Genomic DNA, 107,201 nt, shown 5'->3' with positions numbered 1-107,201 from the left:
CACATACTGTTAGTATCCCGAGTGGGATCACCACACTCCGCAAGCTACGCTCGTGATGACAGTACGGATAGAGAGCATGAACTAAATATTATTTTTTCACGTACCGTCATCGCGAGGGAGGCACGACGAAGCGATCCCACACGCAGCACACATATTATCAATTACGTTATTCCGAGTGGGATCACCACGCTCCGCAAGCTCCGCTCGTGATGACAGTACCGGGTACAGTGTATATTCTAAGCCAAATAACCACCCGAGGGCTATGCCCGAACGGACGAAGTAAATTCACCCCTACAAAACCCACCTGTACAAACACAGCTCTACATCATCATTAGGTATGGTAATAAACTTCTCGAAAGACAGCCCGATTTTAACCAGCAAATTTTGCGATGCCGTATTATCTTTAGTGGTAATGCCGCTAATTTCGGTCATATTAAAAAGGTTTACGGCAGCATCTTTAAGCTGGCTAACGGCCTCAAAAGCATAGCCCTGTTTTTCGAATTGGGGCAGCAGGGCAAAGCCAATATCAATACCGCTAAGCCCTTCGCGGTCATACAGGCCGCACGTGCCTATTTTTTTGCCGTCGCTTTTACGTACCATAGTGTAGTTACCATAACCCAGCCTATTAAGCTGTGGGGTCATGCGGTTGGCAATGTAGGCCCGGGCTTCGGCAACGGTGGTAACCTTCCTGTCGCCCACAAACTGAATCCATTTGGGGGTGTTAAGCAGCTTTAAAATAAAAGCGGCATCTGTGGCATCTGTTGGCCTAAGCAGTAAACGTTCGGTTTTAAAGGTTTTAAAATCCATAGGTTTAAACATTTAATAGGGGGCAGGTACAATTTACACCACATCAAAAACCCCTTTAAAGCATTACCTTAAAGGGGTTCTTTTTTATTTATAATAAAAATATTATAATTTATTTTCTTCCGCAGCTTTCTTAGAAGTTGCAGGCTGGTTCTCGTCTTTGGCGGCGTTTTTAAATTCCTTGATACCGGTGCCTAATCCTTTCATAAGCTCGGGGATTTTCTTTCCTCCAAACAGCAACACAATAATTACCAGTATTACAAGTATTTCTGTTAAACCTAATTTTCCCATGACAACAAAGTTTTAATTATTCGACAAAGTTAAAGATAAAATGATTTCGTTAAACTATTTACGACAATTATTTGATTATGGTTTGCGTTAAATAAAATAAAATATTTGCATGCCCCATATTTTTGGGTAAGGTTTACTTACAAGAAAACAAGAAAATAGGGCAGGATTAGTATATTTGTCAATTAAACCATTATTATGTGCGCTAAGAGGCTTAAAAAGCAAATTATCAGGAAAAAGCTGTTAAACAAAAACCGCCTGGTAATACTTAACGAAGATACATTTGAAGAGATCTTTTCGCTCAGGCTTAACCTTATGAATGTTTTTGTGGGCATTACCACCATAAGCATTGTAATGATAGCCCTTGTTACCTACATTATTGCCTTTACCCCCCTTAGAGAATATATTCCGGGCTATGCCTCTACAAAACTTAAGCGCGAGGCCACGGCCAATGCTGTAAAATCCGACTCGCTTATTAAAGTTATCGAAGAAAACTCGGCCTACCTCGCATCGGTTAAGCGCGTGCTTACCGGCGAGCTCGATAAAACCCAGCTAAGCCGCGACTCCATTAAACCATCGGAACAAAAAGAACTTACCGAAGAAGACATGAAACCCAGTGAGGCCGACCTGAAACTGCGCGAAGAGGTGGCCCTGGAAGATAAATATAACCTGTTCGAAAAGGCTCAGCCAAAAGTAAATGTAGTGTTGTTTGCCCCCGTGCAGGGCCATATTACAGAGCCTTATAGCGCTACAAAAAGGCATTTTGCGGTTGAGGTTGCCATTGCCAACAACACGCCCGTTAAGGCTATTGCTGCCGGTACGGTGGTATTGGCCGACTGGACACCTACCAACGGCAACGTGATTATTGTTCGCCATAACGATGGTATTATATCGGTATATAAAAAGGCGGCATCATTAACCAAAGAGCAGGGAGACATTGTACGCTCGGGCGAGGTTATTGCCCTTGCAGGCTCAAGCCAGCCGGGTGGGTCGCAACTGCACTTTGAGCTCTGGAAAGACGGCTACCCTATAAACCCAACCCAGTTTATTGATTTTAATTAATTTATGGATATGGAAAATATAACAGATTTGGTTTTGCAGGTTCCGTTCCTGTGCGGCAGTGTATTTCTTATTGTAGGTGGCATTATGTATTTTGCGCCACCTTCCAAAATCAACGGGCTGTATGGCTACCGCACATCATCATCCATGAAATCTCAGGACCGCTGGAACTTCTCTCAAAAATATTCGGCCAAAAAAATGGTAACGGCAGCAGTAGTTATGCTGCTTTTTTCGTTAACAGGATTTTTGTTCGCCATGCCGGAAGTTACCAAAACCGCGATTGGCATGGGCCTTATGCTAAGCAGCTGTGTGTACATGATAGCGGCTACTGAGATGGCCATTAAAAAACGATTTAAAGATTCTTAAACCCACCCCAACCATGTCGTTAAAAACATTTGGTGCAAAAATATTCGCTTCGGTTATACACGGTAAAACCCAAAAATGGGCACAAAACCCTGTGGCAACGCAGCAAAAAGTATTTAATAAACTACTGGCGGCTGCCAAAGACACCCATTTTGGCAAAGACCACGGCTTTGAGGGCATAACCACCCCCGCCGATTTTGCGGCTAAAGTTCCCGTACGCGATTATGAGGGCCTTAAAAACTATGTAGACCGCGTTGTGCATGGCGAGGCCGATGTGCTTTGGCCGGGCAAGCCCCTGTATTTTGCCAAAACATCGGGCACTACAAGCGGTGCCAAATACATACCGCTAACTAAAGAGAGCATGCCCTACCATATAGAGGCAGCGCGCAACGCAATACTGGCTTATATTTACCAAACGGGTAAATCGGCGTTTGTAGACGGTAAGATGATTTTTTTACAGGGCAGCCCCGAACTCGACGAAAAGCACGGCATTAAATTTGGCCGCCTTAGTGGCATTGTAGCCCATTTTGTACCGGCCTACCTGCAAAAAAACCGCATGCCCAGCTGGGAGACCAATATTATAGCAGACTGGGAAACTAAGGTAGACGCTATTGTGGGAGAAACGTACCATGAAGATATGCAGGTAATATCGGGCATACCAAGCTGGGTGCAAATGTATTTTGAAAAGCTACAGCAAAAAGAGGGCAGGCCTGTAGGCGATATTTTTAAAAATTTTAATCTGTTTATATACGGTGGCGTAAACTACGAGCCCTACCGCGCCAAATTCGAAAGCCTTATTGGCCGCAGGGTAGACAGTATAGAACTTTTCCCCGCATCCGAAGGTTTTTTTGCCTACCAGGATTCGCAAACCGAAAAAGGGATGCTGCTACTGCTTAATGCCGGCATTTTTTACGAATTTATAAAAGCTGATGATTTTTTTACCGAGAATCCGCGCCGCTACACTATTGGCGAGGTTGAGGTAGGTGTAAACTACGCGCTCATCATCTCTACCAACGCCGGCCTGTGGGCTTACAATATTGGCGATACTATTGCCTTTACATCAACAGCGCCGTACAGGGTGGTAGTAACCGGAAGGATAAAACATTACATATCGGCCTTTGGCGAGCACGTTATAGGCAAAGAGGTAGAGAGTGCCCTTAATGAGGCGGTTGCCGGCACCAACGTTACGGTAAATGAGTTTACCGTTGCCCCACAAATAACCCCCGCCACCGGGTTGCCCTACCACGAATGGTTTATAGAGTTTGAAAAAGAACCCGAAGACATAGACGCCTTTGCCCTTGCTATAGATGCCGCCATGCGCAAGCAAAATGTGTATTATGACGATCTTATTGCGGGCAATGTGCTGCGCACGCTGGTTATTACTAAGGTAAGCAAGAATGGTTTTCAGGAATACATGAAATCTATTGGCAAACTGGGTGGCCAAAACAAGCTGCCCCGCCTGGCTAACGACCGTAAAATTGCCGATGCCCTAAAATAAGCATCCTTTTAAAGCAACCCCTGCGTGTTTTTTGCGTCTTTGCAGGGTGTGCTGCCACGGGCAGCATAATTCATAGATATAATATGAAACAAAAAAGAGACTATACTACAGAGGCTACACGGAAAGGGTAGACCGGCTTTCCAACATATTTAAACGCGGAAAGATAAAGGGCAGGGCAGAACATGAGTTTGCGGTAGATGTAATTGTGCCCTATCAGCAAATGGGAAAGATTACACAAGATCAGGCTTCGGCATTATCGGCTATGATTGGAGAATATGAAATGCGGGGCTTCAAACGTTAAACTTCACTAAAAAATAAATCATACATTTGCGCAAAATTGAATGATGCAGGGAATTAAGAACATATCACGGTCGCGGGCGCAGGAATCTTCTGCCGCCATAGAGCGCCTGTATATTACCATGAGGCACCTGTTTAACCGCGGGTTCTATAAGCCCATGGGGGTATCGGGCGATACGTTGCGCGAAGCATTGCTATCATTACGGCCTGAAATTTACGGCTCTATTGCCGAAGAAAAAGCCGAGCTTAACGGACTGTTATATGTTATAGAGCGCCTGCCTGTGGGCATAGAGCAATGCAGGTTCATCAATTTAACGTCAGACGAAGGGTATTCCAAATCGCATTTTAAGGCTATTGTTCCGCCTAAGCGAAAGCGCAACTGCTACCGCATAGACGAGGAGCAGATGAATGTGGAAATTACCCGTGGGCGAAGCGATATTTACGACATACTTACCCACCTTACCTTTATTTTTATCGAATCGCAAAAAATAAAGAACCGGGTTTTAATAGACGATAACGGCGAAATTGCACGCGACTGGCTTAAACTGGAGCAAATTATTGCCACACAGGAAAAGCTAACGCTGGAGGAGCGCGAGCAGGCCATATCGCACATATCTAATATACTGGCACGCACCTTTGCCGAGATTACCGATATTTACGATGCTTTTGGCAGCAAAGCGGCGCCCGACAGGTTTTTGCACATTATCTACTGGCTGGGCAAACTTGCTATAGAAGAGGGCATGGGCGGCCCTAAGCGCACCGTTACCTTCAGCACCATATTGCAGGAGCGGTTAGGGCACCACATACACGGCGAAATATGGGCCGACAATATAAAGGCCGTTTTAAAGCAAAACGGGCTGTTAGAGCGCCCCATACACATTATTAGCGCCAACATGCACAGCGTTATGAACTCGTTGTTTGCACCACCGCTTTTAAAAGCCAAATTTAAAGACAAGACCGATTTTTTTATATTCGAAGAGCTAAGCAAGGCTACCAACGGGGCCATGCGCGACAAGGTGCAGGAAACTGCACTTAAAAACGGCATGGTGTATATGCCAGATACATCGGGCACCAATATAGACGTGCAAATTTTTGATACCGATAAGATCGACTTTGCCCAAACGGCATTCCCCACCGCACAAATTGGCAATAAAAAGCCGATAATTGTAGTTATGGACTATGCTTTTGGCGAACAGGCGTACGAGACTATAGACGAGCTGCTTAAGCCATACAAAGAGGCAGGCACCAAAACATTTTTAAACGTAGAGTCGGTTTCTATAATGGGCAAGGCCGGTATATTAGAAGGCAACAAGGGCGACATCATGATACCCTCTGCCCACATAAACGAGGGCACGGGCGATAATTATCCGTTTGATAACCAGCTTACGCTGGAGATGCTGCAGGGGCAGGGCATACCTGTTTTTGAAGGACCAATGGTTACGGTACTGGGCACATCATTACAAAACCGCGACCTGCTTACCTTTTTTAACCAAAGCACCTGGGGCGTTATAGGCCTTGAGATGGAAGGCGCCTACTACCAAAAGGCCATACAGTCGGCATCCAAAATACGCAAAAGCATTAACCCCAATGTAAAGGTGCGCTATGCGTATTACGCGTCAGATAATCCGCTGGAAACCGGCAGTACGCTGGCATCGGGCGGTTTGGGCACTACGGGGGTAAAGCCAACGTACCTTATCACCATAAAAATTTTAGAACAAATATTTAATATCCAATAATAAACTATGGACAACCACGCAAACCAGAGTAACGAGATTGACCTGTCTTATGTAAGTCAGAAAATAAAGAAATCCCTTTCTAAGGTTAACGATTCTTTTTTTGATGCCATTCTTTTTGTTAAACGCTATATTATAGTCATTGTAATAGTTATAGCGGTGGGCGTTACCCTTGGTACACTGAAAGATGAAAACCAAACCTACGACCAAAAAGTATTTGTAACCCCTAATTTTAAAAGTGTAGATTACCTGTACGGCCAAATCCAGCAGCTAAACTCTAAGATAAGGGCTCACGATACCGAATTTTTAAACAAAATAGGCCTTAAGTCGCCGGAAATGATAGCCGGGCTTGACCTTGAACCCATAGTGGATATTTATGAATTTATAGATGAGGTAGACAACGAAAAAGTGGCCAGCAGAAAATTTGACCTCTTTAAGCTTATTGCCGAAAATGGCGAGATGGAAAAAATGCTGGAAGAACAAACCACCAGTAAAAATTACAACAACCAGGTTATAGTTATAACCACAAGGGGCATTGTAACTAAGCAGGATGTTGTAGACCCTATACTTAACTACTTAAATTCTGATGCGTATTACAAGCAAATACAGGCAGAATATATTAAAAACCTTGATGTAGAAATTACTGCCAACGATACGCTTATTAAACAAATAGACGGTATTCTTAACAGTTTTTCTAACCGTAAAAACGGTGGTAACAACATGGTGTCTTTTAATAACGACGGCCAGCTAAACGATGTTATAGAAACCAAGAACAAGCTTGTTGCGCAACAGGCCCTTAACAATATTAAAAAGGTAAACTATACAAGTATTGTTAAAGAAAAAGGCACTGTTTTAAACTTTAAAAGAAAAGGTATTACAAACGGTAACAATAAAATTATTTATCCTGTGGTGTTGCTGTTGCTATTTGTATTTGTAATGCTGTTTATTAGTTATTACAAAAGCCAGGTACGCAAAAGAAAAGCACTTGCTCAAAACATATAATATACTTTAAGAATACGATATAATGATATTTACACCCACAAAACCCGAAGGCTGTTTTATAATAGAACCTAATGTTATAAAAGACCAGAGGGGTTACTTTATGGAGAGTTTTAACCAGGCCCGTTTTGAGGCTGCTACCGGCATTACTACACCTTTTGTGCAGGACAACCAGTCGTACAGCTCTAAAGGCGTGCTAAGGGGCCTGCATTACCAAACCGGAGACTATGCACAGGCAAAGCTGGTGCGTGTATTACAGGGCGAAGTATTAGATGTGGCTGTAGATATAAGGCCGGGCTCTGCAACCTTTGGAGAGCATGTGGCCATAGTATTAAGCGCAGAAAACCAAAAGCAGCTGTACATTCCGCGTGGGTTTGCACACGGCTTTTTGGTACTAAGCAATACAGCTACCTTTTTTTACAAATGCGATAACCTGTACAATAAAGAATCTGAAGGGGGTATTATTTACAACGACCCAACCATTGGCATAGACTGGTCCATGCCCGAGGCCGACCTGTTAATATCTGAAAAAGATACCATCCTGCCAACGTTACAAAGCAGTAAAAAAGCATGGTAGTTTTAGTTACAGGCGCTTTTGGCCAACTGGGGCAGGCCTTGCAGGCACTGGCACCACAGTACAGTGAAATTGAATTTTACTTTGCAGGTTCGGCGGAAGCCGATGTAACGTCTAAAGAAAGCCTTGATGCTATTTTTAGTAAGGTACAGCCGCAGTTTTGCATTAATGCATCGGCTTATACCGCTGTAGATAAAGCCGAAAGCGAGCAGGATAAAGCCTATGCCGTAAACGTTACCGGCGCAAAAAACCTTGCTGAGGTTTGTAACGGGCACGGCACTGTTTTACTGCACGTATCTACCGATTTTGTATTTGATGGCAGTAAAGATAGTCCGTATACAGAGGAAGATACAACCAACCCACAAGGTGTGTATGGCGCTACCAAACGCGATGGCGAAATCGAGATTCAAAACATCCTTAAAGAGCATTATATTATTAGAACGTCGTGGGTATACTCAGAGTACGGTAATAATTTTTTAAAAACCATGCTGCGCCTTGCGGCAGAGCGCGATACCCTTAGCGTGGTTAACGACCAAACCGGTACGCCAACCAACGCTAACGACCTTGCCCAAGCCTTGCTACACATTATTAAAAGCGGCAAACAGGCCTATGGTATTTATAACTACAGTGCACAGGGGCAATGTACCTGGTACGGGTTTGCTAAAAAAATATTCGAGGTGCATAACGTTACCATCACTTTGCTGCCCATACCAACAACGGCCTATCCAACACCGGCAAAAAGGCCGCAATACAGTGTACTTAGTAAACAAAAAATTGAACGTGTTTTCGGCCTCAGCATAAAAAACTGGGAAGACGCGGCAATGTAGCATCGTTTAAAACGCATTATTTAAAATATAAAGTTAACAACAGGCCATTAGGGCTATAAACCGCCAATGCAAAAAATAGCTGTTATATTTCCGTTTTATAACGAAGAAAAAAGAATGCGTGCAGAATTGCTTGAGGCAATGCTTGCCTGGCCCGATGTAGATATGTACCTGGCCAACGATGGCAGTACAGATGCTACTTTGCCCATGCTGCAAAGCCTGGCCGCACAATACAGCGCTAATTGCTTTGTAGAAAACTATACCAAAAACCAGGGCAAGGCGGCTACAATTTATCACACAGTAAACAAGGTTATAAGTACAGGCAATTACACCCATGTTGCTTATTTTGATGCCGATTTTTCTACCCCGTTAACCGAGGTTAAAAGAATGTTCAGGGCACTGCAAAAACACCCCGAAAAGTTTATAATTGGCTGTAGGGTGCTGCTGCTTAATGCAGATATAAACAGAAAGCTTTACAGGCACATTATAGGGCGCTTTATAGCAACACTGGTGGGCTTTAATTTTAAACTGGGCATTTATGATACCCAGTGCGGAGCCAAGATATTTCCGGTTGCCATAGCGCAGGCCGGTTTTAAAGAACCTTTTTTAACCAAGTGGCTGTTTGATGTAGAAATTTTTATAAGGCTAAAAAAAGCAGGGCTTTTAACTATGGGCAAAGAATTTCCGTTAAATAGCTGGCAGGATGTTAACGGCTCTAAGCTTAACTGGAAAATGGGCTTTAAAATTTTAAGAGAAGTACTTTTACTCAACAAGTACAAAACCAAATAACCCTAATTGCTCGAGTAAATACTACATACAATAGACCAAATAAATTATGAATATAGCGGCGTATTTAAAAACAAAAAATTTTATAGTATTTGCACTGGCATTTCTTATTGTTATTTTAACTTTTCATGCTGCTTTTGGCCTGTCTATCATAATACCTACTAATATAAGCTGGCTAATGTCTGTAAGGCACGATTGGGGTCAGCATTATTTAGGCTGGGCTTTTTACCGCAATGAGCCGTGGACTTTTCCATTGGGTGAAATGAACGCAATATGTTATCCAAGCGGTACCAATGTTGGCTATTTGGATGCTATTCCGTTAGTGGCAATTTTAATGAAACCTTTCAGCTCTCTTTTGCCTGAAGATTTTCAGTATTTAGGATTTTGGATGCTAACATGTTATATAATGGTTGCCTACTATACCATTAAAATTTTTAACCTATACAATGCCAAGACCTTTTACATTATTGCAGGTTTAGTGCTTATGGTAGCAAATCCGGTACTATTGTTCAGGAGCATGCACCCTGCACTTTGTGCCCAGGGGTTTATAGTAGCTTCTATATATTACTATTTAAAGCCTGCTACACTGCAAAATGTTAAAAGCCTTAATAAATATCAGGTTATACTTGTTGCACTTAGTGCTCTAATAACACCTTATCTATGCTTTATGATAATGGGCTTTAATTTTATATTACCCATTAAGCATTATTTTTATGATAAGCTGTTAACCAAAAAACAGGCTTTTGCATACCCATTGGTTTCGTGTGCAATAGTAATAATTTTATGGGTTATAGTAGGCATGATAAAAATTGGTGCCCAGGCTAATCTTGAGGTTGGAGAGAGTTATGGCCTTTATGCTCTTAATCTTAACAGCCTTATAAATTCAGGAGGTTTTTCTTTTATAATGCCACAAATGCCTTGGTTTAGCTGGCACCAGTACGAAGGCTATATGTATCTTGGTGTAGGCATTATGGTACTTATAGCAATATCTGTTATATACCTGTTATTAGGCAAAAATTATAAAGCAAGGTTGTTAAAGCACAAGTATTTACTACCATTGTTTATACTGGCTTTATGTTTTGCACTATTTGCCATTACAAATAAAATTAGTTACAGCGACCATTTACTGTTAGAGTTTAAAATTCCTAAAATTATTAGAAAGCTGGGTGGCGTTTTTAGGGCCTGCGGCAGGTTTTTCTGGATAGCATATTATCTTATATACTTGTTTGTTATTCTTGTATTTACCAAAAGCAAACTAAAAGATGCTATAAAAATGCCGGTTCTTGCATTTATCTGTATACTTCAGATGTATGATATAACACCACTATTCAAGGCCAGGAATCTGGAATATGGCAAATACGACAGTCCCTTAACCGAGGATAGCTGGAACAAGGTTTTACCATCGTTTAAAAAAATGATTACCTATCCGCCATTTAATAACCACTTATTAACAGGTATGGATTATCAGGATCTTTGCTTTGTAGCCATAAATAACCATAAAGCCATTAGCTGTGGCTATAGTGCCAGAGAAGATTACAGTGCAAATGCAGTATATACAGATTCGCTTAACAAGGCTATAGCTTCGGGCCAGCTTAGAGACGATGAGCTTTACATAACCACCCCGAAGCATTTAGATGCTTTTAGCAATATGCTGCACAACAAATATTTAAACCTGCAATACCTGGATGGTTATTATATTTTGTACACCAATAAAAATAAGGTTGCACTTGTGCAAAACAAAGTGGCTTTGCAAAAAAGAGATTCGGTAATGAGTGGTTATAACGAAACCAGGTTTATTAAAACAATAAGTAACCCGGTCTTTGCCAGCAGCAAAATACAATACAATATAGAAGACCTCTCTGTTAAAGGCACCGCAATAGCTGTTAAAGGGTGGGCTTTCGAAAACAATACAGCAGGCAATAAAGGAGATTCTGTATTTGTAGCACTTGCAAGTGCAGGCAAAATCGACATTGTTAGTACCAAACAATTGCCAAGGGCAGATATTGCCACCGCATTTAAAAAACCAACAGATAATGTTGGCTTTGCTGCGGTTATTTACAGTGCAAATCATATAAAAAATAATGCAATGGTATGCATTGCTGTAAAAAATGCTGCAGGTAGCTGGACCTATACACAAGTTAACACGCTAAGCAACCTTACCGGTACAGCGCCGGTTAAATTAAATAAGTTGCCTGCCACCAGCCACCAGATAGGTGTTATAGATGAACTGGACGACCAAAAGAGTGATGTACTTGTAAGGGGCTGGACGTTTTTTGACGACCGTAGCGATAAAAATACCCGGGTTGAGGTAGTGTTTATTGGTAAAGCGGGTAATTTTGCTGTAGCGGCCAGCCGTACAGTAAGGTCTGATGTGGCTTCTGCCTACCCTAAATTCGACTATAATAATTCGGGTTATAATGTAAGGGTAAATAAAAAAGACCTGCCTGCAGGTACATACACACTGGGTGTGCTTATAAGAGACACAAAAACTAAAGAAGAATCTATGCTAACGTTAGACAAGACGGTTACAATTAAGTAACCTCTATACTATAGCATACGTAAAAGAATAATGAGCATGGAATTATCGGTAATTATTGTTAACTATAACGGCTTAAAATATCTTAAAGATTGTTTTAACTCGCTGCATGATATGCTGCAAGGCATAAAGCACGAAATTATAGTTACAGATAATAACTCTGCCGATGCAAGCTGCGATTACATTAAGCAACACTATCCTGATGTGGTGCTTATAGAAAGCAAAGACAACCTTGGTTTTGGCAAAGGCAACAACAGGGCAGTACAAGAGGCCAAAGGCGAGTATTTGTTGCTTATAAATAACGATACCATTGTTTTAAGTCAGTTAAAACCGGTGTTAGATGCCTTAAAGGCCGATGCAACTATTGGGGCTATTGGCATAAACATGCTTAATGCCAGTAAAGAGTACCTGCCTGTAGTGGGCAATTTTCCAAATCCTGTAAATTTATTACAGCTAAAAACCCTTTATAACCGGGAACCCGAATTTAAAACCGGCAACTTTACAAAAGGCCAATATAAAGTAGGCTGGCTGGGCGGCTCTTTTTTAATGATACCCAAAAAAGTGTATACTGATATTAATGGCTTTGATGATGATTACTTTATGTATGGAGAAGATATAGACCTATGCAAAAGAATTGCAGATAAAGGCTATAGCAGGGTTTTTATGCCACAGTATGGCTACATACATTTTGTGGGCTATAACAGCAGCAAAGACCCACTAATAATCCGTGGGCTCGAAATGTACATAGCCAAGCACCTAAAGGGCTTAAACAAGCAAATGGCATTGCTGTCGCTAAAAATAAACAAGGCCATTAAAAGGGCTAAAAAACTTTTAAAATAAGGCCATGAAAACACGTAACCAAATAGTTTACCTGTCGCTTTTTGTAATTCTCATTCTGTTACAATTGTACCTGCCGTCGTTTAAAATTAATGTTTTAATACAAATTGCGGCATTGGGGTTTTGTGCGTACGACCATGATATCAGCTTTAATAAAAGGTTTTTAAATTATACCGTTCCTATTGGCATTATATTGGTTGTAGGCTGTATAGGCACGTTTATTTACAGCTACAAGTTTGTACCCATTTCTAAAGATATTTTTCATTTTATAAAACCCTTAACCGGTATATTGCTGGGGTACATTATATTTAAAAAAATAAACAACTTTAAGCTGTTTATAAGGGCTGTTATTATTGCCGCCATACTATCTGCATGTATCCATTTTTATGTATTGGCATTTATGGTACGGTTTCGTGGTGGTATAGAAGATATTAGAGAGTTTACTAAAGATAATTTCCTGGAGCTTTTTGCGCTCTTCTTCCTAATCTACTTCAAAAAATTTGAAGGCAGTAATATACTGTTCAAAAAAATCTATTTAAGGGCAGCCATATTGTTTTTAACCGTTTCGTGTATTACATATTTTTCGCGCACAATGATTATTATGTGGGTGGTATTAATGGTATCGGTTTATGGGCTTACCAAAATTACAACGCAAACAATAAGGTTTTTTGTTATATGCGGCATAAGCACAGGCCTGTTGTACCTCTACCTTTTTAGCGCCAACATAAGCCGCGGCAAGCCCGGCATAGAAGGTTTTTTATACAAGATAAAAATGGCTCCCGAAGAGGTATTTAAAACCAAAATAGACCGCGATAATAAAGCCGACCTTTGGGATCACTGGAGGGGCTACGAAGCTAAAAGGGCTATAGCCTTAATGAATTCTCAGCCCGAAAGTTACATTTTTGGCACAGGTATGGGCTCTTTAGTAAACCTTAAATTCTATGCGCCCCTAACAGGAGAGCCAAAAGGTATACGGTATATATCAGAGTTGCATAACGGCTACATCTATATTCTCTACAAAACTGGTTTTATCGGTATACTAATTTACCTGTTTATGCTGGCCCGTTGGTACGGCTACATTTATAAAAAATTTACCCTGCTAAACATTGTAGTCTCGGCCATTGGGCTGGAATACCTCGTTTCTACCGTTACCATCTCGGGTATATACAATACGCGCGACGCCATAATTTTTATACTGGGAGGGGCGTTGTATTACGCAAATTCCGGCGAAAATAACCTTATCCTGCAACGCAGCACTAATGAGCAACACTAACAAAATAACCCGCATTTTTGTAGACTGCCATGTTTTTGATGGCACGTTTCAGGGTACCACAACTTACATAAAAGGCATTTATCAGGAACTGGTAAAGCACAAAAACCTGCACATTTATTTTGCTGCCGAGAACATTACGGCCTTACAGCAAATTTTTGGCCAGGCCGATAACATACACTACCTTAAGTTTGCATCACACAATAAGTTTTACAGGCTGTTGTTTGATATCCCTAAGCTAATACGGGATAATAAAATAGAGTATGCCCACTTTCAGTACGTGGTGCCGCCCATAAAATACTGTAAATACATAAATACATTGCACGATGTGCTTTTTATGGAGTACCCGCAGTATTTTCCGTTAAGTTACCGCATAAAAAACAAGCTTTTGTTTAAGCTTAGCGCTAAAATGAGCGATGTGGTGCTAACAGTGTCGCATTATTCTAAAGAACAGATAGAAAAGCATTTTAAGCTTAACAATGTAACCATAACCCCCAATGCGGTAGACCCTGTTTTTTTCGAACCTTTTGATAAACAGGCCGTACAGCAGGAGGTAAAGGCTATTTTTGGGGTAGAAAACTACTGGCTGTTTGTAAGCCGCTGGGAGCCGCGCAAAAACCACCACGGGCTGCTTAAGGCTTTCGCCGAAGGTGGCTTCTATAAAGACCAGTACCTGGTTTTTGTAGGCGATAAGGCCCTGCCCAACCCCGAATTTGATACTATTTACAACGCCCTGCCGCCAGAGGTTAAACAAAAAGTGGTTATGCTTAGCCAGATCAATTTTGATAAGCTGCTGCTATTGGTGCGTGGTGCAGCATTATCGGTATACCCGTCTGTGGCCGAAGGCTTTGGCATACCACCGTTAGAGGCTGCCGGTGCCGGTGTGCCGGTGGCGTGCTCTAAAACCACTGCCATGTCTGACTTTGCTTTTTTTGACCCAACGCTATTCGACCCGTTCGATACGCAGGATATGGTTAAAAAAATACAGTTAGCGCCACAAACATCTGTAGATCAGATAAAAATAAAAATTAAAGAACAATATAATTGGGAGGTTTCTGCACAAAATTTCATTGCTGCATTGGCATGATTAAGTGTAGACATTTACAATTAAAACCCTTATTTTTGCACGCTTAACTAATACCGTTAATGAAGATAGCTATTGTAGGTACAAGAGGTATACCAAACCACTACAGCGGGTTTGAGCAGTTTGCCGAATATTTTTCGGTTTATCTGGCCCAAAAAGGGCATGATGTGTATGTGTATAACTCGCACAACCACCTGTACCAGGAAAAAACGTTTAAAGGTGTAAACCTTATCCATAAGTACGACCCAGAATATAAAATGGGCACCTTTGGCCAGTTTGTATACGATTATAATTGTATTATGGATTCGCGCAAGCATAATTTTGATGTTATACTGCAGCTGGGTTACACCAGTAACTCGGTATGGTATTTTTTGCTGCCTAAAAAGCCGGTTATTGTTACCAACATGGATGGCCTGGAGTGGAAACGCTCTAAATATTCTAAACCGGTGCAGCGCTTTTTAAAGTTTGCCGAGAAACTTGCCGCTAACAGCAGCGATTTCCTTGTGGCCGACTCGTTAGGCATACAGTCGTTCCTTAAAAACAAGTACAATAAAGAGTCGCAGTACATACCTTACGGGGCGCATCCGTTTAATAACCCCGATGATGCCATCTTAAAAGAATACGGCGTAGAAAAAGGCAACTACAACATGATTATTGCCCGCTTTGAGCCCGAAAACAACATAGACATGGTATTGCAGGGCGTGGTAGATGGTAATGATGCTACTACTATACTTGTTGTGGGTAACCACACTACAAAATATGGCGAATACCTTAAAACCAAATATGCGGCATACAGCAACATAAGGTTTACCGGTGGTATTTTTAATATAGGCTACCTAAACAACCTGCGTTATTATTCTAAGCTGTATTTCCACGGGCATTCGGTGGGGGGAACCAACCCTTCGCTATTAGAGGCTATGGCATCTAACGCCTTTATTATAGCGCATAATAACGATTTTAATAAGGCCATCTTAAAAGATAACGCCTATTACTTTGCCAACCCGGCCGAAGCAGCACACCTGCTTACCACCTTAAAAAAAGAAGACAACCTGCAAAAGGTAGAGAATAATTATAATGCAATAGTGCACGATTTTAACTGGGACAAGATAAATGGCGAATATTTACAATTTTTCGAGCAATGCGTTACTCAAAAGAATAGGCCTGTCTCCGGGTAAAAAACTTTTGGTGTTATTTATATCGCTGGTAGTTATAACCATACCCATGGGGTATGTGTATAACAGCATTACTATAATATTTTTTGTATTATATTCTATACTTGCGGCCAAAAAGCAACACTTTACTTTTAGGCTGGCTTTGCTGTTGCCGGTACTGCTGTTTGCACTCATGGCATTATCGCTTATATGGTCTATAGATGTTAAGAGCAGCCTTAAGGCGTTAAGTAAAGAGTCGGCATTATTATTTTTGCCCATTGCCTTTTACCTAAACCGCCCGTTGCTTAAGCGCAGCGTTAACGATATTCTTAAAAACTACAGTATTTGCATGTGCCTTTTTGGTGCTTACTTTTTAATACGCGCTGCCATAAGATATTCATCTACCGGCAATGCCGATGTGTTTTTTTACCACGAGCTGGCTACCGCAAAAATTAATGCCATTTATCTTTCGGCTTTATTTTCTTTGGCGCTGTTTGTATTTGTAGAAAAAAAGAACAAAACCTTTTGGGGCTACGGCGCCATGCTGTTTTTGTTCCTGTTAGTATTTTTGCTATCGTCTAAAAACATCATTATTATAGATGTATTTTTAATACTGTGCTACTATATTTTCTTTTCGGGTTTACCTAAAAAAGCCATGTTTTCTACCCTTGCCATTGTATGTGTATTGGCAGGCGGGCTGGGCTATTACGGCAAGATACACGAAAGGTTTACACACGAGTTAGACACACCACCGGCTACAGAGGCAGCCGATGGCATACACAGGGTAACCATAGCCGAAGCATGGAATAAGCCTATGTTTGATGGTAACCATTATTTTAACGGTACAGCATTTAGAACCTACCAGGCCAGGGTATTTAAAGAATTATTTAGCCAGGAGCCGGTGCTGTTAACAGGCTACGGCCTTAATGCATCCAGGCCCAAGGTAGAGCAAAAAGGCATAGAGCACAATGTGTTTCACGAAAATACAGAGCATGTAAGTTATAACAAACTTAACTTTCATAACCAGTACATTGAGGTTTTTGCCGATCTTGGATTGTTTGGTTTTTTATTGGTAGCGGCTATGGTGTTGCTTAATCTTAAAAATGGGCTGTCGCACAAATATTTTGTACATATTGCTTTTGCAGTTCTTATGATAAGCTTATTTTTGACCGAGTCGTTTTTATGGCGCCAGAGGGGTGTGGTTTTCTTTACCGTTTTCTATTGCCTTTTTAACGATTTGTTATATGTAAACCCAAAAAAGACAGGCCTTAAAAAAGCTGTTGTGTAAAAAGCGATAGTGTACTTAATACAGGTACACAGGGTGTAAAAAATGTTTTAAAGCTATTAAAAAGAAAAGCGTTTACGTTTTTCAGGATCTATACATAAAGATGATTTTATCGGGCAGGGCAGGATATTCTAAATATTTAAGGCTAATCAACATATCGTTCGATATCTTGGTAATAACACTTTCATTCCCCATATTTTTTGAGGGGCTGGGTCTTAACAACCTTCACTTTGGCGCTTACCAGTTTGTAGCGTGGAGCATTATAGCCTATTTTTCGGGTTTTTACGAGGTGTTTAGGTATTCGCCACCGCAAGACCTGCTAACCAAGCTGTTTAAGCAGGCACTGCTGTTTACATTAGTAATTATAGCGTTTTTTCCTTTTGCAAAAACAACCGTATTTAGTGGCCTGGCAACCGCTAAGTTTTTAGCAACCGTTTTTATCGCTATAAGCCTGTTTAAGTTTTTATTGTTTTACTATTTAAAGCAATACCGCTTAAGCACAGGCAGCAATTTTAGAAAAGCAGTTATTGTGGGCTATACGCCCGATGCCATAAGGCTTAAAGATTTTTTTGAAGAAAAAACAGAGTACGGCTACCGCTTTTTGGGCTTTTTCTCGGATAAAGAAACCAATGCCCAGATTACCGGCACGGTTACACAATTGCAGGATTTTATTATAGATAATAATGTAGACGAAATTTACTGCTCGCTTAACGAGCTGGATAATGCCCAGCTTAAAGACCTTGTAAATTTTGCCGATGCCAACAGCAAGACCATAAAGTTTATCCCAGATGCTAAAGAGATTTTTTCTAAAAACCTGCGCATCGATTACTACGAATTTTTCCCCGTACTGTCGCTTAGAAAAACAGCATTGCACGAGCCGCCTGCACAGGTGGTAAAAAGGATATTCGATATTGTTTTCTCAATCATGGTAATAATCCTGGTGCTATCGTGGCTAACGCCGCTAATGGCACTGCTTATAAAACTGGAGTCTAAAGGGCCGGTATTTTTTAAGCAAAGCAGGCCGGGCATTAACGAAAAAGAATTTTTTTGCTGGAAATTCCGCTCCATGCAAATTAACGAGACTACCGAGAAATCGGTTACCAGGAACGACCCGCGCGTTACCCGTATTGGCAAGTTTATACGCAAAACCAGTATAGACGAGATGCCGCAGTTTATAAACGTACTAAGGGGAGAAATGTCGGTAGTAGGGCCAAGGCCACATTTATGGACACAAAATAACTCGTACAGCCAAACCATTAAAAAATACATGGTGCGCCTGTATGTTAGGCCGGGCATTACCGGGCTGGCACAGGTTAGGGGCTTTAGGGGCGAGATTACTACCGATGAAGACATGATTAACCGTATACGTTATGATGTGTTTTACATAGAGAACTGGTCGCTTTTATTCGATTTAAAAATAATTATACAAACCGTGGTTAACATATTTATGGGCGAAGATAAAGCCTATTAATTGTACCTTTGCCACACACAAATAATACCTATACAATGACTATTTTACTATTAGGATCTGGAGGAAGAGAGCATGCACTTGCATGGAAAATGTTACAAAGCCCGCTTTGCGATAAACTGTTTGTAGCCCCGGGCAATGCCGGTACTGCCGGTATAGCGCACAATGTAAACATAAGCCCTACCGATTTTGATGCCATTAAGCAGCACGTGCTTGCCAATGGTGTAAAAATGGTTGTTGTTGGGCCCGAAGATCCTTTGGTTAAAGGCGTGTACGACTTTTTTAAGAACGACCCTGAATTAAAAGACATTCCGGTTATAGGCCCGTCTCAGCACGGTGCCCAGCTGGAAGGCAGTAAAGAGTTTGCTAAAAAATTCCTTATTAAAAATAATATCCCAACAGCAGCTTACGACAGTTTTACCAAAGAAACGGTAGAAGAGGGCTGTAAGTTCCTGGAAACGCTTAAAGCACCGTACGTGCTTAAAGCAGATGGCTTAGCGGCCGGTAAGGGTGTATTGATACTAAACAGCCTTCAGGAAGCCCAGGATGAGCTTAGAAACATGCTTGTTGATGAGAAGTTTGGTGCTGCAAGTGCTAAAGTGGTTATAGAAGAATTTTTAGATGGTATAGAGCTTAGCTGCTTTGTGCTTACCGATGGTAAAAGCTACAAAATATTACCAACGGCCAAAGATTACAAGCGTATTGGCAATGGCGATGCCGGCCTTAATACAGGCGGTATGGGCGCGGTATCTCCGGTTCCGTTTGCCGATGCCGAGTTTATGCAGAAGATTGAGACCCGTGTAGTAAAACCTACCATACAGGGCCTTAAAAACGATAATATAGAATACAAAGGCTTTGTATTCATAGGCCTTATAAAAGTGGGTAACGACCCGTTTGTAATAGAATACAACGTGCGTATGGGCGACCCGGAAACTGAGGTTGTTATACCAAGGCTGGAATCTGACCTTGTAGAATTGTTTATTGCTGTGGGTAATGAGAAGTTAGACGAAGCCGAACTTGTTATCGACTCAAGGAGTGCTGCTACAGTAATGATTGTATCTGGCGGATATCCTGAAGATTACGAGAAGGGTAAAGTTATAACAGGATTGGATAAAGTTGAGGGATCAATTGCATTTCATGCAGGCACTACCCTTAAAGACGGACAGGCAGTTACAGCCGGTGGCCGTGTTATAGCAGTAACATCATACGGAGATGACTTTAAAGAGGCCATAAATAAATCTTACCAAAATATAGATAAACTAAATTTTGATAAGATGTATTTTAGAACAGATATAGGCTTCGACTTATGATAAGAACGAGTGAGCCGTAGTATCCTGGTCGTCTTCTTTGTTTTCTTTAAAAATTTGTAACTGTTTCATCCAGTATACAAATGCTGCACAACAGATAATAATAAAGATCCATGTAAGGATGTTCGCGGTCCACCAGTTTTCCAGTTCCAGTTTACGGAAAAAATCCAACGGGATAAAAAGGAAATCGGTAAAGAGTGACCCTATAGCTTCAAAAAATGCTCTCATTTTTAGACAAGTGTTATATTTACTGTCACAAAAATATAAAATAATAACATGCTCGCAAGTATTTTTAGTAAATCAAGGCCCATAAATTATGTTTTAATTGGTGGTACCCTTGTTTTGTTCTATGTTTTGCGCCTGCTGCAAGACCTTTCGTGGCTAAATTCGTACTACCTGGCCGGGCAAAAGGGGTTGTTACTATTACTTTTGGGGGGCACGTTATTTATTACCGGCTTTATAACTTTAAAGAACACGCTTACCAAAGCCAACAGCTATGCATTGCTGCTGTTCCTGTTTTTTTTGATACTGTTTCCCAGTGTGTTGGGCAATGTAAACATAATTATAGCCAATTTCTTTTTACTGTTGGCACTAAGGCGGCTTATTTCGTTACAATCGTTAGTAACCCCTAAAGAAAAAATATTCGACGCCTCCTTCTGGATCTTTGCGGCCTCATTATTTCACTTTTGGTGTATCATATACATTGTTTTGGTGTTTATATCGGTAGTATTTCACGTATCGCGCGATTACCGCAACTGGATCATTCCGTTTATAGCCTTTTTGGCAGTGGCCATTATTTATTTTATGATAGGCCTAATGGTAGGGCACGACTTTTTTAACCACATTTTAGAAGAGATAACCCCAAGCTTTGATTTTACCTATTTCGAAAATATTTACCAAAATATAGCCCTTGCCATATTTGCATCCATCGCGGCACTGTTTGTATGGCCGTATATAGTATCGATACCCAGCAAACCGCTGAATTTACAGTCGTCTCATAAAAAAATACTATTCTCGTTTTTTGTGGGGGTAGGCATTTATGTACTCTCAGCACATAAAAACAACAGCTTTTTGGCGTTTACCTTTGCACCCCTTGCCATTATGGGCGCCAACTACTTAGAAAGCCAGGACAACATTTGGGTACGCGAAATAGCCACAGCATTAATAGGTGTTATAGCCATTGTTATTTTTATGATGCAGCTATAATTTAGGTCCGTACGCCAGGTCTCCGGCATCGCCAAGGCCAGGCACAATGTATAGCTTTTCGTTAAGGTGGCTATCAATATCGGCAATCCATAAATGATAGTTATCCGGCAATTTTTCCTCTAAATAGGCCACCCCTTCGGGCGCGGCAATAACCACCGCTATATGAACCTGTTTAGGAGTCTCGGCTTCTAAAAGCTTTTTTAGTACAGCTTCAACCGACAGGCCTGTTGCCAGCATCGGGTCGGCCACAATAACAATCTTATCCTGTAAAGAGGGCACCGCTTTATATTCTACCCTTATCTCAAAAGTGTCATCATTATCCGGATGGTGCCTGTAAGCCGAAATAAACCCGTTCTCAGCCGCATCAAAATACGATAAAAACCCCTCATGCAATGCCAGCCCGGCACGCAAAATAGAGCAAATTACCAACTTATCTTTAATAAGGCTGGTGGTTTTTGTGCCCAGTGGCGTGGTAATTTCTACAGGGGTATAGTCCAGCTGCTGCGAAATTTCATACGCCATTATCTGCCCAATGCGCTCAATGTTTTTCCTAAAGCGCATGCTGTCGTGCTGCACGGCTACGTCTCTAAGCTGCGCCACAAACGTATTTAAAAGGCTGTTTTTTGTAGAAAGGTAGTGAAGCTGCATTGTGCGAAAAATTTTATGTTGGCAGGTTAAAAGTAATACAACTATATTTGTAAAAAAATTATAAACTATGTTTTCAGGTATCGCATTCCCCATTTTTGAGCAAAGCATAAACGATTATCATCAATATGATAGCGTAGACCAACCTATAAATAATCCGTTCCGTAAAGATAAAATAGAGCATTTATTGTATGCCAAGAACTGGGTAGATACTGTACAGTGGCATTACGAAGACATTATTCGTAACCCCAACATAGACCCGGTAGAAGCCCTTGTGCTTAAGCGCAAAATTGATGCATCTAACCAGGTACGTACCGATATGGTTGAGTATATAGACAGCTATTTTTTACAGGAATACAGCAATGTAACCGTAAAAAACGGCGCCAAAATAAACTCAGAAAGCCCGGCCTGGGCCATAGACCGCCTGTCTATACTTGCGCTAAAAATTTACCACATGAACGAAGAGGCTACCCGTCCGGATGCCTCGCCGGAACACAGGGCTAAATGCAACGAAAAACTGGCTGTTTTGCTGGAGCAGAAAAAAGACCTTAGCACTGCCATTGATGATTTGCTGACCGATATACAAAACGGCGATAAATTTATGAAGGTGTACAAGCAAATGAAAATGTATAACGACGAGGAACTTAACCCCGTATTGTACCAAAACAAGAAATAAGCCCCGATGGCATCGGGTAAAAGACACAAGCACATACTTGTTATCAGGCTATCTGCTATGGGCGATGTTGCCATTACCGTACCGGTATTGCGTGCGCTTACACAACAGCACCCCAATGTAAAGGTTACGGTAGTATCGCGCGGGCATTTTAAGCCATTTTTTGATGGCCTGCCCAACGTATATTTTTTTGAACCCGATTTAAAACGCAGGCACAAAGGCTTTTTTGGTATCTTGAAGTTGTACAAAGACTTAAGGAAACTGCATGTACATGCAGTAGCCGATTTGCATAATGTACTGCGGTCTAAAATTGTTACATTCCTGTTCTCGTTAAGAGGAAAGAAAACGGCTACAACTAATAAATTTCGCGATGAGCGTGCTGCCCTTACAGCTTTAAAAGCCGATAAGGTTATTACGCCGTTGCCTCCGGTTACCCAAAGGCATGCCGATGTATTTGCCCAATTGGGTTACCCCATAGATGTAAATGCAGCGGCCTTTCCGCCCAAACAGCCTTTAACCGAAGATATTACCGATGTTACCGGGCCTAAAACTGGTAAATGGATAGGTATAGCCCCATTTGCACAGCATACGGGCAAGGTGTATCCTAAAGATTTAATGCACCAGGTAATCGACAGCCTTTTGACAGATGCCAATAATACGCTGTATCTGTTTGGCGGCGGCAGGCACGAAGCCAAACTGCTCGACGAATTTGCACAGGAGAGGCCTAACATTATTGTAATTGCCGGTGCCCAGCTTATACTAAAGCAGGAACTTAAACTTATTAGCAACCTGGACCTTATGATAAGCATGGACAGTGGCAACGCCCACATGGCCGCAATGCTTGGTGTGCCGGTTGTTACACTTTGGGGTGCAACGCACCCTTATGCCGGCTTTGCACCCTTTAAGCAACCGCTAAGCAATGCCTTAACGGCAAGCAGGGAACAATATCCAATGCTGCCAACCTCTATTTACGGCAATAAAATTATTGAGGGCTATGAAGATGCCATGCGCACCATTGCACCACAAACCGTTGTTGATAAAATAGACGAGTTACTGAATAAGTAGATTTTTAGATGCCTGGATTTTTTGATTGTTAGGCGTGGTTTAGACGATAGTTTGTCATTCCGACGAAGGAGGAATCTCCGTTTTAGGATCTATATTATAGAGATTCTTCGGCTCTGTTGCACTCCGCTCAGAATGACATCCCTACATTCTAAATCCGTGTAAATCCCCGCCTGCACCATTCGGGCAGTCGCGATTGCGCAGCATCCGTTTCATTTGAGTTCCATCTAAACAAGACATAAAAAAAGATGCCCTAAAGCATCTTCTTAAATATATTCGGTAAACTATTAAACATCATCAAAATCAACACGCAGCTCCGGCGATGTTGGGTGTGCCTGGCAGGTAAGTATTAGTCCCTCTGCAATTTCGCCATCAGTAAGTATAGCGTTTTTCTTCATTTCGGCAGTACCGTTGCTAATACGCGCCATGCAGCTGCTGCAAATTCCACCCTGGCAGGAGTAAGGTGCATCAATACCCTGTTTAAGGGCAGCATCTAAAATGGTCATTTCTTTAGGCATAACAAAAGTAACCTCTTCATCGTCTACAAGCACGGTAACTTTGGTTTGGCCATCAAGGCTTTCGGTAATTTTTTTCTCGGCAATAGGCGTAGAGAAAAGCTCAAATTTAATGTTCTTTTCCGGCACGTTGCTTTCCCTAAGCACATCGTTAACAGCCAGTATCATTTGCTCCGGCCCACAAAGGTAAAACTTGGTAAACTCTTTTTCTTTATGCTTGTTTTTAAGCACAAAGTTAACGGCAGAACGCTCTATACGGCCAAAAAGCGAATTCTCCTCACGCGCTTTGCTGTACACAAACTGTACAAAAAAGCGGCCCACATATTCTTGTTGTAAATCGTGTAAAAACTGGTGGAACATTGTTTCCTCTGGCGATTTATTGCCATAAACCAGTACAAAAGTACTTTCGGGCTCGCCCTGTAAAACCGACTGTAATATAGACAGTACCGGTGTAATACCGCTACCGGCTGCAAAAGCGGCATAGTTACGCTGGCGGTCGGCTTTAGGCTCAAAGGTAAATTTACCTTCGGGCGTAGCTACCTCCATAGTATCTCCGGCGGCAAGTTTTTCGTTGGCATACACAGAGAAGCCTCCGTTTTTAACGGCCTTAATGGCAACACGAAGTTCTCCGCTGCCGGGAGCCGAACATATAGAGTAAGCCTTTCGTATCTCCTCGCCCTCAAACTGGGTCTTTATATTTATATACTGGCCTGCTAAAAAATTGTAGTCTTCGCGCAGGTTTTCGGGTATTTCAAAAGCAATAGAAACCGCTCCGGGCGTTTCTCTGGTTACATCTTTTATCTTAAGCGGATGAAATGTTGACATCTTACGTATAAATTTCCTGCAAAAATACACATTACAGTTAGGTTAATAAAATAACCTAACATTAAAATAATACTTAAGACTATTATGCATAAGAAAATTATGTATATTTGTTTTACTCAAAATTACCCATGAAAAATTCACAACTCTATAAAGGCAGCCTTAATACCATAATTATGAAGCTGTTGGAAGAAAACGGCCGCATGTATGGTTACGAGATTACCCAAAAAGTAAAACTTATAACCAAAGGCGAACTTAATATTACCGAAGGCGCCCTGTACCCGGCCCTGCACAAATTGGAGGCTGATGGCCTGCTGGATGTAGAGGTAGAGCGCGTAGACAACCGCCTTCGAAAGTATTACAAGCTTACCGAAAGCGGTGAAAAAGAGACCGTTAACCGCCTTGCTGAGCTGGAAGATTTTATTAAGAACATGCAAAGCTTAGTAACCCCTAATGTTAATCCTGACCTTCAATTTTAAAAGTTATGATGTTAAACGCTACCCAAATACAGCTTATAGACAGGGCACTTACAAAAATAGGTATCTGCTACATAGACATTCGACTTGAATTGACCGACCATATTGCTGCCGCCCTCGAACAAAAAGATGATCGATTCGAGCATCATTTAAAGGGGTATATACTGGAACATAAAAGTGCGCTTAAAAAACTAAACCGAAAGTTTATATTTATTGCGGCGTGCAAAGCTTACAAACGCTTTTTTAGCAACATGTTTACACTGTGGTTTGTAGTACCATTTGCACTTATTTTTATGGCAGCTTTAGCTGTAAATTCAAGTTATGGTAGAGAAGACACTATTATGGCATTGTTTTATACCTATGTGGCGGTAAGCTGCATTTTATCTACCCCTATTATTTATAAGAGCCTGAGAAACCGGGATCAGTATTCTTTTGGTTTTGGTTTTAGCTTTATAAACTTATTGTTATTCTACCCCAGTATCTACATGTTGCGTATTGAGGAATCTATAGCCGGCGATAACGTTATGATGCTTTATTTTACCGCGATAATTTCGGTTTGTATTGTAATGCATGCAACCATAAGGCAGTTTGATAAACATTATAAACTAAGGTATAATGCATAACAAGCTAACCACACAGCAAATACAGTTTATAGATGGCCAACTTAAAAAGGCAGGCATTTATTTTGTAGACATCCGCTGCGAAATAACCGATCACATAGCCTCTGAACTCGAAACCCTTGATGGCGATTTTTACGATAACCTAAGTGAATATTTAGCAACACACAAAAAAGAGATTACAAGTCAGAACCGCTCGTACAGAAAAATCGCCCGCACAAAGGCCGCCCGATTTTTTTGTAAAGTGCTGTTTAAGCCCGTTGTTTTATTGCCTACCCTTGCCTTGTTCTTTATACTGCAATATGCGGTGGCCACTGTGTTTACAGACGAGATGGACATCTTAAAACTATTCTGGGGCGTTGTGCTTACATGGGCTGTTGTACAGTTGCTATTGTTTGGTACAAAGATGCGTTTCTCTGGTATGGAAATGATATCCAAGGGCTTTGTGCTATTGTACAACCTTCATTTAATAATACTATTAATTTTAGATAGTCTTACTGACGATACCAACCTAACTGCCGCCAGCTATTGGTTCGCCCTGATTGTAAGCTTGTTTCCGGCATATACCATTGCGTTGTACCAACTTAAAAACCAGGTCTATAAAAATTACACTACAGTTTAAAATGGAAAAGAAAATCAATCCCGAACAAATTGACCAACTCTACACTTTTACCCGTGCACATTTTGTAGAATATTACGATTTACAAACCGAACTGGTAGACCACCTTGCCAATGCCATAGAGGCTACCTGGCAACTTAAACCCAACGTTAGTTTTGAAGATGCCCTGCAAATGGAATTTAAAAAGTTTGGGGTGTTTGGCTTTAGCACCGTTGTAGAACAACGCCAAAAAGCGCTGGGCAAAAAGTACTATAAATTGCTGTGGGGCTATTTTAAGCAGTTCTTTAAGTTGCCGCTTATTGTGGTTACCGTTGCCCTGGTAGTACTTACCTATAAAATTTTAGAAGTTGAGCCATTACTGTACCTGGCATTAATGGGTGGCTTGGTTGTAACCATGATTGTTAAGATAACCGGCTACAAAAAAAGGCACGACAAAAAAGTTAAAGCTACCGGCAAAAAATGGCTGTTAGAAGATATTATTTATAAATGTGGGGGTGTTGGCGCGATGTTGGGCCTGCCGTTCCAGTTTTATCATATGCTGGCAAAAGACCATGTTAATACGGGTCTTCTGTGGTTCCTGTCGGTGTTTTTTGTACTGGTGGCATTGTTTAGTTATGTGGTGCTGTTTGTAATTCCGGCGAAAGCCGAAGAGCACCTTAAAGCCACGTATCCTGAATACGATTTAGAATTTTCTAAATAAATCTGTAACTTTTAACACTATAAGTGCACTAATACCTAAAACCAAACCAACACAATATGTTTAAAAAATTTCTCTGGCTCGAATGGAAGGCTTTTACACGCGCCGCAAGCTTAGGAACCAATATTGCCTTAAAAATACTAATGGGCCTGGTTGCCCTCTATTTTATAGGTGTTTTTTTAGCACTGGGCATAGGCGTTTACTTTGTAATAGACGAGCACCTGCACCAGGATCCGCTTGTGGTTATTAACAAGTTTATGATTTACTACATGGCAATGGACCTTGTAATGCGGGTAATGCTGCAAAAAATACCAATTATAAACATACGTCCGTTACTTGTGCTGCCCATAAAGCGCAGCACTATTGTAAACTTTGCACTGGCAAAAACATTTGTATCGTTCTTTACCATAATGCACGTGTTCTTTTTTGTGCCTTTTAGCATTGTATTAATCATGAAGGGATACGACCCTCTGGGTGTAGCACTGTGGTGGGTAGCCATGTGGGCCATGATATACTGCAACAACCTGCTTAACATACTTATTAATAATAAAGACAGCCTTTTTATTGGCTTTATAGTATTAATATTGGCACTGGGCGGGCTACAATATTATGGCATTTACGATATTACCCTTGTAACCGGGGTATATTACCAAAGCCTGTTTAGCACGTATTATGTGTTTATAATTCCGGTTGTGGTGTTAATTGGCTTATGGGTCTTTACACATAAGTACTTCATTAAAAAACTGTACCTGGATACTGGCCTTAAAGGCAAAAACGAAATTGCCGAAACACAGGACTTTAAATGGCTTAACCGTTTTGGCAGCATGGCCGTTTTTCTTAAAAACGACATTAAGCTTATACTGCGCAATAAACGTTCTAAGACCACGGTAATAATGAGCGTGCTGTTTATTTTTTACGGCCTGCTATTTTACACCGGGGGGATTGAAGTGTACGATAACCAACCTATGAAGGTGTTTGCATCAATATTTGTAACCGGTGGTTTCCTGCTAACCTTTGGGCAGTTTGTACCAAGCTGGGATAGTGCCTACTACCCGCTAATGATGAGCCAGAACATACAATACCGCGAGTACATAGCCAGTAAATGGTGGCTTATGGTTATTGGTACCGTTGTTAGTGCCGTGCTGGCATCATTCTACTTGTATTTTGGCATAGAGATTTATTTAATGATTTTGGCCGGGGCCGTATTTAATATAGGTGTCAACTCGCTATTAGTATTGCTGGGTGGTGCCTTTGTAAAAACTCCTATAGACCTTACCAGCAGTAAGCAGGCCTTTGGCGATAAAAAAGCGTTTAACATAAAAACCTTTATTATATCGCTGCCAAAAATGCTGGTGCCAATAGCACTGTTTGTTATAGGCAATTATATATCGGGGCCGCTTATGGGCTATGGCTTTATTGCAGGCACTGGCTTGCTGGGCCTTATTTTTAGAAATGCAGCCTTTAGGGCAATAGAACGCATTTATAAGGCCGAAAAATATAGTACCCTGTCGGCTTACAAACAAAAAAATTAATCATCCATCAAAAATCACACTTATAATGATAGAAGTTAACAACTTACGCAAAACATATAACGGCACAACCGTACTAAACATAGGGCATTTACAAATAGAGCAGGGCGAAAGCTTTGGCCTTGTTGGCAATAACGGCGCAGGTAAAACCACACTTTTTAGCCTGCTGTTAGATCTTATAGAGCCCAGTGCCGGCCAGGTTGCCATTAACGGCATACAGGTAAATAAAAGCGAGGCCTGGAAACCATTGGTATCGGCATTTTTAGACGAGACCTTTTTAATAGGCTACCTTACGCCCGAAGAGTATTTTTATTTTATTGGCGAACTTAGAGGGCAAAACAAAGCCAGCGTAGATGCGCTGCTGCACAAACACGAAGATTTTTTTAACGGAGAGATCCTTAAAAATAAAAAATACCTGCGCGATCTTAGCAAGGGTAACCAAAAAAAGGTGGGCATTGTAGCCACGCTTATTGGCAACCCGCAGGTGGTTATTTTAGATGAGCCTTTTGCCAACCTGGACCCAACTACTCAGTTTAGGCTTAAAAAAATTATAAAAGACCTGGCCGACGATAAAAACGTTACCGTATTAGTTTCCAGTCATGATCTTGCCCATACTACAGAGGTTAGCAACCGTATTGTGGCCATGCACAAGGGCGAAATTGTAAAGGATATAAAAACATCGGCCGAAACGTTAAAAGAGCTCGAAGAGTTCTTTGCGGTGTAAACAAATTGTGTCCCTCGCCCCGGCGGGGGATTTTTTTTGGCTAAAATCATTTCTCTTATCAAAAAGAAGTGTATTTTTACCCCTCCCTATACTAAAAAGGGATTTTACAAGTTAAGGATAAAAATCTTTTACATTGAAAACCAGTACCTATAAATATATTATTCTTGTTGGAACGGGCGGTTTACTACTGGCCTGCTCTACCAAAAAAGACTCTATGATTAATCGTAACTTCCATGCGGTTAACACAGAGTATAACGTGCTGTATAATGGCAATTTAGCATTAACTGCCGGTATACAGGACCTTAAAGGCACCTATGTAGACAACTATTGGGATGTTCTTAGCGTAGAGCGTATGCAGCCTACCAAAGAAGAAATGGAGCCTACAGATAAGCAAAATGCTAATTTTAAGCGTGCCGAAGAAAAAGCTACTAAAGCCATACAAAAACACTCTATGTATATTGGGGGCAGCGAGCGCAACCCGCAAATAGATGAAGCCCACCTTCTGTTAGGTCAGTCGCGTTATTACGATAACCGATTTATTCCTGCAATAGAGGCCTTTAACTACATATTGCTAAAATCGCCTGCGAGCGATAAGCTGGACGAAGCTAAAGTGTGGAAAGAAAAAACCAACATAAGGCTGGATAATGATGGCGTTGCCATTAAAAACCTAAACAAGCTGCTTAAAGAAAAAGGCGAGGCTATGGAACCGCAGGTATATAGCGATGCTAATGCTATGCTTGCACAGGCCTATATTAAAACCGAGAAAAAAGACAGTGCCGTTTACCTGCTTAACAAGGCAATTGAGTTTACTAAAGACAATGAGAAAAAAGCCCGCTACCATTTTATAGTAGGCCAGCTATACAGTAAAATGAATCAGCCCGATAGTGCCTATAAAGCCTATCAGCAGGTTATCGACATGAAAAGAAAATCGCCAAGGGTGTACGTAATCCAGGCACATGCCATGCAGGCAGGCCAGTTTGATTATAAAGCCGGCGATACCCTTGCCTTTATGGAAAAATACCGCGAGCTTTTAGAAGATCGCGAAAACAGGCCGTTCCTGGATGTTATAAACCACCAGGTAGGTTTATTTTATGATAAGCAGAAGGTTAACGATAAGGCGGCAGAGTACTACAACTATTCTTTAAGAAGAAAACCTACCGATAAATACCTTGTAGCATCCAACTACAGGAATATTGCCGAAATGAATTTTGAAGATGCCAAATATGTAAGTGCCGGTAAGTACTACGATAGTACTATGGTGTACATGGAGGCCAAGACAAGGGAATATAAAAGAATTAAAAAGAAAAGGGATAACCTTGCCGATGTTATTAAATATGAGGCCATTGCCCAAAATAACGATAGCATACTTAAAATAGTAGCCATGTCGCCGGAAGGTAAGGTTACATTTTTTGAAGACTATATTGCAAAGCTTAAAATACAAGACGAATTAGAGCGCAAAAGACTGGAAGAAGAGGCACGCAGGCAGGCTAACATTGCCGCTAACAGTGCTGGAGGCGGGCAAGGTAAAGCCGGCATGTTTGGCGATGATAACATTAACGGTCAAAACGTTTCTATGGCCAGAAAAGTTGCAGGCAAAGGAGATTTTGCCACATCATCAACCGCTTCGGCTTCGGGCCAAAGCACAGGTGGTGGTGGCAGTACTACAACAGGTACTGCGGGTGCGGCGGTAGTTTTTCCGTTCTATACGCCGGCAACCGTTGCTTATGGCAAGCAGGAATTCCAAAAACGCTGGGGCAGCAGGCCGTTGGTAGACAACTGGCGCTGGGCATCAGAAATAAGGGGCAAAAGCACCAGCGATGAAGGCGATGGAACCGCTAACGATTCTATAGCTGATACTAAAGATGATAAACCTTTAGACCCACGCTACATGGCCGACTTTTACATTAAGCAACTGCCTACAGACCAGAAAATAATAGACAGCCTGGGTACAGAGCGCAATTTTGCTTACTACCAGTTGGGTAATATTTATAACGATAAGTTTAAGGAGTACAAACGTGCCGCCGATAAGTTTGAAGTGTTATTAACCAATAACCCCGAAGAGCGTTTGGTGCTGCCTACTAAGTATAACCTTTACAAAATATATCAGATAATAGATCCATCTAAGGCGGAGGCTTACAAACAGCAGGTGCTTACAGAGTACCCGGACAGCCGCTATGCCGAGATGATTCGTAACCCGGCTTCAGACGATCTTACTAAAGGTACACCTGAGGCAGTTTATGCTGCGCTGTATAAAAGGTATAATTCGGGCCAGGTTAGAGAAGCCAATGCTGCCATAGACGAACTGATAGACAATTATACGGGCGAAGAGATAGTATCTAAATTCGAATTCCTTAAAGCTAAGATAACGGCAAGGCTGGAAGGTTTAGATGAGTATAAAAAAGCGCTTAACTATGTGGCACTAACCTATCCTAACAGCAGCGAGGGCAAAGAGGCTGATGCTATGCTTAAAAAAGAGATACCGGCACTGGAAAAACTTGCCTTTGGCCAAACGCCGCAAACCTATAAGCTTGTGTTTAAATTTGCGCCTAATGATGCAAAAATAAAACCGCTTACAGATAAAATTCAGCAATTTATTAAAGACGGTAATAACAACAGCATTACCCTGTCTAACGATATTTATACCACTGGAGAGAATTTTATAGTGATACACGGCCTTATTAATAAGCTGGCTGCGGTAGATGCTGTAAGTATCCTTAAAGATTACAAGACTTATAAAATAACCGAAACACCCGTAATTATATCTAACGAAGATTATAAGGTGGTACAGGTTAAAAAGAATTTTGCCCAATACCAACCAATACAATAATGCGTATGTTCGAAAAAACTCCAAAAAACCCAACAGATAATCTTGGTAAAACCAACCGTATAGTCGAAGGTACCCTTATTAAGGGCGATATTACCTCGGCAGCCGATTTTAGGCTGGATGGAGAGCTAATAGGCAACTTTACATCTTCAGGCAAAATTGTTATTGGGCCTGCAGGTAGTATTACGGGCGATATTAAATGTAAAAATGCCGATATAGAAGGCAGGTTTAATGGCAGGATAGAAGTAGAAGAATTACTTAGCGTTAAAGCTAAAGCACAAATAAACGGAGAGGTTTTTGTAGGCAAACTGGCTGTAGAGCCGGGAGCCGAGTTTACAGCAACCTGTTCTATGAAAAACCCATCTAAACCCGTAGTGGCAATTAATGAGCGACAACAGGCAGGATAAAAAACAGCGCAACAAATGGATAGCGCTTATTAACATTCCTCTGCAAATGGGGATTGTTATATTTCTATTTTCCTGGTTTGGCGGCTGGCTCGATGAGGAGTATCCAAACCCTAAAAATATCTACCGCATTATTTTTACGCTGCTGGGCGTTTTTGTAGCGCTATACAACGTTATACGCCAGGTAAACCAACTTAACAAATAAATGGACAAAAAGTACCTTAGCATTTTTATTAAAACGGCCGCTACAGCGGCTATACTTTTAATTGTAAACCTCCTTATTTATTACATACCGTCTTTACAGGCACAAAAAGTAGGGTTTATATATTCCATCCCGGTTATATACCTGTTCTTTTTTATTTTCTCGGTAATAATTTTAGGCATCCTTACCAAAATAAGCGAGAAGAATGAAGGCCAGGTTGGCTATGCTTTCTTACTATTAACAAGCGTTAAGATGGCTGCAAGTTATTTTTTAGCGAAACCTATTATTGCTAAATCGATTGAATTTCCTACAGAAAAATATAATTTCTTTGCGGTTTTTGTTCTGTTTTTAGCAATAGAGGCCTATTTTACAGTACGTTTGTTAAATAATAAGCAGTAATCTTTGTTGTAGCCTGAAATTATCTTAAAAATTTTTGCGCAAGAGTATTGAAATATTAATATAAAATGTACCTTTGCACAAAATTTTAAGACCGTAAAATTAAGATAGTTACAACATGGTGTTAACGGGAAAATCAATCAAAAATACATTAACAGCTTTAGTTGCTGTAATTCCTTCTTTATTTTTCGCTAATCCGGCTGCAGATACAACTCTTGTACATGCCGAAACAGCAGTACATGCCGAGGGCGAAGCCCATGGTCATGAACATGCTCCGGTTGACAAAAAATCTAAGATAAAAGCTTTTATCGATCATCACCTTAAAGACTCTCACGATTTCGTTTTCTTTTCAGACGAAGCCGAAGGAAAGCATTATGGTTTTCCGCTTCCTGTTATCATATTAGATAATGGGCTGCATGTATTCTCTTCTTCAAAATTTCACCACGGTGAAGAAATTGTTGAGGCAGACGGAAACTATTATGCACTCCACCACGAAAAAATATACAAATTAGACAGTGCTCAGGCAGAACTTAGTTTAGACGAGCACGGTCATCCAACAAACCCACAGGTACTGGATTTTTCTATTACCAAAAACGTAGTGGCAATGTTGTTTACAGCTGCGCTTATGTTCTTTATGTTTGTTGGCCTGGCTAAATCATACAAAAAAGGCCCGCTACCAACAGGTATGGGCAGGGCTTTAGAGCCGCTTATCATATTTATCAGAGACGAGGTTGCTATACCAAACATTGGCGAGAAAAAATACAGAAAATACATGGGTTACCTGCTTACTGTATTTTTCTTTATCCTTATCCTTAACCTTATTGGCTTAACACCGGTAGGTATTAACGTAACGGGTAATATTGCTATAACACTATGCCTTGCTTTGTTTACGTTTTTGGTAACACAATTTAGTGCTAACAAAGATTACTGGAAACACATTTTCTGGATGCCGGATGTACCTGTAATCATGAAAATTATTTTAATACCAATAGAAATATTGGGTACACTTACAAAACCATTTGCTTTAACAATACGTCTTTACGCAAATATTTCTGCGGGACACATTGTAGTAATGAGTTTATTAGGGCTGATCTTTGTATTTAAAAACTGGATCGCTGGCCCGTCTTTCTTTGGCTTAACATTATTTATCTCGGTTATCGAGATATTGGTTGCCTTTCTTCAGGCGTTTGTATTTACCATGCTATCATCACTATTTATTGGTATGGCAGTACAGGATCATCACCATGAAGAAGACCACGATGCGCATACAGATGAAGAGCCAATTATCATCTAATTTAGAACTTTATTAATTAATTATAAATCAAATAGTTATGGAAATTCCAGGAATTGTTGGAGCAGGTTTAGTAGTAATCGGAGCTGGCCTTGGTTTAGGTAAAATCGGTGGTTCAGCAATGGACGCTATTGCCCGTCAGCCAGAAGCTGCAGGTAAAATACAGACTGCCATGATCATTATCGCTGCCCTTTTAGAGGGTGTTGCTTTCGCAGCGCTTTTTGCAGCTTAATAAAATTTAAACATAGCCTGCAGCGGTTGGCTGCAGGTAATGTTTTTAGTAATTGATTTAATTAAAACTAATATATAGTATAATGGAAAAGTTAGTAAACGATTTTTCATTCGGGTTGTTCTTCTGGCAGGCAATTATCCTGTTTATCCTTATCCTGCTTCTTGTAAAATTTGCATGGAAACCAATTATGACTGCAATTACTGCAAGAGAAGTTGGTATTGCATCGGCTATATCTGCGGCAGAAGCTGCTCGTAAAGAAATGCAAAACCTGCAGGCAGATAACCAGCGTATTCTTAACGAGGCGAGAGCTGAGAGAGAAGCGATGATGAAAGATGCCCGCGATATTAAAGAAAAAATGATCTCTGATGCTAAAGCTGAGGCCCAGGCTGCAGGAGAAAAAATTATAGAGCAGGCAAAAGCTACTATAAACAGCGAGAAAAACGCTGCAATGGCAGAACTTAAAAGCCAGGTTTCTAACCTGTCTGTAGAGATTGCCGAAAAGTTACTTAAAACAGAACTGTCAAACAAAGAAGCCCAGTCTGCACTTGTGGTGAAAATGCTTGACGACGTAAAATTAAACTAATCCAATCGTTATGACAGGTTCAAGAGCTGCAATACGATATGCTAAGGCAATATTAGAAATGGCACAGGCTACAGGCGCAGCAGCGCAGGTGGGCGAAGACATGGCTACTATAGCTACTACCATAAACAACAATAAAGAGCTGCACGATTTTATAAATAACCCAACTATTAAGTTGCAGGTTAAACAATCGGCACTTACAGAGGTGTTTGCCACTACGCAAAACATTACCCAGGGGCTATTTAGGTTACTGTTCGAAAACCAGAGGTTTGAGATATTGGGCCAGATAGCAGAGCAGTATGGCTTACAGCTAAATGCTGCCAATGGTTTTGAAGTTGCAACGGTAACTACCGCTTTTGAAATTACACCGGAGCTTGAAGCTAAGGTTTTGGAGAAAGTAAAAGAGATATCTGACAAGAAAATAACCCTTGTTAATGTTGTAGACCCTGCAATTATAGGCGGGTTTATACTAAGGGTAGGCGATAAGCAGTACAATGCATCTGTTGCAGGCAGGCTGCTAAACCTAAAAAGAGAATTAAGTAATTAGTATTTACCACACTTAAGTGTTTAAATTATAAGCAAACATGGCAGAAATTAAAGCTGCTGAAATTTCAGCAATATTAAAGAAACAATTGTCCGGTTTTGAATCGGGTGCTACACTGGAAGAAGTAGGAACGGTTCTTCAGGTAGGAGACGGTATTGCCCGTGCATACGGACTGTCTAACGCACAATATGGTGAGTTAGTAGAGTTTGAGAGCGGGTTAGAAGGTATTGTGCTTAACCTTGAGCAAGACAATGTGGGTATAGTATTGCTAGGCCCCTCTACAGGCGTTGCAGAAGGCTCTACCGTAAAAAGAACACAGCGTATTGCATCACTAAACGTAGGTGAGCAAATTATTGGCCGTGTGGTAAATACCCTTGGTAGCCCAATAGACGGTAAAGGCCCTATAGAAGGCCAGCTGTATGAAATGCCATTAGAGCGTAAAGCTCCGGGTGTTATCTTCCGTCAGCCGGTAACAGAGCCACTACAAACAGGTATCAAGGCAGTAGATGCCATGATCCCGGTAGGCCGTGGCCAGCGTGAGCTTGTTATTGGCGACCGTCAAACCGGTAAAACAACGGTTTGTATCGATACCATCCTAAACCAAAAAGAATTTTACGATGCAGGTAAACCTGTATTCTGTATATATGTAGCAATTGGGCAAAAAGCTTCAACTGTTGCAGGTATTGCCAAAACCCTTGAAGAAAAAGGCGCTATGGCTTATACCGTTATTGTAGCGGCTAACGCGTCAGACCCTGCTCCAATGCAGGTGTATGCTCCGTTTGCAGGTGCTGCAATTGGCGAGTACTTTAGAGATACAGGCCGTCCGGCTCTTATTATTTATGATGACCTTTCTAAACAGGCAGTTGCTTACCGTGAGGTATCACTATTGCTAAGAAGGCCACCGGGCCGTGAGGCTTACCCGGGCGACGTTTTCTACCTTCACTCAAGGTTACTGGAGCGTGCTGCTAAGGTTATTGCCGATGATGATATTGCAAAAAACATGAACGACCTTCCTGAGTCGCTTAGGCCAATCGTTAAAGGTGGTGGCTCGTTAACAGCCCTTCCAATTATCGAAACACAGGCGGGAGACGTTTCTGCATACATCCCAACTAACGTAATTTCGATTACAGATGGTCAGATTTTCCTTGAGTCAGATCTATTTAACTCAGGTGTACGTCCGGCAATCAACGTAGGTATTTCGGTATCTCGTGTGGGTGGTAATGCACAGATCAAATCAATGAAAAAAGTTGCCGGTACTCTTAAATTAGACCAGGCACAGTTCCGTGAACTTGAGGCTTTTGCTAAATTCGGATCAGACCTTGATGCTGCTACACTAAGCGTTATCGAAAAAGGCCGTAGAAACGTAGAGATACTTAAGCAATCGGTAAACGACCCTTATACTGTAGAAGACCAGGTGGCAATTATCTATGCAGGTTCTAAAAACCTGTTAAGAAAAGTGCCTGTAAACAAGGTTAAAGAGTTTGAAAGAAACTTTTTAGAATACCTTAACGCAAAACACAGGGATACCCTTGATGCTCTTAAAGCCGGTAAATTTACAGACGAAATTACAGATGTTCTTGAAAAAGCAGCTGTAGAGGTTTCTTCACAATATTAATGACTTAATTTAATAGTTAAACAATGTAGCAATTGTTACATTGTTTAACTGTTTCATTTTCAAATTATAAAATGGCAAACTTAAAGGAAATACGTAACAGGATTGCTTCCGTTTCATCCACAATGCAAATTACAAGTGCGATGAAAATGGTTTCGGCAGCTAAGCTTAAAAAGGCGCAGGATGCCATTACAGCTATGAGGCCTTACTCTGAAAAGCTAACCGAACTATTACAAAACCTTAGCGCTACGCTGGAGGGTGATACAGGAGGTATATTTGCTGAGCAACGCCCGGTAAATAAAGTACTTGTTGTAGCCATAACCTCTAACAGGGGTTTGTGTGGTGCATTTAATACCAATGTTATTAAGCAAATTAAAGTGTTGCAGGATTTTTATGCCGGCAAACAGCTTGATATTTTAGCAGTGGGTAAAAAAGGTAACGACACGCTTAAAAAGAGCTGCACGGTTATAGATAACCAAAGCCCTATTTTTGATGCCCTTACTTTTGAAAATGTTGCACACGTTGCGCAGGAGCTTATGGATAAGTTTGCTGCCGGCGAGTACGACAGGATAGAGCTGGTGTACAACCACTTTAGAAATGCCGGTACACAAATTGTTTTAACAGAGCAGTTTTTACCACTGGCCCCTCTTGCCACTACCAAGGAGACCGTTAACACGGCTACCGATTATATTTTTGAGCCGGGTAAAGAAGACATTGTTCTTAGCCTTATACCATTGTCTTTAAAAACACAATTGTACAAAGCCATTCGCGACTCTTTTGCTTCAGAGCACGGTGCCCGTATGACGGCTATGCACAAAGCTACTGATAATGCCACGGCATTACGTAACCAGCTTAAGCTAACTTACAACAAGGCGCGCCAGGCTGCCATTACCAGCGAGATCTTAGAGATCGTGGGTGGTGCAGAGGCACTAAACAACTAAGATTGCAAACAAACATAGTGAAAGAGGCTACCTTTACGGGTGGCCTTTTTCTGTTTAGGGCGTAGCCCAAATTGTTTTTAAGGGCAGTTAATGTGCTTAACAGTTTAAATATCTAATATGTAACTGCCCTTTTAATTACTGCAAAATATACCTACTTTTGCTTATCATTAAATTAACTCCAACCATTTGAGCGTTTATAAAAACCTGTTTAAGCAAACGGCCATTTACGGTATTGCCACTGTGGTGCCTCGCATGTTTAGTTTTATACTTACACCGTTGTATACGGGTGTTATGGACAATGCCAAATATGCCGATGTATCCATTATTTTTTCGTGGCTGGTATTTTTTAACGTTATCCTGGCCTATGGTATGGAGACGGCTTTTTTCAGGTTTTATAATTCATCCGACAAAAAGCAGGTGGTTAGTACCACTACAATTTCGTTATTCTGGTCGTCGCTGGCATTTTTGAGCATAGCACTGCTTAGTAGAAATTTCCTGGCTGAGGCCGCAGAAATTGATACTGAATATATTACCTACACTATTTGGGTACTGGCACTCGACGCTTTAGTTATAGTGCCTTTTAGCAAGCTACGTGCCGAAGGCAGGCCTATGGTGTATGCGGCTATAAAAATTGGCAACGTAGTTTTTAACCTGTTCCTTAATATATTTTTCCTTTTATGGCTGCCACACCTGGCGGCTAATAACCCTGATAGTTTTATAGCTACACTTTATGTGCCCGACTTTGAGGTAGGCTATGTATTTGTGGCTAATGTAATGGCCAGCCTTGCAACGTTGCTGGTGGTTTTGCCGCACTATATTAAACTATCGTGGCATTTTAATGCCACCCTCTGGAAAAGCATGATGCGCTATGCCCTGCCCATAATGGTAGCCGGTATTGCCTTTGCCATAAACGAAACGTTTGACAGGCCCCTTCTTAAATTTATGGATGTAGCCCCGCACGAAATTGGGGCTTACGCTGCCTGCTACAGGCTTGCCTTGTTTATGACGTTGTTTACAACGGCGTTCAGGCTCGGTATAGAACCCTTCTTTTTTAGCCATGCAGGTAATGCCAATGCACCCCAAACCTATGCTACGGTAACCAAGTACTTTGTAATATTCGGGTCGGTTATACTTTTAGGGGTAGTGGCTTTTGCCGATTTACTTAAAATTATCCTGCTTCGCGACGAATCGTTTTGGGAAGCTATGGATGTGGTTCCGCTAATCATCCTCGCCAACTTCTTTTTGGGTATTTACACCAACCTTTCGGTATGGTATAAATTATCTGATAAAACCAAAATGGGTGCCTATATATCCATTGTAGGTGCGGTAGTAACACTATCGTTTAACTTTGCCCTTATTCCCGTATGGGGCTATATGGGTTCGGCTATAGCCACGGTTGCCGCTTATGGCACCATGATGGTGGTATCGTACTATATGGGTGCCAAATACTACCCTATACCGTACGACCTAAAAAAAATGGGGCTCTACGTGGGGCTTTCCGTGGGGCTTTCGGCACTAACATTTTATGTGCCGGTGTTAAGACATACCTACGTGTTTGGCATTGTAGCGCTGTTTGTATTTATGGCAATAATTTACAGGGGCGAGAAAGAAACATTACAACGAATTTTGAAGAGAAAATAATACATTACAAATACTACCATGACAGTTAAAATTATAAACAAATCGGGGCACGCATTACCCAATTACGAAACAATAGCATCGGCAGGAATGGACCTTAGGGCAACTCTGGAGGCTCCAATAGTACTGGGTCCGTTAGAAAGGGCTATTGTTAAAACAGGCTTGTTTATAGAGCTTCCAATAGGCTACGAGGCACAGGTGCGCCCGCGCAGTGGCCTTGCTGCAAAAAAAGGTGTTACCGTGCTTAACAGCCCCGGAACGATTGATGCCGATTACCGTGGCGAAATTGGTGTAATTTTAGTAAATTTATCCAATGAGCCGTTTACCGTAGAAAATGGCGAGCGTGTAGCCCAGCTGGTTATAGCTAAACACGAACGCGCCGAATGGCTGGAGGCCGATGCACTTACCGAAACGGTTCGCGGCGAAGGCGGCTTTGGCAGCACGGGGGTTAAGTAAACATTAAGCCACATACTATGACTATCAATAATTTGTTTAAGGCAGTTTGCTTTATATTAATTACTACCAGTGGCATTTACGCCCAGGAAGATACCGCAACTAAACTTGCAGCAGATAAGGCATGCAGCTGTATTACCAAGATTAATTTTGAAACAGATAATAAGGAGAAAGTAACTGAAGAATTGGTTAAATGCGTTAAAGGTGTCAGTACTACAACACAGCTTCCTGTAGAAGTACAGCACTATATGGTTAAAAATTGTCAGGCATTTAAAACTATAATATCTAAAGCTTATGGAACAGATTTGTCTACAAATAAAGAAGCCTTAAAATACTATGTCGAAGGCAGAAATTACACTACTAAAGCGCAGTATGACCTTGCCATAGCAAGCTATAATAAGGCAATAACTATAGATTCGCAATTTGCAGCGGCTTACAATTATTTAGCCGATAGCTATGATAACCTGGGCAAGTACAGCGAAGCTATTACCGCCTATAAAAAATCGTTAGCTATAAAACCAAACGACAAAATGCCATTACAAAATCTGGCCCAGGCTTACGAACTTTCAAATGATTACCAGCAGGCTGCTATTACTTACGAAAAATTTATTGCCTTATATCCTGAAGATCCTGAAGGTTACTATAATGCAGGCAGAACTTTTTGTATGAGTGAAAATTACGAAAAAGGGACAGATTATCTAATGAAAGCCTACCAAAAGTATAAAGAAACCAATTCTGCTGCGTACCTTGCTGATACAAAAAAGGCACTGGATGGTACTTATAATATTTTAAAAAAGCAAAATAGGCTGGATATTTATATCCAGGCCGCAAAGAAAAACAATATTAATATAGAATAACCTGAATGAAAATTATAGTTCCGATGGCAGGCAGAGGATCGCGCCTGCGCCCACATACACTTACAGTACCTAAACCTTTAATTCCTATTGCGGGCAAGCCTATTGTACACCGCCTTGTAGAAGATATTGCCGGGGTTTTAAACCAGGATATAGAAGAGATTGCGTTTATTATTCATAAAGATTTTGGCGCCCAGGTAGAAGCCGATCTTGTTGCCATTGCCGAAAAGCTTGGCGCTAAAGGCACCATATATTACCAGGAGCAGCCGTTGGGTACTGCCCATGCTATTATGAGCGCTAAAGACTCTATGAGCGGGCCTATTGTGGTGGCCTATGCCGATACACTTTTTAGGGCCGATTTTACGTTAGATACTACAGCCGATAGTGTTATATGGGTGCAGCAGGTAGACGACCCAAGCGCTTTTGGCGTTATTAAGCTTAACGATAACAACGAGATTACCGATTTTGTTGAAAAACCTAAAGACTTTGTAAGCGACCTTGCCATTATTGGTATTTATTACTTTAAAAGCGGCGAGAGCCTTCGTGCCGAATTGCAGTACCTTTTAGACAATAATATTGTTAAGGGTGGCGAATACCAGCTTACCGATGGGCTTGAGAACATGAAGCAAAAAGGCATGAAATTTGTGCCCGGCAAGGTAGACCACTGGATGGACTGCGGCAACAAAAACGTTACGGTAGATACCAACTCGCGCATGCTGGCCTTTTTACACGCCGATGGTACCGAACTGGTATCAAAATCGGCAGTGGTAGAAAACAGCACCATTATAGAGCCTTGCTTTATTGGCGAGGGTGTTGTGCTTAAAAACAGTACCGTGGGCCCTAATGTATCGTTAGGAGAAAATACGGTGGTTGAAGACAGTACCATAAAAAACAGCCTTGTGCAAACGCATTCGGTAATTAAAAACGCAAACCTGGATAACGCCATGATTGGCAACCACGCTGTATTTAATGGCAAGTTTACAGCCATAAGCATAGGCGATTATTCGGTTTTAGAATAATAAACATGAAATTTAAAATTCTCTTTTACGGGCTGTTGCTTACAGGGTTGGTTACCGCCCCTGCGGCAGTGTACGCCCAACAGCAACAGGAACCCGATTCGATAGCGCTGGCTAACACCGAGTTTGAAAATAACTTTTACGAGGCCCTGAAGCAAAAAGGAATTGAGAATTATGATAAAGCCATACAATCGTTACAAAAATGCCAGGTTAAAGAGCCTAATAATGCGGTAGTGTATAACGAGCTGGGCAAAAATTACCTGGCGCTTAAAAACTTTCCGGAGGCCGAAAAGGCTTTTATAAAGGCCAAAGACATCGACCCTAAAAACCGCTGGTACTGGCAGGGGCTGTATGATGTGTATTACGAAACTAAAGATTTTAACAAGTCGATACCTGTAGTTCAAAAGCTAATGGACTGGCGTAAAGATTATTATCAGGAAGATCTGGTTTCGCTTTATATGTACACCCAGCAGTTTGATAAGGCACTGGCACTGATTAACGAGATGGAGCAAACCATTGGCGTATCTGAAAAGCGCGAAATGTACAAGCTCCAGATAATGAGCGACAACAAGTTTAAAAAACCGCAAAAAGAAACGCTGGAAGAAGCCATTAAAAAGAACCCGAAGGTAGAGTCCAACTATCTGGACCTTATCTATCTGTATTCGGATAGTAATGAGGAGGCTAAGGCCGAAGAGGTTGCCAAAAAGCTGGAGAAGGCCATTCCGGAATCGGACTGGGCGCAGGTTAGCCTGTTTAAATTCCACATTAATAATAACGATGGCGACAAGGCTTCGGCATCCATGTTTAAAGTGCTTGAGAGTAAGAAAATTGACAGCAAAATAAAACACCGTGTGTTAAACGAGTTTCTTATTTTTGCCAATAATAACCCTAAGTACAGTGGCAATCTGGCGAAAGCCGTAACCTATTTTGAAGACGATAAGAATGTTAACGTACCTAAAGAGGTGGGTAAATTCTTTATCAATAAAGGTAAATTTGCAGATGCTTCTCAGTACTTAGAAAAAAGCCTGGCTGCCAAAAGCGATGATATAGAGAGTATTGAACTGCTGCTGCAAACCTATGCGGAGAGTGCCCAAAACGATAAATTGTATAAAAAGGCAACAGAGTATACCGATTTGTACCCCACCCAGGCCAGCCTGTATTATTATGCGGGGCTTGGTGCCAACAGGCTTCAGCAATATGCAAAAGCCAAAGAATGGCTGGAAAACGGAATAGATTTTGTAGTAGACGATGCCAAACTACAATCCGGGTTTAAAAAGCAATTAGAACAAGCTAAGAGCGGTATAGCCGGAAAAAACAAATAACAATAAATGAAGAAGTTAATAGCTATTGTATTTACCCTTTCTGTACTGGTAGGCTGTAAGAGCAAACAGGCTGCGGTAGCCACAGAGGAGGCTGCGGGAGATAGTAAATCGGCCAAAGAAATTATTGCAGGCCATTACAAAAACCCTAAAAATTTCGAGACGCTGCACATTAATGCCAGCGCTAAGTACAAAGACAAAAAACAGTCGCAAAGTGTTAGTGCCGAAATACGCATTAAAAAAGATGAAACCATTTTGGTAAGCATCAAGTTTTTGGGCATTACTATGGCCAAGGCTATAATTACGCCTAAGCGCGTTAGCTATTACGAGAAAATAAACAATACCTATTTTGATGGTAATTATGCTGCGTTAAGCAAATGGCTGGGCACCGACCTTGATTATAACAAGGTACAGAACATGCTTTTGGGCGAAGCGTTAGACGACCTTACTAAAGGCAACTATAAAGCATCGGTAGAGGCAGATAAGTACAAGCTTATTGGTAAAGAAAGCGGCGGCACTATTAAGGAGTTTTTGTTTGAAGGCGCCAACTACCTGCTAAAAGACCAGATTATTACCCAAAACGGCCAGGAGCCGCGTAGCCTGCACATAGAATATCCGGCGCACAACACCTATCAGCCAGCCATACTGCCGGCACAGATAAAAATTGAGGCCGAACAAAAAGACAAGGTTAATATAAACATAGAATACACAACCGTTAAGTTCGATGAGAAGTTAACCTTTCCGTATGACGTGCCCGAAGGCTTTGAGCAGATCTTTATAGAGTAAACATTACAACCAACCATGAAACGATTATTCCTTACTATTTTCTTTATAAGTATCAGTACCCTTGGCTTTGCCCAGGGCGGCACCAGCGAGCAAAGAAAGCTGGAGCAGCGCAAGGCTGAGATTCAAAAAGAAATTAAGGCGCTAAACAGCCTTTTTAAATCAGAGACTTCGAAGGAAAAATCGGTACTCACTAAAATATCCGATAACAATGCGAGGATAAAGCTTAGCGAAAAGCTGATTAATACCACGCACAGGCAAACCCGCCTGCTTACCGATGATATTTACCTGGGGCAGCTTAAAATAAACAAGCTTAACAGGGAACTGAAAGTACTTAAGGAAGATTATGCCAACATGCTGGTAAAGGCCTACAAAAACAGGTCAGAACAAAGCCGTATTATGTTTCTTTTATCGTCCGAAGATTTTTTACAGGCGTATAAAAGGTTGCAGTACATGAAACAGTATGCCAGTTTCAGGAAGATACAGGGCGATGAGATTCGCTCTAAAATGACCGAGCTTAACCAAAGGGTTACTAAGCTGGAAGTTCAGAAAAAAGACAAACAAAAACTGCTTACCGAAAGCCAGAAAGAAAAGCAAACCCTTGAAGAAGACAGGCAGGAGCAGGAAAAAATGGTAAAAACCATACAAAAAGACAAGAAAAAATACACAGCTGAAATTAGCAAGAAACAAAAAGAGGCCAAAGATATAGACCGTAAGGTAGACAACATGATACGTGCTGCCATTGCCGAAGCCAACAAAAAAACGGCTAAAAGCACGGTAGAATCTAAAACTACTACAGCTGCGGCGGCTACAGCGGCAAGTACATCATCTACCAAAATTGTACTTACCAAAGAGGGCAAAATAGCGTCGGACAGCTTTAAAGCAAACAAAGGCAAGCTGCCATGGCCGGTTGCCGAAGGGTATATATCAGACCCGTATGGTACCCACCCGCATCCTGTTTATAAAACAATGCCCATACACAACAACGGTATTAACATTACCACCAAGCCGGAAACTACGGTAAGGGCAGTTTTTGCCGGCGAGGTTATGAGCGTACAGCTTATACAGGGCACAGGCAACAAAATTGTGTACATACAGCATGGTGACTTTATAACGGTGTACTACAACCTGTCGTCGGTTAATGTAAGCTCGGGCAGTAAAGTAAGCCTTAAGCAAAATATAGGTACAGTAGCCAGTAACCCGGTTACTAACGAGGCCGTGCTTAAGTTTTTTGTATTGCAAAATACAACCAACCTAAACCCATCGAGCTGGATAGCCCAATAGCTGCAATTATAATATATAGTAAAGGGAAGCCATTTGGCTTCCCTTTTTTTATTGAGAGAATACGGTACCCATACCGTCACTACGTGGGAGGCACGACCGCGGCATTCTATTCGTTACTAAAATCAGATTGCCGTATTAATAATCTGAAATCTGTGTAAATCTGCGGTTGCGCAGCATCCGTGTCATCCGCGTTCTATTATAAGCTTCGTTCGGAATAACAACGCGTGATAATAGAAACGGAATAGTTACGGGAGACGCATTCAATGTGTCTCTACTGCCTTGCGGGTGGCAGGCGGTACCGCAGCGCGGGAATAACAACCACAAAAAAAGGGAAGCCACATGGCTTCCCTTTACATAATGGGGGTGGAAAATATTACTGCTTAACAACTTTTACATTGGCAGTTGCGCCTTCGGCCTGTACCTGTAGTATGTAGGTACCGGCAGCAAGGGCAGAAAGATCTACCTGTACATTGTTAGCGGTTGCTGTTTGTTTAAGCACCGTTTGGCCTAACAGGTTGGTTACTGCAATTTGAGAGATAGCACTGTTGTTAGCTACTGTTATAACGCTGTTAGCCGGGTTAGGATACACTTTTAGATTGCTAAAGGCAAAAGAACCCGTGCTTGCCACCTGGCTTGCTGTAATGCCAAAATAAGCACTTTCGCAGCCGTTGGTGGTTTGGGTTACATAGTATGTGGTGCCATTTACAAGTGGGGTGGTAGCAGGTATGCTAACATATTCGCTATTGCCACTAAGGGTGTACCAGTTTAGGGTAGCACCTGTAATTGCTACCACTTCAAGATCGGCTACGGTTTGGCCCGGGGTAAAGTTTTGTGTAGCGTCTTCGCCCGGTGCAGCCGGAATTTCGTTAACTGTAATTACAACCGCAACGGCATCGCTTTCGCATACTTCTATCGACTGGGTAACATAGTAGGTTCCGCTAATTAGGGTAGTAGTTTCGGCTAAAGCCTCGCCACCTTCGGTAGCATACCAGTTAATTTGGTTGCCCTCTATGCCTGTAGCCACTAAATTAGCTACGGTAGCACCTGTACAAAAAGCCTGTGCCACAGCGGTTGGTACCGGCGGGGTGGTGCATAAAGACAGGTATATAATTTCGAATGCAACATCAGAGTTGCCGCCTTCCAGCGTTATGGCCACATAGTAGGTAGTACCTGCTGTAATATCAATTAGCCTTGCATCATCAAAAACATTACAGGCGTTAGAAGCCTGGTTAACCCAGTCAAGATCGGGCACAGTAGCCGATTCGTTGGGGGCACTGTAAAAGTGGATAAGGTTTAGGCCACCCGGGCTTGGTGTTGGCAGGGTAACCTGTGCGGTACCATCGGCAAGGGCAGTGAATTTATACCATACATAAGGCAGCTGTCCGCCATCGCAACCGTTAACCTCATAATCAAAAGCCTGAGATTCGGCAGTGGCATTAGTAAACTGTACCGCATGGTCTGTATACGGTGGGGTAAATGTATCTACATCATAAGCGTTGGCAATTTCATCGTTTGGTGGCGGTATAGGTGTACAGCTTGCCTCAATAGTAAAAGCACCGGTGGTTGTGCCTTCGCCCGATACAAGCAAATAATAATCAGAATAACCATCGTATGCAAAAGTAACGCTGCTCAGGTTACCGCAAGTGTTGTCGTTAGCCGTTACACAGGTAAGCGCTGTAAGAGGGCCTTTAAATATGCTAAGACGGCTATCAAACGTAGTACCCGATTCGCAAAGGCTTGCCGTAACGGTAGACTGCGTCATTGGGTCAGAAAATTTATACCAAACACCAATTGTGTTACCATCTACCGTGTTGCAAACCGGCAGGCCTGTTTCGGCAGTAGCGGTAACGGTTGTGCCGGGTATCGACTGCCCGCAGGTAAGTGCAAATGCATTCTGGATAAGGTCGTTTGGTACCACATCATACGTGCCTTCCAATACAAAGTTAGTCATGCCCGCACCCCAGCTGTTAGAGCTAAACTGGTCGTTGTATACAAAGCGCACTTTAAACTGCGCATTTTTGTACTGCGTCATGTCCAGGTCGCCGCTGTTTACCGGTGGAGTATGCGCCGTAACAAACAAAATTTGCTGCCACGTAGTACCATTGTAAACCTCTACGCCAAGGGTACCAAGATTATCGGTTGTTTTGCTAAGGCTGTACTCAAAAGAAAGGGTTAGGGTTTCGTAACCGCTTGTATCAAAGGCAGGAGAAATAAGCCTTACGTGGCTGTTATCGTCAAACGAAATATCATCGTTAAAGATGGCCGCAGGAGCAGAGAAATTTCCGGCACCCGGCATGTAGGTGTCGCCAAAATACCAGTCGGTTTCGGCTTCAAAGCCTAAAATTTCCTGGCTCCAGCCCGAGGGCGCATCGCCCGCCGGAAAAACCGTGGAGTAAATTAAATTCTGGGCTTGTGTGCCCCAGGCCACCAACAGCAAGAGTGCCGCGAGAGTAAATTTTTTCATAACATTTAAATTTTGAAAATGGTTAGTAGTGTAAGCGCAACGTTTCGCGAAATAGCGTTTTGGGGACGTTTTTTGCGAATGGTAAAAATCTGTAATGTGCTTATAGTATGAAAAAAAACCGGCGGAAAATTTGTGACATCGGCCTATAATATATCCTGAAGAGCTTAAATACCCGACAGATAGCCGTACAGGGCAGTAGCATCGGGCAGGCCCAGCTTTAAAGCTACGCGTTCTTTGCGTTTTCGGCAGGCATCTAACGATATGTTTAGCATGGTTGCCATTTCTTTGGCGCTAAGGTTCATGTAAACGTAGCATATAAACCTAATATCGTTAGCTGTAAGGTCGGGGTGCTTTTGCCTAAGGTGCGATAAGAAACCCTGGTTTACCTCTTCGAAATGCCTGAGGAAACTCTCCCACTCGTTATCGGGTTTAAGTGTGTTTTTAAGATGGCGGATGTGGTTTCTAACCGCCGGGATGCGGGCTACCTCGGGCTGGTCTGACAGCAGGCCAACAAACTCTTCGATAAGCTGGTCTTTGCCCGACATGTATAATGCTTTGGATGACAGTTTCCTGTTCTTGTACTCAATTTCGTTTTTAAGCCTTTCCTGTTCCAATAGTGTTTCGGTTTGCTGCTCCCGGAAAAGTTTTTCCTGCAACAGTGCCTCGCTCTTTTTCTTTTCGAGTTCCAGGGCAAGCATCTGGTGGCTGTTCTCAGCAATAAGCTTTTTTTGTTTTTGTTTGATGGCAAGGTTTCTCAGCACAAAAAATATAAGCAATAGCACGGCAAGGAGTGCTAAAAGCACAGAGTAAAACATTTTGCGCTCGCTGGCAATAGTGGCCTCATTAATGTCAATTTTATTTTGATACTCCTGCATTTCGAATTTAACGCGGGTTTCTTCATAGGCCTTGCCGTTTTTAATATCGCTGATTTTTTCCTGTAGGGCAAAAACCGAATCTTTGCAACGCAGTGCCTCTAAAAGCGCCCCGCTTTTGGTGTAAATTTCGGAGAATATAGTATAAATGGCTTTTTTGGTTTCAATGTCGTCTTTATTGTTTTTTAAAGCCATTTGTGTGTACCTAAGTGCAGTAGCATAATCATTTTCCTGCAGGCAGGCTTTGGCAATTATCAGTTGCAATGTAACGGTCTCGGTTTTATTTTTTTGCCCTTTTATTTTATCTAACAATGCTAACGACATTTGCCTGGCCTTTGCAGAGTGGCCTTTAAGCATTTCGTTCTCGGCAACAGCACCCTGTAAATTATCAGTAAATTCGGGATCATTTTTTGCGTAGCCCAATGCCTCGTCTAAATATTTACGGGCTTCGTCTACTTTATTCATGTTGGTTAACACCAATGCCACATTAAGCGAGTAGCCGGCAATAGTTACCGAGTCGTTCTCTTTTTTAGAGAGTTTATAGGCTTTTGTAAAATACTCCAGCGCCCGGTCTAATTTTTTTTCTTTGCTGTATAATACGGCAATGTTGTTAAGTATCTGTACCTCTTTGGTAGGCCAGTTTTCTTTAAGGGCAATTTTGTAAGCGGTAAGGTAATAGTCTAACGCATCGCCATAATTGAGCATGGCAAGGTACGCCGACCCAATATTTTTGTTGGCCGTATATATTTGTTCCTGCCAGCTATTTTTTTTAGCTATTTGCAGTGCCTCTTTGCTTAATTCTAATGCTTTAAGGTAATTTCGGACATCCAGCTCTTTGCGGCCGCTTGCTATTAGCGAGTCGCATTGTTGTTGTATAGGATTGTTTGCCGCAAAAAGGCCTGTACTAAAAGTTAACCCTAAAAACAGGAGGGTATATTGTAAAAATTTTTTATTAAGGCAGGGTAGTACCATGATGCAGGGATAACCTTTTGGGAGAACTCCAAATATAAGCATTACCAAACGTTTATGTGTACAATCAACATTTCAATTTTATTGTGTTCGCGGCCTATTTTGTTACAGGTATAAAACAAAAGAGCCCCGCAATGCGGGGCTCTTAAAGCATTTATAGGTTAAAGCTTATTGCTTAACCACTTTTACATTGGCAGATGCGCCTTCGGCAGTTATTTGCAGGATGTATGTTCCGGCAGATAATGATGCAAGGTTAACCTGTACAGTATCGGTATTAGCAGTCTGGCTGATAACCGTTTGGCCTAAAAGGTTTATAACCGTTACTTTAGATATTGCAGTGTTGTTAGACACCGTTACAACATCGGTAGTTGGGTTAGGGTATACCTTAAGGCTGGCTTTGTTGAATGAAGATGTAGCAGCAACCTGATCTGCAGTAACAGCCAACAGTTCGCTTTCGCAACCATTAGTAGCCTGGCTTACATAATAGGTAACACCATCTTCCAGAACCGTAGTTGTTGGTATAACAGTGTAACCATCAATATCGTTACCAACATACCAAACTACAGTAGCGCCATCTGTTGTTGTAACTTCAAGATCGGCAACTGTTTCGCCGGTAGTAAATGTTTGTGTAGCAGCTCCTGTTGGAGTAGCCGATAATGCGTTAACCACAACACCTACCTCTGCACGTGGGCTTTCGCAACCGTTAAGCGTCTGGGTAACAAAATAAGAGCCGGTGGTAACGGTAGCAGTTTCTTCTAAAGCCGGTCCGGTTTCAGAAGCATACCATGTTACAGAAGCATTTTCAGTATTAAGATCGGCAACGGTAGCAGCACCACAAAGCGTGATATCATCTATAGAAAGTGCCGGTGTAGTATTAACCACAACAGTAACCTCTGTAACCTCGCTTGCGCAGGTGCCAAGTGTTTGCCATACAAAATAGGTGCCTGATGCAAGAACAGCAGTATCTGCAAGGGCAGTACCACCAGAAGTAGCCGACCATATTAAGGTAGCACCTGTAGCGGCAGTACCATCAAGATCTGCAACGGTAGCACCAAAGCAGAACGTCTGGGTTTCAGCAGCATCAACTGATGCAATTTCAGTTACCGTTACAACCACATCTTTTGGTGTGCTTTCGCAGTCGCCAACAGCTTGTGTAACCACATAGGTTCCGCTTACAAGAACGGCATCAGCAACAACGGGCAGGCCGTTAAACGTCCAGTTAAGCGTGCCGTTTTCTAAAGCAGTAATATCTAATTCAGATAAAAGTGTACCCGCGCAAACGGTTTGGGCAGCAGGGCCTACCGGTTGTGCTACTGTGGTAACAGTAACAGCAATACTAAGTGGCAAACTTGTACATCCAAAAAATGTTTGTGTTACAACATACGTACCACTTACTAATACAGCGTCATCATCTACAGCAACACCATTAAAAGTCCAGTTAAAAGTAGTATTGGCAGGTGTAGTAATTTCTATATCTCCTACTGTGGCACCATTACACAATGTTTGTGCTACCGGTGCGGTTGGAGTTGTACTGTCTATTTCTACAGTAACTGTTACAAAAGCACTTTCGCAGCCGTTAAGGGTTTGCGTTACATAATAAGTAGCAGTTTCTAATATTGTAGTTAGAGGTATCGCTTCATATTCGTCATTGTACCAATTTAATGTTGCAGGGCCTATAGATACTTCAGAAATCGCTGTATTAGGGCAGAAAATAAGTTCTGATTCTACAACAGGTACCGGAGTAGTAGTAACAGTAACTACAACAGCAAGCCTTGCGCTTTCGCACACGTCTATTTGCTGAGATACATAGTACGTACCTGCGGTAACAACGGCAGTAGATGCTAATACATCGCCTCCGGTTTCGGTAGCATACCATTTAATGGTAGCGCCTGTTACAGGTGTGGCAACTAAGTTAGCAACGGTAGCGCCTGAGCAAACTGTTTGTGGAGCAGCTGTTGGTACAGCCGGTGTAGTACAACCATCTAAAGTTGTAAATGTACCGGTAACGTAATCTGACACGCAGGTGCTGTTAAGCGCTTTAACGCGGTAGTAGTACGTTGTAAGTGGGCTTAGGCCCGATGCAGTATATGTTGCAGCCGTAATACCTGTAAACGGAGAACCGGTTACCGGGGTTGTAAAGGCAGCATCGGTATAAATTTCTACGGTGTACGATGTTGGAGCACCGCTATCGGCAGTAAGTACAGTAGCTATAGTAGCACCGTTAGATAATCCTGTTGCTGTTGTAGCAGCAAGCACAGGGCACTCGTCTATTGTTTTTGCAGAGATTGCAAATACATGCGGTACAGGCTCTGTAGCGCCGGTAGATGTTTTAGTAAACGTAACGCCTGTTATTAGTTTAGACTGGTTGTCGGCATCTATATTAACGGTAAGCTGGAATACTTTAAAAGCACCCGGGCCATCTGGAGCACCAACAGTGTTAGCGCGGTTTACACGGCCAATAGCATTTGCAATTGCAGGCGAAGCCGCTGTAGCAGCGTTATCCCAGTTTAGAACGCTAAGCCCTGAAGCTGTTTGCGATGTGCCATCGCTAAACAATACCTGTGCAGATATGGTAGCAGTACCACTACCCGATGTTACACCAAAGTACAGGTTGCTTGCTTTTACCGGAGTAGCTAATGTTAGTGTACCCACCTGGTTTTGCGCCGGTATCCTTAATGAGTTGTTAGCAGAATAATCTTGTAGTAAAAGGGTTAAACCGGCAACATTGCCTGTTAAACGCCTGTTTACAGGTAAGCCAAATGTTGCAGCAGCAGATGTTGCATTGGCTTTGTAATCTATAGACATGTAAGCGTTGTCTACCGCGTCTACCGCGTTGGTAGTAGACAGGTTAGCTACGCCGTTGCCGTTAGCAATAACGTCGGCGTTAAAGCCTGTAAGCGATAGTGGTGTAAAGTTGTTCTCTGCCACAAAGCTAACTGCCGATGACCAGGCATCGTTATCGCAAGAAGCGGTTTCTGCCTTAACACGGAAATAGTAGGTAGAACCGTTTGTTAAGCCTGTAAGGGCATACGTTGTATTGGCTGTTGTAAATGTGCCGAAAAGTGCCGTAAGGGCAGCATCGGTATATACTTCTACGGTATACGTAGCAGCTGCACCGCCTGCGCCAACAATAGAGGTCCATGTTAGGTTAGCCGAAGCCGCCGTAACATCAAATGCACCTACAGCGGTTGTAGCACCGGCACAGGTAGTAGCATCGGCAGTACCGGCAACGCTGTACTTAGGACCAAAACAGCTGCTGCCGTTTTCGTTATAAGCGTATATAAAATAATAATAATGGGTATTATTATTTAAGAAGTCGGTAAACGTACTGATAGTAGCACCGGCAGAAATTACTTTACCACCGCCTAAGTTAGCACCTACTGCGTATACAGATCCGGTAGCCGGCTGTGCTGTAAGTGCAGCAGTACTCCTAACCACTATGTAGCCTGTTGGGGCTGTAGTTGGCATGGTAACATCGGCCGTTAAGCCCGTAGCTGTTACGCTGCTTAGTACAATAACCGGAGCATCCGGCGTAGTACAGTCAGCCGGAGGCGTTACAACAGAAATGTTGTAATCTTCGGCCTCGCCATACAATAAAGCGCCGCAAGGCACTACTGTTGTGTTAAAGTAATAAGTTGAGCGTACCCTTAGCCTGTAATTGCCCACAGGTGTAGCCGCAGGTATGGCAATAGATCCGGTAACGGTAAGTGCCTGGCCGTTAAATCCGCCCACGTAAGTACCAATAGTTTCGCCCGCATCATCAAAATCAAGGTCGTTGTTCCAGTCTACCCAAACACCAAGTGTGGTAGAGGTGCTGCCCCTTGTAATGCTAAAGTCAAAAGTTGTGCCTGCTGGTTTGCTTACTATTTGCGCAGCACTGTAGTTAGTATAACCGGCAGTAGCACTTGCAGCAGTAGCATTTGCTATGTTAGTGTAGCCGCCTGTTGTAGCTACATTAGTAATGTAGTATGCTGTAGAGGTGCCCGATTTAGTAGGTACACAAAAAGCAGGGCTAAACGTGCCCGTTACATAAGCCGAATCGCAAGTGCCATTATTGGCCTTAACCCTGTAGTAATACGGGGTCTCAAACGTAAGGCCTGTTAAAGTGTACGATGTGGCCGTAATGTTAGTAAACGGAGACCCTGCAATTGGAGTCGTATAACCAGCATCTGTATATACTTCTAAAGTGTAGTTGGTTGCGGCAGTACCCTGGCCTGCTGTGGCAAGTGTCCAGCTGATAATACCCGATGTAGTAGAAGCCGTAGCTGAACTTGTGCCTGATATAACAGGGCACGCAGGCACTTCCTGGGCAGTAACGCCAAATACATTTACAACACCTTCTCCTGTAGAAGTTTTTGTAAACGCAATGCTGCTTACTGCTTTAGCCTGGTTGGCAATGTCTATGTTAAAGGTAATCTGGTACAACCTTGGGTTGGTACCGTTGCCTGATTCTACCACGTTGTTGGTAGTGTTAACCCTGCCAAAACCCTGCGCCGCTATGGGCTGGGTGGTTGAGTTAAACCAATCGGGTACTATAAAAGACGCTACATCTTGTGTTGTACCGTCATCAAAAGTAATAACTGCAGTACATGTAGATGCACCACTGCCCGATGTTGCCAGTACAAATAGTTTGGTTGCCTCTACAGCATTAGTAAAACTGATAGAACCTGTAGTTAGCCCTGCTGTAGCACCAAAGCGCAAGGCATTATTTGCAGATAATGATGCCATTTGGTAGGTTAACCCCGGTGTGGCACTAACAAGAGAGGTAATAAGGCCAGCCGCCGGAAGCCCGTAAGTAGGCGGTGTAGTAAGAGTAGACGGCAAAAAGTCGTTACTCATAAAGCAGTAATTGGCATTATCTACCGGTAGCGAGATAGATGATAGTGCCGTACCCACACCGTTGGCAATAACGTCGGCATTGTAGCCCGTTACCGTCAGGTGCTCATAGTCTTGCGCGTTTGCCCCTGCAAACGCCAGCATGACCCCGAAAAATAAATGTCGTAAATTTATTTTCATAAAAATAGTAAGGTTAAAAAAGTGAATAAATAGTAGTAAAGTTAAATGGGTAACGAAAGTAATTAATATTAACAGGAATTTTTCTAAAAACCCTACCGATACTTTAAATAATAACAATATTTGTTGAGGTTGTTATATAAAAACACACAAATGTTAATAAAATCATAAAGCCCCGCCGGTTAGGGCAGGGCTTTATTTTGTAAGATTTAAAACGTATACTATATATTATTGTTTAACGATCTTAACATTTGCAGAAGACCCTGATGCCATTACATTTACGATATAGCTACCAGAAGGCAATGCCGAAAGGTTTACCTGAACACTCTCTGAAGTAGCCGACTGTGTAAGTACGGTTTGCCCTAAAAGGTTGGTAACTGTTATTTTAGATATAGCAGTGCTGTTTGCAATAGTTACAACATCGTTTACCGGGTTAGGGTATACTTTAAGGTTGTTAAATGCAAACGAGCCTGTTGCCAAAATCTCATTTACAGTTATCTCAAGCATTTCGCTTTCGCAGCCATTGGTAGACTGGCTAACATAATAGGTAACGCCATCTTCTAAAACGGTGTCAGACGGAATAACATTATATCCATCAATATCATTTTCAATGTACCAGGTTAAGGTAGCACCTGTACCATATTCAAGTTCAAGGTCAGATACTGTTTCGCCTGCTGTAAAAGACTGTTCTTCTTCGCCATCCGGTTCTTCCGGAAGTTCGTTTACCGTAATAACAACTGGTGCTAAAGCACTCTCGCACCCATCAACAGATTGCGATACATAATAAGTACCACTTTCTACCTCGGTATCGGCAGTAATAACTTCATCGCCCTCATAATAAGTAACTGTAGCGCCAACAAGCACACCTACGGTAATATCGGCAATAGTAGCGCCTTCGCAAACCGCCTGGTTGTTAACACTTGGTGCAGCAGTAACATTTACTGCCACTGTTACAGTACTTGGCAAACTTGTACAGCCGTTAAGGGTTTGTATAACCTGATATACTCCTGCAGTTAATACCGTTTCAGGATCAATAACCGCTCCGTCTAAAGTCCATTCAACAGTAGCGTCGGCCATTGGGTCAACATACAGATTGCTAACTATTGCACCAGAGCAAACCCATTGTGTTGCAGTGGTTACAGGAGCCATAGGCGCTGCACTTAAAGTAACCACTACCGGTGTTCTTGTGCTCTCGCATGTGCCGTTGGTCTGAGATACATAGTAGGTACCTGCTGTAAGTGCTGCAGTAGCAGCAAGTGGCTGGCCACCGGTTACAGTAGCATACCAGTTAAATACAGGGTTTTCGCCAGTGCCTGTTGCAGTAAGGTCGGCCACGGTAGCCGTACCGCAAACCGTTAGCGGCGCCGTAGTTGGCGCAGCAGGAGGCAGGCAGCTATAGGTTACGGTAATTGTCCAGGTGTTGTTGTTTACTTTGTTGTATTGTACGCCACAGCCATCTTCTAAAAATTCGCCCCACATTCTCCAGGCCCTAAGTTCAAAGTTAACCGTACCTGTAGCACCGTTGGCAATAGTAAGGCCACTGCGGTTGTAGCTGTACGTGCCTGCCTGGCCGCTACCGGCAGCAAGGCTGGTTTCGCCAAGGCTGGTAGTTGTGCAGTACAGCATAGAACGCTGTTCTGACTGGTAGCCGTTGTTTAAAGCCGTCATTGTATACGATGTAGCAACCGATGCTACCTGGTAACCTGCCGGAACGGCTACTGATAGCGTGCCCGGGCATGATGTGGTTGAGGTTACCGTAGGCACTTCGTTAAACATGGTGCTTATGTCGCCCCCGGTGTAGGTAGCCGATACCTGCCCTGTTGTAAACGTTGTACCCACCCAGGCTCCGGTATCACCATCGCCGCAGTTAGCGCGTACCCAGAAATAATAGGTTTGCCCTGTAGTAAGTGTCGGGAAGTTTACACTTGTTCCAGTAGTTATGGTTCCGGTTGGCTCTGTAGTAGCCGTAGGGGCGGTATTGGTAGTTGCATAGTAATAATCGTAGCCATTGGCCGGTACAACTATGGCAGCCGTAAAGCTAACCGATGCATTAGATGGGCCCGTTGTGGCAATTAAGCCTGTTGGCGAAGGGCAGGTTGGCAGCACCTCGGCGGTAACGCCAAATATGTTTACAACACCCTCTGCGGTAGAGGTTTTTGTAAACAGTACACTGCTAACCTCTTTAGTTTGATTAGCGCTGTCTATATTAAGTGTTAGCTGGTACATCCTTGGCTCTGTGCTCGATGCTTCTAATACGTTATTAGTGGTATTTACACGGCCAAAGCCTTGTGCAGCTACGGGTTGTACAGTGCTGTAAAACCAGTCTGGCACCGATACCGATGGTATTGACTGTGTGGTACCGTCGTCAAAAGTAATAAGGGCGCTAATAGTAGAGGCCCCACTGCCCGATGTGGCAAGCACATACAGTTTGGTAGCCTGTACACCATTAGAAAATACAAGTGTGCCATTAGCAGCCCCGGTAGTGGCACCAAACCTTAGCGAGTTATTGGCACTTAACGATGCCATTTGATATGTAAGCCCTGTTGTTGCCAGCGAGTTTATTAAACCTGCGACAGGAAGCCCGTAAGAGGGTGGCGTGGTAATGGTGGAGGGTAAAAAATCGTTGCTCATAAAAGCAAAGTTGGCATTGTCTACAGGCAGGGTGGTAGACAGTGCTGCCGACCCTATGCCGTTGGCAATAACATCGGCATTATAGCCGGAACTAACCGTTAAAGGCTGGTACTCCTGCGCGTTTGCCGTGGCAAACGTAAGCAGGGCGCCCATAAATAATTGAGGTAATTTTATTTTCATAGTAGCGGGTTGAAAAAAAAATGAATAATTAATTGCTTTGTTAATAGTATTTTAAAAGTAACTATAATTAACATTATATTGTAAATAATCATTAAAAAATTAATTAACATTCTTATTTCAGGTTAACTTTATTGTAAGTAAAAAACGCAAAAAGCCCCCGCTTTAAGGACGGGGGCAGTATAGGTGGTTTTTGTAAATTCTTACATAAATAAAGCCTTAAGCTCTGTAGCGTCGTGCGGGTTCATTTTACCGGCAAGCACCAGGCTTAGCTGCTTTCTGCGCAGGGCAGCATCGTAGCGCGATTTTTCTATCTCGGTTTGCGGCTCTATAGGGCGCACCTGTACGGGTTTGCCAGCTTCATCTACCGCTACAAAAGTATAAATGGCCTCGTTAGCCTTGGTTTTCTCGCCACTTTCGCGGTCTTCTATCCATACATCTATAAAGGTTTCCATAGACGATGTAAACGTGCGCGATACCTTGGCCTCTATGGTAACCACGCTGCCAAGCGGAATAGAACGGTTAAATGCCACGTGGTTTACAGATGCCGTAACCACAATATGCCCGGCGTGGCGGCGTGCAGCAATGCTGGCAGCCCTGTCCATACGGGCCAGTAATTCTCCCCCAAAAAGGTTGTTTAACGGATTGGTTTCGCCCGGCAGTACAATATCGGTCATTATACATACAGAGTCTATGGGGTGTTTTACCTGCATAACTTTTTTTTGGCAAAGATAAGCCACAGCAAAAAAAAATCCCCCGGTATGGAGGATTGATTTTACTACTTATTTTTTTACCATCAGCCAGGCTTCGGTATTGTGTGTTTTATGTATGTTTCGCATGCTGTCCTGGGCTTCGGCGTATGTGGTGTAGCCGCCGTAAGAAACCATGTACAGTTTAAATTTGTTTTGCCCCACGGTTTGTGCGTTGTAACCTTTAGCTTTTAGTTGCGCTACGGCTTTTAAGGCGTTGGCCTCTGTGCTGTAAGCGCCTGCAATAACGTGGTATGGTGTGTTTATAACCTCTTCTTTAAGCGGCAGGGTAACGGCAGGCAGTGGGTTGTCTATAAAAAAGGTGGCCTGCTGTATTTGCTGCTGTACTTTTTCTTGTACGGCATGCTGAACTACAAGTGTTTGCTGCGCTACCTGCTGATCGTGGTAGGTTTTAAAACCTGTGGTGCCCACGGCAGCCATAACTACAAATACGGCAGCATATTTTAGGTACGAGTAATTGCGTTTACGCTCTGGCGTAAATATAATAGGCGCTTTTTCTTCTAAAGCTTCAACTTCGGCTTTAAGCTCTTCGCGCCTTACGGCAGATGATACCACATTGCTAAGGCCAAAAGCACTGCTTAGGTAATTAACGGGGGTATCTGGCGTAAACACCAGGCTGCCTTCGGCGTTAAGCCCAAAATCGCCCAGGTTTTTAAGGCTGATGACATCAAAATTATTCAGGGCCTGTTTCCAGCTGTCTACAGCAAGTGCAATGGCGTTAACGGCGGCATCGTAAGAAATTTTTTCCTGCAGGGAGATATGATTGGCTAAAAGCCCGTCATTATTTTTTACATTCGCGTTAAAAGAAACAAGTTTTTTTGGAGGATAGAAGGTATGCGCAGCTGCATCTAAATACGCAGGGCGAATATCTGTAAGGAAAGCGCCAAAACCGGGAACGGTAACGCACTGGTAACGGTATAATAAAGCCGATATGTGTTTTTCTATCATCATAACAACAAAATTAATCAAACGGTGGTAAACGCAAAATTTTATCCACAAATGTTATTAACAATGCCAAGTAACTAATTAACTGCCAATTACATTTTTTGATGACGGATACCGATTTATTTAATACGCTGGCGCTGATGCGTGTAGAGGGAGTTGGCGATATTGTGGCCAAAAGGCTGATTAACCACCTGGGCAGCGCCGAAGCTGTTTTTAAAGCCAAAAAAATGCAACTTTTAGCCATAGAAGGCGTAGGAGAAGTATTATATAATAACCTGCGCAACGAGTCGGTTTTTAAGCTGGCCGAGAGCGAAGTTAAATTTGTGCGCGAGCAGGGCATTAAGCCGCTGTATTATTTAGACAATAACTACCCCGAAAGGTTAAAGCACTGTATAGACGGCCCGGTGGTTTTGTTTTCGTCGGGTAAAATAGATTTTGCCAGCCGTAAGACCATTAGTATTGTGGGCACCCGCCAGATGACGAGCTATGGCGCCGACTTTTGCCGTAAGCTTATTGAAGATCTTTCGCCCCTTAACCCGGTTATTATTAGCGGCTTTGCCTATGGTGTAGATATTTTTGCGCACCAGGTGGCTATGGAGCAAAACCTGCAAACTATTGGGGTGGTGGCACACGGGCTTAACCAGATATACCCTAAAGTGCATAAAAAGTATGTGGCGGCTATGGAGCAGAACGGTGGTTTTTTAACCGAGTTTTGGAGCACCTCTAACCCCGATAAAGAAAACTTTGTAAAGCGCAACCGCATTGTGGCCGGCATTAGCGAGGCTACTATTATTATAGAGAGTGCCGAAAAAGGCGGATCGTTAATTACGGCCAATGTGGCTAACGACTATAATCGCGATGTTTTTGCCGTGCCCGGCCGCATTACAGATAAGTACAGTATGGGCTGCAACAACCTTATTAAAAGCCAGCGCGCCAATTTGCTTACCAACGCGGCCGACCTTATTTATATACTCAACTGGCAATTGGAAGAAAAGGCGCACAAGCCGGTGCAAAAACAGTTGTTTGTATCGTTAGAGCCCGATGAGCAAAAGGTGTACGATTACCTGCTTAAAAATGGTAAAGAGCTTATGGATATTATAGCCCTGCATTGCGAATTACCCATTTACAGGCTATCGTCTTTACTGCTTACTATGGAACTTAAGGGGGTAATAAGGCCCTTGCCGGGTAAATTATTCGAGGCAATATAAAAAATTAACAATGGGGTTTACAGCCCCATTTTTTTGTTAAAAACTTTACGGTGCAACAGCCTTTTTCTTACTGTAAGTGTGGTGGTTGCGGCTAAAATTTAGAGTAAAGATTTAAGGTAAAATCTTTTTTAGATTGATTCTAAACAAAGCTAAAATGGTCGTTAACACATATTTAATGGCTATTTTTTTACATGTATTGCCTATATTTGCTATCCCAACAAAACAAAAACTATGTACCAAAATGTTTTAGATCTTCATTCCTACTGGGCGTTTGGAGTATTAGGTCTGCTATTAATTGCTGCTATTAATGCACTATCCGGGTTAGGTTCTAAAAGGGCTTTTACACCCCGCGACAGGCAAATATCTATGGTAGCGTTAATTTTTTCGCACATACAATTGGTTGTTGGCATCATCCTTGTTATCGTGAACCCGCAATTAGAAATTGCTAAGGTTGCCGGCATGGGTGGGGTTATGAAAGACCCGCATTTAAGATTAATTTTTGTAGAGCATCCGCTTATTAACATCATTGCTATTACACTGATTACCATTGGATGGTCTAAGCATAAAAAGACGGCAGAAGATGCCAAAAAATTTAAGAGTATAGGATATATGTATGCCATAGCATTAGTGCTGCTTTTAAGCAGGATCCCGTGGGGACAATGGTTTAGCTAACCCCAGGCTTAAAGCTTTTCCTTGAAAGCTTTTTTTAGCCGCTGGCATATTATTTTTGTAAACAAAGGACAAAAAAATTATAATTATTATGAAGAATAGTATTATCATTTTCAGTACCGCGTTGTTATTGTGTTTAATAACAGGCTTTTCAACAGTAAATGTTGCCCCGGTAAAAAAAGAAAATAAAATTACGGCAATCAAAATTGCCGATACTACAGAAACAGCTACTACCGCTGTTAAACCCGAAGAGCCTAAGCTTACCCTCTACAAAAAAAGTGCATTAGCCACCTACTACGCAGATAAATTTAACGGCAGGAAAACCTGCAGCGGAGAGAAATTTCATAACGCAAAATATACTGCTGCCCACATGAAATTGCCTTTTGGCACCATGGTTAGGGTAACTAACGAAAACAACGGTAAATTTGTAGATGTAAAGGTAAACGACCGCGGGCCTTACAGCAAAAAACTGGAGATTGACCTTACTAAAAAAGCCTACATGGATATTGCATCCAACAAAGGATCTGGCTCTTTTAAAGTTAAAATAGAAATTATTGAAAAAGTTTAATATGGCAAAACGCATAGCACTGCTTTGTTTTTGTGCCCTATTACTTGTTGCCTGTGGTGCCTCTAAAGGAGCTTATAAAAGCTACGACGGCAGTGCAGTAGCATCGTACTACGCCGATAAATTTAACGGCAAAAAAACGGCCAGCGGAGAAAAATTTAGCAATAGTAAATTAACCGCTGCTCATAAAAAACTCCCTTTTGGTACTAAGGTTAAGGTAACTAACAAAGCAAATGGCAAATCTGTTGTGGTTACCGTAAACGACCGCGGGCCTTTTTCGGCAGGTAAAGACATCGACCTTTCAAAAAAAGCCTTTATGCAAATTACCGACAATAAAAACCACGGCGAAATTAAAGTTACTATAGAAGTAGCCAAGTAGGTTTTGGTTAACGGTTTTAAGTTTACAGTGGCAGTTGATGTGTTTTATCTGTTATTTACATAAATAACATTGCTCTTTAAGCAAAATCAGTGCATTACTTTTAGTGCTTACTGTTTTACTGCAATACTACTCTCCCGGTATAGCGGCAATAAGCTTTTTGGTGTATTCTTTTTGCGGATGCGCGTACAGGGCATCGGCTTCGTTCATTTCTTCAATTTTACCTTTGTTCATAACCAGTACCTGGTCGCTCATGTATTTAACCACGGCAAGGTCGTGTGATATAAATATGTAGGTAAATCCAAAATTTTCTTTAAGCTCATTGAGCAAATTAAGCACTTGTGCCTGCACCGAAATATCGAGTGCTGAAACCGACTCATCGCACACAATAAGCTTAGGCTGTAGCGCTATAGTGCGTGCTATGCCTATACGCTGGCGCTGCCCGCCCGAAAATTCGTGGGGATAACGGTTGTAGTGCTCTTCGCCAAGGCCAACGCGGTTAAGTATCTCAATTACCTTGGCACGGCGTTCTTTATCGCTACTATACAGCTTGTGCACCTGCATGGGCTCCATAATGGCCTTACCAACCGTTATACGCGGATTAAGCGATGAGTAGGGATCCTGAAATATAATCTGTATCTCTTTTCTAAGCGCACGGATCTCTTTCGGTGAAAGCTTCGTTAAATCATTGCCCCTGTACAGTATTTTACCGGCAGTGGCCTTATCAAGTTGTAGTATGGCATTGCCAAGTGTCGATTTGCCACAGCCTGATTCTCCCACCAGGCCAAGGGTTTCGCCTTCGTATATTTTAAAGCTAACATTATCTACGGCCTTAAAGCTTACGTTTTTGCCAAACAGCCCGGCCGACGACACATACTCTTTTTCAACATTAATAACCTCTAATAAAGGAGGTTGTGCATATAGCGCTTCATGCTTTTTTTCGCGCTGTAGCGGAGTAACTTCTGTTTTATTTACCGTATTTTGCAGGTAATCCTGAATGGTAGGCAAGCGTTCCAGCCTTACATTTAACGATGGCCTCGAATTGATAAGTGCTTTAGTATAGGTATGTTGCGGGTTGTTGAAGATAGCCTGAGCGTCGCCTTGTTCTACAATTTCGCCACGGTACATAACCAGTACCCTGTTGGCAATTTCGGAGACTAACGAGAGATCGTGCGAAATAAAAATGATACTCATTTTAGTATCCTGCTGTAACTCTTTGAGCAGCAGGATAATTTCTTTCTGTACCGTTACATCCAGTGCCGTGGTGGGCTCATCGGCAATAAGTATTTTGGGTTTGCAGGCAATAGCCATGGCTATCATTACCCGCTGTTTTTGACCGCCCGAAATTTCGTGCGGATAGCGGTTGTATATCTTATCTGGGTTAGGCAGTTTTACTTTTTCAAATAACGCAAGTACCTGTGCCTTAATCTCTTTCTTCGAAAGTTGAGTATGTTCCTTGAGGATTTCTTCAACCTGGAAACCACATTGTAATGATGGGTTAAGCGAACTCATAGGTTCCTGAAATATCATGGCCACATCATTACCGCGCAAATTGCGCAGGTCTTTTTGGCTTAACGCCGAAATATCACGTCCTTCAAAAGTAATTTTACCCTCAGTTATAGCGAGTATCCCTTTGGGTAACAGCCCCATAATGGCAAGTGAGGTAACCGATTTACCGGACCCTGATTCGCCCACAATGCCCAGTATTTCGTTTTGGTGTAGGGTAAAGTCGCTGTTTTTTACAATAGGCAGCCACTGGCCGTCTTTCCTGGCCGAAATGGTAACATGGTCTATATGGAGCAGGGGGTTATTCATGACGATAAAAATAGGTATCTTTTCCTTATCTCAAAAGTAAAGAGTCCTAATTAATATCTACCGAATAATTTAGCATATTACGGTTGGTATCGTCTAAGGCAGCACGCGATTTAAAAGCATTTTTAAGCAGGGTACTGTTCCAGTTGGTGCGCTTTTGCCATGCGGCAAAATTTTCTGTACGCCAGTCAAAATCGTCCTTCCAGGAGAATTTTGGCGAGATGTAAAAATACGTATACGGTTTAATAAACGAACTGTCGTTACCGGTTTTTACCTTAAGCGACTCCTGCTCATTACGCATTACAGATTGAGGGTAAAGCAATGTCATTTTTCGCTTATGCACCTCTTCTTTCATAGCGCCAACAATGCGGGCATAGTCTTGCTCAATGGTTTTAAGGCTAAAATGGTCGTACACCGTTTCGCCAATTTTGTCTATTGGCCTAAGCTGAATAATGTCTATAGCATACTTGCCGTACACATCAAAAAAATCTTCGAGCTCGTAAAAATTATCTTTATTAAAGGTGTAGTTTATACGAATGCGCAACCCTGGAGTATGCTTTTTTTGCTCGGTTAGGGCTGCCATAACCTCATGAAATTTCTCAAATACGCCCTTGTCCATCAAATCCTCGTAAGTGGCTTTATGTACGCCGTGCAATGAGAGGATAATTTCGTTAAGGCCGGCATCTGCAAAAGCGGTAATATCTTTCTGCTCCAGCAGGTTGCCATTGGTAATCATGCTAATATACGGTACTTTATGCTCTTTAGCCAGTTGTATCAGGCGGGTGTTGTGCTTAAACAGGGTAGGCTCTGCACCGCAGCCTATCTGAAGTTTAAGGGCATTTTTAAAGATAGAAGTAGCCATAGGCTCAAGGTCGTCTTCTTTAAACATGCCCTTCATGTTTTTGCGCACAAAGTCGGCATCGCTAAAATAGCACATTTTACAGCGCAGGTTGCACGCCAAAACAGGATCCATTTGTATAGATAAGTACCTCTTATTAAGCACCGATAGCAGCCAAAGCCCAAGGAATTTTACCCTGTGGCTTTTTATGTACTGGTTAAATTTTAATATCTTGTAAATATCCATACGCGGTAATTAGTTGGGCAATTTATACAATTTATCTGAAAGGCGAATGCGGAACGGCAGATTAAACGTTACTTTATCTCCGGCCACAGCTACAGTGCCCTCCTGTCCGTTAACCCGAAGTGCCTCAACAACAAGCTGTTCTTCGCCGGTACTTGGGCCAACAATAAGAATGCGGTCGCCAATGGCAAGCTCGCCATTTTCTATAGTAAACTGGCCTACACCTGCTTTAGGGTAGTAATGCTCGCCTTTGCCAATAAGCACTTTTTTAATGCGCTGCCTTGGGGCAGTTTTAACCTTAGGTGCCACAGCCAGAGCCACATCGGTAAGTTCGCCGGACTTTTTAAAGGCCAGTTTTTCCGATTTTCCCTTACGGAAAATCATGTTGCCCTTCATAATACCACGGCGCAATTCTTTCTGTTTATCCTCCGGTAACTGAATGATTTCCAGGCACTCTGTAGAGCAGGTATTATGCATAGCCTCCATACAATCGTCGCACTGGATAAACAGCAGGTGGCAGGCCTCGTTGGCGCAGTTGGTGTGGTTATCGCACGGTTTGCCGCACTGGTGGCACTGGGCCACAATATCATCGGTAATGCGCTCGCCAAGGCGGGCATCAAACACAAAATTTTTACCTATAAACTTGCTTTCCAGGCCTTCAGCTTTTACCTGGCGGGTATATTCTATAATGCCGCCCTCCAGCTGGTACACGTTTTTAAAGCCCTTGTGCTTAAAAAATGCCGAAGCCTTTTCGCACCTAATACCGCCGGTGCAGTACATCAGCAGGTTTTTATCTTCTTTATAATCAGCAAGTTGATTCTCTATAATAGGCAGCGACTCCCTAAAGGTTTCTACATCTGGGGTAACGGCGTTTCTAAAGTGGCCTATCTCGCTCTCGTAGTGGTTTCTAAAGTCTACCACAATGGTGTTTGGGTCGTCCAGCATCTTATTAAAGTCGCTGGCACCCAGGTGGATACCCTTGTTCATTACATCAAAAGTAGCATCGTCCAGGCCATCGGCCACAATCTTGTCGCGTACTTTAATGGTAAGCTTAAGGAACGAAAGGTCGTCGTGCTCAACGGCAACATTAAGGCGTATATCTTTAAGAAAATCAATTGTATCTAAATGATCCTTAAAGGTATAGAAGTTATCTGCCGGCAACGAAAGCTGGGCGTTAATGCCCTCTTTGGCTACGTAAATCCTCCCTAAAACCTCTAAGGGGTTCCAGGCCAGGAAAAGGCTATCGCGAAATTGTTTGGGGTCTAAAATGTGTGCGTAGGCATAAAAAGAAAGCGTTAGGCGCTGTTTGCCGGACTGCTCTATAAGTTCGGCTCTTTCTTCTGCGCTTAAAGTGTTGAACAGTTGCATGCTATACAAGTTTAAGTGAGATACAATATGTGTTTGGCCCCTGTTGGCGGAACCGCTGCAAAAGTAATAAATCTTTTTTAATGGCAATAGGGGTTGATATTTCACTTTTGGTAAAAAAGCACATTTTTGTACCCTACAGCGTTATTTTGGTATTCAGGCAGCGATACTTTTGCGCCTAATTTCAATCAAAAAGGCTTAATATTTCACTTTCGGACTTTGAGTTACCCTAAAAACACCCTAAAACAGCAAAAACCAAGTTTGCAGGGTTACTATGGGGTGAAATATTAAAAGTTTGAGAGAGTTGCAAAGTTGCAAAGTTTCAAAGAAGCAAAGTTTCAAAGAAGCAAAGTTGGAAAGTTGGAAAGTTGGAAAAAATGAGTATTTCAAAAAACAACTTAATTTTAGCATAACAGCCATTTTTAAAAATAGTAGTATTTTTGGCTATCATACCCAACCCATGAAAAAGCATTTATACTCCCTTAGCCTCGCGCTACTTTTTACGCTTACCGCCTTTGCCCAGTTTAACAACAATGTTGTTATTGCCCACCGCGGTGCCTGGAAAACCAACAACCTGCCCGAAAATTCTATCGCGGCCTTAAACCAGGCCGTAGCCCTTAAATGTTTCGGCACCGAATTCGACGTACACCTTACCGCCGACAACGTAATTGTGGTTAACCACGACCACCAGTTTTATGGCCTGCCCATAGAAAAAAGCACTTATGCCGAATTGCTGGCAAAGCAGCACCCCAACGGCGAAAAGATACCTACCCTGCAAGCCTACCTTACCGAGGGGCTAAAGCAAAAAAAGACCAAGCTTATACTGGAGATAAAAACATCTGAGGTTAGCCTGGACCGATCGTTGCAACTAACCAAAATGTGTGTCGATTTAGTTAAGCAGCTTAAAGCCGAAAAACAGGTGGAGTATATATGCTTTAGTTTCGAGGTTGGCCAACGCATACACCAGCTGGCGCCAAAGGCCAAGATTGCCTACCTTACGGGAGACAAAACCCCTGCCGAAGCCAAGGCCGCCGGCTACACCGGGCTAGACTACCATTACAGCGTGTACAAAGAGCACCCAACCTATATTGCCGAAGCCAAAAAACTGGGCCTTACCGTTAATGCCTGGACAGTTAACGATAAACCCGAAATGGAAACCCTGCTTAACCAAAACGTGGAGTTTATTACCACCAACGAACCGGAACTGCTGTTTGAGGTTATTGGGGGGAGGAGGTAGTGTTTTTGTTAAGGATTAGCTGCTTTTCGATACCCTGCTGCTACGTATATCTTCAATAATTTCTTCGGCACTATTATCAGATTTAAAAGCACCAAAAGACTTACTGAACAACGTTTTTTCCTTTGTCAGGTCGGTTTTTATAGATTTGGTAAGCTTCGAGATAAGGTCAAGCTTATTACTTGCGCTCAGGTTATCCAATAGCCCAACGTAACCATCTATAATACTTGTATTTATTTCTGCTGATTTCATAGTAGCGAATTTACAAAAATTTTGATTTGGTTTTAATTTCAGCATTCACAAATTCAATGGCTTTTGTTTCAAATTTAGTTCTCTTTGCTGAGCCTGTTTTACCGTAATGCTTAGTAAGGTGGTCTTGAAAAGTTGTACAATTTTTGAGTTGTTTTTTCATAGTACTTAATTTGACGCAAACATTCAGGGCAAAATTCTAAATCATCTTCTGATAGTAACCTGCCGTTTTTAATATCATCCTCGCTTATAGTGAACATTTTGATTTGTTCTGACTTAAGTTTTAGTTCTTTCATTACTTAAAATTTAACCAATAATTTATTATACAATATAGTTTAAGGCATCACTTTTACTGGTAATTTATTTGATTTGATGTCACCATGATACACTTTAATGTTATTAGCCTTAAGCGTTTTTAATATATCTCGTGGAAGAACATCTTTGTACCTGGTCGAATCGCTGAACATCGAAACCGTAGCTTTATAATGCTTGTTTTTATCCAGAGTTATTAATCCAACCCTTACAGCTTCATACCCAACAGCCTTATTTATATTTAAAGGATATTCAAAATAAATAGTTTCTCCCGAATAAATAAAAAAATTCTTAAACCCAACTTGTCGGTAATAATCAACTGGATACTCATACCCAAGGCTTTTTTCATATAGCATCGCGTTTTTCAATAGTAAATAATATGCATCTGACGCTTCATCACCACCGGTGAAATGACCGTGGTTATACTTAATTTCTGTATTATCACGGTTATAAATTCTGAGATTAACACCGTCTGAATATACTGCAGTTTCGCAAATCTTACCATCATGACAATTATTATTGATATAATAATGATCGTCAGAATTGTTTGTAATAGAGAATTTAATAATATTTACATATTCACCATTTTCATCAGAAGATGCAATAATGGTGTCGTTCTCTACCGTCAGTTCTAAACCGCCTTCGCTCTTTTTACAGCCAACTATAATAAGAACAGCAAATAATAAGATAATTTTTTTCATAACACTTTCGATTGCAACACCGCTGGAAAACAGAAATTTTTTGAACTCATAGGAAACGTCAATTCAACTAAAGATAATATCATTACATTATAAATCTACAAAATAATATAACAGAAAAAAATAATTGTTTTATAAGATTATTTTCTTACTTTTGCTCTAACAAAAAAAGAATTACTTTTACTCAAAATATACTAAGCAATCATGAGCGGAGAAAAAGAGGCTAAACTAAAAGCATTACAGCTTACGCTGGACAAATTAGACAAAGCTTACGGTAAAGGTACCGTAATGAAACTGGGCGACCGCGCCGTTGAAGAGGTAGAATCGATACCGTCGGGCTCGCTGGGCGTAGACCTTGCCCTTGGCGTTAACGGCTACCCACGCGGCAGGATAATAGAAATATATGGCCCGGAATCGTCGGGTAAAACAACACTTACGTTACACGCTATTGCCGAAGCCCAAAAGGCCGGCGGTATTGCGGCTTTTATAGATGCTGAGCATGCTTTTGACCGTAGCTATGCCGAAAAACTGGGCGTAGATGTAGAGAACCTTATTATATCGCAGCCCGATAATGGTGAGCAGGCACTGGAAATTGCCGAAAACCTTATTCGCTCCGGAGCTATAGATATTGTGGTAATCGATTCGGTTGCGGCACTTACGCCAAAAAGCGAGATAGAGGGCGAAATGGGCGACTCTAAAATGGGTCTTCACGCACGTCTTATGTCGCAAGCCCTTCGTAAACTTACCGGTACTATTAGCAAGACTAACTGTACGGTTTTCTTTATCAACCAGCTGCGCGAAAAAATTGGTGTTATGTTTGGTAACCCGGAGACTACTACGGGTGGTAACGCACTTAAATTTTACGCATCGGTACGTATCGATATCCGTAGGTCGGCGCAAATTAAAGACGGCGAAAATGTAATTGGTAACCGTACCAAGGTTAAAATTGTTAAAAATAAAGTGGCACCGCCGTTTAAAACAGCCGAATTCGACATTATGTATGGCGAGGGTGTTAGCAAAACAGGCGAGATATTAGACCTTGCCGTAGAGTTTGAAATTATCAAAAAATCGGGCTCGTGGTTTAGCTACGGCGACACCAAACTGGGCCAGGGCCGCGATGCGGTTAAGAACCTGATAAAGGATAACCCGGAAATGGCTGAAGAGCTGGAACTTAAAATAAAAGACGTTATTAAAGAAAATATGTCTTAAAAAACTAAACCCGATTAATTTCGGGTTTTTTTATGCTAAATTTATACTGCTTGTACGCAACCTTTAGCCCCTTGCTGCATCTAAGGGTATACAAGGAGATTTATATTTATTTTGAAACGATTTATGAAAAAGCTTTTATTGCTGCTCACTATCCTTTTTACCCTGGCTTCGTGCTCGTTAGATAACGAGAACACGAACAGCAATTTTCATGTGGAGTTTGTGCCTGTTACCAACGTAGAGCTGCCTGATTATGTTATACCGGGCTACACCTACCCCCTTAAATTGTATTACAGCAGGCCTACAGATTGCTACGTGTTTGATGGCTTTGCGTACGAAATTGATAAAAACAATGCCCGCGTTGTGGCACTGCAGTTTAATGTTTTTGAACAAGATGACTGTGCACCTGTAGAAACCCTGGTGCCAGAGGTTGCCACACTTACGTTTGAGTGCCCCCCGGTATCTATAGACACTGTTTATACCTTTAAATTTTATGTGGGTACAGATGCTAACGGCAACCAGCAGTTTTTAGAAAAAAGGGTACCAATTGCACAGTAATAACAAATAATGGGAACCATTGGGGTTAGAGCAACTCATAAAAGATTGTCAGGACAACAGCATTAAGGCACAAGAGCAGTTATACCGCCTGTTTGCCCCAAAACTGTTTGCGGTGTGCTTAAAGTACAGCCGCAACCGCGCCGATGCCGAAGACAACCTTCAGGATGGTTTCCTGCTTATATTTAGAAAAATAGGCCAGTACCGGTTTCAGGGCTCGTTTGAGGGCTGGGCCAAAAGGGTAATGGTAAACAACGTACTTCAAAAGTACCGCACAGAGGGCATCTTTGAAATAGTTAGCGAAAACCTGCCCGAAGAGGCAGAGGTAGAAATTGAGGCCGACGATATTAGCATGGAGTACCTTATGGCTATCATTCAGCAATTGCCGGATAGGTACCGTATGGTTTTTAACCTTTATGTTATAGACGGTTACTCGCATAAAGAAATTGCAGAGATGCTAAGCATTACAGATGGCACCTCTAAATCTAACCTTGCCCGCGCAAGGATGATACTTAAAGAAAAAATAGACACCCGACAGGGCAATAGCATACCCACGGCAAAATGAGTGAGAAAAAAAACATAGACAGGCTTTTTCAGGAAAAGTTTAAGGACTTTGAAGCCGCCCCCCCCGAGTTTGTATGGGATAACATACGGGAGGCGCTCGAGGAAAAGAAAAAGAAAAGGGTTATACCTATCTGGATACGATTATCTGGTGTGGCCGCCCTGCTTATAATTGGCTTATTAGCTGGCCTTCAAATTATGAGCGGCATAAACCCTAACGATAACCCCGTGGTTATACAGAGCCCCGTGGCACAGCCTAACCAGCCGTTACAAATAACGCCTTCTAAAAATCCCATACCTAACGGAGACAGCATTAGCGATAGTACCAACAGCATAAATACCAACCCTGTAAACAGTGCCCTGGTTACTACCGATGGCAATGCTTTGGAAAATTCAGGTACCGGCAACACCGGCACTCCATCATCTAAAAACACGATACAGAATAGCACTAACCCAACAGGATCATCATCTGCAACAGCAACAAACCCATCGGCTTTCCGTAATAAAAATAATACCGTGGCGGGTGGCAGTAACCGCAATGGTGGTAATGCTTCCAACAAAAATAACGGTGCTAATAAAAACGCTAAGGCATCTAAATACCTAACCAACCCGGCAACGGGCGTAGCTGAAAACGCATCAGGATCGAATAATAATAAAGGTAATAATGCTACTAACGGCATTATTAAACAAGGAGGCATCACTAACACTACTTCTGCTGTAGCAGATGCCGGTACAGCATCACAATCTAAAAGTGGTACTAACAGACAGGGTGGTAGTAGCAATAGTACTTCTGCTGTAGCAGACAATAGTAAATCGCAATCTGAAACAAACAGCACAGGTAATGTACCGCAGAATAATAATAACACTGCCAATACAGGTATTGCCGCAACAAATACTACTGGTAACAATAGTAACAACGTTAATAACAGCACCGTTACCCCACAGCAAAACGCTATAGACAAAACAATTCCGTTAAACGAACAGGCTGTTGCCGAAACCCCTGTAGACACCACCGCAGCTGCTCCCGAAAACGAGCTTGAAAAACTGCTTCAGGAAAAACTTAACGGCGAAAAAGAAAATAAAGGCACCGACCTTGCCGAAGGCAACACTTCTAAATGGAAGGTAAAACCGCAAGTAGCCCCGGTATTTTACAGCTCTATGTCGCAGGGTTCGCCTATAGACGGGCAGTTTGCAAACAATAGCAAAAGCTACGAGAACGACTTAAGCTATGGCCTTGGCGTAAACTATGCGGTTAACAAAAGGCTGTCCATCCGCTCTGGCGTAAACACCTTAAACCTTAATTACGCTACACAGGGTGTTGAGTTTTACGCATCGCTTAATGGTGCAACAAATAATATCAATGCCAGAAATAGTAACGCCACCATTGTGGTGCAAAACCAAAACAGTAAACCGGGTGGCAACACTGCCTCGTCGCCAATTGCGCTTTTTGCCGATCAGCTGCCGCAGGAAACCTTTAATGGCTCTATGGTACAGTCTACGGGCTATGTAGAGGTGCCTGTAGAATTATCGTACGCCTTGCTCAATAAAAAGTTTGGTATCGATATTATTGGTGGGGTAAGCACCCTTTTTCTTAACGATAACAACGTAAGCGTAATTTCTAACCAGGGACTAACAACCAGCGTGGGCGAAGCACAAAATTTAAATAACGTACACTTTAGTACCAACGTGGGTATTGGCTTTAAATACAAGTTTTTTAAAGCTTTCGAGGCCAACTTCGAACCCATGTTTAAGTACCAGGTAAATACCTATAGCAGGGATAACGGCAACTTTAAGCCTTATTTTATTGGTCTTTATTCCGGCATCAGTTTTAGTTTTTAGGCTTGTTGGTTAGCCTATAGTTAAGTGTAAAAGCGCTCCTTAAGGGGCGCTTTTATTTTGTATAAAACTTTAAAAGCTGATGGTAAATAATCTGCCTCGTTTTATCCCTAAGGTCTTTTTTATCATCCAGCGTTAAGCCCTCGGTGGGTATAAAGTGGTGTACTTTAGCACGCATCCTGCCGGGGCTGCCACTAAAAAAGTCGAACGAAAAACGCTTTTTATTGTCGGCAAACGTCATGGGTACCACCGGTATCTGGTGCTCTATTGCAAGGCGAAAGGCACCATCTTTAAACTCGTCTAACAGCACATTGGCATCGTCGGTAACGCCACCTTCCGGAAAAATACAAATACTCAGCCCCTGGTTTAAACGTGCCTGTGCGCGCTTAAAAACCTCAAACCGGCTTTTAGAGCTGCTGCGGTCTACCAGTATACAGGTGCGCTTGTAAAAAAACCCAAAGATGGGAATTTTAGCCAGCTCCTTCTTCCCCACAAAAACAAAAGGATTTTTGCAGGCCACAAGCATCAGCATAATATCGGTCATGCTCGCGTGGTTGGCCACCAGCATGTAGCTCTTGCCTTTTTCTATTTGCTGTTCGCGCTCTATGGTGTAGTAAAAGCCCATGCCAAACAGTATGATCTTAGCCCAGATACGGGCTATAAAAAAAAATAGGGGGTAGGTTTTTTCAGAAATTATAGAAATTACCAGTATAGGGCTCAGTACAATTATGGGCACACCCATAAGTATGTAAAACCAAACCCGCCATAATGCCCATAAAATATACTTTACTGCTTTCATATAAGCTCAAATGTAAGAATTCAATCTTTATGTTTCTGGCAAAACCATTACCTTTGTTTAAATTTCAACAGTATTTAAATGGCAAAAATTTTAACGGGCATCCAAAGCACCGGAACCCCCCACCTGGGCAACCTTTTAGGAGCCCTGCTGCCGGCTATAGAAATGGCCAATAAACCCGAGAATGAATCGTTTCTTTTTATAGCCGACCTGCATTCTGCCACGCAGATTAAGGATGGCAAAACCCTGCGCGAAAACACCTATAGCGTTGCTGCAACCTGGCTGGCATGCGGACTTGATATTAATAAAGTAGTATTTTACCGCCAGAGCGATGTGCCGCAAACCGCCGAACTGTCGTGGTACCTTAGCTGCTTTTTTCCGTTTCAGCGCTTAACATTGGCTCATTCTTTTAAAGATAAGGCTGATAGGTTAGACGATGTTAACGCCGGACTGTTTACGTACCCGATGCTTATGGCGGCTGATATTCTGTTATATGATGCCGAGTTTGTACCTGTGGGTAAAGACCAGATGCAGCATATTGAAATTACCCGCGATGTGGCATCACGCTTTAACCACCAGATGGGCGAAACGTTTGTATTGCCCGAAGGCATTAGCAGCGAAGAAACCAAAATTGTTCCCGGTACCGATGGCGAGAAGATGAGCAAATCGCGCAATAACTTTATAAACATCTTTTTAGATGATAAGGCGCTGCGCAAACAGGTTATGGCCATACAAACCGACAGCACGGCGCTGGAAGATCCTAAAGACCCGGAAACCGATAATGTATTTGCGCTGTACAAGCTACTGGCAACGCCCGAGGAGACCGAAGCCATGCGTGCCAACTACCTTGGCGGCAACTACGGTTACGGGCATGCAAAACAGGCTTTGTTTGAACTGATTACCGAGACTTTTAAAACCGAACGCGAAAAATACAATTACTACATTAACAACCTGCACGAGGTAGATGCCCTGCTTAAGGTGGGTGCCCAAAAAGCATCGGCTGTGGCTAACGGCGTACTGGCAAGGGTTAGAGAGAAAATGGGTTACGAGTAGATTTTTGAGTTTACAGTCGCAGTTTTCAGAAAGTAACCTCTTATAAAATATTTAATATCTGAAAATATATAAAAGCCCCGAATTCGTATTGAATTTGGGGCTTTTTGTTGTCTGATCCGTAACTATATATAGAAACTTTCTTTACGCACCGTCTTCGCGAGGCACGAAGCGATCCCATAATTTATGTAGTATCCATCGCTGGCGCGAGCGTCTTGCTCATGCCTATTATATAGAAATCTGTACGTGCAAGACGCTCGCACATGCGGGGGCCTTAAAAAGACGCATTCAATGCGTCTCTACCCGAACATCTTAATCAATTACCATTTCCGGAATTTCGCCTTCAATAATCAGGTTACCTTCGGTGGCTTTAATAATATCTTCTACGGTAACACCGGGAGCGCGCTCCAGCAGCTTAAAACCTTCGGGTACAATTTCAAGAACGGCAAGCTCCGTCACCACTTTTTTAACGCAGCCTACGCCGGTTAGGGGTAAAGAGCAACGCTTTAAAAGTTTCGATTCGCCTGCTTTGTTTACGTGCATCATGGCTACAATGATGTTCTCGGCACTGGCTACAAGGTCCATAGCGCCGCCCATGCCCTTTACCATTTTGCCCGGAATTTTCCAGTTGGCAATATCGCCGTTCTCCGCCACTTCCATAGCCCCAAGAATAGTAAGGTCTACGTGCTGCCCGCGGATCATGCCAAAGCTTAGCGCCGAATCAAAAAATGAGGCGCCCGGCAATGTGGTTATGGTTTGCTTACCGGCGTTAATAACATCGGCGTCTTCTTCTCCCTCAAACGGAAACGGACCCATGCCCAGCACACCGTTCTCACTCTGAAATTCCACACTTATATCGTCGCGTACATAATTGGCAACCAGGGTAGGTATACCAATACCCAGGTTAACAAAATATCCGTCTTTAACTTCTTTTGCTATTCTTTTTGCAATCCCTATTTTATCTAATCCCATGATTAACTACGTTTTCTGGTTGTTCTTTGCTCAATGCGTTTCTCGTAGGTAGTTCCCTGAAAAATTCTTTTTACAAAAATTCCGGGAATGTGGATCTGGTTCGGGTCTAACGTACCTGCAGGAACAAGTTCTTCTACCTCGGCAACGGTAATGGTAGCAGCACCGGCCATGCACGAGTTAAAATTTCGCGCCGTACCCTTAAAAATAAGGTTACCGGCTTCGTCACCTTTCCATGCTTTAACGATTGCGAAATCGGCTTTGTAAGCCTCTTCCATAATGTGCATCTTACCATTAAACTCGCGGGCCTCTTTACCTTCGGCAATTTCGGTACCATAGCCGGCAGGTGTATAAAAGGCAGGGATACCCGCTTGTGCAGCACGGCATTTTTCGGCCAGGGTGCCCTGTGGGGTAAGCTCTACATCAAGCTCGCCGCTAAGCATCTGGCGTTCAAATTCGGCGTTTTCACCCACGTACGATGAAATCATTTTCTTAATCTGCTTTTTTTCCAGCAGCAGGCCAAGGCCAAAACCATCAACCCCTGCGTTGTTAGAAATACAGGTAAGGTCGGTCACGCCTTTGGCAACCAGTTCGGCTATACTGTTCTCGGGTATGCCGCACAGGCCAAAACCGCCCAGCATAATGGTCATACCATCTTTTATATCGCTTAGCGCATCGCTAACGTTATTCACTTTTTTATTAATCATACAATTAATTTTACTTTTCGCGTATAAATATATAAAAAAACACCTTCAATCGAAGGTGTTTTTAGTATTAAAATGCGAATTCGTCGCCTATGTCTAAACTGTCTACCACAGTGGTGTCTTTAACCTTGGGCTTGTAGCAGTCTACCTTAATGGAGAGGTTTGCCGGCCTTTCAAATGGTTTTTCTGAAACCTTAAACACCATACTATCGTCATCATAACATTTTCTCATGTAAATACCCCATATTGGCAGTGCCATTGTAGCACCCTGGCCGTAAATAAGGCCTTTAAAGTGCGCCGACCTATCCTCGTTACCTACCCAAATACCGGTGGCAAGATTGGGTACCATGCCTACAAACCAACCATCGCTCTGGTTTTGTGTAGTACCGGTTTTACCCGCAATAGGGTTAATAATTTTGTACGGATAGCCCGTCATACGGTTGTAGCCTGAGCCACCGCCGCCGCCCCATTTAAGCCTGGCGCCAGATCCGGTTTCGGTAACGCCTTCTAACAGCTTAACCACGGCATAAGCAATATCTTTACTCAGTACTTCTTTCATTTCCGGTGTATTGTGGTATAAAACCACACCGTTTTTGTCTTCAATTTTAGTAATAACGGTAGGTTTTACATACATACCCTGGTTGGCAAAGGCGCTGTAAGCCCCAACCATATCGCTTACGGTAATTTCTACTGCACCAAGTGCAATAGCGGGCTGCTCCGGTATTTTAGAGGTTACACCCAGCTTGTGGGTAAGGTCTACCACGGCCTTAGGGCCCACCCTGTCTATAAGTTTAGCCGATACCGTATTTATGGAGTTGGCAAGTGCCTGTTTGTAAGTAACCGCCCCCCTAAATTGGCCGTTAGAGTTTTGCGGGTGCCAGTCGGCGTCAATACCATATTTGCCTTTAGGCATGCTAAAAGGCTCATCTATAATAGAGTCGCATGGCGATATGTGCAGCTGTTCTATAGCCGTTGCATACACAAACGGCTTAAAAGTAGAACCTACCTGCCTTGCGCCCTGCTGTACGTGGTCGTACTGAAAGTGCTTGTAGTTAATACCGCCCACCCATGCCTTTACATAACCACTTTGCGGCTCCATGCTCAATACACCGGTTTGTAAAAAGTGTTTGTAGTAGCGAATAGAGTCCAGCGGGGTCATTATAGTATCGCGTTCGCCTTTCCAGGTAAACACGGTCATTTCTGTTTTCTTTTTAAACGATGCTATAATCTCGTCATCGCTTTTATCCTGAAGACTTAATATCCTCCAGCGCTCAGAGTTGCGCATGGCCCTGTCTAATATTTTATCGGTCTCGGCCTTAGATATATTTACAAACGGGGCATTGGTGTTTTTTTTCTGCTGAATAAAAAATTCTTCCTGTAGGTTGGCAAGGTGGTCGTGTACCGCTTCTTCGGCATACTGCTGCATGCGCGAGTCTATGGTGGTATAGATCTTTAAACCATCGCGGTAAATATCATACTCAGTACCGTCTTCTTTAGGGTTGTCTTTAACCCATTTATCCATAAAGCCCCTTAGGTACTCCCTAAAATAGGTAGCAATACCTTCTTTATGGCTTTCCGGCGAAAAATGAAGCACCACAGGCTCTTTAGCCAGTTTTTCTTTCTCAGCTTCTTCAAGAACACCGTTTTTAACCATCTGGTGTAAAACAGTATTACGGCGGTTAAACACCAATTCTTTTTTAGAAGCTCTGTTAGGGTTGTAGTACGATGGGTTTTTAAGCATACCCACTAAAACCGCAGCTTCTTCTACCTTAAGGTCTTTAGGCTCTTTGCCAAAATATATTTTTGAAGCCGAACGTATACCCACAGCATTGTTAACAAAGTCTACTGTGTTAAGGTACATGGCTATAATTTCTTCTTTAGTGTACTGGCGCTCAAGGCGGATGGCAATAATCCACTCCTTAACCTTTTGCACTACACGCATTATAATGTTTTTAGAACCCTCGCCGTGAAAAAGGTTTTTTGCCAGCTGCTGTGTAATAGTACTGGCACCACCGCTGGTACCAAGGCTTACTACAGCACGAAGGGTACCTCTGCCATCGATACCGGAGTGATCGTAAAAACGCTCATCTTCGGTAGATACCAGTGCATCTACAAGGTATTTAGGCAAATCGGCATACTTAACTGGTGTACGGTTTTCCAGGTAAAATTTACCAAGGGTTTTACCATCTGCCGATATAATTTCTGTAGCCTGGTTAGAGTTTGGATTTTCCAGCTGCTCAAAATCGGGCATTTTACCAAAAACACCCCATGAGGCCAAAAGGAAAAACAGGATGATCGAGAAAAAGCCAATGCCAACTATCTTCCAAAATTTTCTTACATAGCCGGAATATTCCGATTTTGCTGTTGTATTGCTGTTCTTATTTACTGCCATAATACTCTTTTATTCTTTTGTTTCAATCCTTAAACCCACTTCGGTAACGCCATCCAGCTCCTGCACACCGGTAACCTTGCCTGCCTGCCTTACGGCCTGCTGTATGCTAACGGTATATTTGCCCGCTTTAGGAAAGCTTACATTTTCTTTATACCAAAGCTTGCTCTCTTTAACATCGCTAAAGCCTTCGCCCATAAGGGTACCATCGGCGTTAGCCATTTGGTACTCCAGTGTGTCTACCTTAACCAGTTTGGTGCCGGGCTGCTGCATTTGCACTATTAAAAACAGGTTGTTGTACGGGTAGTTTTTATTGTTGCGCATAGTTACAAACATGTTGTAATGCGATACCGTATCTTTTTGCTCAAAGCCAAAAGATACCACAGTGTCTTTATTCCACGTGCCGTCAAACTCTTTATAATCGTCAAAAAACCGCTGTTTGTCGCAAGAGCAACATAAAACCAGCAGCGCTAACGCCAAAAGGCTATTTTTTATCTTTACCATTTCTATCGCCTGGTGGATTTTGATTTGGGTTTGGATTCGGGTTTCTCTTCTTATTGTTATTAAAATTTCTTTTGCCACCTGCACTGCTGCCATTGCCCGCATTTGCCGGACCCTGGCCCTGTTGCGGCTGGCCTTCTTTTTGGCCTTGCGGCTGTACTGCCGGCCTTGGTGGCCTGTTGCCTTCTACCGGTTTAGCGCCGGTGTTGGGGGTAATAACCATTTTTGCTTTTGGTGCACCGCTTGTGGCAGGAGCAGCGTCTGTAGCAACTTTGGCCTTGTTTTTATTGTTTGGCCTTTTTTTGTTCGATTTTTTAGGCGCATCAAAACGCGTAAGGCTGTCCTGGCCCACGGCATTCTGGAAGTTTTTCTCCGGAGCATCGTCTGCCGCTTCAACAGCATAATCTTCTAACGATGTTACACGCTCTTTTAGTTTGTTAAGCGCCATCATTTCTTTAACCTGTGCTGCCTCTATAACATGCCAATGGGCCATATCGTTAGTGTAAGCAAACCACATAATACCTTTAAAAATGTCTATTTTCTGGCAAAAAGCATCACCTTTTTCAGTATATATCTTGGTATCCATATCGGGCAGGCCTTTAAGGGCATCCAGATAGGTATCTAACTCATAATTAAGGCAGCATTTAAGCTTACCGCACTGGCCGGCCAGTTTTTGCGGATTAAGCGATAGCTGCTGGTAACGCGCTGCACTGGTGTTAACGCTCCTAAAATCGGTAAGCCAGGTGCTGCAGCACAGTTCTCGGCCGCAAGAGCCAATGCCACCAAGGCGCGATGCCTCCTGGCGAAAGCCCACCTGTTTCATTTCGATACGGATGCTAAACTCGCGTGCAAAATCTTTAATAAGCTGCCTAAAGTCTACACGGTCGTTGGCGGTGTAGTAAAAAGTAGCCTTAGAGCCGTCTCCCTGGTATTCGATATCCGATATCTTCATCTCAAGGTTTAGGCGAATGGCAATTTCCCGGGCTACCACCTTCATAGGCTCTTCTTTAGCACGGGCATCACTCCAAATGTCTATATCTTTTTGCGTTGCTTTGCGGTATATTTTACCAAGCTCTGCATTAGGCTTAACGCCCTTTTTCTTCATTTGTATCTTAACAAGCTCGCCTGTAAGGGTAACAATACCAATATCATGCCCCGGAGCCGATTCTGCGGCAACAATGTCGCCAATGCTCAGGGTAACTTTTTCAGAATTGCGGTAAAATTCTTTACGGCCGTTTTTAAAACGCACCTCTACAGCGTCAAAAGGCGCTTCGCCTCCGGGCAGGCTCATGTTTGCTAACCAGTCAAAAACCGTTAGCTTATTGCAGCTATCGGTACCGCAGGTCCCGTTATTTTTACATCCTCTCGGGGTGCCGTCTTTGGATCCCGTAGAACAGTTGGTACATGCCATATTTTATGTAGTATATATATAGATCGTGGCTAAGCCACTACGATTCTAATGTTAGTAAAACGTTTTGGGGGTAAAGATAGTATTTTTTTGTGTGATTGGTGCAACTGCCCCCTAAGCACCCATAGTGCGGGGGTATATTGCGCTGCCGCAGATGGCTTGTAATTGGCTATTGTTTCTGTTACTTATGATAAAAGAAACAATAGCGTTACTGTAGAGTGGATGAAATTAGGGTACCATTTATCCCTTAGGGGGAAAATGCCGGGCAATTTATTTGCCGAAGCTGTACATGTAGGCCTCTACGCCTTTAAGCTCTTCATCGGTAAAGGTTTTGGTAAGGATAAGGTTAGTGCGCATGGTTTCAAACATCTCCGGGTCTACAATAGGTTCTTCGTTCCCTTTAAGAAAGCTAACCATATTGCCCTTTTTTGCTTTGTAGATGTTTGCAATTTCCTGAATGCTTGGGCCTATAACCTTTTGGTCGGGCTTATGGCAGGAGTAGCAGTTGCCCTTGCCATCAAAAATTTCCTGGCCCAGTTTAGCTTCGGGGCTCAGGTTGGCAACATCGCCTTCGGCAACGGCAGCATCGCCGGCTTGTTGGTATGTGGGTTGGTTTTTTTCTTCCTGCTTGCACGAAAAAAGCGACAGGGCAACTAATAATGTTGGTAAGTGTTTCATAGTGTGTTATGATGACGGTTCGCACTTTGAATGTGCTTCGACAAGCTCAGCATGAGATTCAAAGTGCGGCCCGCTATTTATTCAAAATAATCGCGGCTTCTTTTGCAAAGTAAGTAGAAATTATGCTGGCACCGGCACGTTTAATACAGTAAAGTTGCTCCATCATAACCTTATCATGGTCCAGCCAGCCCTTTTCGGCAGCAGCCTTAACCATAGCATATTCGCCACTAACCTGGTATACCGCTACAGGAACATTTACCGCGTTTTTAACCTCGCGAACAATGTCAAGATACGCCATGCCGGGTTTTACCATAACAATATCCGCACCTTCCTCTACATCGTGCAGCGCCTCTTTAATGGCCTCAATACGGTTGGCATAATCCATCTGGTAGGTTTTTTTGTCGCCAAAACCGGGCGCGCTGTCCAGTGCATCGCGAAACGGACCGTAAAATGCCGATGCATATTTGGCGCTGTAGCTCATAATGCCTACATCGTGGTGGCCGCTTTCTTCCAGCGCTTTACGAATGGCGTATACACGGCCGTCCATCATATCGCTGGGTGCCACAAAATCGGCACCGGCTTCGGCATGGCTCACGCTCATGCGCGTAAGGGCATCTACCGTGGCATCGTTAATAATAAGGCCGTTCTCTACAATACCGTCGTGCCCGTGTATAGAGTACGGGTCCAGAGCCACATCGGGCATTACAATCATGCCCGGCACGGCATCTTTAATGGCGCGAATGGTTTGCTGCATCAGCCCATCTTTATTCCAGGCCTCTTTACCGGCGTTGTCTTTTAGTTTATCGTCTACCTTTACGTAAATGTTTACGGCTTTAATGCCCAGGCTCCAAAGCTCTTTAACCTCTTTAACCGTAAGGTCTAAAGAACGGCGAAATAAACCCGGCATAGAGCCAAGGGGCACTTCTACACCCTTGCCTTCGGCTACAAACATGGGGAACATAAAATCGTTAGGGCTTATGGTGGTTTCGCGGACTAATGATCGGATAGATTCGTTAGTGCGAAGGCGTCTGTTTCTGTGTATTGGGTACATTTTTTTTGTTTTTAGTTGACAGTTAACGGTTTTTAGTTAGTTTGTAATGTTGTTGCTGTCAAGTTAATTTATTATATGGGTATTGTTTTTTGATTCATTTTTGTGTTTTTTCCGTCAACCGTCAACCGTCAACCGTCAACCGTCAACCGTCAACCGTCAACCGTCAACTGCCAACTTAAAACTTTACTTTTCCCTCTATCTTTTTTCGTTCTTTCTCCAAAAACCCCGGAGGGTCGAACCTGTAGCCTGCAAATATCGTGGTATAGCCAATGGCGTCTCCCATAGCTACATCACTTTCGGTTTGGTGGCTAAAGAATAAGGTGCGGATATTCATGCCGCAAAAAAAGCGCTCGCCGCTATAACCGGGTGCCAGTTGCAGCGATCCGTTAATGAGGAGCGAAGTGGTGGTACCGTCATCTACCGTAGTGGTAAAACCTGCCCCTAACGAACCACCGGCCGACAGCATAAAATTTTTGGCAATAACCCAGTTGTAATAATAAGCGGGTGCCAGGGCTACATCTATAAAATAGGCATTGCTGCCAAAGCCTTCTTGCTTTTTGCCGTTAAACTCGGTGTAATAGTAGGACAGCGTAGGGGCAAAGCTGCCGGCACTCTTTAGCTGTTTCGCATTTTGAAAAGCCGTAGCGTTAAACGAAAAATTTTTATTGAAGAAATAAGCGGTGCTGCCGCCAATTTTAATGGTTTTTAAATTTTGGAGGTACACATTTGCACCGGCGCTTTCCAGGGTTATGCCTTTTTGGTAATACAGGTCTAAATGCTGCATCCACTGCTTGGGGAAAAAATTAAAGCTAAAGGATGTCATTTTCGACTCCTTATCGTTATCCTGATTGTCTTTAAAAAATTTAGGGGCAAAGCCAAGGCTAAACGATATAATATCGTACTGCACGGCAACACCTAACGTGGTTTTTGCATTGGGTGTAAGGTCTACCACAGTATTATCCTGCGTGTAGTTTAGCGTAAAGCTGTTGGCCGTATTAAGCACAAAAGCCTGCACGGCAAGGTTGTTATCAAACACTTTATAATAGGCAGTAGCGGTGCTGTCGGGTTGCGCGGTGCATATTCCCGAAGCCAAAACTGCTGCTATTGTAAACTGTTTTATACCCATGCCGCCAACGGATTTTCTAATACGTTTATTAATCGTGCCTCTTCGCTACCCGCTTCCGGGTGATGGTCGTACACCCACTGCACATGCGGCGGAAGGCTCATTAAAATGCTCTCGATGCGGCCATTGGTCTTTAAACCGAAAAGCGTGCCTTTATCATGCACTAAGTTAAATTCTACATAGCGGCCACGGCGAATTTCCTGCCAGGTACGGTTTTGCGGTGTGTATTCAATGTGCTTGCGGCGCTCTACAATGGGCACATAGGCCTCAAGGAAACTATTGCCGACCTCCGTTACAAAACCGAACCAGTTGTCCATGCTAAAATCATCGGTGGCTTTGCAATGGTCAAAAAACAGGCCGCCAATACCGCGGGCTTCGTTGCGGTGGGCATTCCAAAAATATTCATCGCACTGCTTTTTAAATTTCGGATAAAATTCTGGGTTGTGCTTATCGCAGGCTGTTTTACAGGTTTGATGAAAGTGCGTGGCATCTTCATCAAACAGATAATAGGGCGTTAGGTCCTGCCCGCCGCCAAACCAGCTGTTTACCACATTGCCCTGCTTGTCGTACATTTCGAAATAACGCCAGTTGGCGTGCACCGTTGGCACAAACGGATTAACCGGATGCAACACAAGGCTTAACCCGCACGCAAAAAAATCAACATCGCCTACATTAAAATACGCCTGCATAGCCGTGGGCAGCGGCCCATGAACGGCAGATATGTTTACCCCGCCTTTTTCGAACACGGCACCATTTTCTATAACGCGTGTACGCCCGCCACCGCCCTCGGGGCGTTGCCAGATGTCTTCTTTAAAGGTAGCGGTACCGTCGGCTTTTTCAAGGCCAGCGGTTATGGTATCCTGTAACGATTGTATGTAGTTGTAAAACTTATCTTTCATTATTGTAATCTTTTTTCAACAGCCCGAAGTACATAATGTCTTCAAACAGGCCCTGGCCGTTCATAAATTCTTCGCGCAAAATACCCTCCTGTATAAAGCCGTGTTTGGTGGCTACGCGTTGGCTGGCGGCATTTATAAGCGAGGTGCAAATGGTAATTTTGTTCATTTGCAGTGGCCCAAAACAATAGTTCAGCGCATGGGTAACCGATGCAGATATAATGCCCCGGCCCTCAAAATCTTTATCTACAAAATAGCCCAGCTCGCATTTGGCAATATCGGTATTGATGTTTTTAACCACCACATAACCAATAAGGTTGCTGCTTTTAGTATCTCTAACATAAAAATAATAATTCTCTGTCCAGATCTGGTTGTCTATGGCCTGGCTTATAAAATTTTTGGTGCTCTCTAAATCTATACAGCCACGAAGCGTAACGGGAAATGTTTTACAGATATGCTCCCTGTTTCGGTCTATAAGATCATAGAATTCTTCCGGCAGTATCTGTGCAATGGTTTCTATTTTCCAGGGTGCAGTCATATTGTAGTCGATTAAGGCTGATATTGTGTTATTGTGCGTTAAAGAATGGGGGGCGACTTTACTTATTTAAACTGTTTATCTTGGCAAAAATCTCAAACGAAAACATTTTGCTTTCCTGCTGAATAAAATTATAAAGCGCCACTGCTTTTTCTTTAAGAGGCTCAAGTCCCGCTTTCGCGGAAAGCGAAGCCACAATATCGGCAAACAATTCCATATTAGCCCAATCCATGTGATACTTTAGCAGGTACTCATTAAGTTCCTGATAGCTCATGGTAACTAAAACATCTAAAGACAAGCCTAACTTTTGCAGTAGCTGCGCCGCATTGTATTCGTTCCAGTTATCGGGCACAAAAGTTAGTGCCGTTAACTGCTTAAGCACATTGTTTATGCGTTCGTTCTCCTCGTCCCGTAGTCCTTTTGTAAGCATATTTTAGTTTACTGTTTACAGTTTTAAGTTTACAGTTGTGTGTGGCGTAGCTATTGTTAACTGTAAACTTAAAACTGTAAACTATTTGTACTCTTTAACAGCATCTATAAATGCCTTGGCATGGTCTACCGGAATGTTAGGCAGTATACCGTGGCCTAAATTTACAATATAATTGTCTTTGCCAAACTCGTCTATCATTTGGTGTACCATTTTTTTAATGGTAGGTATTGGCGATAGCAGCCTGCTTGGGTCGAAATTACCCTGTAGGGTAATGCGCCCGCCCGAAAGGTAACGCGCGTTGCGTGCGCTGCACGTCCAGTCTACCCCAAGTGCCGATGCCTTGCTCTGTGCCATATCGCCAAGGGCAAACCAGCAGCCTTTACCAAACACAATAACATGGGTTTCGGGAGCAAGTGCCTCTACGATCTGGTTAATGTATTTCCATGAAAATTCCTGATAATCTACCGGGCTAAGCATACCGCCCCAGCTATCAAACACCTGTACGGCATTAACGCCGGCTTTTACTTTTTCTTTAAGATAGGCTATGGTGGTATCGGTTATTTTTTGAAGCAATACGTGGGCTGCCTCCGGGTGCGAAAAGCAGAAACCTTTTGCAGTATCAAAGCTTTTAGAGCCTTTGCCCTCTACAGCATAACAAAAAATAGTCCACGGCGAGCCGGCAAAACCTATCAGCGGCACCTCGTCGTTAAGCATTTCTTTGGTAAGCTTTATGGCATCCATTACGTAGCCTAACGTTTCGTGAATGTCCGGAACAATTACACGCTCTACATCCTGCGGGGTGCGGATGGGGTTGGGCAAAAACGGACCTACACTTTCTTTCATAAGCACCTCTATGCCCATAGCCTGTGGCACTACCAATATATCGCTGAATAATATGGCAGCATCCGGGCCCACTATACGAATGGGCTGAACCGTAATTTCGGCAGCAAGTTCCGGTGTCTGGCAACGGGTAAAAAAGTCGTATTTATCGCGCAGTGCCCTAAATTCGGGTAAATAGCGGCCTGCCTGGCGCATCATCCACACCGGTGGGCGTTCTACGGGTTCGTTACGTAATGCTTTTAAAAAAAGGTCATTTTTTATGCTCATATTCTTTTGTTTGTTTGCCACGAATTACACTAATGGCACTAATTTAATTTCTTATCACAACAATTTATCCGGACGGCTGTCATTGCGGGCGAAGTGCAACGGAGCGCGGCAATCTTTTTTAGTCGCACTATGTTATGTGAGATTACTTCGTCAATTCGGGCAAAGCCCTTGGGTGCGTCGTGACTCCTGCCAATGACTAACGTTATTTTGTATCTGTTTATTCTTTGTGTTTCTTTGTGCCTTCTTCGTGGCCCTTTGCAAAATAATTCCTTACCTGCACTATAACATTCTCTACACTTGGCTTGTTAGCCACTACTATATTATTGGTGATGCCATTAAGTGCTGCTGCGGTGGTAGCCCCAATGCAAAAGCACGTTTGGGTTGTTATGCTATTCTCCAGTAAATAACTCTCAATACCCGACGGGCTAAAAAACAGCAGGCCGTCTAAAGGTGCTTTTATGTGCTGAGGTTGCAATACGGTTTCGTAAACCTGTACCTCGTTAAAGGTTACCCCGGCTGTTGCCAAAGCATTGGGCAGGGTATCTTTGCGTAGGTTGCCCGAAAAGAACGTAAAGCTTTCGTCCGCAAATTGATTTATTATAATTTCTGCAAGGGCCTGTGCATCATCGGCGTAAGCCATTACTGTAAAGCCTGCCTGCTCTATTATGGCTTTTGTAACGCTGCCCACGCAAAAAACGTTACTGCCTGCAAACAACCCGCTTAGTTTATTGGCCAAAAAGCTTTTAAAGGCATTCTGGCTGGTAAATATAAGGTTATGGTTTATGGTATTTATAGCAAAAGCTTTGGCGTGTACGGTAATAAAGTCGGCCTCCAGAACCGATAGCCCCGCGTTAAGCAAATACTGCTTTTGGTTGGGCTGCAGTTTTTTGGTAGATAGTACACGCGCTGCCATTACTTTTTAAGCTGGCTTTTTATCTGTTCCATTAATTCGGTACCACCATTTTGCAGAATTTCTTCGGCGCAGGCGTTACCAAAATTGGCAATGTCATCATTTAGGGCTACTACTTTTTCTATGTGCAGTTTCTCGCTGCCATCTATAGACAGCAGTACACCCTCAAACCTAATTTCATCATCAATATACGTTGCCAGAGCACCAATAGGGGCGGTACAGCCACCCTCCAGCTTTTTAAGAAACTGGCGCTCTATAAAGGTAGCTAATTCTGTTGGTTTGTGGTTAAGCTGTGCCAGGGCTTCGCGGCAAAAAGGGTCGTTTTCCATAGCAACTACCACCATAGCACCCTGTGCGGGAGCGGGAATCATCCAGTCCAGCATTATGTGGTTGGTTGGCGTAAGGTTAATACGCTCCAGGCCGGCAGCGGCAAAAACAGCGCCTTCCCAGTCGTTATCTTCAAGTTTTTTAAGTCGGGTATTTACGTTACCGCGCAAGTCTACCACGTTGTGGTTGGGGTAGCGGTTAAGCCATTGCGCCTGCCTGCGAAGGCTGCCGGTGGCAATAGTGGCGGCATCGGTAAAAAAGTTGGTGTTGCCTTTGTGTACCAGTATATCGCGAGAGTCGGCACGCTCTAAAACGGCGGCCTGCACAATACCCTTAGGCAGGGCAGTAGGTACATCTTTCATAGAGTGTACGGCAATATCTACCTCGCCACGAATCATGGCAATATCCAGCGTTTTGGTAAAAATGCCGGTAATGCCCAGTTCGTACAACGGCACATCTAAAATAAGGTCGCCGGTAGATTTTACGGCAACAATTTCTGTAGCATATCCCAGGTCGTTAAGCTTTTTCTCTACGGTATGGGCCTGCCACAGGGCAAGCTCGCTATCGCGGGTGCCTATCCTTATGGTTTTAATCATTTTACGGGATTTTCTATCCTAAATACTTTTTCTATCCACTCAATGCTCTCGTCTACCATAGTATCGCGGTCTTTAAGATGGTTGGCAAAATGAGTGGTAATTTTATGAATAATGCGCTGGCTTATAATTTCGGCCTGCTCTTCATCAAAATTAGTTATTTTTTTGCGCTGAAAGTTGAGCTCGTTGTCTTTAATGGTATTTAGTTTTTCTTTAAGCGCATTAATGGTAGGGGCAAATTTACGGGCGTTGGTCCAGTCTGTAAATTCTTCAAGGGCCTCTTCTATAATGGCCTCAGCAGCCGGAATGTGCAGTTTGCGGTTTTCCAGGGTGCTGTCGGTAATTTTACTAAGGTCGTCTAAATGTATCACGGTCACGTTTGGCAAATCCAGTACGTTGGCATGCACATTTTTAGGTACCGATAAGTCTAATATAAGCAGGGGCTTATCCAGCACCAGTATATCTTTATCTATAGTAGGCATTTGCGCACCGGTAGCCACCACAAGCACATCGGCCTTTGGCACTTCCAACGGAAGCAAATCGTAATCTTTAACCACAAGGTTAAATTTACCGGCTACTTTCTCTGCCTTTTCGCGGGTACGGTTAATCAGCACAATATGGTCGTTCTTGGTGTGCTTAACCAAATTTTCGCAGGTGTTGCGGCCAATTTTGCCTGTACCAAAAAGCAGTATGTTTTTATTTTGAAGGTCCTGCACATTATTCATAATGTACTGTACCGATGCAAATGATACCGATGTTGCACCACTGCTCAGTTCGGTTTCGTTCTTAACACGTTTGCTGGCCTGTATAACGCTGTTTACCAAGCGCTCTATAAAGTTGTTGGCCAGCCCGTGGTTTTTAGATTCGGTAAAGCTTAGTTTTATCTGGCTGATGATTTCAAAGTCGCCCAGTATCTGGCTGTCCAGCCCGGTGCCCACGCGAAACACATGGTTAATGGCCTCGTTATTTTTATATACAAAAGCAGCACGCTGAAATTCTTCAACACTGCCGCGGCTGTTATCGCAAAGTAATTTTATAAGCTGAAAAGGGTGCTGTGCAAAGCCATAGATCTCGGTACGGTTACAGGTGCTGGTAACAATAAGACTGGTAATGCCCTCCTGCTTTGCCTGCTGTAATACCGCCTCTTTGCCTGCTGCGTCTAAACTAAACTTTCCCCTGGTCTCGGCATCAGCTTTCCTGTAGCTTAATCCTACTGCATAAAAATACTGGTGCCTCGACATGTTGTTATGATCCATATACACTTCTCCTAAAAGTTCACAAAATTATAACTATACCCTTTTAAAAAGTAACGCTGTAAGTCCTATTTGTGTCGCTGTGGGATATTTTGGCCTTTAAGCGTTGTTTTTTGCTTAAATACGCTAAATTTGCAATGAAATCAACACATTGCGAAATTACAGTTTAGAACTATTCTAAATAAAGATAACAAAAAATTGGAAATTGCCATATCAAAAAATACCGCTATGGGGACTCACGATGAGGTTATGATAGAAGAGGGTTTTTATGTGCTGCGGTTTGAGAACAACAGCGACGAAACCACCCATTATGAAAGGGAAGTAGGCACCGACCTGATACAATTTCACTTTGGGGTAAAGGGCCGCGCCAAGTTTATTTTTAACCAGGGCCGCTATGCTTTAGACCTTCGCGAAGAGCTTTCGCTGTTTTTGTACAACCCCCAAAAAGAGCTGCCTGTACACTTAGAAATTGCCCCGCACAGCTGGGTAATATCGGTGCTTATTTCGATAAAAAAATTCCACGGGTTCTTTTCAGAACAAGCCGACCATATTCCGTTTTTAAGTTCGGATAACAGCGACAAGAAGTATTATAAAGACGAAAAGATAAACCCGTCTATGGCCATTGTGCTGAGCCAGCTTTTTCATTTCAATTTGCACCCGTCCATCAAAAAATTATATTTTAAAGGCAAGATATACGAACTGCTAAGCCTGTATTTTAACCGCGCCGAAGATGCCAATACAGAGCAGTGCCCGTTTTTGATAGACGAAGAGAACGTAATAAAAATTCGTAAAGCTAAAGACATTGTTATTGCCAACATGGCCGAACCACCCGGACTGCAGGAACTGGCCGACCAGGTGGGCATTAACCTCAAGAAGTTAAAGATGGGCTTTCGCCAGATCTATGGCGACAGCGTATACAGCTTTTTATTCGACTATAAGATGGATTATGCCCGCAAGCTGCTGGACAGCGGGTCGTTTAATGTAAACGAGGTGGGGCTGCGCATTGGCTACAGTACATCGAGCCATTTTATAGCCGCCTTTAAAAAGAAATTTGGCACTACGCCCAAAAAGTACCTTATGAGCATGGTAGAGAAGGTGTAAGGCCTCATCCCAGCAACCGCGGTTCCTGCAAGGTCTTCGAGACCTTGTAGGTATAATTAAAGGGTTAGATATAAACCTTCAAGGTCTTCGAGACATTGCGGGTTACTGAACGGAGTATGTAAATGAAAATAAACTAATACAATTATTAATAAACTTGAAATTAGAGCCGTTAGTTAAAGAGCATACATATCACATTTTTAATCGTGGTATCAATGGAGAAACAATCTTTAAAACAGATGAGAATAAACAATATTTCTTACGGCTGGCAGATAAATATTTAAGTAATAAAGGTACTTTATATGCTTACTGCTTGATGGATAATCATTTTCATTTTTTATTAATAGTCAATTCAGATGGCGACACAATTACCCAGGCGTTATCTAATTTATTTAATGCTTATGCTAAAGCTTTTAATAAGGCAGTAAACAGAACAGGTAGTTTGTTTGAGAAACATTTTAAAAGAATCAGGATTGATGATGAGTCGTATTTAAGGAGGTTAATTGTATACATACATCTAAATCCGAAACATCATTTTGATTTGGACTTTACGGCTTTTAAATACTCGTCGTATAGCGCAATTTTGTCTGATAAAGAAACGAAACTAATGCGTGATGAGGTTTTAGGATTTTTTGGAGATAAGGAAAATTACAAATTTGTTCATCAGCAAAAGAACGATTTGTTGGAAGAAAAATTTATGTTAGAATAGTAGATTAGATTAAACCTACAAGGTCTTCGAGACCTTGCAGGTTGAGTACCGGAGCTGGCACGATAAACGGGATAATATGCAGCCTCCTGCAAGGTTTTAAAAGCCTTGTAAATATAACAAAGTTGAATATTAGTAACCCGAAAGGTTTTTAACCTTGTGGGTTGAGAGTAGCTTATGATGATAGGATACTGGACAGCTTCCTGCAAGGTTTTAAAAACCTTGTAGGTACAATTAAGGGGTTAGATAAACCTGCAAGGTCTCGAAAACCTTGCAGGTTGAGAGCATCGAATATTGGCGTTTAAATATAAAGAGTTAAATAAAACAAACACAACGCCTTTCGCACGGTTTTTGAGAACCAACGGCAGGCGCAAAGCAAACAAAAACACACAACACAGATGAAAGGAGTACTGTTAGTAAACCTGGGTTCGCCTAAGAGCCCTACAGCTAAAGATGTTAAGCCTTACTTAGACGAATTTTTAATGGACAAATATGTAATAGATGTACCATTTTTGCTGCGTGCCCTTTTGGTACGCGGTATTATTTTGCGCAAAAGGCCCGAAGAATCGGCGCATGCCTACGCTAAGATCTGGTGGGAAGACGGCTCGCCACTTATCGTGATCTCCAAGCGCGTTCACGAAAAAGTAAAGAAAGAGGTTGAGGTACCCGTGTCGCTTGCCATGCGCTATGGCCAGCCTTCTATAGAGGCAGGCCTGCAGGAACTGGCTGATAAAGGTGTTACAGAAGTAATGCTTTTTCCGCTGTACCCGCAATATGCTATGGCATCTACCCTTACCATTTTGGTACTGGCAGAGGAGATTCGTAAAAAGAAATTCCCGCACATGACGTTTACCGATGTACCTGCTTTTTACAACAAGCCCGATTATATTAAAGTGCTTGCCAACTCCATAAAAAAATCTTTAATAGGTTTTGATTACGATCACCTGTTGTTCTCGTACCACGGTATCCCGGAGAGGCACATCCGTAAAACCGATGTTACCAAATCGCACTGTAAAATAGATGGCACGTGCTGCGTTACCGAATCGGCTGCGCATGCGTTTTGCTACCGCCACCAGTGTTACGAAACTACCCGCCTTGTGGTAGAAGAACTGGGCATACCAAAAGATAAATATTCGCAAACCTTTCAGTCGCGCCTTGCCGGCGATAAGTGGCTGGAACCGTATACCGATGTAGAAATAAACAAGATGCCTGCAAAGGGCATTAAAAAACTGGCGGTGGTTACCCCGGCATTTGTATCTGACTGTTTGGAAACGCTGGAAGAAATTGCCATGCGTGCTAAAGAAGACTTTCAGGCAAACGGTGGTGGCGATTTTCATGCCGTGCCATGCCTTAATGATGACGCCGAATGGATTAACGTACTGGCCAACTGGATTAACGAATGGGCGCACGCAGAAATACCGGTAGCATAAATGGCGGTATCATCCAAAGAGCTTGCAAAAAAAGACATTAAAAGCCTGCTTATAAAGCAGAGCATCCCATCGTCTATAGGTATTTTGTTTATGAGTGTAAACATACTTATAGACACCATTTTTGTAGGCCGTTGGATAGGTTCACTTGCCATTGCAGCACTATCTGTAGTAATGCCCATAACGTTTTTTATAAGCAGTATGGGCATGGCTATTGGCATTGGTGGCAGCTCTGTACTATCGCGCGCTTTAGGTGCCGGTAATAAAGAGAAAGCCTACCGTACTTTTGCCCACCAGATAATGATGACGTTTATAATAGCGTCGGCATTTGTGGTGGCGGGCCTGTTTTTTGGCGATGAAATACTGTATGCCTTTGGCGCTGCCGGAGATATTATGGTACCCGCCAAAGCGTTTTTCTTTCCCATATTACTGTCAGTTCCCTTCCAGGCATTTTGCATGATGGGCAACAACGTAATACGTGCCGAAGACAAGTCGAAACATGCCATGAACTCCATGATCGTTTCGGCGGTAGCCAACATTGTGTTAGACATCTTATTTATAAAAGTGCTGGACATGGGCATAATGGGGGCGGCCATTGCAACAGCATCGTCGTTCGTGTTGTGCTTTGCTTACATTGCCTGGTTCTTTTTATTTAAAAGCGAACTAAAACCCAAGCTGTCGCACTTTACATTCGATAAAAAATTATCATGGGAAATTATTTCCATGAGCTTTGTAACCTTTGCCCGCCAGGGGGTTATAAGCCTGCTTACCGTTATACTTAACCACACTTTATACGCACAGGGTGGCGAACATGCCGTAACCGTTTATGGCATTATAAGCCGTATGCTTATGTTTGCGCTCTTCCCGGTATTGGGCATAACGCAGGGCTTTTTGCCTATTGCAGGCTATAATTACGGGGCTAAAAATTACGACAGGGTGCGCGAATCTATAGGCATGTCTATAAAATATGCAGGGGCGCTGGCTATTATTATTTTTGTAATAATACTTACCCTTGCCAAGCCCATTGTTGCCGTATTTACTACCGACCCCGAAGTTATTAAAGATACCCCGGGTGCACTGCGCTGGGTGTTTGCGGCATCGCCCATTATTGCGGTACAGCTGGTTGGGGCGGCGTATTTTCAGGCGGCGGGCAAGCCCATTAAGGCGCTTATGCTTACGCTGAGCAAGCAGGGCTTTTTCCTGATACCCCTGGTGTTAATTTTGCCAAGGTTTTTTGGTATTTTTGGGGTGTGGGTTGCCTTCCCTATAGCCGATGTGCTAAGTACCATTGTAACAGGCATCTTCCTTAAAAAAGAAATGCTAACTGATTTAAAGAAAAGTTAGCGCGTTAATTTAGAGCTATATGAGAGTATATTTATATATTACTTTGACATTGTGCACCTTTTTAGGCTGTAATAGCCCTAAAGTTAAAATAGAAGAATACGAGAATTTACAAAGGGAAAATGTAAAGCTGAAACAACAAAATAAAATCCTGAACGATTCATTATCAGGATATAATAAAAAATTTATCATGTCTCAAATCCTAATTGGAATTCCGGATGAGCCAGTTATTAAAGTAGCAAAAAATAATAATATTAAAATAATATTTCATCCTTTTTCAATGCAAATGCCTCAATATGAAATTTTTAAGGTTGACGGTTTAAAAGAAGTCAAAATTGGCAGCAGCAATAAAACGGGGTTTGATTATGTATTTATTCCCAAATCAGTTAAGGATAATAAGATTAATCTTAAAGTCAAAATTCCTCTTGAAAATGATACAATCGAAATTCCGGCTGCGATGATTCTGCAGGTTGAGGAATAAATTGAGTACCGAACTTAAAGAACAATAATGGATTATAATTATATAAAATCGCTGCACTTAATATTTGTAATTACCTGGTTTGCCGGGTTATTTTACATCGTGCGGCTGTTTGTATACCACATAGAGGCCAACAGTAAGCCTTCGCCCGAAAAAGAGATACTTATAAAGCAATACAAGTTAATGAGCTATAGGTTGTGGTATATTATTACCTGGCCCAGTGCTGTTTTGGCCAGTATTTTTGCCTACTGGATGTTGTTTTTTACCCCTACAGGCAACGCCTGGCTGCAAATGCCGTGGATGCACGTTAAGCTGGGCTTTGTGTTTTTACTGTACCTGTACCACCTAAAATGCCACCAGATATTTAAGCAATTGCAGCGCGATGAGGTTAAACACACCACCGGCTTTATGCGTTTATGGAACGAAGGTGCCACGCTTATTTTGTTTGCCGTGGTTTTTTTGGTAATTTTAAAGAATGCCATTAACTGGATTTACGGCGTGCTGGGCATTATGGCCTTTAGCATACTAATTATGCTGGGCTACAAATTTTATAAAAAGATACGTGAGAAGAACAACTCCTGAACGGATGAAGGAAAAGTTTAAGATAAAACGCTGGTCTTTACGGGTACGGATATTCTTGTCTATGATATTCATTACCCTTATAGCCTCGTTTCTTATTGCCACGGTATCTATTTACCAGTTTAAAAAAGAGGCCAAAGAGTACCATCAGGACCGGTTAGAACGCAAGGAAAATTCTATTAAAGAGCACATTAACTACATTCTTGCCAATACTACCTATCCGCTAAATACCGAAAATTTACCGTTAATTTTTAGGGAGCGCATCCACGAGCTGGCTAACATTCATGGTACCGAGATTAATATATTCGACCTTAACGGGCACCTTATAAAATCATCCAAAGCAGCCTTCTCTGTAGATACCGTAAGCCAGAACATCCCCAAAGGTATTTTACGCGTTATCCGCTCTACGGCAGAAAAAAGGTACGTTGACTTAAAGTCAGAGAACGGTGTAAAGTTCAGGTCGTCTTACAGTTATATTAAAGACACCAAGTTTAAACCGCTGGGCATCTTAAATTTACCGTATATAGAAGATGATGGCTATTATGAGAAAGAGCTCAGCAACTTTCTTATCCGCTTTATGCAGGTGTACTCGTTCATGCTGCTTATCTCGGTTATAATTGCTTATTTCCTTTCCAGCTACATTACCAAATCGATTAAAGAGGTATCCGACCGTATTAAAGAAACCCGCCTTAACGAGGTAAACGAGAAGATAGACATGGGCGACTCTCCACAGGAAATCAGCCTCTTAGTACACGCCTATAACGACATGGTGGAAGACCTTGACGAAAGTGCCGCCAAACTGGCCCAAAAAGAGCGTGAAGAGGCATGGCGTGAAATGGCAAAACAGGTGGCGCACGAAATTAAGAACCCGCTTACGCCCATGCGCTTAACGGTACAAAGCTTTCAGCGCAAGTTCGACCCAACCGACCCCAACATTAAACAAAAGCTTAACGAATACAGCGATACGCTTATACAGCAGATAGATACCATGACATCGGTAGCATCGGCTTTTAGCAGCTTTGCCTCTATGCCGGCTCAGCAAAACGAAACCCTTAACGTGGTTAAGATCGTGCAGCTGGCGCTGGAAATTTTCAACGAAAATTACATTACCTTCCATGCCGATGAACCGCGTATTGTAACGAGGATGGACCGTACGCAGCTTATCCGAATCATTACCAACCTGGTTAAAAATGCTACCCAGGCTATTGCCGAAGACGAGCCCAACCCAATGGTAGATGTACGCATTTACCGCGAAGCCGACCGTGCCAAGATTACCGTTCGCGATAACGGCAAAGGCATAAGCATGGAAAACAAGAACCGTATTTTTGAGCCTAAGTTTACCACCAAGACCAGCGGTATGGGCCTGGGCCTGGGCATTATAAAAAACATTGTAGAAAATTACCACGGCACCATTACGTTTGATAGCGTTCCCGGCCACGGTACTACCTTTATAGTTACGCTGCCTATTATAGCGCAGGACCCTTTAGCAACAGAACAAACAAACCACTAAAAATATACAACCATGGCTTACGAAAATATTCTGGCTGCGGCCGAAAATGGCATAGGCGTTATTACCATAAACCGCCCAACCAAACTTAATGCGCTTAACCGTGCTACTATTGTAGAGCTTAGCGAAGCTTTTAATGCTTTTGATGAAGACTCTGCCGTAAGGGTAATTATTGTTACCGGTAGTGGCGAAAAGGCTTTTGTGGCCGGTGCCGATATTGCCGAATTCTCTGAATTTAGTGTTGAAGAAGGCGAGCAGCTGGCAGCACTGGGTCAGAAGTTGTTGTTTGATTTTGTGCATAACCTTGCAACCCCGGTTATTGCGGCTGTTAACGGTTTTGCCCTTGGCGGAGGCCTGGAGCTTGCTATGGCTGCCCACTTCAGGATAGCGTCAGACAATGCTAAAATGGGCTTGCCGGAGGTATCGTTAGGGGTAATTCCCGGATATGGCGGTACACAACGTTTACCACAGTTAGTAGGCAAAGGCCGCGCTATGGAAATGATTATGACAGCCGGTATGATTACTGCCGAAGAAGCTAAAAGTTACGGCCTTGTAAACCATGTGGTTCCACAGGCAGAGCTATTGGACTTTTGCAAGGGTATAGCATTAAAAATTATGAAGAACTCTCCTGTAGCCATAAGCAAGGCTATTAAGGCCGTTAATGCAAGTTATACCACCAGTGGCTTTGATGTAGAGATTGTTGCTTTTGGCGAATCGTTTGGTACCGAAGACTTTAAAGAAGGTACTACTGCATTTTTGGAGAAAAGAAAAGCGGAGTTTACAGGTAAATAATCCTGCGGGATAGTATATAAAACTAAGGCCGGCAAGTAATTGCCGGCCTTTTCTTTGCCCTTTTGGGGCAACTAACTAACCAAACTAATAAAATAATATATTAACCGTTTGTACCTGTCCGGGCACGTAAGTTGTTGCTGTCCAAACTATATGGTAGGTACTACTGCCATACGTAAATGTTAATGTAGAAGGCCAGTAAGGCATTATCATTTCGTTGTATGGCCCTACAGCGGCAAGGCCTTCGTAAGGAAATATAGCACCGCCACCGGTATATGCGGGAACAGATGCTATGGTATTAAACCCGGAAGGTACCGGATGCGCAAGGCCGCCTGCATAAACACCGGCAAGGCTTGTAGTAGTCATAGAGAATCTTATCCAGTCGAGCCTCATGTATTTTTGTATAAAAACAGGATTAATCTGATAACCTTCCATTACAGATGCATTAGTATCGGTAGTGTTAAAAGTACTGTAGCCCCCATTGGGTACAAACGGATAGCCTGCTTGCGATGAATTATAATAGGTACGGGTCTGGCCGGGTCCTAAAGCGGGTTCAAAAAGACCTTCCTGTTGATAGTTAAAATCTCTGTGATATGGCTGAAGGGCCGGGTCTGGAGGAGTAAGCCATCCAAGAAGATCGTGCTGCACACCAAAAAAAGTGTGGTCGTTATTGCCATCAAAAAATGCCAAATGGTAGCGGGGGGCAAAATTTACAATAAAAGGTGTCCTGTTTTGTACCACAACCCTTACCGGAGCATTGTAGCCCTGTGCAAAACCTGTTGCGGTACCCAAGAGTACAGCAACCAAAATTAAGATTTTTTTCATGGCTTATATGTTGCTTAAAAACAAGTTAATAACCTCAGAATCATTTAGTCCCGTTGTTGCAATACCTTTATCGGTTAAATAAATTTTGGCATCGGCAGCAAAGGTTTTTGTGGCTTCATCGTTGCCCGATGACCCCTGATTTACAATGTACCTGTTTAAAATGGCAGTAACTTCCGGTTGTAGTGGTGCAGCTACCGGTTCGGCTACTGTTTTTTGGCTTACGGCAGTATCCGCAGCTTCTTCATTAGAGCATGCATACAAGCTTATCCCAAGTAGGGATAGTAGTAAGATTTTTTTCATAATCAAATAGTAATTAAGTGGTTGGATATTTATCTAAAGCTATAAAAAAAATTATCTGCCTGTTAACAGAATTATAACTTTAACATAAAATTTGCATAATTAAATCTATTCAATTAACTAAATACCTGAATAATTATCAGTAATAACAAGGGTTTGTTGCATATTAAAAATAAAAACCCCGCAACCACCGGAAAGGCAGCCACGGGGCATCCGCTAAGCGTTTTATAAGTTGTTATCGGTAAATTGTTTAAGGTCTCGCGTGTTTTTTTGCACGGCTATAGAGGCAAACAGGCTCAGGGCGAAAGACATGCCAAAGAAGCCCTTTTCACTCAGCAGCATGTTGGCATTCCAAAGGCCAACTATCAGTAACACAACCGATGCCACCGTACTAAACCAGCTCAGGCCATAGTATATATCGGTTACAGCAATGCCTTCCAGCCTGTCCCTCACGCTTTTCTGTACAGATATTACAGAGAACAGCCCAAAAAGCAATATGGTAAAGTAGTAGCCTTTTTCGTTAAGCTGCATTTCGGCATTAAAAAGCCCTATACAAAAGGCAGCCATACCTATAAGCAGTGCCATCCATGCGGCGCCCACAAAGGCATTACTTGGTTTTAAGGGGTTTGCCCCATTTAGTTTCGTTTCTTTTTTGGTTTCGAAAGTGTTGTTCACTTCATTTGTTTTTAGCGGTTCCATAATTTTTGTTTTTAAATTATAAGGCAAATCTCCGCCAAAAAGCAATGCTGTAAAAACTATATTCGGTATAAAACTGACGATATAAAATGTAATATTTGTATTTTTACATTCTAAAAAATGTACTTATGAATGCCATTACCGAGATTATTAACGTTATGAATACCAATGATAATAAAGCATTTATAAGTTACTTACGCACTAAAAATACCCGTACTGACACTAAAAACACCAAGCTGTTTAAATTGTTAGAAACTGACGATATAAATGGTTTAAATAATTTATATTCAGATAAAAATAGCGATGCCTACCATGCCCTGCGCAAGCGGCTTTACGATAACCTTGTGGAGTTTATGGCCAACCGCACCTTCGAGAACAACACCAGCGAGGCTAACGAAATACTGCGACTACTGGTGGTTAGCCGGTTCTTTTTAGAGCATAAATTAACCAAAACCGCCTTTAAATGCCTGGCTAAAGCCGAAGCTAAAGCGATTGGTATTGAGCAGTTTAGCCTGCTGAATGAGGTATACCATACCCAAATACAGTACGCCCACCTTAGCCCGGCAACCGACCTTAACCTTGTTATCGAAAAGTTTAGGGCTAACAAAGAGCGCCTGCACCGCGAAGAGCAGCTAAACCTGGCTTATGCATTGCTGCGCAGGGAGTTAGCCGAGATTCAGCTTAAGGGTAAAGTGATTGATTTTAGGGCGTTTATAGTGCAGACTATGAGCTCTTTAGGAGTGTCGTTAGATGAGGTGCTTACCTTCAAGTCGCTGTACCAGATACTGTTTATAGCCAACGAGTATGCTGCCATTAACTTTAATTTTACCCTGGTGGAGCCCTTTGTTCAAAAAAGTTTCGACTTTATAAGCAGTAAACAAGAGCATGCCGACAACCAGTTGTACTACCACATTTACATACTCTATTTTATGGCAAATTTTCACTTTCGGACTCTGAGATTCGCAGAAAGTGAAGCCTATTTGGCCCAGATGCAGGAGCAGATGCAAAAACAAAACAAACGCTACTTTTCGCGCTTTACAATAAGGCATAATTTGCTGGTGGCACTCAACAAAAATTTTTCGGGCGATGGGGGTATCGCCATCCATCTTGCCGAGCAGACCCTGAAGGCCGCCCCCAAAAAAGCCGACCCGGTAGATGTTAACGACCTGCGCATTTGCCTTGTTATGTTTCTGGTGCAGCAAAGCGACCGAACCTCGTTAAAATACATGGCGCAGTTTACCCATACCGACAGCTGGTACGAAAAAAAGCTGGGCATGCTGTGGGCCATCCGTAAAAGCCTGTTGGAGATATTAATGCACACCCAGTTTGAAAATACCGAACTGGCGCTATCGAGAATGAAAAGCTTTAAGCGGCGCTACAAAAAATACCTGGTTGAGGTTAAAGAAGACCGCGTTCTTAACTACGCGCTGTTAGTAGAACGCTACATCTTAAAGCCTGAAATTGCTGCACAACCTGCTTTTAAACAGTATGTTAAGGCTATGATAGACACAAGTACATCGCAGGATATATTTGTACTGAGCTTTTTAGGATGGCTGCTGGCCCAAACCGAAAAACGAATGGCCTATGAGGTTACTTTAGATTTGATGAAGTAGCGCGTAATAGAACGCGGATGACACGGATGCTACGCAATCGCTGATTTACATGTTTTCCATTTTGACGAAGGAGAAATCTCTAACACTAATTGAGATTTCTCCTTCGTCGAAATGACATGAATTAATGAAGCTTTAGCTTAAAAACCCCAATGCTTACAATAACAGTGGCTCCACCTGCAAGGTCTTCAAGACCTTGTAGGTTTAAATTTAACACCTACAAGGTTCCTGAAAACCTTGCAGAAGCTGTTTGCTAACTCGTAATAGACTAAAAATAAGCAAAATAAGTAGCTCAACACCACTATTTCTCCCCATCCCACTCGGCATAAAATTGCGACAGAAAACCTTCCATATAGGCATGGCGGCCCTGTGCTATCTGTTTACCGGTGGCGGTGTTCATGGTGTTTTTAAGCAGCAGCAGTTTCTCGTAAAAATGGTTAAGCGTAGGTGCCGTGCTGGCCTTGTATTCTTCTTTGGTCATGTTCAGGTTAGGGGCAATGGCGGGGTCGTACATGGGGCGGTTTTTAAAGCCACCGTAATTAAAGGTACGCGCAATGCCAATGGCACCAATGGCATCGAGCCTGTCGGCATCCTGAACAATATCCAGCTCTGTCGAATGGTACTTCTTCTCAAAATTGCCACCCTTAAACGATGTGTTCTCTATAATATTAACCACCTTAATAATAATCTCCTCCGGCACCTGTTGGCCTTCCAGAAACTCCCATGCAAGGCGGGGCCCAACAGTTTCATCGCCATCATAAAATTTACTGTCGGCTACATCGTGCAAAAGCGCACCCAGTTCAACCACCGTAAGGTTACAGTCTTCGCCCCTGGCAATAAGCAGGGCATTGTTATACACCCGCAGAATATGAAACCAGTCGTGGCCACCCTCGGCACCCGCAAGTTGTTGTTGCACAAAATTTTTAGTGTTTTCTATAAGAGATGATGCCTGCATAAGCTATAAAATTTGGTGTAAAAATACAATATGGTTATTATTAATGCGCTACTTGTTAAAAATATCCTAAATTGGCCGGCACCAAACACCAACAGAAAATGGAAAACAATTTTGATGAATTTGAAAATTCGCGCACCACAGGCGAAAGGACATTTTTATATTTTTAAACAGGATAAACAAAATGGAGTACAACTGGTTTAATGCCTTAGGCTGAATAAATAATCAGATGTAAAGGCTTGCAATGTACAGATAGCTTCGAGTACAAGCTATGTAGAAATATAAGTACAACGGCAAGGAGCTGCAAGACGAGCTGGGGCTTAACATGTACGACTACGGCGCACGTAATTATGACCCTGCAATAGGAAGGTGGATGAATGTTGACCCGTTAGCAGATAAATACTATATATCCCAATCCAATGGATAAATATAATACTGATACTCAAAAATCAATCATTAAAGAGAAGACTAAAAATGGCGTAGTGCCTAGTTTACCAGAAAATATAGGTTCAGCTGGAAGTGCTGAAGAAGCGAAAAAGAAAAATCTTCCAAAAAATCTAAAAAATTAATGAAAAAATTTAATTTATTACTTATTTTGCTGTTACTTGCTTTGGCATGTAAATCAAAAAATACAGGTGGTAGCAATTGTCAAGCGGTTATAAAGATATTGAAATCTAAAGAATTTGATAATTTTTATCGACTTTGCGAAAGGCCAGAAAAAGAGATTTATATATATGATTCCACTAATAAATTTGGTGAATGCAAAAAAATACCTATTGCATGTGACAAAACACTAAATGTAATAAAAACCGATTTTGAAATTAATTTGAATAGTACGAGTGATGAAAAGAATAATAAGGTAGTATTATATAATTTTGAAAAGAATAAAATTAATTTTAAGTTTTATTTTATCAATACAAGGTCAAATTCAACTTTGGTTGTGACTTATGATAGTAATACTAATGAAATTATAAATACAGAAAGAGGAGCTTTCTAAAAAGTCATTAAAATAATAAGATAAACAGCAATGTTTATCCTATTATTTTGTAACCCCTCCAATCCAATGCAGTACCGCGCCAACAATAATAATTATGGCAATAATAATTTGCAACACGGCACCAACCAGTCCTAAGTTATTACTTAATGATGTAGATGCATTGCGCTTGTGGTGGCTCTCTATGCCAGTCATAAACTTGCTGGCCACTATATCGTATTTGAGTTGGATAGAAGGTGTATAAAATTCTATATAATAATTATAATCTTACTCCGACAGCTATCGGGATTGTTTCTTTTGTTTCAAAACAAAAGAAAGGATTAATATAACCCTCGCGCAACCCTGTAGGTATTAGCATGCGCCTCGATAATAACCTTAATCTCGGGGCTGTAGCCACCACCCATACTGCACTGCACCGGTATTTCCAGTTTGTGCGCAAGGTTTAGCACCATTTCGTCGCGCTGTTTGCAGCCGCTTAGGGTGCAGCCCAGCTTGCCCAGTTTATCGGTAGTTAAAATATCAACACCGCTTAGGTAAAAAATAAAGTCGGGCTTGTGGCTGTCTATCAGTTTAGGCAGCGTTTCCTGCAAAATAGTTAGGTACTCACTATCGGGCGTATTATCCGGCAGGGCAATATCAAGGTCGGATGTCTCCTTTCTAAACGGATAATTGGTTTTGCCGTGCATACTAAAAGTAAACACCTGCGGGTTGTGGGTAAATATCTCGGCAGTACCGTTACCCTGATGCACATCAAGGTCAACTATCAATATTTTAGAAGCCAGCTTTTTATCCAATAAATACTGCGCCGCAATAGCCTGGTCGTTAAGCAGGCAAAAAGCCTCGCCGTGGGTGCTGTAGGCATGGTGCGTGCCACCGGCAATATTAAAGGCAATGCCGGTTTGCAGGGCCTTTTCGGCACCCAAAATAGTACCCTGCGCAATACGCAGCTCGCGTTCTACCAGTTCTGCCGAAAGCGGAAAACCAATCTTCCGTACCGCCCTTGGGTCGAGCGTAAGGTTAAGCAAATCATCCACATAATCCTTTTTATGAATAGCCAGTACATGCGACATGTCGGGCAGGCCGGGCGAAAAAAAGTCGGCCTCCGCAGCCGTGCCTTCCAGCAATAACTGTTGGGGCAGCAGCTCGTATTTTATCATCGGAAAACGGTGCCCTTCCGGCAATGGGTGCTTGTAAATAGGGTGGTAGGCTATGGGTAGCATGCAAAACGTTTAAATACAAAGATAGCGGGTTATTACAGCATAACAAATTTTGTGTAAATTCGTACCACTTAACCATACTCTTATGAAAAAGTTCCTGCTTTGGTTTATAGGCATTATAGCCGTTCTGGTTGCCTTGCTGTACGTTTTTAATGTAGACTACCTGCTTAAGGCTGTGCGTGTGGTGTACCTGCACGGCAAAACTACCGCCTACCTGGACGATTATACCCATTTTGACAATCGCGTTGTTAAAAGCGGCACGCCGCAGCCGTGGCCACAGGCAGCCGGTTATAACAAAGTACCGGGAACCAAAAGGCTGGAAGATACGCATAAGGAGCTGGGAACGGTTGCCTACCTTATTATTAAAAACGACAGTATTTGGCACGAAAGCTACTATGATGGCTATGGCGCCGACTCTAAATCCAACTCGTTCTCTATGGCTAAAAGTGTGGTGAGTGCCGCAATGTTTAAGGCTATTGAAGAGGGCAAAATTAAAAGCCTGGACCAAAAGGTGGGGGATTACTTTCCTGAATTTAGCAAGGGGCTTGCCGCCAGGCTAACGGTGGGCGACTTGTCGAGCATGGCTACGGGCATGGACTGGGATGAGGCGTATAGCAGTGCCTTTTCTATAACCACCCGCGCTTATTTTGGCGAAGAGCTGGAAAAAACCATGCTGGGCATTGCCATTACGCACGAGCCCGGGCAGGCGTTTGAATATAAAAGTGGCGCCACACAGCTCTTGGCTATGGTAGTGGTTAAGGCTACGGGCCAACACCTGGCCGATTATGTGTCGGATAAATTCTGGAAGCCTATGGGCGCCGACCATGAAGCCCTTTGGCAGCTGGACCACGAAGATGGCATAGAAAAAGCCTACTGCTGCCTGGGCAGTAACGCCCGCGATTTTGCGCGTTTCGGCAAGTTGTTCGAGCATAACGGCAAGTGGAATGGCAAACAAATTTTAGATAGTGTAGATGTTGCTAAAATGGTTACCCCGCGCTTTGCTAATGCCCCGCAATATGGCTACGGCTGGTGGCTTAACAACTACCTGGGCAAAAAAATGTACTACATGCGCGGCCACCTGGGCCAGTTTGTAATTGTAATTCCGCAGGATAACATTATTATTGTGCGCCTGGGCCATACAAAAGGCCTGCAAACCGAAACCGACCCCCACAGCAACGATTTTTATGTATATGTAGACGAGGCTTACAAAATGCTGGGCAAACTTAAACCAAAAGAGGGCAAGGGCAATGGCCTGGCACTGACAAAAAAATAGTCATCGCCCCAACCCCTTTCCCCACGAGCACAGCGAATTGGCGCAGCAAACGAGAGGGGAGCAAGCTTCACCCTCGGGTACCGTCATTGTGAGGAGGCACGACGAAGCAATCTCACTTATAACTAAGAGGCTTTGCCCTGACATTTTAGTGTAGCTGCCCCCCTCTCCTTCGGAGAGGGGTTGGGGGAGAGGACAAAAAAATGCGTCCACAAAAAATCTCCATAATGATCGAAAGAATAAGATTAGAGAACATACTCTTTTTAGATATAGAAACCGTGCCCGAGCAGGAGCGTTTTGAGCTGCTTGACGCCGAAACCCGCGAGCTTTACAGCCTTAAAACCCAATACCAGCGTAAAGACGATTTTACTGCCGAGGAGTTTTACGATCGCGCCGGCATCTGGGCCGAGTTTGGTAAAATTGTATGCCTTTCGGCAGGATATTTTACCTTTAAAGGCGATATCCGCCACTTTAGGGTCACCTCTTTTTTTGGTGATGAGGTTAAGATTCTGAAGGATTTCAGCAACCTGCTCAACAACCATTTCAGCCAGCCACAGCACATTATGTGCGGGCACAATGCAAAGGAATTCGATTTTCCGTTCATAGCCCGCCGCATGATCATCAACCAACTGGCCATACCCCCAAAGCTGAACCTCTTTGGCAAAAAACCTTGGGAAGTACCCCACCTGGACACTATGGAACTCTGGAAGTTTGGCGACTTTAAAAGTTTTACATCGCTAAAGCTGCTTACTAAAATATTGGGTATACCATCGCCAAAAGGCGATATAGACGGCAGCCAGGTAGGCCATGTTTTTCATGTAGAAAAAGACATCGACCGCATTGTTACCTACTGCGAAAAAGATGTGGTAGCCGTAGCACAGGTACTACTGCGCATGCGCCGCGAAGAGCTATTAATAGATGATGAAGTAATACACGTTTAGGAGAGTAGGCAGTTTGCAGTGGTCAGTGGTCAGTTTGCAGTGGTCAGTTTACAGTTTACAAGGAT

At 42.6% G+C, this 107,201-nt stretch carries 104 protein-coding genes and 1 pseudogene; 66 read left to right on the top strand and 39 right to left on the bottom strand.

Going from position 1 to position 107,201, the window contains the following annotated elements:
* Positions 1-291: 291 nt before the first annotated feature.
* Both G509_RS0117910 and tatA read right to left on the bottom strand, forming a co-directional pair.
* On the bottom strand, positions 292-807 hold the full coding sequence (locus G509_RS0117910; protein WP_026992795.1) for a GNAT family N-acetyltransferase: 516 nt from the start codon (positions 805-807) through the stop codon (positions 292-294).
* Between the two features lie 102 nt (positions 808-909).
* On the bottom strand, positions 910-1,095 hold the full coding sequence (gene tatA / locus G509_RS0117905; protein ID WP_026992794.1) for a twin-arginine translocase TatA/TatE family subunit: 186 nt from the start codon (positions 1,093-1,095) through the stop codon (positions 910-912).
* 195 nt (positions 1,096-1,290) lie between these two features.
* Between tatA and G509_RS0117900 the strand changes: the two genes are divergently transcribed.
* The 16 genes from G509_RS0117900 to purD all read left to right on the top strand — a co-directional run bounded on the left by G509_RS0117900 (position 1,291) and on the right by purD (position 20,166).
* A complete protein-coding gene (locus G509_RS0117900; protein WP_026992793.1) occupies positions 1,291-2,154 on the top strand; it encodes a M23 family metallopeptidase in 864 nt (287 codons plus the stop codon).
* 9 nt (positions 2,155-2,163) lie between these two features.
* Entirely contained in the window at positions 2,164-2,517 is a 354-nt protein-coding gene (locus G509_RS0117895) for an SdpI family protein (RefSeq protein ID WP_161627184.1), read from the top strand.
* Between the two features lie 13 nt (positions 2,518-2,530).
* Positions 2,531-4,012: a GH3 auxin-responsive promoter family protein gene (locus G509_RS0117890; RefSeq protein ID WP_026992791.1), complete on the top strand. Its 1,482-nt coding sequence runs from the start codon at positions 2,531-2,533 to the stop codon at positions 4,010-4,012.
* A 344-nt stretch (positions 4,013-4,356) separates the two neighbouring features.
* Positions 4,357-6,045, top strand: a complete 1,689-nt coding sequence (locus G509_RS0117880) for a DUF6909 family protein (protein ID WP_026992790.1) — start codon at positions 4,357-4,359, stop codon at positions 6,043-6,045.
* A 6-nt stretch (positions 6,046-6,051) separates the two neighbouring features.
* The gene (locus G509_RS0117875) at positions 6,052-7,044 is read left to right on the top strand and encodes a hypothetical protein (protein WP_026992789.1); all 993 of its coding nucleotides are present in this window, start codon (positions 6,052-6,054) and stop codon (positions 7,042-7,044) included.
* Positions 7,045-7,066: 22 nt separating this feature from the next.
* On the top strand, positions 7,067-7,618 hold the full coding sequence (gene rfbC / locus G509_RS0117870; protein ID WP_026992788.1) for a dTDP-4-dehydrorhamnose 3,5-epimerase: 552 nt from the start codon (positions 7,067-7,069) through the stop codon (positions 7,616-7,618).
* A complete protein-coding gene (rfbD, locus tag G509_RS0117865) occupies positions 7,612-8,442 on the top strand; it encodes a dTDP-4-dehydrorhamnose reductase (RefSeq protein WP_026992787.1) in 831 nt (276 codons plus the stop codon). Before rfbC ends, rfbD begins: the two co-directional genes overlap by 7 nt.
* A gap of 66 nt (positions 8,443-8,508) precedes the next feature.
* Positions 8,509-9,228 carry a glycosyltransferase gene (locus G509_RS22455; RefSeq protein WP_051200361.1) on the top strand — a complete coding sequence of 240 codons (720 nt, stop codon included), beginning with the start codon at positions 8,509-8,511 and terminating at the stop codon, positions 9,226-9,228.
* Positions 9,229-9,274: 46 nt separating this feature from the next.
* Entirely contained in the window at positions 9,275-11,764 is a 2,490-nt protein-coding gene (locus tag G509_RS0117855) for a DUF6311 domain-containing protein (RefSeq protein WP_026992786.1), read from the top strand.
* 36 nt (positions 11,765-11,800) lie between these two features.
* Entirely contained in the window at positions 11,801-12,601 is an 801-nt protein-coding gene (locus G509_RS22450) for a glycosyltransferase family 2 protein (protein ID WP_051200360.1), read from the top strand.
* 4 nt (positions 12,602-12,605) lie between these two features.
* Complete coding sequence (locus G509_RS0117845) at positions 12,606-13,871, top strand: O-antigen ligase family protein (protein WP_026992785.1); 1,266 nt, start codon at positions 12,606-12,608, stop codon at positions 13,869-13,871.
* Positions 13,858-14,955, top strand: a complete 1,098-nt coding sequence (locus G509_RS22445; protein ID WP_051200359.1) for a glycosyltransferase family 4 protein — start codon at positions 13,858-13,860, stop codon at positions 14,953-14,955. Before G509_RS0117845 ends, G509_RS22445 begins: the two co-directional genes overlap by 14 nt.
* A 59-nt stretch (positions 14,956-15,014) precedes the next feature.
* Complete coding sequence (locus tag G509_RS0117835) at positions 15,015-16,127, top strand: DUF1972 domain-containing protein (protein WP_026992784.1); 1,113 nt, start codon at positions 15,015-15,017, stop codon at positions 16,125-16,127.
* On the top strand, positions 16,063-17,391 hold the full coding sequence (locus G509_RS0117830; RefSeq protein ID WP_035739301.1) for an O-antigen ligase family protein: 1,329 nt from the start codon (positions 16,063-16,065) through the stop codon (positions 17,389-17,391). Before G509_RS0117835 ends, G509_RS0117830 begins: the two co-directional genes overlap by 65 nt.
* A gap of 100 nt (positions 17,392-17,491) precedes the next feature.
* Complete coding sequence (locus G509_RS0117825) at positions 17,492-18,859, top strand: undecaprenyl-phosphate glucose phosphotransferase (protein ID WP_035739300.1); 1,368 nt, start codon at positions 17,492-17,494, stop codon at positions 18,857-18,859.
* A 35-nt stretch (positions 18,860-18,894) separates the two neighbouring features.
* Positions 18,895-20,166 carry a phosphoribosylamine--glycine ligase gene (purD, locus tag G509_RS0117820; RefSeq protein ID WP_026992781.1) on the top strand — a complete coding sequence of 424 codons (1,272 nt, stop codon included), beginning with the start codon at positions 18,895-18,897 and terminating at the stop codon, positions 20,164-20,166.
* On the opposite strand, the gene G509_RS0117815 is transcribed toward purD, so the two are convergent.
* Entirely contained in the window at positions 20,161-20,391 is a 231-nt protein-coding gene (locus G509_RS0117815) for a DUF6341 family protein (RefSeq protein ID WP_026992780.1), read from the bottom strand. The two genes, purD and G509_RS0117815, sit on opposite strands and share 6 nt — an antisense overlap.
* A 48-nt stretch (positions 20,392-20,439) precedes the next feature.
* On the opposite strand from G509_RS0117815, the gene G509_RS0117810 reads away from it, so the two are divergent.
* On the top strand, positions 20,440-21,369 hold the full coding sequence (locus G509_RS0117810) for a DUF6427 family protein (protein ID WP_026992779.1): 930 nt from the start codon (positions 20,440-20,442) through the stop codon (positions 21,367-21,369).
* Here the strand turns inward: G509_RS0117810 and upp are convergent.
* Positions 21,364-22,017: a uracil phosphoribosyltransferase gene (upp, locus tag G509_RS0117805; RefSeq protein WP_026992778.1), complete on the bottom strand. Its 654-nt coding sequence runs from the start codon at positions 22,015-22,017 to the stop codon at positions 21,364-21,366. The two genes, G509_RS0117810 and upp, sit on opposite strands and share 6 nt — an antisense overlap.
* 67 nt (positions 22,018-22,084) lie before the next feature.
* Between upp and G509_RS0117800 the strand changes: the two genes are divergently transcribed.
* Positions 22,085-22,690 carry a DUF4254 domain-containing protein gene (locus G509_RS0117800; RefSeq protein ID WP_026992777.1) on the top strand — a complete coding sequence of 202 codons (606 nt, stop codon included), beginning with the start codon at positions 22,085-22,087 and terminating at the stop codon, positions 22,688-22,690.
* A gap of 6 nt (positions 22,691-22,696) precedes the next feature.
* A complete protein-coding gene (locus tag G509_RS0117795; protein ID WP_051200358.1) occupies positions 22,697-23,752 on the top strand; it encodes a glycosyltransferase family 9 protein in 1,056 nt (351 codons plus the stop codon).
* A 284-nt stretch (positions 23,753-24,036) separates the two neighbouring features.
* Here the strand turns inward: G509_RS0117795 and G509_RS0117790 are convergent, their stop codons facing one another.
* Positions 24,037-25,089 carry a ferredoxin--NADP reductase gene (locus tag G509_RS0117790; protein ID WP_026992775.1) on the bottom strand — a complete coding sequence of 351 codons (1,053 nt, stop codon included), beginning with the start codon at positions 25,087-25,089 and terminating at the stop codon, positions 24,037-24,039.
* A 128-nt stretch (positions 25,090-25,217) separates the two neighbouring features.
* Between G509_RS0117790 and G509_RS0117785 the strand changes: the two genes are divergently transcribed.
* The 23 genes from G509_RS0117785 (at position 25,218) to G509_RS0117675 (ending at position 46,121) form a co-directional block, all read left to right on the top strand.
* Positions 25,218-25,565 carry a PadR family transcriptional regulator gene (locus G509_RS0117785; protein WP_026992774.1) on the top strand — a complete coding sequence of 116 codons (348 nt, stop codon included), beginning with the start codon at positions 25,218-25,220 and terminating at the stop codon, positions 25,563-25,565.
* A 5-nt stretch (positions 25,566-25,570) separates the two neighbouring features.
* Positions 25,571-26,185, top strand: a complete 615-nt coding sequence (locus G509_RS0117780) for a hypothetical protein (protein ID WP_026992773.1) — start codon at positions 25,571-25,573, stop codon at positions 26,183-26,185.
* Positions 26,178-26,801, top strand: coding sequence for a hypothetical protein (locus tag G509_RS23590; protein ID WP_026992772.1), 624 nt, complete (start codon positions 26,178-26,180; stop codon positions 26,799-26,801). Before G509_RS0117780 ends, G509_RS23590 begins: the two co-directional genes overlap by 8 nt.
* 1 nt (position 26,802) lies before the next feature.
* Positions 26,803-27,498, top strand: a complete 696-nt coding sequence (locus G509_RS0117770) for a hypothetical protein (RefSeq protein ID WP_026992771.1) — start codon at positions 26,803-26,805, stop codon at positions 27,496-27,498.
* Between the two features lie 56 nt (positions 27,499-27,554).
* On the top strand, positions 27,555-29,027 hold the full coding sequence (locus G509_RS0117765) for a DUF5687 family protein (protein ID WP_026992770.1): 1,473 nt from the start codon (positions 27,555-27,557) through the stop codon (positions 29,025-29,027).
* Between the two features lie 25 nt (positions 29,028-29,052).
* Positions 29,053-29,748, top strand: a complete 696-nt coding sequence (locus G509_RS0117760) for an ABC transporter ATP-binding protein (protein WP_026992769.1) — start codon at positions 29,053-29,055, stop codon at positions 29,746-29,748.
* A 133-nt stretch (positions 29,749-29,881) separates the two neighbouring features.
* Positions 29,882-32,575 carry a type IX secretion system periplasmic lipoprotein PorW/SprE gene (gene porW, locus G509_RS0117755; protein WP_026992768.1) on the top strand — a complete coding sequence of 898 codons (2,694 nt, stop codon included), beginning with the start codon at positions 29,882-29,884 and terminating at the stop codon, positions 32,573-32,575.
* 5 nt (positions 32,576-32,580) lie between these two features.
* Positions 32,581-32,979 carry a bactofilin family protein gene (locus G509_RS0117750; protein ID WP_026992767.1) on the top strand — a complete coding sequence of 133 codons (399 nt, stop codon included), beginning with the start codon at positions 32,581-32,583 and terminating at the stop codon, positions 32,977-32,979.
* Positions 32,957-33,181, top strand: a complete 225-nt coding sequence (locus tag G509_RS0117745) for an AtpZ/AtpI family protein (protein ID WP_026992766.1) — start codon at positions 32,957-32,959, stop codon at positions 33,179-33,181. The genes G509_RS0117750 and G509_RS0117745 overlap by 23 nt, the downstream gene beginning before the upstream one ends.
* Complete coding sequence (locus tag G509_RS22440) at positions 33,182-33,577, top strand: hypothetical protein (RefSeq protein WP_051200357.1); 396 nt, start codon at positions 33,182-33,184, stop codon at positions 33,575-33,577. It abuts the gene before it with no gap.
* Between the two features lie 115 nt (positions 33,578-33,692).
* A complete protein-coding gene (gene atpB / locus G509_RS0117735) occupies positions 33,693-34,868 on the top strand; it encodes a F0F1 ATP synthase subunit A (protein WP_026992765.1) in 1,176 nt (391 codons plus the stop codon).
* Between the two features lie 37 nt (positions 34,869-34,905).
* Positions 34,906-35,097, top strand: a complete 192-nt coding sequence (atpE, locus tag G509_RS0117730) for an ATP synthase F0 subunit C (protein WP_026992764.1) — start codon at positions 34,906-34,908, stop codon at positions 35,095-35,097.
* Positions 35,098-35,179: 82 nt separating this feature from the next.
* Positions 35,180-35,680 carry a F0F1 ATP synthase subunit B gene (locus G509_RS0117725; protein WP_026992763.1) on the top strand — a complete coding sequence of 167 codons (501 nt, stop codon included), beginning with the start codon at positions 35,180-35,182 and terminating at the stop codon, positions 35,678-35,680.
* A 10-nt stretch (positions 35,681-35,690) separates the two neighbouring features.
* Positions 35,691-36,224 carry an ATP synthase F1 subunit delta gene (gene atpH / locus G509_RS0117720; RefSeq protein ID WP_026992762.1) on the top strand — a complete coding sequence of 178 codons (534 nt, stop codon included), beginning with the start codon at positions 35,691-35,693 and terminating at the stop codon, positions 36,222-36,224.
* Positions 36,225-36,261: 37 nt separating this feature from the next.
* Positions 36,262-37,836 (top strand): F0F1 ATP synthase subunit alpha, encoded by a 1,575-nt coding sequence (gene atpA / locus G509_RS0117715; RefSeq protein WP_026992761.1) that lies wholly within the window; start codon positions 36,262-36,264, stop codon positions 37,834-37,836.
* Positions 37,837-37,907: 71 nt separating this feature from the next.
* Positions 37,908-38,774, top strand: a complete 867-nt coding sequence (atpG, locus tag G509_RS0117710) for an ATP synthase F1 subunit gamma (protein ID WP_026992760.1) — start codon at positions 37,908-37,910, stop codon at positions 38,772-38,774.
* Positions 38,775-38,960: 186 nt separating this feature from the next.
* Positions 38,961-40,415 carry a lipopolysaccharide biosynthesis protein gene (locus G509_RS0117705; RefSeq protein ID WP_026992759.1) on the top strand — a complete coding sequence of 485 codons (1,455 nt, stop codon included), beginning with the start codon at positions 38,961-38,963 and terminating at the stop codon, positions 40,413-40,415.
* Between the two features lie 18 nt (positions 40,416-40,433).
* Positions 40,434-40,868 (top strand): dUTP diphosphatase, encoded by a 435-nt coding sequence (gene dut, locus G509_RS0117700; protein ID WP_026992758.1) that lies wholly within the window; start codon positions 40,434-40,436, stop codon positions 40,866-40,868.
* Between the two features lie 17 nt (positions 40,869-40,885).
* Entirely contained in the window at positions 40,886-41,722 is an 837-nt protein-coding gene (locus G509_RS0117695) for a tetratricopeptide repeat protein (RefSeq protein ID WP_026992757.1), read from the top strand.
* Between the two features lie 5 nt (positions 41,723-41,727).
* Positions 41,728-42,738: a sugar phosphate nucleotidyltransferase gene (locus tag G509_RS0117690; RefSeq protein ID WP_026992756.1), complete on the top strand. Its 1,011-nt coding sequence runs from the start codon at positions 41,728-41,730 to the stop codon at positions 42,736-42,738.
* Between the two features lie 5 nt (positions 42,739-42,743).
* Complete coding sequence (locus G509_RS22435; protein ID WP_051200356.1) at positions 42,744-44,057, top strand: tetratricopeptide repeat protein; 1,314 nt, start codon at positions 42,744-42,746, stop codon at positions 44,055-44,057.
* Between the two features lie 6 nt (positions 44,058-44,063).
* Positions 44,064-44,840 carry a lipoprotein insertase outer membrane protein LolB1 gene (gene lolB1, locus G509_RS0117680; protein WP_026992755.1) on the top strand — a complete coding sequence of 259 codons (777 nt, stop codon included), beginning with the start codon at positions 44,064-44,066 and terminating at the stop codon, positions 44,838-44,840.
* A 15-nt stretch (positions 44,841-44,855) separates the two neighbouring features.
* Positions 44,856-46,121 (top strand): murein hydrolase activator EnvC family protein, encoded by a 1,266-nt coding sequence (locus G509_RS0117675; protein WP_026992754.1) that lies wholly within the window; start codon positions 44,856-44,858, stop codon positions 46,119-46,121.
* 373 nt (positions 46,122-46,494) lie between these two features.
* Here G509_RS0117675 and G509_RS0117670 read toward each other — a convergent pair whose 3' ends face one another.
* The 6 genes from G509_RS0117670 to G509_RS0117640 all read right to left on the bottom strand — a co-directional run bounded on the left by G509_RS0117670 (position 46,495) and on the right by G509_RS0117640 (position 59,968).
* The gene (locus G509_RS0117670; RefSeq protein ID WP_026992753.1) at positions 46,495-48,585 is read right to left on the bottom strand and encodes a T9SS type A sorting domain-containing protein; all 2,091 of its coding nucleotides are present in this window, start codon (positions 48,583-48,585) and stop codon (positions 46,495-46,497) included.
* Between the two features lie 164 nt (positions 48,586-48,749).
* Complete coding sequence (locus G509_RS0117665; protein ID WP_026992752.1) at positions 48,750-50,429, bottom strand: tetratricopeptide repeat protein; 1,680 nt, start codon at positions 50,427-50,429, stop codon at positions 48,750-48,752.
* Positions 50,430-50,594: 165 nt separating this feature from the next.
* Positions 50,595-55,442 carry a GEVED domain-containing protein gene (locus G509_RS0117660; protein WP_131450734.1) on the bottom strand — a complete coding sequence of 1,616 codons (4,848 nt, stop codon included), beginning with the start codon at positions 55,440-55,442 and terminating at the stop codon, positions 50,595-50,597.
* A gap of 225 nt (positions 55,443-55,667) precedes the next feature.
* Positions 55,668-58,250 (bottom strand): T9SS type A sorting domain-containing protein, encoded by a 2,583-nt coding sequence (locus G509_RS0117655; protein WP_026992750.1) that lies wholly within the window; start codon positions 58,248-58,250, stop codon positions 55,668-55,670.
* 200 nt (positions 58,251-58,450) lie between these two features.
* Positions 58,451-58,960 (bottom strand): acyl-CoA thioesterase, encoded by a 510-nt coding sequence (locus G509_RS0117645; RefSeq protein ID WP_026992749.1) that lies wholly within the window; start codon positions 58,958-58,960, stop codon positions 58,451-58,453.
* Positions 58,961-59,029: 69 nt separating this feature from the next.
* Positions 59,030-59,968 (bottom strand): HU domain-containing protein, encoded by a 939-nt coding sequence (locus G509_RS0117640; RefSeq protein WP_026992748.1) that lies wholly within the window; start codon positions 59,966-59,968, stop codon positions 59,030-59,032.
* 98 nt (positions 59,969-60,066) lie between these two features.
* Here G509_RS0117640 and dprA point away from each other — a divergent pair, with 98 nt between their 5' ends.
* The 4 genes from dprA (at position 60,067) to G509_RS0117620 (ending at position 62,783) form a co-directional block, all read left to right on the top strand.
* Positions 60,067-61,170, top strand: a complete 1,104-nt coding sequence (gene dprA / locus G509_RS0117635) for a DNA-processing protein DprA (RefSeq protein WP_026992747.1) — start codon at positions 60,067-60,069, stop codon at positions 61,168-61,170.
* A 231-nt stretch (positions 61,171-61,401) separates the two neighbouring features.
* Positions 61,402-61,842 (top strand): hypothetical protein, encoded by a 441-nt coding sequence (locus G509_RS0117630; protein WP_026992746.1) that lies wholly within the window; start codon positions 61,402-61,404, stop codon positions 61,840-61,842.
* An 88-nt stretch (positions 61,843-61,930) separates the two neighbouring features.
* On the top strand, positions 61,931-62,407 hold the full coding sequence (locus G509_RS0117625; protein ID WP_026992745.1) for a septal ring lytic transglycosylase RlpA family protein: 477 nt from the start codon (positions 61,931-61,933) through the stop codon (positions 62,405-62,407).
* Between the two features lies 1 nt (position 62,408).
* Positions 62,409-62,783: a septal ring lytic transglycosylase RlpA family protein gene (locus tag G509_RS0117620; protein WP_026992744.1), complete on the top strand. Its 375-nt coding sequence runs from the start codon at positions 62,409-62,411 to the stop codon at positions 62,781-62,783.
* Between the two features lie 126 nt (positions 62,784-62,909).
* On the opposite strand, the gene G509_RS0117615 is transcribed toward G509_RS0117620, so the two are convergent.
* From G509_RS0117615 to trhO, 3 genes are read right to left on the bottom strand one after another with little or no spacing between them, the layout of a single operon-like run.
* Entirely contained in the window at positions 62,910-64,595 is a 1,686-nt protein-coding gene (locus G509_RS0117615) for an ABC transporter ATP-binding protein (protein ID WP_026992743.1), read from the bottom strand.
* A gap of 46 nt (positions 64,596-64,641) precedes the next feature.
* Positions 64,642-65,676, bottom strand: coding sequence for a radical SAM protein (locus tag G509_RS0117610; RefSeq protein ID WP_026992742.1), 1,035 nt, complete (start codon positions 65,674-65,676; stop codon positions 64,642-64,644).
* A 9-nt stretch (positions 65,677-65,685) separates the two neighbouring features.
* Complete coding sequence (trhO, locus tag G509_RS0117605; protein WP_026992741.1) at positions 65,686-67,041, bottom strand: oxygen-dependent tRNA uridine(34) hydroxylase TrhO; 1,356 nt, start codon at positions 67,039-67,041, stop codon at positions 65,686-65,688.
* Positions 67,042-67,498: 457 nt separating this feature from the next.
* Here trhO and G509_RS0117600 point away from each other — a divergent pair, with 457 nt between their 5' ends.
* Positions 67,499-68,275 (top strand): glycerophosphodiester phosphodiesterase, encoded by a 777-nt coding sequence (locus G509_RS0117600; protein WP_026992740.1) that lies wholly within the window; start codon positions 67,499-67,501, stop codon positions 68,273-68,275.
* A gap of 15 nt (positions 68,276-68,290) precedes the next feature.
* On the opposite strand, the gene G509_RS0117595 is transcribed toward G509_RS0117600, so the two are convergent.
* From G509_RS0117595 to G509_RS0117585, 3 genes are all read right to left on the bottom strand, one after another.
* Positions 68,291-68,524 carry a hypothetical protein gene (locus G509_RS0117595; RefSeq protein WP_026992739.1) on the bottom strand — a complete coding sequence of 78 codons (234 nt, stop codon included), beginning with the start codon at positions 68,522-68,524 and terminating at the stop codon, positions 68,291-68,293.
* Between the two features lie 10 nt (positions 68,525-68,534).
* Positions 68,535-68,684, bottom strand: a complete 150-nt coding sequence (locus G509_RS23465; protein ID WP_154657783.1) for a hypothetical protein — start codon at positions 68,682-68,684, stop codon at positions 68,535-68,537.
* Between the two features lie 172 nt (positions 68,685-68,856).
* Positions 68,857-69,534, bottom strand: coding sequence for a hypothetical protein (locus G509_RS0117585; RefSeq protein WP_026992738.1), 678 nt, complete (start codon positions 69,532-69,534; stop codon positions 68,857-68,859).
* A gap of 201 nt (positions 69,535-69,735) precedes the next feature.
* Here G509_RS0117585 and recA point away from each other — a divergent pair, with 201 nt between their 5' ends.
* From recA to G509_RS23005, 4 genes are all read left to right on the top strand, one after another.
* Positions 69,736-70,740 (top strand): recombinase RecA, encoded by a 1,005-nt coding sequence (gene recA / locus G509_RS0117580; RefSeq protein WP_026992737.1) that lies wholly within the window; start codon positions 69,736-69,738, stop codon positions 70,738-70,740.
* Between the two features lie 123 nt (positions 70,741-70,863).
* A complete protein-coding gene (locus tag G509_RS0117575; protein WP_026992736.1) occupies positions 70,864-71,295 on the top strand; it encodes a hypothetical protein in 432 nt (143 codons plus the stop codon).
* 19 nt (positions 71,296-71,314) lie between these two features.
* Positions 71,315-71,857 carry an RNA polymerase sigma factor gene (locus G509_RS0117570; protein WP_026992735.1) on the top strand — a complete coding sequence of 181 codons (543 nt, stop codon included), beginning with the start codon at positions 71,315-71,317 and terminating at the stop codon, positions 71,855-71,857.
* Positions 71,854-73,692, top strand: a complete 1,839-nt coding sequence (locus G509_RS23005) for a hypothetical protein (RefSeq protein WP_051200355.1) — start codon at positions 71,854-71,856, stop codon at positions 73,690-73,692. Before G509_RS0117570 ends, G509_RS23005 begins: the two co-directional genes overlap by 4 nt.
* A gap of 52 nt (positions 73,693-73,744) precedes the next feature.
* On the opposite strand, the gene G509_RS0117560 is transcribed toward G509_RS23005, so the two are convergent.
* The gene (locus tag G509_RS0117560) at positions 73,745-74,488 is read right to left on the bottom strand and encodes a lysophospholipid acyltransferase family protein (protein WP_026992734.1); all 744 of its coding nucleotides are present in this window, start codon (positions 74,486-74,488) and stop codon (positions 73,745-73,747) included.
* A 78-nt stretch (positions 74,489-74,566) separates the two neighbouring features.
* On the opposite strand from G509_RS0117560, the gene trpS reads away from it, so the two are divergent.
* Positions 74,567-75,538, top strand: coding sequence for a tryptophan--tRNA ligase (gene trpS / locus G509_RS0117555; protein WP_026992733.1), 972 nt, complete (start codon positions 74,567-74,569; stop codon positions 75,536-75,538).
* Between the two features lie 309 nt (positions 75,539-75,847).
* Here trpS and G509_RS0117550 read toward each other — a convergent pair whose 3' ends face one another.
* From G509_RS0117550 to hemA, 15 genes are all read right to left on the bottom strand, one after another.
* Complete coding sequence (locus G509_RS0117550; protein WP_026992732.1) at positions 75,848-76,507, bottom strand: 3-oxoacid CoA-transferase subunit B; 660 nt, start codon at positions 76,505-76,507, stop codon at positions 75,848-75,850.
* Positions 76,508-76,509: 2 nt separating this feature from the next.
* The gene (locus G509_RS0117545) at positions 76,510-77,211 is read right to left on the bottom strand and encodes a CoA transferase subunit A (RefSeq protein ID WP_026992731.1); all 702 of its coding nucleotides are present in this window, start codon (positions 77,209-77,211) and stop codon (positions 76,510-76,512) included.
* A gap of 67 nt (positions 77,212-77,278) precedes the next feature.
* On the bottom strand, positions 77,279-79,600 hold the full coding sequence (locus G509_RS0117540; RefSeq protein ID WP_026992730.1) for a penicillin-binding protein 1A: 2,322 nt from the start codon (positions 79,598-79,600) through the stop codon (positions 77,279-77,281).
* 9 nt (positions 79,601-79,609) lie between these two features.
* The gene (locus G509_RS0117535; protein ID WP_026992729.1) at positions 79,610-80,101 is read right to left on the bottom strand and encodes a gliding motility lipoprotein GldH; all 492 of its coding nucleotides are present in this window, start codon (positions 80,099-80,101) and stop codon (positions 79,610-79,612) included.
* Positions 80,082-81,509 carry a PSP1 domain-containing protein gene (locus G509_RS0117530; RefSeq protein ID WP_026992728.1) on the bottom strand — a complete coding sequence of 476 codons (1,428 nt, stop codon included), beginning with the start codon at positions 81,507-81,509 and terminating at the stop codon, positions 80,082-80,084. Before G509_RS0117530 ends, G509_RS0117535 begins: the two co-directional genes overlap by 20 nt.
* Before the next feature lie 267 nt (positions 81,510-81,776).
* The gene (locus tag G509_RS0117525; RefSeq protein WP_026992727.1) at positions 81,777-82,184 is read right to left on the bottom strand and encodes a c-type cytochrome; all 408 of its coding nucleotides are present in this window, start codon (positions 82,182-82,184) and stop codon (positions 81,777-81,779) included.
* A gap of 73 nt (positions 82,185-82,257) precedes the next feature.
* Positions 82,258-83,235, bottom strand: a complete 978-nt coding sequence (hemB, locus tag G509_RS0117520) for a porphobilinogen synthase (protein ID WP_026992726.1) — start codon at positions 83,233-83,235, stop codon at positions 82,258-82,260.
* 175 nt (positions 83,236-83,410) lie between these two features.
* Positions 83,411-84,361 (bottom strand): DUF4421 family protein, encoded by a 951-nt coding sequence (locus tag G509_RS0117515; protein ID WP_026992725.1) that lies wholly within the window; start codon positions 84,359-84,361, stop codon positions 83,411-83,413.
* Positions 84,352-85,257, bottom strand: a complete 906-nt coding sequence (gene hemF / locus G509_RS0117510) for an oxygen-dependent coproporphyrinogen oxidase (RefSeq protein ID WP_026992724.1) — start codon at positions 85,255-85,257, stop codon at positions 84,352-84,354. Before hemF ends, G509_RS0117515 begins: the two co-directional genes overlap by 10 nt.
* Complete coding sequence (locus tag G509_RS0117505) at positions 85,247-85,792, bottom strand: GNAT family N-acetyltransferase (protein WP_035739298.1); 546 nt, start codon at positions 85,790-85,792, stop codon at positions 85,247-85,249. Before G509_RS0117505 ends, hemF begins: the two co-directional genes overlap by 11 nt.
* 58 nt (positions 85,793-85,850) lie before the next feature.
* Positions 85,851-86,219, bottom strand: a complete 369-nt coding sequence (locus tag G509_RS0117500) for a hypothetical protein (protein WP_026992722.1) — start codon at positions 86,217-86,219, stop codon at positions 85,851-85,853.
* Between the two features lie 81 nt (positions 86,220-86,300).
* Complete coding sequence (gene hemE, locus G509_RS0117495) at positions 86,301-87,326, bottom strand: uroporphyrinogen decarboxylase (protein ID WP_026992721.1); 1,026 nt, start codon at positions 87,324-87,326, stop codon at positions 86,301-86,303.
* Between the two features lie 217 nt (positions 87,327-87,543).
* Positions 87,544-88,239, bottom strand: a complete 696-nt coding sequence (locus tag G509_RS22425) for a uroporphyrinogen-III synthase (RefSeq protein WP_035739297.1) — start codon at positions 88,237-88,239, stop codon at positions 87,544-87,546.
* A complete protein-coding gene (gene hemC, locus G509_RS0117485) occupies positions 88,239-89,159 on the bottom strand; it encodes a hydroxymethylbilane synthase (RefSeq protein WP_026992720.1) in 921 nt (306 codons plus the stop codon). Before hemC ends, G509_RS22425 begins: the two co-directional genes overlap by 1 nt.
* A complete protein-coding gene (gene hemA, locus G509_RS0117480) occupies positions 89,156-90,412 on the bottom strand; it encodes a glutamyl-tRNA reductase (RefSeq protein ID WP_026992719.1) in 1,257 nt (418 codons plus the stop codon). The genes hemC and hemA overlap by 4 nt, the downstream gene beginning before the upstream one ends.
* A 225-nt stretch (positions 90,413-90,637) precedes the next feature.
* Here hemA and G509_RS0117475 point away from each other — a divergent pair, with 225 nt between their 5' ends.
* From G509_RS0117475 to G509_RS0117440, 8 genes are all read left to right on the top strand, one after another.
* The gene (locus tag G509_RS0117475) at positions 90,638-91,510 is read left to right on the top strand and encodes a helix-turn-helix transcriptional regulator (protein ID WP_026992718.1); all 873 of its coding nucleotides are present in this window, start codon (positions 90,638-90,640) and stop codon (positions 91,508-91,510) included.
* Positions 91,511-91,664: 154 nt separating this feature from the next.
* A complete protein-coding gene (locus G509_RS0117470) occupies positions 91,665-92,216 on the top strand; it encodes a transposase (RefSeq protein ID WP_026992717.1) in 552 nt (183 codons plus the stop codon).
* A gap of 395 nt (positions 92,217-92,611) precedes the next feature.
* Entirely contained in the window at positions 92,612-93,643 is a 1,032-nt protein-coding gene (gene hemH, locus G509_RS0117465) for a ferrochelatase (protein WP_026992716.1), read from the top strand.
* A complete protein-coding gene (locus G509_RS0117460) occupies positions 93,644-94,984 on the top strand; it encodes an MATE family efflux transporter (protein WP_026992715.1) in 1,341 nt (446 codons plus the stop codon). It begins immediately after the preceding gene.
* 19 nt (positions 94,985-95,003) lie between these two features.
* Positions 95,004-95,462: a hypothetical protein gene (locus G509_RS0117455; protein ID WP_026992714.1), complete on the top strand. Its 459-nt coding sequence runs from the start codon at positions 95,004-95,006 to the stop codon at positions 95,460-95,462.
* A 27-nt stretch (positions 95,463-95,489) separates the two neighbouring features.
* Positions 95,490-96,041, top strand: coding sequence for a CopD family protein (locus tag G509_RS0117450; RefSeq protein WP_026992713.1), 552 nt, complete (start codon positions 95,490-95,492; stop codon positions 96,039-96,041).
* A gap of 4 nt (positions 96,042-96,045) precedes the next feature.
* Entirely contained in the window at positions 96,046-97,548 is a 1,503-nt protein-coding gene (locus G509_RS22420) for an ATP-binding protein (RefSeq protein ID WP_051200354.1), read from the top strand.
* Positions 97,549-97,560: 12 nt separating this feature from the next.
* Positions 97,561-98,337, top strand: a complete 777-nt coding sequence (locus G509_RS0117440) for an enoyl-CoA hydratase/isomerase family protein (protein ID WP_026992712.1) — start codon at positions 97,561-97,563, stop codon at positions 98,335-98,337.
* A gap of 84 nt (positions 98,338-98,421) precedes the next feature.
* Here G509_RS0117440 and G509_RS0117435 read toward each other — a convergent pair whose 3' ends face one another.
* The 3 genes from G509_RS0117435 to yiaA form a co-directional block, all read right to left on the bottom strand.
* Positions 98,422-99,159, bottom strand: a complete 738-nt coding sequence (locus G509_RS0117435) for a hypothetical protein (protein WP_026992711.1) — start codon at positions 99,157-99,159, stop codon at positions 98,422-98,424.
* Between the two features lie 3 nt (positions 99,160-99,162).
* Positions 99,163-99,459, bottom strand: coding sequence for a hypothetical protein (locus G509_RS0117430; RefSeq protein ID WP_026992710.1), 297 nt, complete (start codon positions 99,457-99,459; stop codon positions 99,163-99,165).
* A gap of 222 nt (positions 99,460-99,681) precedes the next feature.
* A complete protein-coding gene (yiaA, locus tag G509_RS0117420) occupies positions 99,682-100,155 on the bottom strand; it encodes an inner membrane protein YiaA (RefSeq protein ID WP_026992709.1) in 474 nt (157 codons plus the stop codon).
* 125 nt (positions 100,156-100,280) lie between these two features.
* Between yiaA and G509_RS0117415 the strand changes: the two genes are divergently transcribed.
* Positions 100,281-101,765: a hypothetical protein gene (locus G509_RS0117415; RefSeq protein ID WP_026992708.1), complete on the top strand. Its 1,485-nt coding sequence runs from the start codon at positions 100,281-100,283 to the stop codon at positions 101,763-101,765.
* 298 nt (positions 101,766-102,063) lie between these two features.
* Here G509_RS0117415 and G509_RS0117410 read toward each other — a convergent pair whose 3' ends face one another.
* The gene (locus G509_RS0117410; protein WP_026992707.1) at positions 102,064-102,717 is read right to left on the bottom strand and encodes an HD domain-containing protein; all 654 of its coding nucleotides are present in this window, start codon (positions 102,715-102,717) and stop codon (positions 102,064-102,066) included.
* A 274-nt stretch (positions 102,718-102,991) separates the two neighbouring features.
* Between G509_RS0117410 and G509_RS23820 the strand changes: the two are divergent.
* From G509_RS23820 to G509_RS0117395, 3 genes and pseudogenes are all read left to right on the top strand, one after another.
* Positions 102,992-103,114, top strand: a pseudogene (locus tag G509_RS23820) (RHS repeat-associated core domain-containing protein); the annotation flags it as partial.
* 19 nt (positions 103,115-103,133) lie between these two features.
* A complete protein-coding gene (locus G509_RS23460) occupies positions 103,134-103,283 on the top strand; it encodes a hypothetical protein (protein ID WP_154657782.1) in 150 nt (49 codons plus the stop codon).
* Positions 103,283-103,711: a hypothetical protein gene (locus tag G509_RS0117395; RefSeq protein ID WP_026992706.1), complete on the top strand. Its 429-nt coding sequence runs from the start codon at positions 103,283-103,285 to the stop codon at positions 103,709-103,711. The genes G509_RS23460 and G509_RS0117395 overlap by 1 nt, the downstream gene beginning before the upstream one ends.
* A 42-nt stretch (positions 103,712-103,753) precedes the next feature.
* Here G509_RS0117395 and G509_RS23455 read toward each other — a convergent pair whose 3' ends face one another.
* Together G509_RS23455 and G509_RS0117385 are read right to left on the bottom strand one after the other, a co-directional pair.
* Complete coding sequence (locus tag G509_RS23455) at positions 103,754-103,903, bottom strand: hypothetical protein (RefSeq protein WP_165571296.1); 150 nt, start codon at positions 103,901-103,903, stop codon at positions 103,754-103,756.
* A gap of 125 nt (positions 103,904-104,028) precedes the next feature.
* Positions 104,029-104,928, bottom strand: a complete 900-nt coding sequence (locus G509_RS0117385; protein WP_026992705.1) for a histone deacetylase family protein — start codon at positions 104,926-104,928, stop codon at positions 104,029-104,031.
* A gap of 82 nt (positions 104,929-105,010) precedes the next feature.
* Here G509_RS0117385 and G509_RS0117380 point away from each other — a divergent pair, with 82 nt between their 5' ends.
* Both G509_RS0117380 and G509_RS0117375 read left to right on the top strand, forming a co-directional pair.
* Positions 105,011-106,198 carry a serine hydrolase domain-containing protein gene (locus G509_RS0117380; RefSeq protein ID WP_026992704.1) on the top strand — a complete coding sequence of 396 codons (1,188 nt, stop codon included), beginning with the start codon at positions 105,011-105,013 and terminating at the stop codon, positions 106,196-106,198.
* 224 nt (positions 106,199-106,422) lie between these two features.
* Positions 106,423-107,136 (top strand): 3'-5' exonuclease, encoded by a 714-nt coding sequence (locus tag G509_RS0117375; RefSeq protein ID WP_026992703.1) that lies wholly within the window; start codon positions 106,423-106,425, stop codon positions 107,134-107,136.
* Positions 107,137-107,201: the final 65 nt, after the last annotated feature.

Source organism: Flavobacterium subsaxonicum WB 4.1-42 = DSM 21790 (assembly GCF_000422725.1).
In the GTDB taxonomy this organism is placed as follows: domain Bacteria; phylum Bacteroidota; class Bacteroidia; order Flavobacteriales; family Flavobacteriaceae; genus Flavobacterium; species Flavobacterium subsaxonicum.
Note: the sequence above shows the minus strand (reverse complement) of the source record. Positions and strands in the feature narration are given on the sequence as shown.

Coding starts and splice junctions, on each gene's coding strand:
- G509_RS22455 (WP_051200361.1), top strand. CDS start 8,509: ATGCAAAAAATAGCTGTTATATTTCCGTTTTATAACGAAGAAAAAAGA.
- G509_RS23455 (WP_165571296.1), bottom strand. CDS start 103,903: ATGACTGGCATAGAGAGCCACCACAAGCGCAATGCATCTACATCATTA.
- G509_RS0117800 (WP_026992777.1), top strand. CDS start 22,085: ATGTTTTCAGGTATCGCATTCCCCATTTTTGAGCAAAGCATAAACGAT.
- G509_RS0117830 (WP_035739301.1), top strand. CDS start 16,063: ATGGCGAATATTTACAATTTTTCGAGCAATGCGTTACTCAAAAGAATA.
- G509_RS0117550 (WP_026992732.1), bottom strand. CDS start 76,507: ATGGGATTAGATAAAATAGGGATTGCAAAAAGAATAGCAAAAGAAGTT.
- hemE (WP_026992721.1), bottom strand. CDS start 87,326: ATGAGCATAAAAAATGACCTTTTTTTAAAAGCATTACGTAACGAACCC.
- G509_RS22440 (WP_051200357.1), top strand. CDS start 33,182: ATGGACAAAAAGTACCTTAGCATTTTTATTAAAACGGCCGCTACAGCG.
- G509_RS0117790 (WP_026992775.1), bottom strand. CDS start 25,089: ATGTCAACATTTCATCCGCTTAAGATAAAAGATGTAACCAGAGAAACG.
- G509_RS0117395 (WP_026992706.1), top strand. CDS start 103,283: ATGAAAAAATTTAATTTATTACTTATTTTGCTGTTACTTGCTTTGGCA.
- G509_RS0117415 (WP_026992708.1), top strand. CDS start 100,281: ATGAATGCCATTACCGAGATTATTAACGTTATGAATACCAATGATAAT.
- tatA (WP_026992794.1), bottom strand. CDS start 1,095: ATGGGAAAATTAGGTTTAACAGAAATACTTGTAATACTGGTAATTATT.
- G509_RS0117600 (WP_026992740.1), top strand. CDS start 67,499: ATGAAAAAGCATTTATACTCCCTTAGCCTCGCGCTACTTTTTACGCTT.
- G509_RS0117815 (WP_026992780.1), bottom strand. CDS start 20,391: ATGAGAGCATTTTTTGAAGCTATAGGGTCACTCTTTACCGATTTCCTT.
- hemB (WP_026992726.1), bottom strand. CDS start 83,235: ATGTACCCAATACACAGAAACAGACGCCTTCGCACTAACGAATCTATC.
- atpH (WP_026992762.1), top strand. CDS start 35,691: ATGACAGGTTCAAGAGCTGCAATACGATATGCTAAGGCAATATTAGAA.
- G509_RS0117560 (WP_026992734.1), bottom strand. CDS start 74,488: ATGAAAGCAGTAAAGTATATTTTATGGGCATTATGGCGGGTTTGGTTT.
- G509_RS0117895 (WP_161627184.1), top strand. CDS start 2,164: ATGGAAAATATAACAGATTTGGTTTTGCAGGTTCCGTTCCTGTGCGGC.
- atpG (WP_026992760.1), top strand. CDS start 37,908: ATGGCAAACTTAAAGGAAATACGTAACAGGATTGCTTCCGTTTCATCC.
- G509_RS22420 (WP_051200354.1), top strand. CDS start 96,046: ATGAAGGAAAAGTTTAAGATAAAACGCTGGTCTTTACGGGTACGGATA.
- G509_RS0117900 (WP_026992793.1), top strand. CDS start 1,291: ATGTGCGCTAAGAGGCTTAAAAAGCAAATTATCAGGAAAAAGCTGTTA.
- dprA (WP_026992747.1), top strand. CDS start 60,067: ATGACGGATACCGATTTATTTAATACGCTGGCGCTGATGCGTGTAGAG.
- G509_RS0117835 (WP_026992784.1), top strand. CDS start 15,015: ATGAAGATAGCTATTGTAGGTACAAGAGGTATACCAAACCACTACAGC.
- purD (WP_026992781.1), top strand. CDS start 18,895: ATGACTATTTTACTATTAGGATCTGGAGGAAGAGAGCATGCACTTGCA.
- G509_RS23590 (WP_026992772.1), top strand. CDS start 26,178: ATGCATAACAAGCTAACCACACAGCAAATACAGTTTATAGATGGCCAA.
- G509_RS0117530 (WP_026992728.1), bottom strand. CDS start 81,509: ATGGCATGTACCAACTGTTCTACGGGATCCAAAGACGGCACCCCGAGA.
- G509_RS0117780 (WP_026992773.1), top strand. CDS start 25,571: ATGATGTTAAACGCTACCCAAATACAGCTTATAGACAGGGCACTTACA.
- G509_RS0117670 (WP_026992753.1), bottom strand. CDS start 48,585: ATGAAAAAATTTACTCTCGCGGCACTCTTGCTGTTGGTGGCCTGGGGC.
- G509_RS0117795 (WP_051200358.1), top strand. CDS start 22,697: ATGGCATCGGGTAAAAGACACAAGCACATACTTGTTATCAGGCTATCT.
- G509_RS0117655 (WP_026992750.1), bottom strand. CDS start 58,250: ATGAAAATAAAATTACCTCAATTATTTATGGGCGCCCTGCTTACGTTT.
- G509_RS0117665 (WP_026992752.1), bottom strand. CDS start 50,429: ATGGTACTACCCTGCCTTAATAAAAAATTTTTACAATATACCCTCCTG.
- G509_RS22450 (WP_051200360.1), top strand. CDS start 11,801: ATGGAATTATCGGTAATTATTGTTAACTATAACGGCTTAAAATATCTT.
- rfbD (WP_026992787.1), top strand. CDS start 7,612: ATGGTAGTTTTAGTTACAGGCGCTTTTGGCCAACTGGGGCAGGCCTTG.
- G509_RS22425 (WP_035739297.1), bottom strand. CDS start 88,239: ATGGCAGCGCGTGTACTATCTACCAAAAAACTGCAGCCCAACCAAAAG.
- G509_RS0117645 (WP_026992749.1), bottom strand. CDS start 58,960: ATGCAGGTAAAACACCCCATAGACTCTGTATGTATAATGACCGATATT.
- G509_RS0117595 (WP_026992739.1), bottom strand. CDS start 68,524: ATGAAATCAGCAGAAATAAATACAAGTATTATAGATGGTTACGTTGGG.
- G509_RS22435 (WP_051200356.1), top strand. CDS start 42,744: ATGAAATTTAAAATTCTCTTTTACGGGCTGTTGCTTACAGGGTTGGTT.
- hemA (WP_026992719.1), bottom strand. CDS start 90,412: ATGGATCATAACAACATGTCGAGGCACCAGTATTTTTATGCAGTAGGA.
- G509_RS0117660 (WP_131450734.1), bottom strand. CDS start 55,442: ATGAAAATAAATTTACGACATTTATTTTTCGGGGTCATGCTGGCGTTT.
- dut (WP_026992758.1), top strand. CDS start 40,434: ATGACAGTTAAAATTATAAACAAATCGGGGCACGCATTACCCAATTAC.
- G509_RS0117575 (WP_026992736.1), top strand. CDS start 70,864: ATGAAAAAGCTTTTATTGCTGCTCACTATCCTTTTTACCCTGGCTTCG.
- G509_RS0117770 (WP_026992771.1), top strand. CDS start 26,803: ATGGAAAAGAAAATCAATCCCGAACAAATTGACCAACTCTACACTTTT.
- G509_RS0117610 (WP_026992742.1), bottom strand. CDS start 65,676: ATGGATATTTACAAGATATTAAAATTTAACCAGTACATAAAAAGCCAC.
- G509_RS0117725 (WP_026992763.1), top strand. CDS start 35,180: ATGGAAAAGTTAGTAAACGATTTTTCATTCGGGTTGTTCTTCTGGCAG.
- G509_RS0117785 (WP_026992774.1), top strand. CDS start 25,218: ATGAAAAATTCACAACTCTATAAAGGCAGCCTTAATACCATAATTATG.
- G509_RS0117505 (WP_035739298.1), bottom strand. CDS start 85,792: ATGACTGCACCCTGGAAAATAGAAACCATTGCACAGATACTGCCGGAA.
- G509_RS0117690 (WP_026992756.1), top strand. CDS start 41,728: ATGAAAATTATAGTTCCGATGGCAGGCAGAGGATCGCGCCTGCGCCCA.
- trpS (WP_026992733.1), top strand. CDS start 74,567: ATGGCAAAAATTTTAACGGGCATCCAAAGCACCGGAACCCCCCACCTG.
- G509_RS0117375 (WP_026992703.1), top strand. CDS start 106,423: ATGATCGAAAGAATAAGATTAGAGAACATACTCTTTTTAGATATAGAA.
- G509_RS0117515 (WP_026992725.1), bottom strand. CDS start 84,361: ATGGGTATAAAACAGTTTACAATAGCAGCAGTTTTGGCTTCGGGAATA.
- G509_RS0117585 (WP_026992738.1), bottom strand. CDS start 69,534: ATGAAAAAAATTATCTTATTATTTGCTGTTCTTATTATAGTTGGCTGT.
- G509_RS0117745 (WP_026992766.1), top strand. CDS start 32,957: ATGAGCGACAACAGGCAGGATAAAAAACAGCGCAACAAATGGATAGCG.
- G509_RS0117500 (WP_026992722.1), bottom strand. CDS start 86,219: ATGCTTACAAAAGGACTACGGGACGAGGAGAACGAACGCATAAACAAT.
- G509_RS0117640 (WP_026992748.1), bottom strand. CDS start 59,968: ATGATGATAGAAAAACACATATCGGCTTTATTATACCGTTACCAGTGC.
- G509_RS0117385 (WP_026992705.1), bottom strand. CDS start 104,928: ATGCTACCCATAGCCTACCACCCTATTTACAAGCACCCATTGCCGGAA.
- G509_RS0117910 (WP_026992795.1), bottom strand. CDS start 807: ATGGATTTTAAAACCTTTAAAACCGAACGTTTACTGCTTAGGCCAACA.
- G509_RS0117430 (WP_026992710.1), bottom strand. CDS start 99,459: ATGAAAAAAATCTTACTACTATCCCTACTTGGGATAAGCTTGTATGCA.
- G509_RS0117545 (WP_026992731.1), bottom strand. CDS start 77,211: ATGATTAATAAAAAAGTGAATAACGTTAGCGATGCGCTAAGCGATATA.
- hemH (WP_026992716.1), top strand. CDS start 92,612: ATGAAAGGAGTACTGTTAGTAAACCTGGGTTCGCCTAAGAGCCCTACA.
- G509_RS0117435 (WP_026992711.1), bottom strand. CDS start 99,159: ATGAAAAAAATCTTAATTTTGGTTGCTGTACTCTTGGGTACCGCAACA.
- G509_RS0117675 (WP_026992754.1), top strand. CDS start 44,856: ATGAAACGATTATTCCTTACTATTTTCTTTATAAGTATCAGTACCCTT.
- G509_RS0117845 (WP_026992785.1), top strand. CDS start 12,606: ATGAAAACACGTAACCAAATAGTTTACCTGTCGCTTTTTGTAATTCTC.
- hemC (WP_026992720.1), bottom strand. CDS start 89,159: ATGATTAAAACCATAAGGATAGGCACCCGCGATAGCGAGCTTGCCCTG.
- G509_RS0117450 (WP_026992713.1), top strand. CDS start 95,490: ATGGATTATAATTATATAAAATCGCTGCACTTAATATTTGTAATTACC.
- atpB (WP_026992765.1), top strand. CDS start 33,693: ATGGTGTTAACGGGAAAATCAATCAAAAATACATTAACAGCTTTAGTT.
- G509_RS0117750 (WP_026992767.1), top strand. CDS start 32,581: ATGTTCGAAAAAACTCCAAAAAACCCAACAGATAATCTTGGTAAAACC.
- G509_RS0117855 (WP_026992786.1), top strand. CDS start 9,275: ATGAATATAGCGGCGTATTTAAAAACAAAAAATTTTATAGTATTTGCA.
- G509_RS0117880 (WP_026992790.1), top strand. CDS start 4,357: ATGCAGGGAATTAAGAACATATCACGGTCGCGGGCGCAGGAATCTTCT.
- rfbC (WP_026992788.1), top strand. CDS start 7,067: ATGATATTTACACCCACAAAACCCGAAGGCTGTTTTATAATAGAACCT.
- G509_RS0117410 (WP_026992707.1), bottom strand. CDS start 102,717: ATGCAGGCATCATCTCTTATAGAAAACACTAAAAATTTTGTGCAACAA.
- G509_RS0117625 (WP_026992745.1), top strand. CDS start 61,931: ATGAAGAATAGTATTATCATTTTCAGTACCGCGTTGTTATTGTGTTTA.
- G509_RS0117825 (WP_035739300.1), top strand. CDS start 17,492: ATGATTTTATCGGGCAGGGCAGGATATTCTAAATATTTAAGGCTAATC.
- atpA (WP_026992761.1), top strand. CDS start 36,262: ATGGCAGAAATTAAAGCTGCTGAAATTTCAGCAATATTAAAGAAACAA.
- yiaA (WP_026992709.1), bottom strand. CDS start 100,155: ATGGAACCGCTAAAAACAAATGAAGTGAACAACACTTTCGAAACCAAA.
- trhO (WP_026992741.1), bottom strand. CDS start 67,041: ATGCAACTGTTCAACACTTTAAGCGCAGAAGAAAGAGCCGAACTTATA.
- G509_RS0117535 (WP_026992729.1), bottom strand. CDS start 80,101: ATGGTAAAGATAAAAAATAGCCTTTTGGCGTTAGCGCTGCTGGTTTTA.
- G509_RS0117380 (WP_026992704.1), top strand. CDS start 105,011: ATGAAAAAGTTCCTGCTTTGGTTTATAGGCATTATAGCCGTTCTGGTT.
- atpE (WP_026992764.1), top strand. CDS start 34,906: ATGGAAATTCCAGGAATTGTTGGAGCAGGTTTAGTAGTAATCGGAGCT.
- upp (WP_026992778.1), bottom strand. CDS start 22,017: ATGCAGCTTCACTACCTTTCTACAAAAAACAGCCTTTTAAATACGTTT.
- G509_RS0117460 (WP_026992715.1), top strand. CDS start 93,644: ATGGCGGTATCATCCAAAGAGCTTGCAAAAAAAGACATTAAAAGCCTG.
- G509_RS0117765 (WP_026992770.1), top strand. CDS start 27,555: ATGTTTAAAAAATTTCTCTGGCTCGAATGGAAGGCTTTTACACGCGCC.
- lolB1 (WP_026992755.1), top strand. CDS start 44,064: ATGAAGAAGTTAATAGCTATTGTATTTACCCTTTCTGTACTGGTAGGC.
- G509_RS0117440 (WP_026992712.1), top strand. CDS start 97,561: ATGGCTTACGAAAATATTCTGGCTGCGGCCGAAAATGGCATAGGCGTT.
- G509_RS22445 (WP_051200359.1), top strand. CDS start 13,858: ATGAGCAACACTAACAAAATAACCCGCATTTTTGTAGACTGCCATGTT.
- G509_RS0117475 (WP_026992718.1), top strand. CDS start 90,638: ATGGGGACTCACGATGAGGTTATGATAGAAGAGGGTTTTTATGTGCTG.
- G509_RS0117615 (WP_026992743.1), bottom strand. CDS start 64,595: ATGAATAACCCCCTGCTCCATATAGACCATGTTACCATTTCGGCCAGG.
- G509_RS0117620 (WP_026992744.1), top strand. CDS start 62,409: ATGGCAAAACGCATAGCACTGCTTTGTTTTTGTGCCCTATTACTTGTT.
- G509_RS0117875 (WP_026992789.1), top strand. CDS start 6,052: ATGGACAACCACGCAAACCAGAGTAACGAGATTGACCTGTCTTATGTA.
- G509_RS0117455 (WP_026992714.1), top strand. CDS start 95,004: ATGAGAGTATATTTATATATTACTTTGACATTGTGCACCTTTTTAGGC.
- hemF (WP_026992724.1), bottom strand. CDS start 85,257: ATGAAAGATAAGTTTTACAACTACATACAATCGTTACAGGATACCATA.
- G509_RS23005 (WP_051200355.1), top strand. CDS start 71,854: ATGAGTGAGAAAAAAAACATAGACAGGCTTTTTCAGGAAAAGTTTAAG.
- G509_RS0117810 (WP_026992779.1), top strand. CDS start 20,440: ATGCTCGCAAGTATTTTTAGTAAATCAAGGCCCATAAATTATGTTTTA.
- recA (WP_026992737.1), top strand. CDS start 69,736: ATGAGCGGAGAAAAAGAGGCTAAACTAAAAGCATTACAGCTTACGCTG.
- G509_RS0117760 (WP_026992769.1), top strand. CDS start 29,053: ATGATAGAAGTTAACAACTTACGCAAAACATATAACGGCACAACCGTA.
- G509_RS0117525 (WP_026992727.1), bottom strand. CDS start 82,184: ATGAAACACTTACCAACATTATTAGTTGCCCTGTCGCTTTTTTCGTGC.
- G509_RS0117695 (WP_026992757.1), top strand. CDS start 40,886: ATGACTATCAATAATTTGTTTAAGGCAGTTTGCTTTATATTAATTACT.
- G509_RS0117890 (WP_026992791.1), top strand. CDS start 2,531: ATGTCGTTAAAAACATTTGGTGCAAAAATATTCGCTTCGGTTATACAC.
- G509_RS23465 (WP_154657783.1), bottom strand. CDS start 68,684: ATGAAAAAACAACTCAAAAATTGTACAACTTTTCAAGACCACCTTACT.
- G509_RS23460 (WP_154657782.1), top strand. CDS start 103,134: ATGGATAAATATAATACTGATACTCAAAAATCAATCATTAAAGAGAAG.
- G509_RS0117540 (WP_026992730.1), bottom strand. CDS start 79,600: ATGGCAGTAAATAAGAACAGCAATACAACAGCAAAATCGGAATATTCC.
- G509_RS0117630 (WP_026992746.1), top strand. CDS start 61,402: ATGTACCAAAATGTTTTAGATCTTCATTCCTACTGGGCGTTTGGAGTA.